Below are 112,550 nucleotides of genomic sequence, written 5' to 3' on the forward strand. Positions count from 1 at the left end.
CGGTCTTGGCCCTGCGGGAGACTTCGGATGGGACTGATCCCAGCAGCCGCCCGGCGACCTTGCTGAGTCCGACGTTGCCAACGACCAGCAGGTCGGCATGGACCTCCTCGGCGAGGCGCACCAGCGCATCGACCGGAGGGCCTACGATCGATCGCTTCTGAACGTTTTTGGCACCGGCTTTATACGCCCGCTCGCTGGCGTCTCGCAGGATTTCCCGGAAGGGGGTGTCGCGCACCGTTCGGTAGTCGGCGCCATGGTCGCTGCCCGGCGGCACGCTCCAGCCGCCGCGTTCCTCGCGGACGGGCGAATGCGCCGTCGCAACGATCAATGTCGCGTCGTGGTCCGCGGCGACCTCGCTTGCGCGGTCCACCGCACGCATCGATGTGTAAGAACCATCGGTGCCGACCACGACGGTCTGGTAGGCGCTCATGTCCCACCCAGTGTACGGCCGACGGAGGCTCATTAAAGTGCCTTGAATACGCGATGCTTGACAGCACTTATGCTGGGTAAACGCTGCGGTGAGGCGCCAACTGTGTGTATCGGAAGGCTGTGACATGTCGGATTCGGCGCGCGACCGCGCGGCTGCGGATGACCTTGCAGCGCAACGGAACGAGCAGGTGGCTCAAGGTCATGAATGGGCCGCGCAGGCAGACCATAGTGGTAGCAGCGATCAGCATCGCGACGCTGCCACTGAACGCCGGCGGACCGCCGGAAAGATCGCGCCGATGCTGAAGCCGCCAGAAATGAAGACGACGAACGAGCTGACTAGGTGGTGTCCCAACGCAGCGGCAAGCTTGGTTTAGTCCTGGGCATCACGCTCGGCCCGCCGGCGCTCCGGTGGCGGGCCAGCGCGGTGATAACAACGTCTCTGGCGCCGTGTCGAGGGCATAAGCTAAACCAAGCCAATGTTGAGCACGGATCCCGCTGGGAGGTCCTGCGATGACAAGGTTCGTTCGCAGTTTGGCTGCCGGTGTCGCGGTCGCGCTGGTTTCGATGCCTGCCGTGACGGTCACAGAGGCGGGAGTCGCTTCGGCGGAATGCGATCCGAACTGGTCGCGTAATCCCGTGGCCAAGGAGTGCAAGCCTCCCCCGCCGCCGCCGGCCTGGTGGACGCCTCCGCCGGAGTACGCGCCGATATACGCGCCGCAGTCGGCGCCACCGCCCCCTGAACCGCCGCCGTGGGCACAGTCGCTCCACCCGGTGTGGGACGGGAGTCATCAGCAGTGGGTCTGGGTGGGGATCTAACCACCCCGCGGCCCACTTACGCGTTCGGCGCTGACGGCCACGTTTGGTCGACCAAATGCGCAACCTCGCCATACCTTCGCGCACACGCCACCCTGACTTTGGTCGCGAATACTGACGTCAGTTGATCGCGATCTGGGAGTCACCCTAGGAGCAGCGTGGGTGAATGCTCGCGAATGCTGGGAAGTCACCCAACGCACGACGACGCCGGCGTCACCCACCGGCTTTGTCAAGCCATCCGGCCAGGGCGAGGTAGGCCACAGCGTGCAATTCCTCGCGGGGGGCCCACTGCGGGACCCGCCGCGTAACGCCCAGATGGGACCCACCGATCATCTCTAGAGCACGCCCGGGTGGTGTGTGTTTCGTTTGGACGGCCACGGATCAGGGTATCGCGAGAAGCACTGAACGCCTGTCGATTGGGAGGTCAGGATCGTGACCATCATCGCGTGCCCCGCGTGTGGCTATCCCACGCTGGGCCCCGACCTCTGCGCATTCTGCCGCCCAGTCGCAGCGACGACATTGACCGCATTTCCCAGCTCGATGGCGGGCCCAGCGGAGACAGGACCGGATGCACCAGTCATCGTCCGCGTGTCAGCTCAGGAACCAAGCGTCGACACCGAACCCCGCTTGCCCGGCAACACCGCCACCTTCGCCGCAGCCGGCTAAGTCGGCACCGCGCTGCCTTCACCGGATTTCAGTATTTGATCTGCGAATTCCACCGTGGAAATACCATTTGCGTCGTCGTGCGCGAAAAAAGATCCGAGCCTTCGGCTCCGGCGGATGGCCGTTCCCCAACGGCGGGTACTCGGCCGGGCGGGCAGGGAGGAAGCTCACTGGACTGTGGAGGAGTACGGGTTCTGCCCAATAGTTCTTGTTCACATTCTCGATAAACACTTGCGCAGCGCCTAAATTCTCCATGATGTCGACGACGCGCTGGTCACGAATATTTGTGTACTCGACCGCCCATACCTCCGTAGGCCAGTCTGTTGCAAACAACATGCTGCCGAACCCCTTCCGTGGCTGGGCAGCCCAGCTAGGTCCGAGCCTCCATTTGAGGCCCCCCAACCCAAAAGCGATTCGGACGCGAACCGGGCGATGACGAACGGTTCACATACAAGGAACCCTGCGACGGTAGTTGCAACTCTAGGGAACCTGCGAGATTAACTTTAAGGTCCTCACTCGCTTGGCTCATCGATCTTCGTCTTTCGTAACTTATTTGGAATGCTTTTTTGACCACCCGGACGGATTAGCTGCCAATAAGGAGAAAGAGATAATGGGTCGTTAGCTTGGCCACCTTATGGCAGCCAGTCTCGCTTGAACATTCCTACGGGTTGTTCTGCATAACGCAGTGCACAATGCCATTCGCCACGCGCGGCTCGAACCCCATCTGCCCTACTTTCTGAGCTTCTGCCGCGGGGGAAACACCAGACTTGAGATCCTGCTCGATGGTTCCCGCGAGGAACACATTGTTTGGGTCAGGAGCTGACAGCGGGATGTTACGGATGTTCGCCACGCAGCGAAAGTAACCGTCGTCATCGGCATGCGCCGCCGACATCTGCACCAACCCGAGGGGGCCGACCAAGGCGACGCCGACCGCCGCAACGGCGTGCTTGAAACTCATGCTTGCATGCATACCCGCCGCCGCCGCCAATCACTCCTTGCTATGCACCTGGGCGCCAGGACGACTACATCCCCGGAATTGGCAGGAATTCGAGGACTTCGATAGTGCCGCCATGGGCGCTGTGTGGATGACCCTCCAGCACCGCCTGCAACGCTTCGGCAGAATCAGCCTGCAAGATGGAGAATCCGCCGATCGGATCGCCGCTGACCGCGGTGACCGGCTGCAGCGGTGAACCCAAGTCCACGATTGCCGATCCGGCCTTGCCGGCCCAAGCCATCCACTCCTGCATACCGGCCTGCTGCTCTTCGGCGGTCGCACCGGCCATCTGATCGGCTGCGGACTGATCGGACCGATACAACACGAGGAACTTCGTCATCTGTTGCTCCCTGGACGTCGTTAAAGCCGCAACCCACTAGAGCGGTTTGATCGCGGCCGCAATGGATCGAAAAAGATTGCGTCACAACGCCCCGTCGAAAGACGGGCCCGGCGCTACGTAACCTGGCCCAGTTCGTCGCGCGCGTGTTTCTCGATGAACAGCGGGATGAAGCCCCGGATAGGACTGGCGTCGAACCGGGCATGCTCTCGGCGTACAAGGGCGTCGACGTCCTCAGGCGAGACACTCGGGAAGTCGTCAATCAGTCGCCGTTCGAGATGCGCCAATACCGGTTCTTCGCTCAGCGGAGTGACCTGTCTCATGCTCGGAGCTCTTCCCTTCACTTGCGGTAGTAAACGGATGGCCATCCGGGACGTAATAGTGCGTGTTATCGACGCCGCGATGCCACCCTGACCGGCCGTGATCCGCAAGATTTCGCAAGAAGTTCACGAACACGTCGCTCAAGCGCTGCGCAGCATTAGCAGCCGTCTGAGCCGTGAGCGACCCGGGATGCGTTTGCTGGAAAACCTGCGACGGCTGCCACCGCGTTGCTCGCGGCCAGCGTCACGACGGCCATCCCCGTCGCCGGTCACCGACGCAAAGCCGAATCCCCTTGCGCCGGAAACGATTCGATGACCTTCACCAGATCGTCGGCAGCTTCCCAATTCAACAGGTGTCCCGCGTCCGGAATGGTGACCAGCCGCGCCCCGGGTATGCCTGCAGCGAGGCGGCGCGAGTGATGCGGCGGTGTCGTTCGGTCGGCTGATCCGACCATGACTACCGTCGGCACCGCGATCTCCCCCAGACGCGGGTATCGGTCTTCCTGTGAGAACGCCCGCACAATCGGCAGCAACGACCCGTGGTTGTCCAGATGTTGGTTGAACAATTCGATGAACACCGAGACCATCGTCGGCGACGGGCGCCTTCCGCACTGAGCGGCGCCGAACAGCATCGCCACGGTCTTGTTGCGCAGCATCCGTTGCAGGATGCCATATTGCAGCAGTGGGATCTGTAGCCGGTTCTGTGGCGCTCCGTCCAGCACGCGACCCGCCCAGGTGGCGAACAGCACCAGCCCACGCAGCCGCCGCGTCAGATCGGGATGGTCGAGCATGGCGCGGATGGTCAGGAATCCGCCCATCGAATGCCCGATGAGCACGCCGTCACGGACGTCGAAGTGCTCCAGGACGGCGGCGATATCGGCTGCCATGGGCTCGGAACCGATGCCGTCGGAGCCCAGCGTGGAACGTCCGTGGCCACGCTGGTCGAAGGCGATAACCCGAAAGCCCTTGGCTTGCAATTGGTCCCAGACAAAATTCCATTCGGCGATGCTGGCGGTGTAGCCGTGCACGAAGACCACCGGCGGCCCCTGCCCCGCAGCCAGCGCCCGCAACACCGTCCCGTCCGGGCGGGTGATCAGACTCTCCTCGCCCTGCGGCTCAGCCGTAAGTTGTTCGCGGGTAAAGGGATTGGGATTTCGTCCGATCCGCGCGGCGGCCGCCCGGGCACCGCCCCAGAGCAGGCCGGTCGCACCAACCAACAAGCTCGCCGCCAATCGTCGTCTCATCGCAGATCGACCCAAACGGTAACGGCGCCACTGAGAATGGCGAACAGGCCGAGCAGGATCGTGTCGACCGCACCGAGGCGCGGCGATTCCGATGCGCCCAAACGCAATTCGCGGGCGATCAGGAAAAGCGGAAACATCACGCTCACCGCAACTAATAGCGATCCCAGGATGTAAGCCCAGACGAACCGCACGCCGTGCTTCCGGGCTTCGATCACCATCAGGATGGTCGCGGCGAGGACGAACATGATGATGTCGGCGGTGATGCTTCGCGATGCCGCCGTTGCCTTGGTGTCTTTGAAGAAATTGATCAGGAAGCCGGATGGGTTGCCCGCGTATGCGACGTTCTGGCTCCATGTCGCAACCAGCGCTGCCACGGCGATCGCCCCATAAACGCCGCACAGTACTTTGCGGGATACGGGCATGGCCGACGGAGTGTGCTCTGCTTTTTCCACGGCCTCAACAGTAAGTCAGCTGCCGGATTTCGGGCTCGGACTGGGGCTCTCTCCGGTGAGGTACTTAGGGCAGTAATGGGCGGTGGCCAGGGTGGTGAACTTGGCGGCGCCGGCTCCCTGGAAGGCTGGGTTACGGCTGCGCAATTCGCTGACGATCTCGGTGGCCGTCTTCCCGTCGTCGGCCAGCTGACATACCGACTTCGCGGCCGTTATCGCGCGATCCGGGTCCTGGTAGGTGATGCCGGCCTGGCGTAGTTCGGAGAGGAACTCTTGATCGTTGTCGTCGGCGTACGCCGGCCCGGCCATACCGATCACGACGGCGACGCTTGTCAGCCCCAGCAGCAGTCTCATGACTCCCCGATTTTTGCAGAGGGGCGGCGCCGACGCATCTCTTGGCGCGAACCTGAAGACCCCTACGCAGCCGGGGACACCGGCGACAACGTGAGCGCCGACGGGCCAATCGGCAGGGCTTCGGCCAGGGCGCTGACCGGGCGACGTTCCGGGATTTCCCAGATGTCGCCGTCGAGCACGCCGGGCAAGTCGGCCTCGCTGGCGACGAAGACCGGTTCCACCCCCGACGCCGACTGACGTTGGTAATCGTTGACCGCTGCAAACGCCCACCGGCTCAGCAGACAAATCGCGATCAGGTTGGCGATGGCCATCACTGCCATCGCGAGGTCGGCGAGCGCCCAGACCAGCGTGAGCGTGGACATGGCCCCAAATGCGATGGCCATCAGTGTCACCAGTTTCAACACGTGAATCGCCCAGCGGCGCCCGCCCAGGAAGAACAGATTCGCCTCGGCGCAGACGTAGTTGCTCAGCACCGAGGCGAATGCGAAGACGAACACGACTGTCGTCATCAACACGGTGGTCCACGAGCCCAGACCGGCGGCGACGGCTGACTCGGTCAGGCTGGCACCGGCGACCGACCCGGTATGAGCGGGGTTGTAGACGCTTGGCCCGGACATCAGCACGATGAACGCCGTCGCGGTGCAGATCACCATGGTGTCGACGAAAACGGCGAGCGACTGGATCAGCCCCTGCTCCACCGGATGTGACACGGTGGCCGCACCGGCGATGTTGGGCGAACTGCCCATCCCCGCCTCGCAGGCGAACAGTCCCCGTTTGACTCCGGTTGGCATCGCCACCGCGATGCCGCCGGCGAAACCGCCTGCCATTTGCTTGATTCCGAATGCCCCGCCGATAATCTGCTCGATCACCGCGGGCAGTTGGGTGATGTTGGCTGCCACAATCGCCAGCGCCAGCAACGCATAAGCCAGCGCCACCCCGGGCAGCACCATGCCGGCGAACTTCGCGACCCGGCGCACGCCGCCGAACAGCACCGGCGCCGCGAGCGCGGCCAAAGCCACTGTTGTCCAACCGATTGGGATGCCGTGGGACGACTTCAGCACGCCGCTGATGGCATTGGTCTCGACCATGTTGAACGCGGTCGAGAAGGTGATCATCAACAGTACGGCGAACAAGACGCCACCTGTCCGCGACCGCAGCCCCCGCTGGATGTAAAACGCTGGGCCACCGCGGAAAGCGCCGTCGCCCGAGCGCACTTTGAACAGCTGGGCCAGCGTCGCCTCGATGACTGCGGTGGCCATGCCGACGCCGGCCACCACCCACATCCAGAAGATCGCGCCCGGTCCACCGACGGTGAGCGCGATCGCCACACCGGCGATGTTCCCGGTGCCCACCCGCGACGCCAGCCCGACGCAGAACGCCTGAAAGGAAGAGATCCCACCGTCTTGGCGGTGGGATCTACGCAGCTGGCCGAACATGCGGCCGAAATACCGGATCTGAATACATTTGGTGCGCACCGTGAAATAGATGCCGCCACCGATGAGCAAATAAACAAGGACGTGGGTGTTCAGGACATTGCTAAGCGGATCGATCAACTGCGCCTGAAGGAAGTCCAAGTTTGCTTCCTCTCCGCCGAACACCGGCTGCTATGCGTCACAGAATGGTAAAGACGAAATGTTGAGGCCACGTTTCGTTCACCGGGATGTCGGTAGCGGGGGTGTTAACAATCCGTCACAGGCGCAGCGTTCAGGAGCCGCCGCTGCCCCTGGTCGAAAGAGCTGTGGGACAGTAGACGTTCGCCGCAATCGCGGTGAACTTCGCGGCCTTCTCCTGACTGAGCCCGGGGTTGAGGTTTGCACGTCCTTCACCACATCCACCATCGGCGCGCCTTGCCCGGCCTTCTCGCACACCCATTTGCCGGCGGTGATCACCCGGGCCGGGTCGGGGAAGCCTATACCGGCCGCCTGGACCGTCGCGAGGAATTGGTCGTCGATGCTATCCGCGTACGCCGGAGAGGCCACGCCGGTGATAACGGCGAGGCCCGCCAGCGTCGGGATCAGCGGCTGCACAGTGTCCTGATGGTCGCAGAGGGACAACCAGCTCGCACCTTTTGCAGTGACTCCCGCATCGTCAACCCCCAGTTGACCCCACCGCTCCGTCAACCTATCGTTGACGCCATGACCGATCCCACCGCAATCGCCTACCCCGTACGTCTCGACGAGCTGATCAACGCGATCAAGCGCGTGCACAGCGATGTGTTGGAACAGCTCAGCGATGCGGTTCTGGCCGCAGAGCATCTGGGTGAGATCGCCGACCATTTGATCGGGCACTTCGTGGATCAGGCACGCCGCTCGGGCGCGTCGTGGACCGACATCGGCAAAAGCATGGGCGTCACCAAGCAGGCCGCGCAGAAGCGGTTCGTGCCGCGCTCCGAGGCCACCGCGCTCGATCCGGATCAGGGTTTCGGACGCTTCACGCCGCGGGCCCGCGGGGCCGTCGTCGCCGCCCAGAACATCGCCCACGAAAACGCCAACACCGAGATCACCCCCGACCATCTGCTGCTCGGGCTGCTCAGCGACCCAGCGGCGTTGGCGAGCGTCCTGCTCAATCTGCAGCACGTCGACTTCGAGGCGCTGCGCGCGGCCGCGACCCTTCCCCCGCCCGCTGCCGAAGTGCCCGACCTCATTCCGTTCAGCGGCCCGGCGCGCAAGGCGCTCGAACTGACCTTCCGGGAAGCACTTCGGCTGGGCCACAACTACATCGGCACCGAACACCTGCTGCTGGCGCTGCTCGAGCTCGAAGACGGCGAGGGACCGCTGCACCGATGCGGCGTGGACAAAGACCGCGTCGAGGTGGACTTGGTCGCCGCGCTGGAATCCCTCACCGGCGGCAGCAAGGCCGCGGGGGGCGGGGGGCGCGCCGAAGACGGTTGACCTGCTGCGGCCAACCCCTCCCCTTTGCTACGGCGCGTGTGCAATCATGCGAGGGTCCGCCGAAGGAGCCGAGGAGGCAACGATGCACCGCTGGCTGGCTGTCATGACCACCTTCCTCGTCGCAGTTGCCGGGGTCGTCGCGGTTGCGGGCCTCACCGCCGTCGCTCCACGTGCGTGGGCGGGCGACGCGCCAATCGGACACATCGGCGACACCCTGCGGGTGGTCACGGACACCTACGTCGCGGACGTCACCGTCAGCAGCGTGACGCCGTGTGACCCGCCGCCGGGATTCGGCTACACCCGCTCCGGCGTCCCGGTGAAAAGCTTTCCCGACAGTACCGTTGAGCGCGCCGATGTGATCATCCACGCGGTGCGCGTGCCGAATTCCTACATCATGGCCACCAACTTCAGCTTCAACGGCGTGACGCCGTTCGCCGACGCCTACAAGCCCCGGACCTCGGATGCGCCCGACGCGCTGGACAACGTGCTGGTGAACGCCCCCCAAGGATCCATCGTGCGCGGCGAAGTGTACTGGGACGCCTACCGTGATCCGGTATCCAATGTGGTGCTGCTGGACAAGAAGACCGGTCAGCACCTCGCCCAGTGGAACCTTTGAGCTAGGGGTCAACCGCCTGGGCCGTCAGCGCCAGCAGCCGAGAAGTGGCCCGCAGGTACTTCTTTCGGTAACCACCGGCCAGCATCTCCGCGCTGAAGATGGTGTCCAGTTTCTCCCCTGACGCCACCACCGGGATGCCTGCGTCGTAGAGCCGGTCGGTCAGTGAAACCAGTCTCAGCGCAACGTTCTGGTCGTCGATGGCGTGCACTCCCGTCAGGAAGACCGCGGTCACGCCCTCGATCAACGTCAGATACCGCGACGGATGCATGGTGGCCAGGTGGTGGCACAGCGCGTCGAAGTCGTCGAGGGTCGCCCCGGCCACACTCCCCGCGCGCATGGCGACCTCGTTGTCGGACAACGGCTTTGGCGCCGGCGGCAGATCGCGGTGCCGATAGTCCGGTCCTTCGATCCGCACTGTGGTGAAAATCCTTGCCAGCGTGTTGATTTCGCGCAGAAAATCCTGTGCTGCGAACCGGCCCTCGCCCAGCTGCTCGGGCAACGTGTTGGACGTGGCCGCCACCGACACACCCCGTTCGACCAACGACGAGAGCATTCGCGAGATCAGCGTGGTGTTGCCCGGGTCGTCCAGTTCGAACTCGTCGATGCACACCGCGGTGTAGTTTGCCAGCAGGTCGATGCATTCGACGAAGCCGAAAACCCCGGCCAATTGCGTCAGTTCGCCGAACGTTGCGAAAGCCTTTGGGGCTTCGGCGTTGTCGGGTGTCGTCTCCGGGCCCGGCCCGGGCAACTGGTAGTACGTCGAGGCCAGCAGGTGGGTCTTGCCCACCCCGAATCCGCCGTCCAGGTAAAGCCCGACGCCGGGCAGCACCTCCCGTCGGCCCAACAGCTTCTTGCGGCCCGCCCGGCGCTGCACAGCCTGCCGGCAGAACTCCTGACAGGCTGCGACGGCGGCCGCCTGACTGGGTTCGGCCGGATCCGGACGGTAGGTCGCAAAGCTGACTTCGGCGAACGTTGGCGGCGGCCGCAGTTGGGAGATCAGCCGCTCGGGTGACACGCTCGGATGCCGGTCCACGAGGTGAGCGACTTGATCGGGCGGGTTCTCCGATATGGACCCGTGCATGCAGGCACTGTAGCGGCGTGCTGCAATCAAACCCATGCCCACACTGAGGCTGCTCGAATCCGGCCGCGAAGTCGACGACGGTGAGCTGCCCCGCTTCTACGACTACCCCGCCGATCACGACGACGTCTGGCTGCGAGCCAATTTCATCACCAGCGCCGACGGAGGTGCCACCGCCGCCGGCACCACCGCCGCGATGGCGTCACCGGGCGACAAGTTCATCTTCAACTTGCTGCGCGAACTGGCCGATGCCGTGCTGGTCGGCGCGGGCACGGTGCGCATCGAGAACTACTCGGGCGCGCGCCTGGACGTCACCCAGCGTCAGCGTCGGCAAGCGCGCGGGCAGAGCGAAATCCCGCAACTGGTGATCGTCACCAAGGCGGGCCGACTCGACCCGAACTTGGGAGTGTTCACCCGCACCGAGGTGCCACCCATGGTCCTCACGTGCACCGAAGCCGCCGATACGACGCGCCGCAGCCTCGCCGGCCTCGCCGAGGTGGTGGACTGCTCGGCAAGCGATCCCGCCGCGGTCGACGAGGCCACCATGCTGGCGACGCTCAAGGCGCGCGGTCTTCGCCGCATCCTCACCGAAGGCGGGCCGATGCTGCTCGGCTCGTTCGTCCAGCGGGGCATGCTCGACGAACTGTGCCTGACCATCGCGCCCTGTCTGGTCGGCGGGCTGGCGCTGCGGATCGCGACCGGATCGGGCCAGCTGCTGACGCCGATGCGGTGCGCGCACGTCCTCACCGACGATTCCGGCTACCTGTACACGCGCTACGTCAAGGCGTGAGCGGGAATATCGCTACTGTGGTCGACATGAGTCGGCGCGTCACGTTTGCCGCGGTTCTGGTCGGGGTCACCACCGTGCTGTCCGGCTGCGTCCCGCTGCTGCCCGCAGACCCGCGCTTCGCCACCAACTCTGGCGCCCGACCACAGGGCGTGGCCACTCCCAAGCCGCCGCCGGCCGGCCCGCCGCCGGTCGCCGCGCCGAAAAACGACTTGTCCTGGCGCGACTGCAGCAAGCAAGTATTCGCCGACGCCGGCGTCTCCGCACCGCCCGGCCTGCTGCTGGAATGCGCCACCTATGACGCCGACCTCGACCCGGCCAACGGCGCGTCGGGAACGATAAGTATCGGCGCCGTCCGCGCTCGCACCAGCCAGACTCCGCGCGACGCCGGCCCGCTGGTCTTCACCACCGGCGCGGACCTGCCGTCGTCGACGCAACTGGCGGTCTGGCTCTCCCGCACGGGCTCCGACGTGCTGCGCGGCCGTCCCATCGTCGCCGTCGACCGTCGCGGCATGGGCATGTCGAGCCCCATCGACTGCCGAGACCGCTTCGACCGACAAACAATGCGCGACCAGGCGCAGTACAAGTCCGGCGACGACCCGGTTGCCAACCTCTCGAACGTCTCCAACACCGCAACCACGAACTGCGCCGATGCCCTCGCGCCGGGAGCTTCGGCCTATGACAACTCCCACGCCGCCTCCGATCTCGAGCGGTTACGCAATATCTGGGACGTGCCCGCCCTGGCCCTGGTCGGAATCGGCAACGGCGCCCAGGTGGCGTTGGCCTACGCCGGGTCCCGCCCCGACAAGGTCGCCAGATTGATCCTCGACTCCCCCGTCGCGCTGGGGATCAACGCCGAAGGCGCGGCCGAGCAGCAGGTCAAGGGTCAGCAAGCCGCCCTCGACGCGTTCGCCGCGCAGTGCGTGGCGATGAACTGCTCACTGGGTCCCGATCCCAAGGGCGCCGTCTCCGCGCTGCTGGCCGATGCCCGCGCCGGTAAGGGGCCGCGCGGTGCGTCGGTGGCCTCGGTGGCCAACGCCATCATCACCGCCCTGGGCTATCCCGCCGACGGCCGCGCCAATACCACAACGAGCCTTTCCGACGCGCTGGCCGCCGCCCGCTCAGGCGACACCAACCAGCTGAACAACCTGGTCAACCGCGCCGACGCCACTCTGGACTCGGATGGTCAGTTCGTCAACGGCTGCAGCGACGCGCTCAACCGCCCGACCCCGGACCGGGTTCGCGAGCTGGTGGTTGCGTGGGGCAAGCTGTATCCCCAATTCGGCACGGTCGCGGCCCTGAACCTGGTCAAGTGCGTGCACTGGCCCACGACTTCGCCGTCGCCGCCGCCGAAGGACCTCAAGGTCGACGTCCTGTTGATGGGTGTGCAGAACGACCCGATCGTCGGCTCCGAGGGCGTCGCCGCCACGGCGGCCACGGTCATCAACGCCAACGCGGCCAGCAAGCGGGTCATGTGGCAGGGCATCGGCCACGGCGCCGGCATCTACTCCTCGTGCGCGGTCCCGCCGCTCATCGGATATCTGGACACCGGCAAGCTGCCCGGCACCGACACCTATTGCCCCGCCTAACACTTGGCGTCGCGAGTGGCCGGTGTACGGTTCGCTCGTGACGGCAGCTGACTCGACCCGAACCGGCTTCAGCGATTGGATACTGGCCGCATTCCGTCCCCCTACCAGTGCACCGAGCGCCGCAACAGTCCTGCGGTCGGTGCTGTGGCCCGCGGCCATCCTGTCGGTGCTGCACCGCAGCATCGTGCTCACCCTGAACGGCAACATCACCGACGACTTCAAGCCGGTGTACCGCGCGGTGAGCAATTTCCGGCACGGCCTGGACATCTACAACGAGCATTTCGACTACGTCGACCCGCACTACCTGTACCCGCCCGGCGGCACGCTGCTGATGGCGCCGTTTGGCTACCTGTCCTTCACACCGTCCCGGTATCTGTTCATCGCGATCAACACCGTGGCGATCCTGATCGCCTGGTACCTGCTGCTGCGGATGTTCAAATTCACGCTGTCCTCGGTGGCCGCGCCCGCCCTGCTGCTGGCCATGTTCTGCACCGAGACGGTTACCAGCACGCTGGTGTTCACCAATATCAACGGCTGCGTCCTGCTGGCGGAGATGCTGTTTTTGCGGTGGCTGCTGGACGGCCGGAGCAGCCGTCAGTGGTGGGCCGGCGTGGCAATCGGACTGACTCTGACGCTCAAACCCCTGCTCGGCCCGCTGCTGTTGCTGCCCCTGCTCAACCGACAGTGGCGGGCGGTGGCGACCGCGATCGTGGTTCCGGTGCTGATCAACCTGGCCGCGCTGCCGTTGGTCAGCCACCCGATGGATTTCTTCACCAAGACGCTGCCGTACATCGGGGGCACCCGGGACTATTTCAACAGTTCGATCGAGGGCAATGGCGTGTACTTCGGCCTGCCCACCTGGCTGATCATGGCCATGAGGGTGGCGTTCACGCTCGTCGCGATCGGCGCCCTGTGGTTGCTGTACCGCTACTACCGCACCCGCGACCCGCTATTCTGGTTCACCAACTCCTCAGGTGTGCTGCTGCTGTGGTCGTGGCTGGTGCTGCCGTTGGCCCAGGGCTACTACTCGATGATGCTGTTCCCGTTCCTCATGACGGTGGTGCTGCGGAACTCGCTGATTCGCAACTGGCCGGCGTGGCTGGGGATCTACGGCTTTCTGACGCTGGACGACTGGCTGATTTACAAGTACATGAGGTACGGCCGCGCCCTGCACTACCTGAAGATCACCTACGGCTGGTCGCTGCTGCTGATCGTGACGTTCACCGTGCTGTACTTCCGTTACCTCGACGCCAAGGCGGAGGGACGGCTGGATGATGGGATCGACCCGGCATGGCTGACCGCAGACGGGGAAGCCGGGAGCGGCGGGTCACCGACGGCGGAGCTAGCGTGGACGCATGAACCCGAACGTGCATCTGACTGATGACGAGTGGCGGCAGAAACTCACCCCGGAAGAGTTCCACGTATTGCGTCGTGCCGGCACCGAGCGCCCGTTCACCGGTGAGTACACCGACACCAAAACCGAGGGCGTCTACCTGTGCCGGGCCTGCGGAGCCGAATTGTTCCGCAGCACCGAGAAATTCGAGTCACACTGCGGCTGGCCGTCATTCTTCGACCCGTCGAGCTCCGATGCGGTGATCCTGCGTTCCGATAACTCCCTGGGGATGACACGCACCGAGGTGCTGTGCGCCAACTGCCACAGCCACCTGGGGCACGTGTTCACCGGTGAGGGTTATCCGACGCCGACCGACCAGCGCTACTGCATCAACTCGATCTCACTACGCCTGGTGCCGACCGGGGGTTAGCGCCGAGCCTGTAGTTTTGCAGGCTCCCTCTCGAACTTTCGCTGCAGATTTACAGTTTCGGCGGAACTAGTCGACCCGGGTGGCGTGCACTTCCCAGAAGGGCGCGTGCAGCCTGCCGTCGACCAGCCACGGCTCCATCGCACGAAACTGCTTCAGCAGCTCCTTCGCCTGCTCGGCGACGTCGGGATTGCGCGCTGCCATCATCTCGATCGACTCGGCGCTGATATTGACCTGGTAGGTGGTCGTGCCCAGGTAGGTGATCTCGAAGCCGCCCTGCGGAAGCACTCCGCGAAAGTCGTTCTCCGACAACGACCGAAACATCCTGAAGCCGTTGACGTTGTGCTCGCCGAACTCGAACATGTAGAGCCGCGCCCCCGGCTTGGTCGCCCGGTGTAGCGCCTGGACGTAGGACTTCTGCAGCTCGGGAGCGGTGCTGAGGGTGTGATAGAAAGCGCAGTCGACGACGGTGTCGAACCGGTTGTCCAGGCCCTCCAGCTTCGTCGCGTCGGCGACCTCGAAGTTCACCGAGACGCCGGCCTTGCGCGCATTCTCCTTGGCCCGTTCGATGGCCGCGGCCGACCCGTCGATACCGGTGGCCGAATAGCCCTTCGAGGCGTAGTAGATCGCGTGATGGCCGGGGCCGGTACCCGGGTCGAGCACCTCACCCTTGATCGCGCCCAACGCCACCAGCTGCTGGACCACCGGCTGCGGACCGCCGATGTCCCAGGGCGTGGCCGTAGGCAAGCCGTGCGACCGCCGGTCGTCGCGATACATCTCCTCGAAACGGGTGGGATCGGTCGGGTCCGGGGCGGTCATGGCAGCGAATTGACCAACTGCTCGACCGGCACCCGCGGTCCGGTGAAAAACGGTGTCTCGGCCCGGGTATGACGCCGGGCATCGGTCGCACGCAGCTCCCGCATCAAGTCCACGATCCGATCCAGTTCGGGCGCCTCGAACGCCAGGATCCACTCATAGTCGCCCAGCGCGAACGCCGGCACGGTGTTGGCCCGCACGTCCTTGTACTCGCGGGCGGCCATGCCATGCTCGGCGAGCATCCGGCGGCGCTCCTCGTCGGGCAACAGGTACCACTCGTAGGACCGCACGAACGGATACACGCAGATGTAGTTGCCGGGCTCTTCGCCGGCCAGGAACGCGGGGATGTGGCTCTTGTTGAACTCGGCCGGCCGATGCAGCGCGACGCTGCTCCACACCGGCGAACTGGCCCGGCCCAGCGTGGTGGTGCGCCGAAAATCGGAGTAGGTGGCCTGCAAGGCCTCGACGCGTTCGGCGTGAGTCCAGACCATGAAGTCGGCATCGGCGCGCAGCCCGGCGACGTCGTAAAGCCCACGCACCACGACCCCCCGTTCCTCTTGCTGCTTGAAAAACATGCCGGCGTCGTCGACAACGGCCTCGCGGTGATCGCCGAGCTCGCCGGGCCGCACGGAAAACACCGAGAACATCAAGTAGCGAAGCGTCGAGTTCAGGGCTTCGTAGTCAAGCCGAGTCATGGCACCTATCGTGCCACTTGGGTGTCGAGCGCTGCGATGACGCTGGTGACCGCCTTACCGGCCGAGGCGACGCAAGCCGGCACCCCGATGCCGTCCAGATAGCTGCCGGCCACCGCCACCGTCGGCGGTAGGCCCGCGCGCACCCGCCCCACCAGGTTCGCGTGGCCCGGGCCGTACTGCGGCATCGCGTCGATCCAGCGCCGCACCCGCACGTCGACCGGCTCCACGTCCACGCCGAACACCGCGGCCAAATCGTCCAGCGCCCAGGACAGCAGTTCGTCGTCGGAGGCCCGGGTGGCCAACTCGTCGCCGAACCGCCCGAAAGAAAGCCGCAATAGCTGCAACTCACCATCGGAGTCCCATTTGCGTGACGACAAGGTGACCGCCTTGGCATGCAACGGCTCACCGCTGGCCACCAGCACACCGGAAGCCTGCGGAAACGGTGTGTCGGCCGGCACCGCCAGCGCCACCACCGCCGACGAAGCGCTCACGATCCGGCCGGCGGCGGCCGCACTGGCCGGGGCCAGATCCCCGACCAGGCGAACCAGGCTGGCAGCCGGGATGGCCAGGATCACCGCATCGGCCTGCCAGCTGGCACCGCTGTCGTCGTGCAGCGTCCAGCGGGGTTCCAGCTTGGTCACCGCGGCTTGCACCCACCGCAACCGACTCCGCGCGACGAGTTCGTCGATCAGCACCTGATAACCGCCGACCAGCGATCCGAACACCGGCCCGCCGTCCGCCGGTGGCAGCCCCTGCCGAACCGCGTCAGTCAGGCTGGCGGCGCCGCGGTCGAGCGCGGCCGCCACGGTGGGCGCCCCGGCACGCAGCCCGATTGTCGCCGCCGAACCTCCGTACACCCCGCCCAGCAGCGGATCCACCGACTTCGCCACGACCTGCTCGCCGAACCGGTCGGCCACCAGCGCGGCCACCGGAGGATCACTGCCCGGTTGCCAGCCGAACGGACGGGCCGGTTCGGCCTCGATGCGTGCCAGGGTTGCCTGATCGACCAGCCCCGCCACCGACGCGGGCGACGACGGGATCCCGGCCACCGTGCCCGACGGCAGCGGGTGCAGATTCCCGTCGCTGTAGATCAGCGGTCGGGCGCCGGTGGTGCCGCGCTGGCGTCCGGACAGGCCGAGCTCGGCCAGCAGTGCCGGCACCTCCGGCCGGCGCAGCACGAACGCCTCCGCGCCGATGTCCATGGGCTGGCCGCCAACCAGCTCGGTGCGCAACACACCGCCGAGCCGGTCGGCGGGATCGAACAGGATGATGCGCGCGTCGTCACCAGCGGCCGCGCGGAGCCGGTAGGCTGCCGTCAACCCCGAAATACCGCCGCCCACAACACAATACGAGCGAACGCTCATAGCGAGTGGACCAACGACACCAACTCGGTCAGCACGCCGGGATCGGTCTCCGGCAGCACTCCGTGGCCGAGGTTGAACACATGGCCGGCCGCACCGGCATCCACTGCGCGACGCCCGTCGTCGACGACGGCACGTGCGGCGCGTTCCACCACCGGCCAACCCGCCAACAGCACCACCGGGTCGAGGTTGCCCTGCAGCGCCGTCCCGGGCTGCACCCGGGCTGCCGCGTCGGTGAGCGACGTGCGCCAATCGACGCCGACGACGCGCGCCGGTGCTGACTCGAGGGCCTCCGACATGGCGCCGAGCAGCTCAGCGGTCCCGACGCCGAAGTGCGTCATCGGTACGCCGTGCTCGGCCAGCGTGGCGAAAACGCGGGCGCTGTGCGGCAGCACGTACTGGCGGTAGTCGGCCAGCGACAGCGTCCCGGCCCATGAATCGAACATCTGGATTGCGTCGACCCCGGCGTCGATCTGCCCGCGCAAAAACGCGATGGTCAGATCGGCCAACTTCGTCATGAGGGCATGCCAGCTCGCCGGCTCGGCCAGCATCATCGCCTTGGTGCGGGCGTGGTTCCGGCTGGGTCCACCCTCGACCAGGTAGGACGCCAGGGTGAACGGCGCACCCGCGAAACCGATCAGCGGTACTTCGCCCAACGCGTCAACCAGCAACGAGACCGTCTGCAATACCGGCTGAATCGATTGCGGGTCAAGGGGTTTCATCGCATCGATATCAGCGGCGGTGCGTACCGGCTGGGCGATCACCGGTCCCACGTCGGCGACGATGTCCAGATCGACGCCGGCCGCCCGCAGCGGGACCACGATGTCGGAGAACAGGATCGCCGCATCGACGCCGTAACGGCGGATCGGCTGCAGGGTGATCTCGCAGGCCACGTCCGGCTCGAAGCAGGCCGCCAGCATGCTGTGCCGTTCCCGCAACGCCCGATACTCCGGCAGCGAACGGCCCGCCTGCCGCATGAACCATACCGGCACCCGGCTGGGTTTGCGGCCGGCGACCGCGGCCAGATAGGGCGACTGGACCAGGTCGCGACGGGTACGCGCAGGAGTATTCACTGGCGTCAATGCTGCCACGCCGTCGAAATCCCGAGCCCCGGACCCGTTAGGGGGCGGCCGTTTTGGGTAAGCGCCGGTAGGCGGCGACGAACTTTCGGAGTCCCGGTCGCCCCCGACGCGGCGGAAGGAGACGGTTGATGTTGCTGATGGACAAGCCGGGAAGTGGCGGCGATCTGGTCGAAGAGGCCGAGTATCTCGTCGATCGGGTGCTGCGGAACGTAGCCCATGGTCGCTTCGAGCGTTCACTGTCGGGGTTGACCGCGTTCGCGGCATTGGTGACGACCGCCGAGATCTACCTCGAGCACTACAAGGCCAGCTTCGGCAACAAGTGGATGTGGAGTCCCATCGTCGTCACCCCGCCCGTGGTGGTGGCCGGTGTGGGGGGTGTCTTCTCGAAGCGCTGGGCCAAGAGCTGGCTGCCGCTCACGGCCGCCGTGTACGCGGCAAACGGGCTGTTGGGACAGTATTTTCATGCTCGCGGCGTGTCGCGTCGACCCGGCGGCTGGGGGATGGCGAGCTATAACGTGCCGATGGGACCGCCCATTGCCGCTCCCGGGCTGATGAGCATTGTCGGCGGAATGGGCTTGCTGGCCGCGATACTGCGGCGGGAGAAGTGAGCCCCTGCGATGCCGGACATTTCCAGCGGCGAGCATCTGCCCCACCTCCGGCATGACGGGCGGGCGTTGCATCCCTCATGGTTGCCACGCCAGCGTCGTGGCACGACACCGCAGATGATCGGGCGATACCCCGACTATGACGTGCTGAGCACCGTCGACACCTGGGACGACGCCACCAAGAAAGTGGTGCTGGCCCGGCTCGAGGAACCCGGCCCGCTGCGGTTTTTCGACGCGGCGCAGGAGCCGACGCTGCGGGCGTTCTGCGACACGGTGCTCGCCCAGGATTCCGATCCCCGCATCCCGGTGGCCGAGTTCGTCGACGCCAAGCTCGCGGACGGCAAGCTCGACGGCTATCAGTACGCCGACATGCCCGACGACCGCGACACCTGGCGGCTGGTGCTGACCGCACTGGACGAGACCGCCGCGGCCTCGGGCGCGGAGTCGTTCGCCGCCGCCGACCTGGACACCCGGGAAACGATCGTCGGGCAATTCGCCGACGGCAAGCTGTCCGGCGGCACCTGGGAGCGGTTGAACGTGTCGCGCGCCTGGTCGGTGGTGATGCGCATGGCGCTCAGCGCGTTTTACAGCCATCCCTGGGCATGGAACGAGATCGGGTTCGGCGGACCGGCCTATCCACGCGGTTTCATGCGGCTGGGCGGCGTGGGCAGCCGGGAACCGTTCGAGACCCCGGGTGCCACCGACGAGGACCCGGTCCAGGCCGTGAAAGAGGACCACATCGATGGGTGACTTTTGGCGCGGTTTGCTCAAAGGCGCAGTGGGACCGCGCGACAACGACTCCCGGTTTCTGCTCGACGTGCACTCACGCGACCTGCCCGGCGAGGCCACCATGCGCCGCTACTCCGACGACGAGGAAGTCGACCTCGTCGTCGTCGGTGCCGGCGCGGGCGGTTCGGTGCTGGCCCAGCGGTTGGCGCGGGCCGGCTGGCGGATCGTGATCTTAGAGGCCGGCCCGTTTTGGCACCCCGACGAGGACTGGGTCTCCGACGAAGCCGGGTCGCACGCCCTGTACTGGACACAGAAGCGGATCATCGGCGGCTCCGATCCAATTGAGTTGGGCAAGAACAACTCCGGCCGCGGTGTGGGCGGATCGATGGTGCACTACGCCGGCTACACCCCGCGGTTTCACCCGAGCGATTTCGAAACCTTCACCCGCGACGGAGTCGGCGCCGACTGGCCGATCAGCTACGCCGACCTGCGTCCGCACTACCAGCGCCTGGAACTGGAACTGCCGGTGGCAGGCCAAGATTGGCCATGGGGCGATCCACACCGCTACCCGTTCGCGCCGCATCCGGTGACGGGCGCTGCCATGAAGCTGTGGGAAGGCGCCATCAAACTCGGCATCGAGATGCGGGTCGGCCCGGTGGGGATCGTCAACGGCACCTTCGGCAACCGGCCGCACTGTATCTACCGCGGGTACTGCCTGCAGGGCTGCAAGGTCAACGCCAAGGCCAGTCCGTTCGTCACGCATCTACCCGATGCGCTGGCCCACGGCGTCGAGATCCGGGCGAACTGCATGGCCAGCCGGGTCGAACTGGACGAGGCCGGAAATGCGTGCGGGGTGGTCTATTTCGACGAAACCGGCGAGACGGAGCGCCGTCAGCGCGCCAAGGTGGTTGCGATAGCCTGCTATTCGATCGAGACTCCTCGGCTACTGCTCAACTCCACGAGCGCGCGGTTCCCAAATGGCTTGTGCAACAACGACGACCAGGTCGGCCGATACGTGATGGTGCAGGGTGCGTCGCAGACCGCGGGCCGCTGGCCGGAGGAACTGCGCATGTACAAGGCGCCGCCGCCGGAGGTGTCGTCGGAGCAGTTCTACGAAACCGACCCACAGCGTGGCTTCGCGCGCGGGTTTTCCATCCAGACCGTCTCGCCGATGCCTATCGGATGGGCCGAACACGTCCTGGCCGACGGGCATTGGGGGGCCGCGTTGCGCGAATACATGCGGGACTACAACCACTGGGCCACCATCGGAGTGCTCAACGAGTTGCTTCCGCACCCCGACAACCGGGTCACCCTGGCCTCCGGGGCTGAAGCGACCGATCCCTACGGAATTCCGGTCGCCCGCTTCGACTACTCGCTGTCGGACAACGACAAGGCCAACATGGAGTACTCGACGAACGTGATCAAAAACATCCTGCAGGCCGCCGATGCGCAAGACACGTTGACCATCCAGCGATTCGCACACCTCATCGGCGGCGCTCGCATGGGTTCTGACCCGCAGACCAGTGTGGTCAACTCCGACCAGCGGACGTGGGCGGTGCCCAACCTATTCCTTGCCGACGGCTCGGTGTGTCCGACGCAAGGCAGCGCCAATCCGGCGCTGACCATCATGGCGTTGGCTTCCCGCCTGGCCGAACGCATTGTGCGCGGCGACATCAAAGCCGAGGCGGGCGCGGTGGTTCGATCGGGGCGTGCGTAGCATCCACGTATGCCAGTGCGCGACGTTCCAGTCAGCTATGACGAATTCCCCAGTCTGCGAATCGAACCCGGCGACAACGGCGTACTGACGCTGGTTCTCGACGCGCCGGGCCTGAATTCCGTCGGGCCGCAGATGCACCGCGACCTCGCCGACATCTGGCCGGTGATCGACCGCGATCCGAGCGTCAAGGTGGTGCTGGTCCGCGGCGAGGGCAAGGCGTTTTCCTCCGGCGGCAGCTTCGACCTGATCGAGGAAACCATGGGCGACTACGAAGACCGGATCCGCATCATGCGCGAGGCCCGTGACCTCGTGCTCAACCTGGTGAACCTGGACAAACCGGTGGTGTCGGCCATCAAGGGGCCCGCCGTCGGCGCCGGGTTGGTAGTCGCGTTGCTCGCGGACATCTCGGTGGCGGGCCGCACCGCGAAGATCATCGACGGCCACACCAAGCTCGGGGTCGCGGCCGGTGACCACGCCGCGATTTGCTGGCCGCTGCTGGTCGGCATGGCCAAGGCCAAGTACTACCTGCTGACCTGCGAGACGCTATCCGGCGAAGAAGCCGAGCGCATCGGACTGGTTTCGACCTGCGTCGACGACGACGACGTGCTGCCCACCGCGACACGCCTGGCCGAGAGCCTGGCAAATGGAGCCCAGCACGCGATCCGCTGGACCAAACACAGCCTCAACCACTGGTACCGCATGTTCGGGCCGGCGTTCGAGACGTCGCTCGGGCTGGAATTCATCGGGTTCAGTGGCCCCGACGTCGCCGAAGGGCTGGCCGCGCACCGCGAGAAGCGGCCCGCCCGGTTTGGGACGAACGCGCGATAGGAGTCGCCCCCTAGCACAAAAACGGCGCGCCTGTCGCGGCGTGTCGGGGGTTGGGTCTACCGTCCTTTTGTGACTTCCGCAGCTGAACCGGCGCCTTTCCGCGAAGCGGTAGCGGCCATGAACGCTGTCACCGTGCGGCCCGAAATCGAGCTCGGTCCGATCCGCCCGCCGCAACGACTGGCGCCGTACAGCTACGCGCTGGGTGCCGAAGTCAAGCATCCCGACGTCGACATCGTCCCCGAGCGGTCCGAGGGCGATGCGTTCGGCCGGCTGATCCTGCTCTACGACCCGGAGGGCTCCGACGCCTGGGACGGCACCATTCGCCTGGTCGCCTACATCCAGGCCGACCTGGACTCGCACGAGGCGGTCGATCCCCTGCTGCCCGAGGTGGCCTGGAGCTGGCTCGTCGATGCGCTTGGGGCGCGCACCGAACAGGTCACCGCGCTGGGCGGCACCGTCACCGCCACCACCTCGGTGCGCTACGGCGACATTTCCGGACCACCGCGCGCCCACCAGCTGGAACTGCGCGCCTCGTGGACGGCGACCACGCCCGACCTCGGCGCCCACGTCGAGGCGTTCTGTGACGTGCTGGAGCACGCCGCAGGCATGCCGCCGGCCGGGGTCACCGACCTCGGCTCGCGGTCACGCGCCTGACATGCGGCCCGAGCCGTCTCCGCCGGCGAGCGATCCTCCGGGCGACACCGAACCTCAACCCACCCCCCTGCTGCATCCTGCTGACGGGATACCGCGGCTCTCGGTGACCGTCGGCGATATCGAGGCGGCCGCGGCACTGCTGGACCGCGGCACCGGGCCGTTTGCGGTGGACGCCGAGCGTGCGTCGGGCTTCCGCTACTCCAACCGGGCGTATCTGATCCAGATCCGACGCGCGGGCGCCGGCACGGTGCTGATCGACCCGGTCAGCCACGGCGGTGACCCATTGACCGTGTTGCGGCCGGTGGCCGAGGTGCTGAGACAAGACGAGTGGATTCTGCACTCCGCCGATCAGGATCTGCCCTGTCTGGCCGAGGTCGGGCTGCGGCCGGCGGCGCTGTACGACACCGAGCTCGCCGGGCGGCTGGCCGGATTCGACCGGGTGAACCTGGCGACCATGGTCCACCGGCTGCTGGGCTTCGGACTGGCCAAGGGGCATGGGGCCGCCGACTGGTCCAAGCGCCCGCTGCCGATGGAATGGCTCAACTATGCGGCCCTCGACGTAGAACTGCTCATCGAGCTGCGTGCAGCGATCGCCCAAGTGCTTGCCGAGCAAGGCAAAACCGATTGGGCCGCACAGGAATTCGAATATTTGCGGACTTTCGAAGCCCGAGAGGCCGACCGGGAGACCGCTTCCCGACGGGAACGCTGGCGCCGCACGTCGGGAATCCACCGAATCCGCGACCCGCGTGGCTTGGCCGCTGTTCGGGAATTGTGGACGACGCGGGACCGCATCGCCCAACGGCGGGACATCGCGCCGCGTCGCATCTTGCCGGACTCGGCCATCATCGACGCGGCCGTCGCCGACCCGAAGACGGTCGAGGACCTCGTCGCGTTGCCGGTGTTCGGTGGACGCAACCAGCGCCGCAATGCCGCGATGTGGTTCGCGGCGCTGCAGGCGGCCCGGGAAGCCCCCAATCCGCCGGACGACACCGAGCCGACCAACGGGCCGCCGCCGCCGGCGCGGTGGAGCAAACGCAAACCCGAGGCCGCGGCCATGCTGGAAGCCGCCCGGGCGGCGCTGGCGGAGGTATCGCTGCGGGTCGGGGTCCCAGTGGAGAACCTGATCCTGCCTGAACTGGTGCGGCGGCTGTGCTGGGACTGGGAGGCCATTTCGGCAACGGCCGAAAACCCCGCCGCCGCTGTCGAGGAGCACTTGCGCCTCGGCCGGGCGCGGGCCTGGCAGCGAGAGCTTGTGGTCCCCGCGCTGGCCGCGGCACTGACCCACCCCGGCGACGCGATCGACGGCTAGCGCGCTGGTGATTTAGTGCCCACCCTGGGTGTGAATCGTTGGCGCTGAGAGTGAAAGCAGGGCGGGAAAAATCGCCGGCTTCGACCCTGGCTTCACTCGGAAAGCCCTGGGCTCACACCGAAAGCCCGGTCTTCACTTCGTAAGCACCCGACGGTCAGTCGAGCCGTTCGCTGATCTCCGACTCCGTCGCACTAGCGCCGAGTGCGGCGACCCAACCGGTGATCCGACGCGCCACGTCCTGGTCGGTAAGGCCCAACTCGGCCAGCACCTCACCCCGGGACGCGTGCTCGAAGAACTCCTGCGGCAGTCCCACGTCGCGGCACGGCACATCGATCTCTGCGCGCCGCAGCGCGGCGGACACCGCCGCCCCCACGCCACCGTTGACTCCGTTGTCTTCGCACGTGACGACCAGTTTGTGCGTCGCCGCCAGTTCGCCGACCGCATCGGACACCGGCAACACCCAGCGCGGGTCGATCACCGTCACCCCAATTCCCTGGTTGTGCAGCCGTTTGGCCACCGCCAGCGCCATCGGCGCGAAGGCGCCCACCGCGATCAGCAGCACGTCGTGGTTCAGGCCGCCGGCCGGCACCGCGAGCACGTCGACACCGGAGCGCCGTTCGATAGCCGGAATATCTTCGCCCACATCACCTTTCGGGAACCGCAAAGCCGTCGGACCGTCGTCGACGTCCAGCGCCTCGCCGAGTTCCTCGCGCAGCCGGGTGGCGTCGCGCGGCGCGGCTACCCGCATGCCGGGCACGATGCCCAGCATCGACAGGTCCCACATGCCGTTGTGGCTGGGGCCGTCGTTGCCGGTGACACCGGCCCGGTCCAGCACCAGGGTGACGGGCAGCTTGTGCAGCGCCACGTCCATCATGATCTGGTCGAAGGCCCGGTTGAGGAACGTCGAGTAGATCGCCACCACCGGGTGCAGACCACCCATCGCCAACCCGGCCGCTGACGTCATCGCGTGCTGCTCGGCGATGCCGACGTCGAACATCCGGTCCGGAAACCGTTTCCCGAACGCCGTCAGCCCGGTGGGGCCGGGCATGGCCGCGGTGATGGCCACGATGTCGCGGCGCTTCTTGCCGTAGGCGATCAGCGCCTCGGAGAAAGTCGCCGTCCAGCCGGGACCCGCGACCTTGGTGGCCACGCCGGTGGCCGGGTCGATGACGCCGCAAGAATGCATCTGTTCGGCCTCGTCGTCCTCGGCCGGCGGGTAGCCCATCCCCTTGCGGGTGACGACGTGCACGATCACCGGGCGGCCGAAGCCGCGAGCCCTGCGCAGCGCGACCTCGACCGCGTGTTCGTCGTGGCCGTCCACCGGGCCGACGTACTTCAGCCCGAGATCGGTGAACAGCAGTTGCGGCGACAGGGAGTCCTTGATGCCGGCCTTGACGCTGTGCAGGAACTGGTAGACGACCTCGCCCACCAGCGGCACCGCCCGCACCGCGTCGCGGCCCTTCTCCAGCGCCTGCTCGTAGGCCGGCTGCAGCCGCAGCGTGGCCAGATGGTCAGCGACGCCGCCGATGGTGGGTGCGTAGCTGCGGCCGTTGTCGTTGACGACGATGACGACCGGGCGGCGGGAGGCGGCGATATTGTTCAGCGCCTCCCAGCACATGCCGCCGGTGAGGGCGCCGTCGCCGACCACGGCGACCACGTGCCGGTTGCGATGTCCGGTCAGCTCGAACGCCTTGGCCAGGCCGTCGGCGTAGGACAATGCCGCGCTGGCGTGGCTGGACTCCACCCAGTCGTGTTCGCTCTCGGCGCGCGACGGATACCCCGACAGCCCGCCCTTTTTGCGCAGGCTCTCGAAGTCCTGGCAGCGGCCGGTCAGCATCTTGTGCACGTAGGCCTGGTGACCCGTGTCGAAGACGATCGGATCGTGTGGTGAGTCGAATACCCGGTGCAGCGCCAACGTCAGCTCGACGACACCGAGGTTCGGGCCCAGGTGCCCCCCGGTTGCGGCGACCTTGTGGATCAGGAACTGGCGAATCTCGGAGGCCAGGCCGCGCAATTGCCGCTGGGACAGGTGCTGCAGATCAGCGGGCCCACGGATCTGTTCCAGCATCCAGCTAGTCTACGCAGCGAGCCGCGGGAGCGACCTTCGTGAACGGTCGACGACATCACATTCTTTGGTAGCGTCACGTTGCGGTGAGCCGGGAAGCCTGGTCGGCGCCGATAACACTGCGACCCATCGGAGCTCGCCATGGCGCCTGGATGTCCCCCGGAAGCGACCCGGGATCCCGACGTATCGTCACCCTATGCGCGCCGAGAACTTCGCCGAAGACTTTCCCGCGGTCACGATCGATTCCGACGCGCTGGACGCCGCCCGCACCCTCGCCGAGCACCGCCTGCCCGGGCTGTTGGTCACCGACTCGGCGGGAAAGCCCTACGCGGTGCTGCCCGCGTCGCAGGTGGTGCGATTCATCGTGCCGCGTTATGTGCAGGACGACCCGTCACTGGCCGGCGTGCTCAACGAATCGGTGGCCGATCGCTGCGCGGAGAAGTTGAGAGGCAAGAAGGTCCGCGATGTGCTGCCGGACCACCTGATCGACGTCCCTCCGGTCAACGCCGACGACACCATCATCGAGGTGGCGGCGACCATGGCACGGCTGCGCAGTCCGCTGCTCGCGGTGGTCGACGGCGGCAGGTTGCTCGGCGTGATCACGGCATCGCGCCTGCTGGATGCGGCCCTGCGGTCTTGATCGCGCCGGGCGCACTGACAGCTCGGCTGCTCAGAGCAGCGCAGGAATCTCGATGAACTACATCGCGATCGCCGTGTTCGTGGTGGCCTATGCGCTGATCGCCGGCGACCGGGTCAACAAGACGTTGGTGGCGCTGACGGGTGCGGCGATCGTGGTCGCCTTGCCGGTGATCAGATCCGACGACGTCTTCTACTCCCGCGAGACCGGGATCGATTGGGACGTAATCTTTTTGCTGCTCGGCATGATGATCATTGTCAGCGTGCTGCGCCAGACCGGGGTGTTCGAATACATCGCCATCTGGGCGGCCAAACGGGCCAAGGGCTCCCCGCTGCGCATCATGATCCTGCTGGTGTTGGTCACCGCTTTCGCGTCGGCCCTGCTGGACAACGTCACCACCGTGTTGCTGGTGGCCCCGGTGACGCTGCTGGTGTGCGACCGGCTGGCGATCGGGCCGGCGCCGTTTTTGATGGCCGAGGTGTTCGCGTCGAACATCGGCGGCACGGCGACGTTGATCGGCGACCCGCCCAGCATCATCATCGCCAGCCGGGCGGGCCTGAGCTTCAACGACTTTCTGATTCACGCGACGCCCGTGGTGCTCGTCATCATCGGCGTCTTCATCGCGCTGTTGCCGCGGCTTTTTCCCGGCGCGTTCGATGTCGAGCCCGAGCGGGTCGCCGACGTGATGTCGCTGGAAGAACGCGAAGCGATCCGCGATCCGCGGCTGCTCATCAAGTCCGGCGCCGTCCTGCTTGCGGTTCTGATCGGGTTCATCGCCCACTCGGCGTTACGCATGGAGCCCTCCGTCGTGGCGCTGCTGGGGGCCGGCATTCTGGTGGTGATCTCCGGGCTGGAGCACTCCGACTACCTGTCCGCCGTCGAATGGGACACACTGCTGTTCTTCACCGGGCTGTTCGTCATGGTCGGCGCCCTGGTCAAGACTGGCGTCGTCAACCAACTGGCGCGCATGGCCACCGAAGCAACCGGTGGCCATGCGCTGTTGACCACGATGTTGATTCTTGTGGTGTCATTCGTGCTCAGCGGCATCATCAACAACGTTCCGTACGCGGCGACCATGGCGCCGATCGTCGGCCAGCTGCTGCCTTCGATGGTGGGCAGCCAGCACCCACATGTGCTGTGGTGGGCGCTGGTGCTGGGGACCGACCTCGGTGGCAACCTCACCGCCGTCGGCGCCAGCGCCAACGTGGTGATCCTGGGCATCGCCCGCCGCGCCGAAAGTCCGATCTCCTTCTGGGAATTCACTCGCAAGGGGGCGACGGTCGCGGCGGTGTCCATTGCGATATCCGCGGTCTACTTGTGGTTGCGATACTTCGTGTTGGCCTGAATGTGCTGAAAACTCTTGTGCTGCCTCGTTATTCGGCGTTGCGGGTCACAGGCGGCCCATCTCGCGGGCCATCCGGGAGTGCTCGAGGTACCTGTTGGGCTGCGGGAGGTGGTTTTTCGGCGGAGGCAGGCGCAATGCGGCACCGGCCGCCCGGATCGCCTCGATAAGCCGGCGCGGTCTCGACGCCGGCCGCGGCGACAATGCCACCGCGGTGCTGAACGCGACTTCCTGCTCGGTGATGAGAACGGGCGCATCGGAGACCGCGTCGTCAACCAAGGCTGGTTCGACATCTTCGATGACCTCGGGTGTTGCTGCAGATGTCGTTGATGGTTGCGACATTTCACGCCTCCTTGTCATGTCGGCTTGCCAACCTCGGTTGGTTTGCCTCGGATAGCCATGGAGTTTTGTCGGATGCGCGGGACCCGGCGAGAGAGCGCACACCACATTTGTCAGTGATGTGCACCCCCGGGTGTACGCATCAGCGTCGCAACCTGGTAGGCCACGTCGTGGTGGGTTGGCCGCTGGTTCGTACTCGTTATCAGTCTGTGCGGCAGTCGGTTTGGTGATCAAGATGATGGTCGGGAAGCGTGCCGCGGGAACCATGGAGTTGGTGTACACACCACCGTGCACGCACCACCAAGAATCGTAGTGCCGGCAGGCTGCCCCCGGCCTGGGTCAACGTCGACCATGGTTGTGCAGCTACCGCAGCCAAAGAATCCGAGGCAGCGACATGCCCGCGATGAGGATGTGTAAGGGACGACGTGCAATGCGTACTATCCGTGACCTGGTGCTGAGGGTATCGCCGGTGGCGATACGACCTGGCCGCAGAAGGGAAACGATCACGAGATCCACCTTGGTGCTGAGAACGGACAGCTCGGGCCGCGCGATGTGGGTGGATATCGGCTGGCAAGCCTGCGACGAGCGACTGGTCAGCCTCGCCGAAGCCAAGACGCTCGGAGCCGGCGGCCGGCGTCGTGCGTGAAAACCCGGCACGCAGGAGGGAAACAGCGACAGTTCCGCCGTCCTGTGCGTCATCCGAGCGCTTCCGCGGAGAATCGGGTAGCGCATTACCCGAGCAAACCGGCGCCAGTCCGCGGATAATTTCACCGACACCCTGACGACGTCGAGCGGCGAAGGATGGCACCGAGGTGAGTGGTCCAATTTCGGTCCTCATTGCCGAGGACTCCCTGCTGGTGCGAGACAGCGTGTCCAGGGCATTGGCAACCGATCCTGATGTGACGGTCGTCGGGGTTGCCGAAGACTATGACTCCACGGTGGAACTGGTCGAAAAGCATCGACCGACGATGCTGTTCACCGACGTTCGGATGCCGCCTACCTCGACCGACGAGGGGATTCGGTTGGCCCGGTGGATGCGCACGGCGCATCCCGATACCGGGGTGATCGTGCTATCGCAATACGCGGATCCGAGCTATGCGGCGGGGCTGCTGGACGGCGGTACGGCGTCCCGCGGGTATCTGTTGAAGGAACGAATCTCGCACTTCGACCAGCTCAGCGAGGCGGTGCACCAAGTCGCGGCCGGCGGCACGGTCCTCGATCCACTGGTGGTGGAGGCGCTACTGGCCCAGCCGCGTTCGGCGGCAACACTGAGCCGACTGACCCCAAGGGAACGCGAGGTGCTCGCCGAGTTGGCCACCGGGCTCAGCAATCGCACGGTGGCGCAACGGCTGGTGTTGTCTCAGCGGGCGGTGGAAAAGCACATAAATTCGATATTCGCCAAGCTCGGCTTGAGCGTCGATGACTCAGTCGATCGGCGGGTCAAGGCCGTACTGATGTTCCTCGACGACGTCTCGGCCTAAACCGGTGAGCGTCGACAGCGTTACGAAGTGTGGTGTGTACACCATGGTGTGGGCCCAACGGCCTGCGCATAATTCGCTGGTGCGGGACGAGAGGGTTCCAGTCTGGGTCGTCGATGACCAAGCCAGTTTCCGGCTCGCGACTGCCGCCACCGTGGCCGCCACCGAAGATTTCGTCATGGCCGGCGAATGCGAGACGGGCGAATCCGCGATCGAACTGCTTCGCGACCGCGACGCCGGGATCGTGCTGATGGATATTCATATGCCGGGAATGGGGGGCATCGAAGCCACCCGCCGTCTGCGGGCCGCCCACCCAGAGTTGATGATCCTGCTGATGTCGACCTACGACCTCGAAGATCTTCCCGCCGGGGCCACCGACTGTGGCGCCGCGGCATACCTGCACAAGGAACACCTGAGCCCAGATCTGCTGACCCGGCTATGGCGAGCACCCCACTGAGGCCGGCGACTCCGGCCGCCTCGGTGCCCTATTGGCGGGTGCCGAAGGTCCTTCTTCACGCGGCCGTCCGGTCTTCGTCCTTGTTGGGCCACGACCTCGTCTACCGCCTGAAGGCGGAACGCTTTCAGCTTTTCCTTGGTTACGGGTATCTGGCCATGTACTTCGGTACCGGCGTGATGCTGCCGCTCTGGGAGTACCAATATGTGCTGCGATCGTCCTGGTTTCTGGCCATCGCCGGGATCAGCACCGCGCAGTCTGCCGTGCTGGTGGTCGCGCTGCGCCTGGCACGGCAGCGCAGATATCAGCGATCGATCACGCTGGTTTGTGTCGGTAACTGGATCGCCGTTTTGCTCATCACGTTCGTCGCGCCGGTCCTGCTGCCGGTGCTGGTGCTCGCGGCGCTGATACCCGTCGTTTTCGCGGAGCCCTACATCAGCCGACGCCGCGGGCTGGCCTTCACCATGATCACCGCAGGCTGCGTCCTGGGCCTGGCCGCACTGGCGCGCTTCCAGAATGTCGCGCACTCCGCAGCTCAACCGCCTCGCTGGATCGAGACCGCATTCATCGTCTCAGCAATGCCGGTCAATGCCCTGCTCATCCTGGTGATTGTGTGGAATAACGCCAATGCGCTACGAACGTCGGAGAAACTGCTCGCCGAGCGCGCCGCGCAATTGGAGGCATCACGTGGCCGGCTGATCACCGCGGCCGATGAGGAACGACGCCGTCTGGAACGGGACCTGCACGACGGCGCCCAACAACACCTCGTCGCCCTGGCGGTGCTCATCCAGCTCGCTCGCACCTCCGGGCCGGACCGATACCAACCGCTGCTCGCCGAGGCGTCCGGACTGGTGGAGACGGCGATCGCGGAGATCCGCCGACTCGCCCACGGGATCTATCCCCCGCTGCTCGTGAGCGGTGGTCTGGCCGCGGCGCTGCCGGCGGTCGTCGCCCACGCCCCCATTCCTGTGCAACTGAACCTGGAGGGCGTCGGCCGCTACGACGCGTCGGTCGAGGCCGCCCTGTATTTCTGCTGCAGCGAAGCGTTGCAGAACGCCACCAAACACGGCGGCGAGAACACCACGGTCACCATCACGGCCCATGCCGACGACGGCACACTGACCCTCACGATCAGCGACACCGGCCGCGGATTCGACCCCGCAACCATCGGCGCCGGACTGACCAACATGAGCGACCGCATCTCAGCCATCGGCGGCGACCTCACCATCGACACCGCGCCCGGGCGCGGCACCCGCATCACGGCCGTCATACCCACCACGGTGCCAACCGGCGAGTCCGAGACGCCCGGGCCTGACCCGGCGCACGAAGGAGGCACCGAGCCTGCAACCGTGGCGCCGAGCCTGCGCACAGGGGGCGCGTCAGGGTCACGGCCGCGCCCTCACCGCAGTCTCGACGCGGACGTCAACAGCGCGACGCATTCGACGTGATGGGTCAGCGGGAATGCGTCGAACACCTTGAGCTTCTCGACGACATACCCATGACCGCGATACAGACCGATATCACGCGCGAAAGCCGCTGCCTCGCAGCCGATATGCACCACACGCGGTACGCCGGCCGCGGCGAGCAGGTCGACGACCTCGCGCCCGGCACCTGAACGCGGCGGATCCAGCACCGCAACGTCAGCGCTCGCGTGTTGGGCGTGCAGGGCACGGCGCACCGAATCGGTGACGACCTGCACCCGCGGCAAGTCAGCCAGCGCGGTCCGAGCGGCCCGCGCCGCCGCGCGGGAAGTGTCGACGGTGACCACCCGCCCCGACTCCCCCACCGCTTCGCCCAGCGCTGCGGCGAAGACACCCGCGCCGCCGTAGAGATCCCACGCCGTCATGCCGGCGCCGGGCTGCGCCCAGTCGACGACGAGACTGCTGTATACGTTCGCGGCGGCCCGATGCGCCTGCCAGAACGCTGTCACCGGCACCCGCCAGCTGCGCCGGCCCACCCGCTGCACAGCTTCGTAGCCGCCTTCCATCACCGTGGTGGCGGTCCGCTTGCCGGTCCGTAAGGTGCGGACCACATGCCTGGTGTCGTCGTCGTCGAGGGCCACGTGCAGCTGGGCGCCGGGCGGCCAGTCGGGGCCGTCCAGCCCGTCCAGCATTCCGTCCGGTAGCTGCGCGCAGCGCAGGTCGGCCACCAGCTCGTCACTGTGGTAGCGGTGAAAGCCGGGGCGACCGTCGGGCCCAACGTCGAGCCGGACGCGGGTTCGCCAACCGATGGGGGCGCCGATCGGTTCCGAGTCGCCGCTCCATTCATGGCCGCCGAGCCGCTGCAGCTGATTGGCCACCACTTGCGCCTTGAGCTGCCTGGCCGCATCCGGTTCGACGAACGCCAGGTCACAGCAGCCGGCGCCGTCGACACCGGCGATCGGACACAGCGACTCCGTCCGGTCGGCCGACGGCTCGATCACTTCGACAGCCACTGCATGCCAATAGGATCCCCGATCGGCGGTGACCCGGGCGCGAACGCGTTCGCCGGGCAACGCGTAGCGGACGAACACGACCCGGCCTTCGTGATGTGCCACGCAGCTGCCGCCGTTCGCCGGCGCGCGGGTGACCAAAGTCAGTTCGGCGCAAGCAGATTGAACCGTCAATCGAAGATTCCCCGCCGGGCATCCCCTGGAGCGGCATGCGGCTGCAGCGTCTTGATCCGCTCCGACGAACTCAGCTGCCACGGAACCGAAGTCACCATCACTCCGGGCATGAACAGCAACCGGCCCTTGAGCCGCAAGGCACTTTGATTGTGCAGCAACTGCTCCCACCAACGACCAACCACGTATTCCGGAATGAACACCGTGACCACGGTTCGGGGAGACTCTTTGCTGACCCGTTTGACGTAATCGAGTATGGGACGGGTGATTTCGCGGTAGGGCGAGGCGATGACCTTGAGCGGCACGCTGATGTCGCTCTCTTGCCACTTGTGCACCAGCTCACGGGTTTCCGCGTCGTCGACGCTGACGGTGACCGCCTCCAGCACATCGGGGCGAGTGGCACGCGCATACGCCAGCGCACGCAGGGTAGGCAGATGCAATTTCGACACCAGGACCACCGCGTGGTTGCGGCTGGGCAACACGACATCGTGCTGGGCGGCCTCCTGCTCGGCCAATTCCCGGTTGACGGCGTCGTAATGCTTGCGGATCAGCTTCATGATGATGAACAGCAGCGCCATCGCGGCGATGGCATATTTCGCGCCGGCTTGGAATTTCGTCACCAACACAACCAGCAGAACCGCGCCGGTGGAAACCAGCCCGACCGTGTTGACCACCCGCGAGCGCATCATCTTGCGCCGCAGCCGGGGATCGGTCTCGGTGCGCAGCAATCGGGTCCAGTGCCGGACCATGCCGATCTGACTCAGCGTGAACGAAATGAACACGCCGACGATGTACAGCTGGATCAGCGCGGTGACTTCGGCCCGAAACGCAATGATCGCCAAGAGCGCCGCGCCCGCCAGAAACAGGATTCCGTTGGAGAAGGCCAACCGGTCGCCGCGGGTGTGCAGTTGACGCGGAAGGTAGCTGTGCTGGGCCAGGACCGAACCCAGCACCGGAAACCCGTTGAACGCGGTGTTTGCCGCCAACACCAAGATCAGCGCCGTCACCGTGGCGATCAGCAGGAACCCGATGCGAAAGTCGCCGAACACCGTCTCGGCCAGCTGTGTCACCAGCGTCTTCTGGTAGTAGCCGGGCGGCGCCCCGGACAGCTGGGTGGCGGGATCGTCGACCAGCTGAACCCCAATCTTCTTGGCCAGCAATATGATGCCCATCAACAGTGTCACCGCGATGGCGCCCAACATCAGCAACGTCGTTGCCGCGTTGCGGGACTTGGGTTTCTCGAAAGCCGGCACCCCGTTGCTGATCGCCTCCACACCGGTCAGCGCCGCACAACCCGAGGAGAACGCCCGGGCCACCAGGAACGCCAGCGCAAACCCGACTATCGGGCCGTGCTCGGAATGCATGTGGAAGCCGGCGGATTCGGCTCGTAATGGGTTGCCCAGCACGAAGATCCGGAACAGCCCCCAGCCGATCATGCCGACGACGCCGATGATGAACGCGTAGGTCGGAATCGCGAAGGCCAGCCCGGACTCGCGGACCCCGCGCAGGTTCATCGCCGTCACCAACAGGATCGCGGCTACGCAAAACCACACCTTGTGCTGCGCCACGACCTGCACCGCCGAGCCGATGTTGGACATGGCCGACGCGGTCGAAACGGCAACGGTCAGAACGTAATCCACCATCAGAGCGCTGGCCACAACCAGGCCCGCGGTATTGCCCAGGTTTGTGGTCACCACCTCGTAGTCGCCGCCCCCGGACGGGTAGGCGTGCACGTTCTGCCGGTAGCTGGCCACCACCACCAACATCACCGCGGCCACCGCCAGGCCGATCCACGGCGTCAGCGCGTACGCCGCCAGCCCGCCCACCGACAGCATCAGGAAAACCTCTTCGGGCGCGTAGGCCACCGACGACAGCGCGTCCGAGGCGAACACCGGCAAAGCTATCCGCTTGGGCAGCAGCGTGTGACTCAGCCGGTCGCTGCGAAACGGCCGACCGATGAGCAACCGGCGCGCGGCGGTGGAAAGTTTGGACACGAGAGCCAAGAGTAAGCGCACCCGGGTGCGGCGGTAGCGTTCCCTAGGCGAGAATTGTCCCTACCGAAATCGGCTCGCCAACGTGGCTCACCGATAAGCACGCAACCGGGGAGGACCTCAAGTGCGGGTGATTGTGATGGGGTGCGGCCGGGTGGGGTCTTCGGTTGCCGACGGGCTGTCCCGAATCGGCCACGACGTCGCCGTCATCGACCGGGACAGCGCGTCTTTCAACCGGCTCAGCCCGGAGTTCGCCGGCGAGCGTGTGCTGGGCCAGGGGTTCGACCGGGATGTGCTGCTCAGGGCCGGCATCGAGGAAACCGATGCCTTCGCCGCCGTCTCGTCCGGGGACAACTCCAACATCATCTCGGCGCGGCTGGCCCGGGAGACCTTCGGGGTGCAGCGCGTCGTCGCACGGATCTACGACGCCAAGCGCGCCGAAGTCTACGAGCGTCTTGGCATTCCCACCATTGCCACGGTGCCCTGGACCACCGATCGGCTGCTGCACGCACTGATCCGGGAGACCGAGACCGCCAAATGGCGCGATCCGACCGGTACCGTCGCCGTCTCCGAGGTCACCCTGCACGAGGACTGGGTGGGACACCGCGCCACCGATTTGGAGCAGGCGACCGGCGCGCGGGTGGCCTTCATGATCCGGTTCGGAACCGGCATCTTGCCGGGGCCCAAGACGGTCATCCAGTCCGGCGATCAGGTCTATGTCGCGGCGATATCCGGACGCGCCGCCGAGGCAGTGGCCATCGCGGCCTTGCCGCCGAGCGAAGACCTGGACACCGGAGCCAGCCGTTGATCTGCACGACCGAGGAGCGCCGCAAATGAAGGTAGCTGTAGCGGGCGCCGGCGCGGTCGGCCGCTCGGTCACCCGCGAACTGGTGGAGAACGGCCACGACATCACTTTGATCGAGCGCAACCCCGACCACGTCGACGTTGACGCCATCCCGGCGGCGCACTGGCGGCTCGGGGACGCCTGCGAGCTGAGTCTGCTCGAGTCGGTGCATCTCGAGGAGTTCGACGTGGTGGTGGCGGCCACCGGCGACGACAAGGTCAACGTGGTGCTCAGCCTGCTGGCCAAGACCGAGTTCGCGGTGCCCCGCGTGGTGGCCCGGGTCAACGATCCCCGCAACGAATGGCTGTTCACCGACGCGTGGGGGGTGGACGTGGCCGTGTCCACGCCGCGGATGCTGGCGTCGTTGATCGAGGAGGCTGTCGCCGTCGGCGACCTGGTGCGGCTGATGGAGTTTCGCAAGGGTCAGGCAAACCTGGTCGAGATCACCCTGCCCGACGACACCCCCTGGGGCGGCAAGCCGGTGCGCAAACTGCAGCTGCCGCGCGACGCTGCGCTGGTGACGATCCTGCGCGGGCCGCGGGTCATCGTGCCGGAGGCCGACGAGCCGTTGGAAGGTGGGGACGAGCTGCTCTTCGTGGCGGTCACCGAGGTCGAGGAGGAGCTGAGCAAGCTGCTGTTGTCGAGCCGCGACGAGGCCAGCCGCTGACTAGCCCTGCTCTTCGTCGCCGGCGGGACCGCCCCCGACCGCAGTGCCGGCGGCGGCGTCGTCGTCGGCCGGCATGGCACGGTGAGCGGCCTTGATCGCCGCGTAGGTTCCCAGCGCGGCGACCGCGGTCAGCGGCCAGCCCATCGCGATCCGCGCCACCCCGAGCCAACCCGTCTTGTCTGCGTCGTACAGCAGCTCCTGGACCACGAACCGGGCGGCGAAGACCAGCGTCCAGCAGAGCGTGGCGACGTCGAACGCATACACCGCCCGCGACACGTTGCGCCAGCGCCGATCACGTCCGCTGGCCCAGCTCCACAGGTAGCCGACCACCGGCTTGCGGATCAGAATCGACACCGCGAACACCACCGCCCAGAACAAAGACATCCAGATGCCTAGCAGGAAATAGCCCTTGGACTGGCCCATGGCGTAGGCGATCAGCGCGCAGATGGCCACCCCGAAAAACCCGGAAAGGGCCGGCTGGGTGGATTCCCGCCGAATCAGCCGCCACACCAAGATCAGCGCGGCCGCGCCGAGTGCCAGCCCGATCGCGGGCAGCAGGCCTGCCAGGCTGGAGGCCGCCACGAAAATCACCACCGGCACCGTCGAGTAGATGAGACCGCTCACCCCGCCAACCTGCGCGAGCAACCGTTGCGGATGGACGCGGTTATCGGTCACGGGAGAGCCCGGTGAATCTCCCAACTCGGGTGGAACGGTCACCGCTCGATCTCGTAATGCGGGTTGTAGATGGCTTTGGTTCCGTTCTCCAGGTTGCCCACCCGGCCGTGCACCCGCAGCGTGCGGCCCGAGTCGATACCGGGGATGCGGCGCTGACCCAACCAGACCAGCGTGACGGTGTCGCTGCCGTCGAACAGTTCGGCGCGCACCCCGCCGGAACCACCCTTGCCGCAGGTTTCCACGCTGCGCAAGGTACCCACCATGGTGACTTCCTGGCCGCGGTGGCAATCGATCACCCGCTGTGCGCCGGTGCTAATGACCTCGTCGGACAGCTCCTCGCTGTCGAGTTCCTCCGGGTCCTCCGTCAACCGACGGGAGAGCCGGCGCAGAAAACCTTGGGCCCCCATGGCCACTCCTGACAGTGCTCAGCAATCGGCACGATTATCTATGCCAACGGCAACCGTAGACCTGTTGGTTCCCCGGCGCCACTGAGCCGAAACCGCCCCCGCCGGCGGCGATCTTGGAGCGCCCGCGGGCGCCGGGCACTATCTAGGGATGGCTGTCGACTTGCACGGGGTCACCATGGTGGTGCTGCCCGGAACCGGATCCGACGACGACTATGTCGGTCGGGCGTTTTCCGGCCCCCTGCATGAGGCCGGCGCCGTGGCGGTGACGCCGCCGCCGCAGCCGGACCGTCTGGTCGACGGCTATCTGGCCGCCTTGGACGAGGCGGCGCGTTCCGGGCCGATCGGCGTCGGGGGGGTTTCGATCGGCGCCGCGGTGGCCGTCGCGTGGGCATTGGCTCATCCCGGGCAAGCGGTTGCCGTGCTGGCCGCGCTGCCGGCCTGGACCGGGGAACCGGACTCGGCGCCGGCGGCTTTGGCGGCGCGGCATTCGGCGTCCCAGCTGCGTCGCGACGGCCTGGAAGCCACCACTAGCCAGATGCGAGCATCCAGCCCGCTCTGGCTGGCCGACGAGCTGGCCCGGTCGTGGCGGACTCAGTGGCCGCAGCTGCCCGACGCGATGGAAGCGGCGGCGGCCTACATCGCCCCGACCCGGGCCGAGCTGCGACGGCTGGCCGTGCCGCTGGGGGTGGCCGCGGCGGTCGACGACCCGATCCATCCGCTGCAGGTCGGTGTCGACTGGGCGAGCTGCGCGCCGCGTGCAGCGTTGCGCACGGTGACACTGGACCAGATCGGCGCAGACGCCGCCGCGCTGGGCGCGGCCTGCCTCGCCGCCCTCGCCGACGTTTGACCTCGCATCAGGGTGCATCGGGTGTGAATTCCCGGCTTTCAGCGTGAATCCTGGGCTTCGAATGTGCAGCCAGGGCGGAAAATCGCGCTGATCCCCGCCCTGTGCTCACTCCGAAAACCCTGACTTCACACCGAACGACCCAAGTTCACACCGAATGCCGCGAGCAGCTAGTGAACAGGCAATACGCGCCGACCGCTGTCGACACCGATCTTGAAACCGCCCCTTGCCGCAGGCTCGGCGTCAATGCGCGGCGGTCAGCCGCCGGTCGTGGTGCGCAACTGCTGCATCGCCGAGCCCTCGGCACCGCGGCGTGCTGCGGGCTGGCCGGACTGCTGTTGGGCCTCCATCGCCTGCGCGGCCTGCTGCGCGGCCGCCTCGCGAAGCTGCTCGACCATCGGCTCGGGCAGCTGCACCGGCAACGGCGTGCGCACCGGCAATGGCGTGTCGCCACGGCGGACGACGGTGTCGGCCAGCGCCGCGCGGGCTTCCTCGACCAGCGCGTCGATGGTCTCGTGTGGACCGTTGACAACGCAGCGGATCATCCAGCGATAGCCGTCGACCCCGATGAATCGGACCACGCCCGAGGCGGTGCCCACGACTTCCCGACCCCATGGCCCGTCCTTGATGCTGACCTTGGCTGAGTCTTGCCGCAGCGAGTCGGCAAGTTCGCCGGCCACCTCGCGCCACAGTCCGCCAGTCTTCGGCGCCGCGTAGGCGGCGATGGTGAACCGCCCGTTGGGCGTGACCACCCACACCGCGCTGGGCACCCCGCTCTCGGTCAGCTCGACCTGCAGCTGGCCGCCGGCCGGCATCGGGATCAGCACCGAGCCGAGGTCGAGTCGTGCCTGCTCCGCGTCGGCCGGATCGTCGAAGTCGTCGATGTCGAACGGGCCCTCCAGCTCCTCGCCGGCTTCGTCGTCTGGGGCGGCTTGCGCCTCGACTTCCGCGTCGGCGGCCTCGGGCGCTTCGTCCGGCGGCTCGACGGGAGCTTCCGGGCCGTCGTCTTTGCGTGAGCGTCTACCGAATGCCGCCATCAGCGCCGCTCCTCCACATCGCTCTCCTGCTCTGCATCGTCGCCGGCGTCACAGACTCGCGTGTCCGCCGGAGGAACCGTGACCGCCGTCGCCACGGGAGGTTTCCGCCAGCCCGGCCTCGTCGAAGGACGAGACCTCGACCAGCTCGAGTAGCTCGACCCGCTGCACCAGCAGCTGGGCAATCCGGTCGCCGCGGTGCACGTCGATGGGCGCGTGCGGGTCGAGGTTGATCAGCGAAACCTTGATCTCACCACGGTAGCCCGCATCGATGGTGCCCGGACTGTTGACGATCGAAAGTCCCACGCGGGACGCCAATCCCGAACGGGGGTGAACCAAGCCCACCATCCCGTACGGGATGGCGACCGCGACGCCGGTGCGCACCAGGGCGCGATGCCCGGGTGCCAGCTGGACATCTTCGGCGCTGTACAGGTCGACACCGGCGTCGCCGTCGTGAGGGCGGCTGGGCAGGGGCAGACCCGGGTCGAGGCGGACTACGGCCAGACTCGTCGACACGGACCCAGAGATTACCCTTGACCGCGTGTCCGGTACGCGTATAGCACCGCACAGCGTGCGATATCGCGAACGACTGTGGGTGCCCTGGTGGTGGTGGCCGCTGGGCTTCGCTCTGGCGGGGCTCATCGCCTTCGAGGTCAACCTCGGCGTCAGGGCGCTGCCCGACTGGCTGCCATACGCAATCCTGTCCACCGTCGCGGCCGGCGCGTTGCTGTGGCTCGGCCGGATCGAGATCCGGGTCACCGGCGAGTCACCGTCCAGCGAGGTCGAGCTCTGGGCCGGCGAGGCGCATCTGCCGGTCACCGCGATCGCCCGGTCCGCCGAAATCGTTCCGTCCGCCAAGTCCGCGGCACTGGGCCGGCGGCTCGACCCGGCGGCTTTCGTCCTGCACCGGGCATGGGTCGGCCCAATGGTTCTGGTCGTACTCGACGACCCCGATGACCCCACGCCGTACTGGCTGGTGAGCTGTCGTCACCCCGAGCGGGTGCTGTCGGCCCTGAGGAGCTGAGCGCAAAGGGCAGCTGATCGAAATCAGGCAGCGCAGTCGGTACAGATCATGACGCCGTTCTTCTCGCTGGCCAGTCGGCTGCGATGTTGCACCAGAAAGCAACTCGAGCAGGTGAACTCGTCGGCCTGCTTCGGAATCACGCGCACAGACAACTCTTCGCCCGACAGGTCGGCGCCGGGCAACTCGAAATTCTCGGCTGATTCGGATTCGTCCACGTCGACTACCGCCGACGCCGCTTCGTTTCGCCGCGCTTTGAGCTCCTCCAGCGAGTCCTCGGAGACGTCGTCAGTCTCGGTGCGCCGCGGAGCGTCGTAGTCGGTAGGCATCGTCCTATCCCCGTCCTATCCCCTCTTGCCCTTAACCCTCTGTGCCCTTGAAATGCTCAATCCCGCAATATCCCAAGCAACGCTTTGTACCAGCGTCGAACGCATCCACCAAACGATTCGTGCCCGGATCGCCGCTCATTAGAGTGTGATTTACGTCACACCCCTGGATTGACTCCGTAGTTCGCCTTTAAACAGTGCGTTCCGCGTCGGATTAGAGTGCACTTGTGGTCGCGCAAATCACCGAAGGAACCGCTTTCGACAAGCACGGTCGGCCCTTTCGGCGACGCAACCCCCGGCCGGCGATCATCGCGGTCCTGCTGCTGACGATATTGACCGGGGTCATCTGGACCATCGCGCTGAGCCGGCCGGCGAAGGTCCGCGAGGCCTCGACATGCAACCCGCCGCCGCAGACTTCGGAGTCGACGACGGTCAAGGTCGGTGAGCCGGTGTCGCGGTCGGAGATGGCGGACGTCGCCCCGGCGAAGCTCAACGAGACCAAGGTCCGCGTTCTCAATGCCAGCGGTCGCGGCGGTCAAGCCGCCGACGTCTCCGGCGCGCTGCGGGACCTGGGCTTCGCCCAGCCGTCCGCCGCCAACGATCCGGTGTACGCCGGCACCCGGCTGACCTGCCAGGGTCAGATCCGCTTCGGCACCGCCGGTCAGGCCACCGCGGCCGCGGTATGGCTGGTGGCGCCGTGCACCGAACTGTTCCACGACAGCCGCGCCGACGACTCCGTCGACCTGGTCCTCGGTACCGAATTCACCTCACTGGCGCACAACGACAACATCGACGCCGTCCTCGCCACCCTGCGACCCGGTGCCACCGAGGCGTCGGATCCCGCGCTGTTGTCGAAAATCCACGCCAGTAGCTGTTGAGCGTCAGCCCGGCATCGGCTGCAGGCCGTGGCACTGCTTGAGTGCCGCCAACAGTTCGTCGGCTATGCCGGGCGCAGCCGCCAATACCAGTTGGGCGCTGCCATCCGGTGAGCCGTAGTCCGGCAGCACCACCCGGGCGCCGGCTTCGGCCGCGATCAGGGCACCCGCCGCGCAATCCCAGGGTTGCAGCCCGTGCTCGTAGTAGGCATCCAGCCGGCCCGCCGCCACCATGCACAAGTCCAGCGCCGCCGAGCCCATCCGGCGCACGTCGCGGACCATCGACAGCATCCTCGCCACCAGCGTGGCCTGCGCGGTGCGGCGCCGCAGCGAGTAGGCAAAGCCGGTGCCCACCAACGCCATCGACAAATCTTCGACGGGGGTGCACCGCAACGGGTGCGTCCCGTGCTCGTCGGTGACGCGTCCGCCCAGGCCGCTCGCCGCCGAATACACCCGGCCGGCCACGACGTCGGCGACCGCGCCGGCTACCGACACGCCGTTGATTTGGGCCGCGACCGACACTGCATATACCGGGATGCCGTAGACGAAGTTCACGGTGCCGTCGATGGGATCCAGCACCCAGGTGACAGTGTCGAGGGGCGGGGATGACCGGCCGTCGGGACCGCCGCCTTCCTCACCCACGATCGGATCGCCGGGCCGCAATTGCGCCAGCCGATCACGCAGCAGGCGTTCGGTCTCGGTGTCGACCACCGTCACCGGATCGGTCGGGCTGCTTTTCGTCCGCACCACATTGCCGCCGTCCGCGGCGGTGCGGACATCACTGCCGAACACCTGCGCACGCCGGGCGCGCACGAACGCAGCGGCTTCGGCGGCCAGCGTTTCGGCCGCCGACCGCAGCCGCTCCGGGTCGTTGTCAGCGGGCGTCACCGCTCTATCGCATCACAGTTGACCGGAACGGCGCCCGACTCGTGTCCAACCCGTCACCACAATGGTTCGGCACGCTTTAAGGTGAGCGAGCAGCCAAATGTCTCGCATGTCTCGCCGAGGAGATTCGATGACCAGCACCGATCTCGTGTCCGAAGCATCCGGCACCGCGCCGAAACGTCGTGGATTCGGCATCGACGTCGGCGGCAGCGGCATCAAGGGCGGGGTCGTCGATCTGGACACCGGCCAGCTGGTCGGCGACCGGGTCAAGTTGCTGACCCCGCAACCGGCCACCCCCTCGGCCGTGGCCAAGACCATCGCCGAGGTCGTCAACGCATTCGGCTGGACCGGTTCCCTCGGCGTGACCTACCCCGGCGTCGTCACCCACGGCATCGTGCAGACCGCGGCCAACGTGCACAAGTCCTGGATCGGGACCAGCGCGCGCGACATCATCAGCGCCGAACTGGACGGCCAGGACGTCGTCGTGCTCAACGACGCGGATGCGGCCGGGCTGGCCGAGGAGCGTTACGGAGCCGGTAAGGGACACACCGGGCTGGTCGTGCTGCTCACCTTCGGCACCGGAATCGGGTCCGCGGTCATCCATAACGGGACGTTGATACCGAATACCGAGTTCGGGCATCTCGAGGTCGGCGGTGAGGAGGCCGAGCATCGAGCGGCGTCGTCGGTCAAGGAGAACAACAATTGGAGCTTCAAAAAGTGGGCCAAAGAGGTGACCAAGGTGCTGATCACCATCGAGAACGCGATGTGGCCGGACTTGTTCATCGCCGGCGGCGGTATCAGCCGCAAGGCTGACAAATGGATACATTTGCTGGAAAACCGCACCCCAGTGGTGCCCGCAGCCTTGCAGAACACGGCCGGGATAGTCGGTGCGGCCATGGCCTCGACCACAGATGTCACGCATTGAGAACGCGTTGAATTTTGCCTGCTGGCGCAGTATGGGCGCGCATTGTCGTTACAATGGTCACCGGCGGCCGCCCGACCGATAACGCGCGAGTATTCACGCTGGTATCAACGCCGACATTCGACATAGCAGACACTTTCGGTTAAGCACGCCCAGATCCACCGGAAGTGAGTCCGACCGAAGGGGTCTATGTGGCAGCGACCAAGACGAGTCCAGCAACTGACGATCCGGTGAAGCGCACCGCGAAGTCGTCCGGGTCTTCTGGCTCTCACGGGTCTCCGGCCAAGACAGTCGCCAAGCGGGCGGCGGCCAAGGCCGGCAATGGCACCGCCCCAGCAAAGCGGGCCACCAAGACTGCATCCAAGGCCACCAAGTCCGGTTCGACCGCTCAGGCAGCTGCCACCCCCAAGAAAACTCGGGCGAAAGGCGCCGACGCCAAGGGGACGTCCGCCCGCGGGACGAAGGGCGGGTCCAAAGGGGCCGCGGAAGCGGTCGCGCAGGATCCCGACGCCCTCGTTGCCACCGAGGACGCCGATGCCACCGAGGACCTCGAGATCGACCCCGATCTCGACGTCGAGCCGGACGAAGATCTCGACATCGATGCCGCCGATATCAACCTCGACGATTTAGAGGAGGTTGCCGCCGAGGCCGACGAGGTCGACCTCGAGGCGGACGCCGAGGCTGAGGACGGCGAGGCTGTAGTCGTTGCGGCACCCGCTGAGCCGGCCGCCGAAGACGAGGAAGAGATCGCCGAGCCCAGCGAAAAGGACAAGGCCTCCGGCGATTTCGTTTGGGACGAGGACGAATCCGAGGCGCTGCGACAGGCCCGCAAGGACGCCGAACTCACCGCATCCGCGGACTCGGTGCGGGCTTACCTCAAGCAGATCGGCAAGGTGGCACTGCTCAACGCCGAGGAAGAGGTCGAGCTGGCCAAGCGGATCGAAGCCGGTCTGTACGCCACGCAGCTGATGGCCGAGTACGCGGAGAAGGGCGAGAAGCTGCCGGCGGCTCAGCGCCGCGACATGATGTGGATCTGTCGCGACGGCGATCGCGCGAAAAACCATCTGCTGGAAGCCAATCTGCGGTTGGTGGTGTCGCTGGCCAAGCGCTACACCGGCCGCGGGATGGCGTTCCTGGACCTGATCCAGGAAGGCAACCTGGGCTTGATCCGGGCGGTCGAAAAGTTCGACTACACCAAGGGATACAAGTTCTCCACCTATGCCACCTGGTGGATCCGGCAGGCGATCACCCGCGCTATGGCCGACCAGGCGCGCACCATCCGCATCCCGGTGCACATGGTCGAGGTGATCAACAAGCTGGGCCGCATCCAACGCGAGCTGCTGCAGGATCTGGGCCGGGAGCCCACCCCTGAAGAGCTGGCCAAGGAAATGGACATCACGCCGGAAAAGGTGCTCGAGATCCAGCAGTACGCCCGCGAGCCGATCTCACTGGATCAGACCATCGGCGACGAGGGTGACAGCCAGCTCGGCGATTTCATCGAAGACAGCGAAGCGGTGGTGGCCGTCGACGCGGTGTCGTTCACGTTGCTGCAAGACCAGCTGCAGTCGGTGCTGGAGACGCTGTCCGAGCGCGAGGCCGGCGTGGTACGGCTGCGCTTCGGTCTCACCGACGGCCAGCCCCGCACGCTCGACGAAATCGGGCAGGTCTACGGCGTGACCCGCGAGCGCATCCGCCAAATCGAGTCCAAGACGATGTCAAAGTTGCGTCACCCCAGCCGTTCTCAGGTCCTGCGCGACTATCTGGACTGACTGGCGCTTGAAAGTGGCCCTCCCTCAACGCTTTTCGCGCTCGGAGTCGGCCCAACCGGTCATCGGTAGTGATTCGTAACCCGACCGTCCGCGTTGCAGCTAACCACCTTTCCGCAGGCCTGACAGCGCACCATGAAATCGGTGAAGCGCTGGTGGGTGCTGAACGGATCACCTGCGCCTTCGCCGTACTGGCCGTAACCATGATTCCCGCTGCCTGGGCAGAGAGTTTTTCCCGGCCCCGGACTGGTCGGTCCTTCGGGGATTTTCATGTGTCCTGATCGCACCGCCAACACGATGATGCCAATCACTACGGCAGTGACCATGATCGCGAACACAGCGAACAGGAAGAGCGCAATAAGAATCATTGTTGGTCCCTAGCGGTTGCCGTCGAGAGCACGAGACCGGCTGTGTTCTCCAAAAGCGTCGATCCGAGGATACGACCTGCGCGATTGTTACGTCGGGATTTGCAAAACTGCCGGTCGATTGCACTCCTGCCCGCAGCCGGGCTCTCGTCCGCTGCAACTACGGCGTTTGGATGACGCGGCCGCCGCAAGGTCGGCCTACCGGCTGATCGAGTTGCTGGGCCGCGCGGCATGGGCGAGGGAAGCCTTGTCCTGGTCCTCGTCAGCGCAGATACGGCCTCGGGTTTGGGAGACCCAGGCAAGGGTGTTGTTCCCCGATGGATGGACTCAGTCCAAAATATTTGCCGCTACAACGCTAGTCAGTGTCCTGCGATGGCCCGCCGCGATAAGCCGCGATAAACGTAGCAATCGGTGACATGATAAGCGGATGAGCGGACAAACCTGCTGGGGTTGCGGCCTTGAAACCCGTCGCTCGTACGGTGGGTGGCCCGATCGGCATCCGTGGGTCGCGTCAACGTTGGCGGCACTGGCGAGGTTCGCCGACCTAAGCGAACAGCATCCGACCGCCGCGATGGCGTTGGTGGTGCCGGGCACGCTCATCGGCTTTGCCGCGATCGCCACGTACCCATTCGTATTCGTGCCGCTGGTGCTTCTCCTAGGTGTGGCTTTCGTGGCGTCAATAGCCAATGAAGGAGCCAGGCGAAACCCAGCCTGTTGGCGCGAAGACTGCCCAGTCATGACCCCAAAGGCATAAACGCGACCGTCACCCAGGTGACCGTCCGCACCAGCCGCCGGCTCGGCGAAAATGCCGGGGTTGAAAGGGGCGGTGCCACAACGGATTCGCACACAAAGTGCATTGACCATTGTTTTGCTGGTCAGTTCAATTGCGTACTAGCGCCGTGCAGGCTGATTTGCCCCGAATTCAACCGATGCTATTCTCCGAATTTGCTCGCACTCGTGGCTCGGAGGTTCAACGAACATGGCCGTCAAACAAGGGTTCGTCGCAGCCGCCATGCTCGCCGGCCTAGCTGTCGGTACAGCTGGCAACGGGTGGGCTGAGACGACGATGAGCGGTCCCTACACTGCGATAGATACCAGCTCGGCAGGCCGAAGTACCACTGCCACTTGGAACTTCACACCCTGCGGCGACGAATGCGCGAACGTCGACCTTGGCAACGGGCTTGCTTCGCAAGCGCACTTCACGAACGGTCAGTGGGTAATGGACGTAGCAGGTGACACGGCCGACTGCGGTGACGGTACCCAAGTTCCCAGCGCCCAGGACATTCACTATTCGTGGGATGCCAACACGCTTGCGGGCACAGCTAAAGTCACCTACACGGTGGCAGCGTGCGGACACGGAACCGGGACTTGGCGGCACACCATTCAGTTGAGGCAAGCGGCCTGACGCAATAGTCGCGTCGCGCGACATTTAGTGGTTGGCGCGCTTGCTTGAGCGGATGCAGTCCGATTCGGCTGAGTGGCAACGACTTCAGGCTACGTAGGCATGGTCCGACGGATTCAGGCCGGGCGCTCCAATCCCGCTCGGGCCTGGTCGATTGGTCGTACGCATACGCCACCATCTCTGCGGTGGCCATCGTTTCACCCTTGCGCGCAAGCGATTCGTAGGCCGCCTCACCGAGCACATCGCGCAGGTGAGCGATCGCGGTGCCGAACTCTGCCATGTGGGGAAGACCGGCGAGCGGGTTCCTGACCGCGAAAGCGGCGATGATGGCCGCCGGCTCGTAGCGTCCGAGCCGGTCTAGAAAAGCGGCAAGAAATCCGAGGGGGGCGCCGATCATGTAGGTGTTACCTGCGTCGTGAAAGTTGCCGATCGCCAGCGTGAAGAGGTCAAAGGCGGCCCGCGGGTCGCCGTGCTCGGCCTCCAGGCGGGCCACCTCGTAGGCGCCCGTGGACACGACGAAGCGGTTACCGCTGTCTTGGGCGATCTCCAGGCCACGACGCATGACAGCGAGCGAGCCGACGGGGTCCGTGTCATGGGCGACCATGCCGTGGGCGAGGATCGCCCAGGCATGCACATACGGATTGCCGGTCGCCTCGGCGGCGTCGATCAGACCGTTCGCTGCTGCCATCGCGTCGTCCTGGGAGCCGGTAATCGACAGTGCGATGACCAGACACGTCCTGGTGGGTGTGTCGTCGTCCGGACTGCCCGCGAGCTGCGCGCGGCAACACCGAATCCACCCTTCCGTCTGGCCGACAGCAACATACGCCGCGCCAATGAATCCTTTTGCGCCGTAAGGGATGTGGTCGCTTCCATCGCCAATCGCCCGCTCGGCGGCCTCGGTATAGCGAAGTGCCGAATCGATGCGGCCGGTCACAAAGCAATTCGACGCCAGCACACACAGAGCCGTGAGCCGGGGGTGGCCGACGGCGCGTGCCGGCTCGATGAGCTCCTCGGCCCAGCGGACACCCACGCAGAATGCCACACCGGACACCGTTACAGTGCCCATAAGTCGTGGTTTAGTGATCACATGCATGGATACCGTTGCAGCAGGGTTGCACGTCACATCTCTCGTTTGCTTGCTCCTGCGGTGGTCGCGGTGTGGGGGGTCAGCGCTTCGGTTCTCGCGTCGGCAATCCCTAATGCCTCCGCCGATCCGTGTCCGGACGTTCAAGTGGTGTTCGCGCGCGGCACCGACGATCCTCCTGGCGTCGGCCCGACCGGACAGGCATTCATCGACTCCCTGCGCCCCCGCGTTGGCGCAAGATCGTTCGACGTCTATGCGGTCAACTACCCCGCAACCTTTGACTGGACAAACGCGGGCCTCCAGGGCATTCGAGACGCGGGCGCGCACGTCGTCTCGATGGCGCACGACTGCCCCAACACCAAGATGGTCCTCGGCGGTTATTCCCAAGGCGCGGCCGTAATGGGCTTCGTCACCTCAGCGTCCGTACCGAACGGGATCGATCCGGCGACGGTACCCAAGCCGCTGGACCCCGAGGTGGCGAACCACATCTCGTCGGTCGTGCTCTATGCACTGCCGAACGAGCGGGCGATGAACTTTTTCGGCGAGCCGCCAGTCGTCATCGGGCCGCTCTATCAGCCCAAGACCATCCAGGTATGCGCTCCGGAAGACCCGATCTGTACCGACGGAATGAATTTCCGCGCACACGACACGTATTCGAGCAACGCGGCTGTGATCGACCAGGGCGCGGCCTTCGCAGCCAGTCGCCTCGGCGCAGGTCCTAACGCACCGGCGACTGCCGTCGCGTCTCCATCTTCTCCGGACGGAGGCTTTGGCACGTAGCCCCTGACGGGTTTGTTGGGCAGCGGGGCGCTTTCAACTGCGCACGCCAAGCGAATTCCCGGCGCGCGAGGGTGACCGAGGACAGCGCTAGTTGTGCGCGGGCTGCGGCTGCGTCAGGTCTACGACGTTGGCGGCGGGAGCACTGGTCTTCACGGACTCAATGCCCTTTTCGGCGCTCGCCTTGGTCTCGTAGCCCTGACTGACGGCGATGATCTCGCCGTTGGCTGCCTTGAGGTGGAACCGGAACTTTCCGGATTTGTCCTTGCTGATCTCGAATTTGGCTGCCATGGCAGTTCTTCCTGTTCGTCGACCCCGAACATGGGTCACGTTACGCCTGGACGGCCCGCAGGAGAAGGCTCGTGTCAGGGCCAGTAGTCGTTCATCGGTTGGGCGAATTTGTCGTTGTTGGTGAGCCGGGGAAGTTGGAGCGAGTCTTCGATGGTGCGTAGCAAGCTGTAGTGGTTGTTGTAATGGCCTGCGACCAAATGCCCCTGGCGCATACCGGAATTCGGTGACGCGATGACGATCATGGGAACATGGTTGCCTTGGTTGCCGATGCCCAGTGACAGGTTGTTGAAGTCCTCGTCCCAAGTGATGAAGACGGCGCTGCGCTGTGTTTGGAACGCGGGCGAATTCAGGATGATGGGCAGCGTATCGGCGAGGAACTTATCGCCAGCCTTGATGTTGTATTGATGATCCGTGAGCAGGCTGATGATGAATTCGAGGTTGATCGGGCCTTCCATGTTGTGGTTTTCGTCCGCAGCCCACCACACATAGCTCGGTGTGGTCGCGGTCGAGGCGAGATCGGTGGCCATCCGCTCCAGCGGCAACACATGTGCCTGGCAGCGAGCGGGATTGGCGACTATGTCATGAAAGGCGAGAAATGGTAGTTCACCGGGGCTGTAGGGACCCGAGGACCGCGTGAAACACGGTGACGGCATGGACTGTTCGTAGCTGGCCCAGCCCTTGCCCGCTCGCTCGATGTTGTCGACCAGGTTGGGCTCGTCGAAGCAGTCCAGCTCGCAGTTGTAGTTGAAGCCGAAGTCCGATCCGCCCAGGATCGGGTAATAGTTCGGAATGCTGGGATGGGTTTGCGCGTAGTAGTTCGCCCCGTATCCGTAGTTGTCGATGAGACCGTTGATGTATGGCGCATTGCGGCTGCCCCGAATGTCTTTGACGCCATGGTTCTCCAGATAGATCATGAACACGTGGTCGAGGGGGCCGACTTTGGACGCCGGTGGCTCCGGCGGCGGTGGAGCCGGCAGTGGAGCGCCCACCGTGAACGAGATGTTGTCGGCGTAGGCATTGTTGTAGCTGCCGAACACCGGGTTGCTGTCTTTGAGGGTGACGACCACACGGGCACTTTGGGTGCCGACGGGAATCGTCCCGGTGGTTTCACGTGCGAGGAGCCCGGTTCGCAAACGTCGATCAAGCACCGTGACCGGCCCAATCTTTCCGCTGCCCACCTGTGTTTGGTTTGCGTCCAGGAAGGTGACCGTCACCGTCGCTGCGGATGGGTCTTCCAGGAAGCCTCCCAGCCATCCACTCAGCCGGTAGGGCACGGCGCCGTTGGCGGGCAAGCCGCGCAAGTCGACGGTTTGGGTGAGGGTGGAGGTGGCCACATTTCCACCGCCGAAGAACTGTACCGCCCCGTCCGGAGGCCCGTTCTGGGCGCGCGGAAATCCCAGGGCCGCAGGCAAAGTCGGCCCGGGAGTCCCGAGTGGCCACGGCAGCCGGCGCAGGGTTCCATACTTGATCACGGTCGGTGTGCCGGTCACGGCCCAGCCCGGGATGGACACCGAACTGTATCCGGACAACGACGGGTCGCCGAGCTCGGCGCCCGGGTTGACCAACAAATTCGGGCTCTGCATCTCAAAGGGGTCGACGGCCGATGCCGGCCCGGTGTCCGTGGAGAAGACCAATAGAGCAGCCGCCGCAAGCGCGCCAACCGCACGACAACAGCGAAAGAGCATCAGGCAATCACCTCTGTGGTCGACACGCTGCGCATTTGCTCCGTCGATGGTGGCCCACCCACCGCTGTCCACCTATGTTGTTGCGCAAACTGATACCGAGCGGATGCCTTTCGGTGACCGCGTCGTTGATGCGATTGCAGCCGAAATCGTGTAGTGGCCTCGCACCGACCGATGACCACCGCAGTACTGCTGATCCGCCAGTGTTGCTGCGGGACATCACTTCCCGTGGTTGACCCGGATGAGTAATCCGCTGCCGAAAATTCTGCTGCGCCGACGATCGCGTCGACGTAGTGTCACCACATGCCAGCCAGTCGCCGAAACATCCCGTCGGGATCCGACTTCGAATCGGTCGTCGGTTATTCGCGTGCGGTACGGGTCGGTCCGTACGTCGCGGTGGCCGGGACCACCGGTAGCGGTGAGGATTTCACCGCCCAAACCCGAGATGCTTTGCGCCGCATCGAGGTTGCCCTCACCCAGGCGGGCGCGACGCTGTCCGACGTGGTCCGTACTCGCATCTTTGTGACCGACATTTCCCGTTGGCGGGAAGTCGCACAGGTACACACGCAGATTTTCGGACAGATACGTCCGGTGGCGACCATGGTCGAAGTGTCCGCGCTCATCGAGCCCGGCCTGCTGGTGGAAATCGAAGCCGACGCCTACGTGTCGGCTAGTGGCGGGAAGCTGCCGTCGGGCGCCGGCGAGTAGGAGGTGACCTTGATCACCGCCCTTGCCGGCAGCGCGCCGTACAGATGCGGGAACAGCATCGACTCGGGGTCCGTCGCAACTCCCGGTTCCCAGCGGACCGGTGCGCCGAGCGCCGTCGGGTCGATATAGAGCAGAAGCAGGTCTGTGCGTCCGCGGTAGAGCCGATTGGCCGGCAGATGCACCTGGCCCGGAGTCGATAGGTGCACAAACGAGCCGTCCGCTGCTGGCCGAAGTTCGCCGTCACTGCCGACGCGCGACCACTCCTCGACCGGGCATAAGTGCACAAGTACGCGGGCGGACGGCATAGTAGCCAGCTTGCCTGACCGGCGGCGGTGAAATCCGTGAGAAACGACACACCTGATAACGCGCGGGGAACAAGGCGAAAACCCCGAACGTCTGACACAGTTGAAGACACGCCAGAAACGGAGACGCCATGAACGCAACTCTGACCAGTCCCGAACTGACTAGAGCTGACCGCTGCGACCGCTGCGGCGCAGCCGCGCGCGTCCGTGCCAAGCTGGCTTCCGGTGCCGAACTGCTCTTCTGCATGCACCACGCGAACAAGCACCAAGCGAAACTCACCGAGCAAGCCGCCGTGCTCGAGGTGAGCGGAAGCTGAATTTTTCAAACTCATCCGCCACCGAGTGGGCTGCACTGCCCGTCATCGGTAATGCTGGATGGGTATGACTGACCAAGTCGCCAAGCCCTCCCGTCATCATGTGTGGCGAATAAGCAAAAGGGCGCTATCGAAAAGCTGGGATGACTCGATCTTCTCGGAGTCCGCGCAAGCGGGCTTCTGGTCGTGTCTGTCCCTGCCGCCGCTGCTGTTGGGAATGCTGGGCTGCCTGGCCTTCGTCGCCCCGCTGTTCGGCGCCGACACGCTGCCTGCCATCGAGAAGACGTTGGTCACGACCGCCCACAGCTTCTTCGCTCCCAGTGTGGTCAACGAGATCATCGAGCCGACGATCCGCGACGTCACCAAACATGCCCGCGGCGAGGTGGTGTCACTGGGCTTCGTCATCTCGCTGTGGGCGGGGTCGTCGGCAATCTCGTCGTTTGTCGACTCGGTCGTCGAAGCGCATGATCAGACGCCGCTGCGTCATCCGGTGCGACAACGATTCTTCTCTTTGTTTCTCTACGTGATCATGCTGGTGTTTCTGGTGGCAACCGCGCCGCTGGCGGTCGTCGGACCCCGCAAGGTGGCTGAGCACATCCCCCCGGCCTTGGGCAACTTCCTGCATTACGGCTATTACCCGATGCTGATTGTCGGCCTGATGTTGGGCGTGATGGTGTTGTATCGCGTATCGCTGCCGGTACCACTGCCGTCGCATCGGCTGATCATCGGCGCCATCTTCGCGACCGGGGTGTTCGTGACCGCCACGCTGGGGTTGCGGTTCTACCTGAAGTGGATCACCAGCACCGGCTACACCTACGGGGCGCTGGCCACGCCGATCGCGTTTCTGTTGTTCGCGTTCTTCGGGGGCTTCGCGGTGATGTTCGGCGCCGAGCTCAACGCCGCAATTCAGGAGGAGTTCCCTGCGCAGGCCACCCATGCCCACCGGTTGCGTCGCTGGCTGGTCGCGCGGGTGCGTCGGGAAGAGGAGTACCACCCTCCCCCGTCACAGGACAACGTTGCCGCGGCAGATCAACCGACGTGATCAGCCCTTCTTGAGCCGGTCGTAGATCTGCTTACACTCCGGGCACACCGGCGAACCCGGTTTGGCCGCCCGGGTGACGGGAAATACCTCCCCGCACAACGCGACAACATGACTGCCCATGACGGCGCTTTCGGCGATCTTGTCCTTGCGGACGTAGTGGAAGTACTTGGGCGTGTCGCTGCCGGTCCCGTCGTCGACGCGTTCGTCGGTATCGGTGCGTTCGATCGTCTGGGTCTGCATACCTGACATTGTGCACTGGTCGAGCTGCAGCTGATCGACGTGGCGAAACCGAATGAGCACCGAATCGATCTGGTGTGGGAGAGTGAAGAGATGAAGCGCGGTTCCGACCAGGGCTTCGACGACGACGGCAGGCCAGTGCTGATCACCGCCGCAGCGCCCTCGTATGAGGAAGAGCACCGGGCGCGGGTACGCAAATACCTGACCCTGATGGCGTTTCGAATTCCGGCCCTCATCCTGGCCGCCATTGCGTACGGCGCGTGGCACAACGGTCTGATCTCGCTGCTAATTGTGGCGGTGTCGGTGCCGTTGCCGTGGATGGCTGTGCTGATCGCCAACGACCGGCCGCCGCGCCGCGCCAACGAGCCTCGTCGGTTTGACCGAGTGCAGCGACGGACACCGCTGTTCCCGACGGCTGAGCGGCCCGCCCTGGAGGCACGGCCACACCCGGCCGGGCACCCCTTCCGTCCGGGTCCCGACGACCTGGGTTAGCCATCGCGGCCGGTCGGCGCGCTCAAAGTTTCTCCAATTGCGCCCGCTCGCCACACTTCTCAGGACATTCTCAGGTCCACGGCACATTTCCGCACGTCAAGGCGTGTGAGATCACAGGGGCCTGGGAACTCTCCGTAGAGGTTTGTCGTTAGACCACATGACAACACAAGCCAATCGGGAGGGCGCAATGGCTGATGCAGCCGCAAGGGGTGCCAACGCCGCCATGAGGGGGGCCAACGCAGGCATCAAGGGGGCCGACCCCACGACACGGGCCACCGCGAGCCGAGTTGATAACGATCTTGATGCGCAGAGCCCCGCGGCGGATTTGGTACGCGTGTACCTGAACGGCATCGGCAAGACGGCGTTGCTCAACGCCGCCGACGAGGTCGAACTCGCCAAGCGCATCGAGGCCGGGCTGTACGCCGAGCACCTGCTCGAGACGCGTAAGCGCCTCGGCGAGAACCGCAAACGCGAGTTGGCGGCTGTGGTGCGCGACGGTGAGGCGGCGCGCCGCCACCTGCTGGAAGCCAACCTGCGGCTGGTCGTGTCGTTGGCCAAGCGCTACACGGGCCGGGGAATGCCGTTGCTGGACCTCATCCAGGAGGGCAACCTGGGCCTCATCCGCGCGATGGAAAAGTTCGACTACACAAAGGGATTCAAGTTCTCGACGTACGCGACCTGGTGGATCCGGCAGGCCATCACCCGCGGCATGGCCGACCAGAGCCGAACCATCCGGCTACCGGTGCACCTGGTCGAACAGGTCAACAAGCTGGCGCGGATCAAGCGCGAGATGCATCAGAATCTCGGACGCGAAGCCAGCGACGAAGAGCTCGCGGCCGAATCGGGCATCCCGATCGAGAAGATCAACGACTTGCTCGAGCACAGTCGCGACCCGGTCAGCCTGGACATGCCGGTCGGCTCCGAGGAAGAGGCCCCACTGGGCGATTTCATCGAGGACGCCGAGGCGATGTCGGCAGAGAACGCCGTGATTGCCGAGCTGCTGCACGTCGACATCCGCAGCGTGCTGGCCACACTCGATGAGCGTGAGCATCAGGTCATCCGGCTGCGCTTCGGCCTGGACGACGGCCAACCGCGCACGCTGGACCAGATCGGCAAGCTGTTCGGTTTGTCCCGCGAGCGGGTGCGTCAGATCGAGCGGGACGTGATGTGCAAGCTTCGCCACGGCGAGCGCGCCGACCGGCTGCGCTCGTATGCGAGTTGACAGCCCCGAGCTAGGTAGCAGACAGTATGCCCGCCGCATCGCGGCGGGCATACTGCTTGCCTAGGACGCGTTGGACCCATTCACGCAGCTGGCCAAGTAGACTCAGCGTCAATGGAGGGTGCTGGATGAACGAGCTGGTCGATACCACCGAGATGTACCTGCGGACCATCTACGACCTCGAGGAAGAGGGCGTGACGCCGCTGCGTGCCCGGATCGCCGAGCGGCTCGACCAAAGCGGGCCGACGGTCAGCCAGACGGTATCCCGGATGGAGCGCGACGGGCTGCTGCATGTGGCCGGCGACCGCCACCTGGAGCTCACCGACAAGGGCCGCGCGCTGGCGGTCGCGGTGATGCGCAAGCACCGCCTTGCCGAACGGCTGCTGGTCGATGTCATCGGTTTGCCGTGGGAAGAAGTGCACGCCGAGGCCTGCCGGTGGGAGCACGTGATGAGCGAGGACGTCGAGCGCCGGCTGGTCAAGGTGCTCAACAACCCCACCACCTCGCCGTTCGGCAACCCGATTCCGGGTCTGCTGGACTTGGGCGTGGGTTCGGAGTCCGATGCCGACGGCGTCAACCTGGTCCGGTTGACCGAGTTGCCCGCCGGATCGCCCGTGGCCGTCGTCGTGCGCCAGCTAACCGAGCATGTGCAGGGTGACATCGATCTGATCACCCGGCTCAAAGACGCCGGCGTGGTGCCCAACGCGCGCGTGACCGTCGAGACCAGCCCTTCGGGTGGCGTGACCATCCTCATACCCGGTCACGAGAACGTCACCCTGCCCCATGAGATGGCGCACGCCGTCAAGGTCGAAAAGGTCTGACCCGAGCCCGCGCCACCAGACGCAAAATCCCCTGAATCAGAGCTGATTTAGGGGATTTTGCGTCTGTTCGGCAGCCCAACGCTAGCCTGCGCGCCGGCCGAACGCCTGACGCGGCGGCAGCCGCACACCGAGTCGCCTGGCGAGCCGATAGCCGGTGAGCGCGAGTTCACGGATGCGCTCGGGCCGCACGCCCGACTGCAATGCCGTGTCCAGCATGCCCGCCATCCGATGGTCGGGGTCGCAGCGCAAGGCGGCCTCCAGCGACATCCCGGCCAGCGGCCCGTCGCCGCGGGCGTACGCGCTGAAGGCCAGCAGCACCAGCGCCTCAACCCGCCACGGCTGCGGCAGCCGTCGCGCCAGCACGGCCCACAGCGCCTCGGCTTCAGCGGCGTTCTCGCCGACCGCAAGGGAATAGAGGATGTCGCGCACCTGGCCGTCGGTCAGCATGCACCCTAGTTCCGCCGACTCCGCGTCGGACAGCGACTGGCCGCCGGCGACCCGGACCGCGGCGGCCATCACCTGCTCGATGTCGGTGCGGCAGCGGCCCTCCGGATCCGCGCGATAAGCGCTCTCGCGCACGGCCGCCTGCTGCTCGACGGCGCCAGCCAATGCCGCGCTGCGCGCCGGATCGTCGACCGCGATGACGGCCTGCAGGTCCGCGCGCCGCGGATAGAGGCGGCGGCCGTCCAGCACGGCCGCCGCCGCCAGCGGAGACGCCGACGGGTCGTCGATCAGCCCACCCCTACCGCAACCGTCTACGCAGCGCCAGCGCCCGCCGCGGGCCACCCGATCTACCACGTGCGCAGCCCACAGGACCACCCCATGTTGCAAGAGCGCGTCCGCAAGCCTCTCGCATAGCTCCCGGTGGTCGTCGTTGCAGCACGGACACTGCGCGCCCTCGGCGTCGACGATCACCGCCACCGCGGCCTCGGGCTCGGCCGCCGCGGCTACCTCGGCCAGGTGCTCGATCCGGCCCGGCAGCTCGTCGGAGAGGTCGACGCGCAGTACCGACCCCAGTTCGCCGCCGTCCATCGACACCAGGACCAGCGATTTCTCCGGCACAAAGCCGAGGACGGCGGGTAGCGCGGCGATCAGCGCCGCGGGACGGTTGAGTTCAAAGTCAGGTCGATGCTTCGTCATAGGCACCAACGTGGCAACCGGCACCGTCAGCCTGCACTCGCACAGTGAGATTGAGCTGTCGTCTGTGGAGAAAGTCTCGACTGTGGGCTCTATCGTCTATGCATGGGTTCGATGCAGGAGTACGACATCGTCGTCATCGGGTCGGGGCCCGGCGGACAGAAAGCCGCCATCGCCGCGGCCAAGCTGGGTAAATCCGTCGCCATCATCGAACGCGGCCGCAGCCTCGGCGGTGTCTGCGTCAACACCGGCACCATCCCCTCCAAGACCTTGCGCGAGGCGGTGCTCTACCTCACCGGGATGAACCAACGCGAGCTCTATGGGGCGAGCTACCGCGTGAAGGACCGCATCACTCCCGCCGACCTGCTGGCACGAACCCAGCACGTGATCGGCAAGGAAGTCGACGTGGTGCGCAACCAGTTGATGCGCAACCGCGTCGACTTGCTGATCGGGCACGGCCGGTTCGTGGACCCGCACACCATCTGCATCGAAGACCCGGGCCGCCGCGAGATGACCACCGTCACCGGCGATTACATCGTCATCGCCACCGGCACCCGGCCGGCGCGACCGTCGGGCGTCGAGTTCGACGAACAACGGGTGCTCGACTCCGACGGCATCCTGGATCTCCGGTCGCTGCCGTCGTCGATGGTCGTGGTCGGTGCCGGCGTGATCGGCATCGAGTACGCCTCGATGTTCGCCGCGCTGGGCACCAAGGTGACGGTGGTGGAAAAGCGCGAAACGATGCTGGACTTCTGCGATCCCGAGGTGATCGAGGCGCTCAAATTCCACCTGCGCGACCTGGCGGTGACGTTCCGGTTCGGCGAGGAAGTGACCGCGGTCGACGTGGGCGCCGCGGGCACCGTCACCACGCTGGCCAGCGGCAAGCAGATTCCCGCCGAGACGGTCATGTACTCCGCGGGACGCCAGGGTCAGACCGACCACCTCGACCTGCAGAACGCCGGCTTAGAGGTCGAGGGGCGCGGGCGGATCTGGGTCGACGGGAGCTTCAAGACCAAGGTCGATCACATCTACGCCGTCGGCGACGTCATCGGGTTCCCGGCACTGGCCGCGACCTCGATGGAACAAGGCCGCCTGGCGGCCTACCACGCTTTCGGCGAACCGGTTGACGGCATCACCGAACTGCAGCCGATCGGCATCTACTCGATTCCCGAGATCTCCTACGTCGGGGCCACCGAGGTGGAACTGACCAAGAACGCGATCCCCTACGAAGTGGGCGTGGCTCGCTACCGCGAATTGGCCCGCGGCCAGATCGCCGGCGATTCCTACGGCATGCTCAAGCTGCTGGTGTCCACCGACGACCGCAAGTTGCTGGGCGTGCACATCTTCGGCACCAGCGCCACCGAGATGGTGCACATCGGGCAGGCCGTGATGGGATGCGGCGGCACCATCGACTACCTCGTCGACGCGGTGTTCAACTATCCGACGTTCTCCGAGGCCTACAAGGTCGCCGCGCTGGATGTGACGAACAAGATGCGCGCGCTCAACCAGTTCCGCCGCTGAGCCGAGTCAGCAGCCGTCGTCGTAGCCGGTCGGCGCCTTGTCACCGGGCCCGCCGGTTTCGGCGCGCGCCAGCAGCTGCTTGATGTGCTCGTCGAACGGCGCCGAGTACGAGATGTCAGCCTGACAGCCGCCGCCTTCCGGGCCGCCGATCACCGCCGTCACCGTGCTGCCGGTGACCCAGGGCGCGCCGCTGGTGCCGCCGACCAGCCCGTCACATGCCAGCGACGGAAAGCCGCCTGGGGTCATCGCGGTAATGCCCTGGCAACTGATCGGCGAGCCACCGGCCCCCGCCGGATAGCCGGTGACCGTCACGCGGGTTCCGGGCGGCGGCGTGGCGCCCAGCGTCAGCGCGGCCCCCGCGTGCGCCTCCAACGACCCACCGTGCTGATTGCTGACCCGTGCGATCGCGTAGTCGGCACGAGGATCCTTCTTGGCGATCCAGCGCGAATCGAGGTAGACCTCGTCAACCCGCCACAGGTCGGCCGGCTCGACATTTCCGGAGAAACCGGGGGCAAAACTGGCCTGGAAGCCGCCCAGCAGGCAGTGTGCGGCGGTCAGCATCAGGTTCCCGCTCGCGGAGTGCAGCACCGAACCCGTGCACACGTGTACCTTGCCGTCGTTGAGGAAGATCGCGCCCACCCGCGGGTCGGGCGGCGCTGGCTCCGCGGCGGGATCCTCGCCCGAGGGGTCGCAGGCCAGCACCATGGTCAGGCTTACCAGCGAACACAGCAGTACCGTCGGGATGCGCATCGTCTCTCATCATGCCCGCCTTCGGTCGCGATCCGGTTGGCTGAGGCAACGCGCGGCCGCCTCATCCTGAGCCCAGTTTCACCACCCGATTGTTGCTGGCGTCGGTGACGTAGGGGCTGCCGGCGCTGTCCACCGCAACACCGGAGGGGCGGTTGAGCCCGGTGAAGGGCAGCACGGTTGGGCTACTCGAGCCGGCCGCCAGCTTCACCACCCGATCGTTGCCGCTATCGGCGACGTACACGTTGCCGGCGCTGTCGACCGCGACGCCATCCGGTTTGTTGAGGCCGCTGATCGGCAGCACGACCTCAGCGGACGAGTCTGGCGCCAGTTTCACCACCCGGTTGTTACCGCTGTCCGTCACGTAGATGTTGCCGGCGCTGTCCACCGCCACACCGGTCGGTTTATTCAGGCCGGTGAAGGGCGGCACGGTTGGACTGGTCGAACCCGTCGTCAGCTTCAGCACCCGGTTGTTTCCGCTGTCGGTGATGTAGACGGTCCCGGCGGTGTCCACCGCCACGCCGTGGGGACGGTTGAGCCCGGTGAAGGGCAACTCGATGGTGCTGCTCGAGCCCGCCGCCGATTTCAGCACCCGATTGTTTCCGGAGTTGGTGACATACACGAAGCCCGCGGCATCCACCGCCACGCCGGTCGGGCTACCCAGACCCGTGAACGGCAACTCGGCCGCGCGGCTCGCCACCAGTTGCAGCACCCGACCGTTACCGGAGTCGATGACGTAGACCGCCCCGTCGCTGCCCACCGCCACCCCGGTGGGGCGATCCAGTCCGGTGAACGGCAGAACCACGACTGACTCGGCAGGCGGAGTCGAGGGTGTGGTTTGCCCTGACGGCCTCGCTGGTTGCGTGGTGTGCTCCGAAGTCGGTGCCGCGGCGCTGGTGGCTGTCATGTCCGTGCCGGGACGATCGGTGCCAACTGACCTGCCGCCGCCGCCGGTCAGCACGAACTTGTACACCAAGCCAGCGGCCAGGGCTAACACCGCGATGAGGGTCACGACGACGATCGGGATCCGGGATCGCCGCGGCGAGTCTTGCTCGGATTTCTCCGAAGGTGATCGGTTTGGCTGTTGATCCGACGGTGGCGACGACGGAGGCGTAGGCGGGGGCCCTGGGGCGGATGGAACTGGGGCGGACGGAACTGGGGCGGATGGAACTGGGGCGGATGGAAGCCGCTGGCCCGGCACCGTCGGCGAATGCGCCAGCCCCGGCCGGTGCGGCGGTGTCGAGGGGGCGGAGCGCGGGACCGGCTTTCGCTGACGATGCGGCGTCCAATCTTGACCGTCCCAGTAACGTTGTGCGTTCGCGTCGAGCGGGTCGTCATACCAGCCTGGCCGGTCGGGCGTCGTCACAAAGATGCTCCCGGTTCGAGGAATGATGACGGCACTTTCGAGGTCATCTGAATCCGCCTAGAATCCGTTAAGAATTTTCCAAGGCTTTCGTATCAAACTTTGCACGATCGGCCGAGACGAACGGTAGCAACTAAGAATCCCCGCCTTCGGAGATCCTGGGCATTTCCGGCAGAGAGAGCGAACATGACCAGTCAACTACCGCCAGCCGGTTGGTACCCGGACCCCAGTGGCCAGCCGGGCCAAATGTATTGGGACGGCCAGGGATGGCATAGCGGCGTGTCCGCCCCCACCGCGAGTGCCCCAACCATGGTGAATCCCTTCAACGTTGCGCCGGGTCCGGCGGCCGAGCCCAGGGGTTCAATTCTTCCGGTCTATTTTGTTGCCGACGAGTCGGGTTCGATGGGACGCAACATCGGTGAGCTGAATGACGGCTTGTCATCGCTGCATGACGCGCTGCAGCGAGAGTCGTTTGCCGCAGCGAAGGTGCGGTTTTCGGTGATCGGTTTTTCCGATACGGCATTCACCTACCTGGAACCCGCTGATTTGCGGTTACTTCAGGGAATGCCGGTGCTAAGTGCCCATGGGATGACGTCGTACGCATCGGCGTTCGATCAGCTCGCGTACCGGATCAGAGTCGACATTCCCGGACTGAAGGCCCAAGGGTATACGGTGCATCGGCCGGCGGTGTTCTTCTTGACGGATGGTCTACCCAACGGACATGAGGATTGGCGGTCGGTTCGGTCCAATTTGTTGGCCCAGCCCGCAGCGCCGAACATCCTCGCCTTTGGGATCGGCGATGCCGATGCGGCGACCGTAGCGGAGTTGGCCACCAAGCCGCACTTCGCTTTCGTCGCTGCCCGTGGTGTGGATACCGGCGCGGCGATCTCGGAATTCCTGACCTCGCTGACGCAGTCGGTGATCAGTTCTGGGCAGGCGTTGGCGACCGGCTCTGCCGAGTTGCAGTTTGAGAGACCAGAGGGATTCACCTTGGCCGTGGACGTCGTCTAGGGCTGGCATCGATGGTCGGGTGGCGCAGTCGAAAACACGGCAGGCCATACGATGACGAACCAACCGCTCCGCTGGAATTGCCCACGGTCCAGGCAACGCCGTCACATGGTGGGTTGATCGCGGTCAACACCGGCCCTTCGTCATCCGGAGCGTCGGGTGTTGCCCCAGTCATCGGTGCCGTCGCTGTCCCGCAGATCGTCGTCGGATCACCGTCCCCGGCGACCGAACCCGCACCGATCGGAGCGAGTTTTCGTTCGGTGCCATTTCATCCCGATGTGGTCATCGACGGGTGGTCCACCGACGTCATGACCCTGCGTGGAGTGTCGCAACGCGGGCATTTGCATCGCTACAACGGCGCGCCCCGCCAGGATGATTTCGCAGCCCATCACCTGCCCGACGGACGGGTGATTGTCCTTGTGGCCGATGGTGTTTCGCAGGCACCGCAATCGCACATCGGCGCCAGCGTCGCCACCAAACAAGCCGCCGAATGGCTGCACACTCACCTCAATGAGGTCACCGCCGAGACCGACTGGATAAGCCTGTTCAGAAGCACTGCGTGGGCGCTGATCGAACGAGCCCAAGGCCTACTGGAACTTGGAGCGCCGGATCCGCTGCGCGCTGAGGAGCAACTCGCGACGACCCTGGTGTGTGCGGTGATCGAGCCCATCGGCCACGCAACCCTGCGCGCCCACCTGACTAGTGTGGGTGATTCGGTTGCATGGCGGCTGTCCGCCGGCCACTTCGTCCAGATCCTGGGCGGCAAGGCGGTGCCAACCTCAGGGGTCGCGTCGTCGGCGGTCGTGGGCCTGCCGCGGGTGCCCGCCGATGTCGTACCCGTGGTGGTCGAGATCGCCGATAACGACGTGTTGTTGATCGGTACCGACGGAATCGGCGACCCCCTGGGCGCCGGTCAAGGTGGCGTGGGCAATCTGCTGCGGGAATTGTTGGACCAACCCAAGCCGCCTTCGCTTATCGAGTTCGCTCACGCTGTTGACTTCAGCCGCGAAACCTTCGACGACGACCGTACTTTGGTCGCCATATGGCCCAAAAGAGAGACACCGCAAGAGATCCCGGTAATAGCCCAACGGCCTGAGACGCCCAGCGGCTTGAGGCCGCTGCGATGACGTCGAGGATCGTTGCTGAGACAAAAATCGTTGCGGCACAAGCGCATCTGAGCTCCCCAGAGCCGGAGATCGGTAGCCCCAAAAGGTCGAACCGTCACCCGGTGTTTACCGGAAATCCGATGGTGAAAGATGTTGGCGCCGTAGCGAATCTTGTTATGCCCCAACCTCGTCGAGTTTCGACGGTGCACCAGCATCCGCTAGCCGATGCATTTCACACGCAGTAGGCCATCTGACACCAATCCGTCTGCCGCGGGCATGGCTGGCTTTCGGTTTGGCGAATCGGCGATGGTTTGGGGTGCGAGTGGGTAGCATTACCGGCCTGAGGTGCGGGCAGGGAGGCCGCCGGTGGACGAGGTGGTATTTGGCCGGTACCGGCTGATCGCGCTGATCGGCGAGGGCGGCATGGGCAAGGTGTACAAGGCCCATGACAGCGTGATCGGCCGTGATGTCGCCGTCAAGGTCTTGCCCAGCGAGCTAAGCGCCGAACCGGGCTATCGGGAACGGTTTCGCCGCGAGGCCCATATCGCAGCCCGGCTGACCGAGCCGCACATTGTCCCGATTTACGACACCGGCGAAATCGAGGGCCAGCTGTATCTGGTGATGCCGGTCATCACCGGCACCGACCTACATGCCCTACTGGCCCGCGACGGTCCGATGGCCCCGCAACGCGCCGTCCACGTGATCGAACAATTGGCTGCGGCGCTGCAGGCGGCGCACGATGTCGGGCTGGTGCACCGGGACGTCAAACCGTCCAATGCTTTGGTGAGCGTCGACGACTTCACGTATCTGATCGATTTCGGCATCGCCCACGACGCGACGGCCACCAAACTCACCCAGACCGGCACCATGGTCGGCACCTTTGCCTATATGGCCCCCGAGCGCTTCACCACCGGCACCACCGATCCCCGCGCCGACGTCTACTCGCTGGCCTGCGTGCTGTTTGAGTGCCTGACCGGTACCCAGCCCTATCCCGCAGACAATATGGAACAGCAGATCGCCGGGCACCTGACCGTGGACCCGCCGAAACCCAGCATCTTGCGCCCTGCCGTCCCCGCCGGCTTCGATGCGGTGATCGCCACCGGTCTGGCGAAAAATCCCGACGGTCGTTATCGAAGCGCAAAGGAATTGGCCACCGCCGCCCGCCAAGCGCTCCCCAATGCCCCGGCTCCGAGCCATCCCCCGCACCATCCTGATAACCAGATGCGGCAACCGGCCGAAGGCTATGGCGGCCGGCGACGGAGCGGCGACGCCGCGCCGCCCCCCGGGCAGCGCGAGACACCGGCCAAGGCCCGCCAAGTGATCGAACGCGAGAGGCTCGGAGTCCTGACCAAGATCGGTCAGGGCGGCCAAGGGGTGGTCTATCGGGCGCCCAACGTCAAGACCAAGTTCGCGACCTCGATGGTCTACAAAGAATACAAACCCCAGAACCGCGCGCAGATCGACTTCACCACGCTGGCCGCAATGCCGGCGCTGGTCGAAGAATCACTGACCTACGCGCAAGCCGAACGACTGATCTCGATCGCGGCCTGGCCGTGCGCGATCGTCGAAAACCACGGCAGCCCAATGGGTTTCGTGATGCCGGCGATTCCCGACGAATTCCTCATCCAGCTGACCACGGTCAAAGGCGTCTCCACCAGCACCGCCGAATTCCAGCACCTGTTGAATCACCCGACAGTGCTGGTGGCCCGCGGCATCACCATCGACGACGCGCAACGCTATACGCTGCTGCGCGAGGTCGCGTCCGGGCTGGCGTTCTTGCACAAGCACCGAGTGTGCGTCGGCGACATCTCACCGAAAAGCCTGCTCTTCTCCCTCAGTCCGCGCGAGGCCGTCTACTTCATCGACTGCGACGCCATGCGCATCAACGGTGTCTCGGCGCTGCCCCAGGTGGAGACACCCGGCTGGAACGCGCCCCCGGGCGAGGAGCTGGCCACCATCTACTCCGACACCTACAAACTGGGTCTGCTGGCGCTTCGGTTGCTCACCGGCGACCACGACACGACCAACCCACACCACCTTCCCCCCACCGCCCCGGCGCTGCTGCGCCAAGTCATCACCGACGCACTAACGAAGCCATCTCACCAACGGCCACTGCCCGAAGCCTGGAAATACGTGCTGACGAGCGCCGTGAAGCAAGCCCAACTTCAGCCGTCGACAACCACACCAGATCCCAAGTCACCCGGTGCCGCACCACCACCGCCACAAATACCGGTCGCGCGTTCCCGACCCCCCTCGTATTCCGTACCGCCGCCGGGCCCATCAGGACCGCCATCAGGGCCACCGCCGTCCGGCCCGTTCCCGATCAGCGCGCCGCCGCCGCATACACCGACAGCGCCAACCCGCTCGGCAACCGGCATCGGACCCCTCATCGCCGTCGTCGCCGTCGTCGTGATCGCGGTCATCGCGGTGATCATCGGGATTGTGGCAGTGCATGCGGCCAACGGCCGCACCAGCGCGTCGACAACCCCATCCACCTACCACGAAACGACTTCCTCTCCCACCGAATCCCCCAGCTTCAGCCCTACCTACCGGCCATCGCCTACATACAGCTACACCACCCCGCAGCCGACGATCACCACGTCTTCTCCTCCGCCGGACCTGTACATCGCCATCGCGAGCGCAGGTATCGACGGGTGGGGCTGGGCGCAATCCAATATCTCCGGCGACGACGCGATAGCCAAGGCGATCGCACGGTGCAAGCAGTCCAATCCCACCCTGGTCTGTACATGGAGGTCATGGAGAAAGAACGGCTGCGTCGCGCTCGTGAAAGGCAACAATGGCGGTCTGTTTGGCGGAAACGGGTCGTCGCAAGCCGAGGCCGAACAAGACGCATTGAACGAAAGCCATGGCGGGCGAGTCCTGACCTGGGCCTGCACCTCGGCATCCTGATCAGCCGATCCCCGGTTCGTCCACGACGCTGCGGCGGTGGGACCGACTGGCCCCCCGCTGATCGAGTTGGTGAATTCGACGTGAGTTGGCTGTGCGGGTGGGTAGCATTACCGGCCTAGCTGCGGGCAGGGAGGCCGCCGGTGGACGAGGTGGTATTTGGCCGGTACCGGCTGATCGCGCTGATCGGCGAGGGCGGCATGGGCAAGGTGTACAAGGCCCATGACAGCGTGATCGGCCGTGATGTCGCCGTCAAGGTCTTGCCCAGCGAGCTAAGCGCCGAACCGGGCTATCGGGAACGGTTTCGCCGCGAGGCCCATATCGCAGCTCGGCTGACCGAGCCGCACATTGTCCCGATTTACGACACCGGCGAAATCGAGGGCCAGCTGTATCTGGTGATGCCGGTCATCACCGGCACCGACCTGCATGGCCTACTGGCCCGCGACGGCGCGATGGCCCCGCAACGCGCCGTCCACGTGATCGAACAATTGGCTGCGGCGCTGCAGGCCGCCCATTCCGCGGGGCTGGTACACCGTGACATCAAACCGTCAAACGCGCTGGTGACCGCGGATGAGTTTGCGTATCTGATCGATTTCGGCATCGCCCATGACGCGACGGCCACCAAACTCACCCAGACCGGCACCATGGTCGGCACGGTTGCCTATATGGCCCCCGAGCGCTTCACCGCCGGCACCATCGATCCCCGCGCTGATGTCTACTCGCTGGCTTGTGTTTTGTACGAGTGTCTGACCGGGGCGCAGCCCTATCCCGGGGACAGCATGGAACAGCAGATCGCCGGGCACGTGGCGCAGGACCCGCCGAAACCCAGCGCCGCCAACCCGGCCATCGGCGCCGCGTTCGATGCGGTGATCGCCACTGGTATGGCCAAAAATCCCGACGAGCGCTATCAGAGCGCAAAAGAACTGGCCCGCGCCGCCCGCCAGGCCCTGACCGAGGTACCCGCCGCCCCGCCCGTCAAGCCGACTCAAACACCGCCCGGGCCCGACACGCTGCGCCAGCAGCCCGCCAAATCGAACGCGACCCCGCCCCCGCGGCGAAAGACGCCCGCCAAGACACGGGAGGTCATTCCGCGAGACAAGCTCGGTGCCCTGAGCAAGATCGGCCAGGGCGGGCAGGGGGTGGTGTATCGGGCGCCCAACGTGAAGACCAAGTTCGCTGCCTCGATGGTCTACAAGGAATACAAGGCCGCGGCTCGCGCCCAGATCGATTTCACCGCGCTGGCCGCGATGCCGGCTTTGGTAGAGGAATCGCTGTCCTATGCCGAGGCCGAACGATTGATCTCGATGGCGGCGTGGCCGTGCGCGATCGTCGAAGACCAAGGCAGCCCAACGGGTTTCGTGATGCCGGCGATTCCCGACGAGTTCCTCATCCAGCTGACCACGGTCAAAGGCGTCTCGTCTAGCACCGCCGAGTTTCAGCACTTACTGAACCATCCCTCGGTCCTGGCGGCCCGCGGCATCACCCTCGACGACGCGCAACGCTATACGCTGCTGCGCGAGGTCGCGTCCGGGCTGGCGTTCTTGCACAAGCACCGAGTGTGCGTCGGCGACATCTCACCGAAAAACCTGCTCTTCTCCCTGAGCCCGCATGAGGCCGTCTACTTCATCGACTGCGACGCGATGCGCATCAACGGTGTCTCGACGCTGCCGCAGGTGGAGACACCCGGCTGGAACGTACCCCCGGGCGAGGAACTGGCCACCATCTACTCCGACACCTACAAACTGGGTCTGCTAGCCCTTCGACTGGTAACCGGCGACCATGACACCACCAACCCCCGACACCTTCCCTCCGCCACCCCAGGCCAGTTGCGCCAGATCGTCACCGACACACTGACCAAGCCCGCACAACAGCGCCCGCTGCCCGAAGCCTGGACCTACGTGCTGGGCCACGCCATCGAGAAGGCTCAACACGAGCAGAAGAAGGCAACACCGGTCGCCCCGCCACCACCACCGCCGCCGATACCGGTCGTGCGCTCACGAGACACGCCCAATTCCGCGCCCCCGGTCCGCCCCTCCGCACCGCCGCCGTCACCGCGACCGTGGGGGGCGCCAGCGCCCGCGCCCACGTCCTCAAAGGGCCCGGCATGGGCCATCGCCGGTGTGGCCGCCCTGGCTGTCGCCGTGCTCGTGATCGCCGCGGTGGCGATCGCCGGTAGCAACGACAGCACACCGACAAGCACGACGGAAGCCTCATCGACCACCGGAGCTTGGCCGTATACCACTTCGTCGGCTACTTCGATCTCTACGTCGGCTGTCCCGGCGGATCCCGAGACGCAGCTACAGCGATGGCGCGCCGAGGACACTGCCTTCATCAGCGCCGGATTCACTGAACAGTGGCTCCCGCAACTCGGTTCCAAACATGGCGTGCCGCCGTGGACCCCCGACGACGGCATTACGTATTACCCCCAACAGATCGTGGCGGAACATCAGCAGCTCCGCCAGCAGTTTGGCGCCAGGCTTCTTTGGTCGGGTGACTGGACAGTGTGGGACCACGCGGACTACTGGGTCACCGTTGTGCCGCAGCGATTTTCCGACCCCGACAGTGTGCATAGCTGGTGCAGCAACCACGGTCGGGACAAGTGGCATTGCAGCGCCCAAATTGTCAGCAAGACCCGAGGCCCACGCGACGGTACTCACGGATGACCAGTAGCAGTCCCCGCCGGGAATTCCACGAGCCGCCTCAACACCAGAGGCAGCGACACCGTCCGCCGGCCCGGCCCCAACGCCGCCAATCGCCCTCGCTCCCAGCAACAATCGCGTTCGCGCTGCTGGCCGTGGTGGTAATCGTCGGCGTCGTATTTGCCGCGATTCACATGATCAGCGCACGCCACTCCGCCGCATCGCCGCGAAATGCCCAACCGACGGCATCGACCACCCATGCGCCGACTTCGGCCGCTGCGGCCGCGCCGCCGGCCTGCGGCGACCCAGGGTCGTCGCTGGCCACGATGCCGGTGCGCGACAAACTCGCGCAGCTGCTGATGGTCGGGGTGAGCGGAGCGGCCGACGCGCGTGCGGTGGTCGGCAATCAGCATGTCGGGGGCATCTTCATCACCAGCTGGACCGACCTGTCGATGCTGACCGACGGGTCGCTGACCGCCATCGCCGCGTCGGCCGGGCCGCTGTCCCTCGCCGTCAGTGTCGACGAGGAGGGCGGCCGGGTAGAGCGATTGTCGTCGCCATCGCTGCTGGGGCAGGCGCCGTCGGCCCGTGCGCTGGTGCGGGCGCACACGCCGCCCGAGCAGGTGTACCAACTGGCGCTGCAGCGTGGCCAAAAGATGCGGCAGCTGGGTATCACGATCGATTTCGCGCCGGTCGTCGACGTGACGAACGCACCCGACGACACGGTGATCGGCGACCGGTCGTTTTCCAACGATCCCGCCGTGGTCACGACGTACGCCGGCGAATATGCCCGCGGGCTGCGGGACGCCAAGGTATTGCCGGTGCTGAAGCACTTCCCCGGGCACGGCCGCGCGTCCGGCGATTCGCATACCGGTGGGGTGACCGACCCGCCGTTGGACGCGCTGAAGACCTTCGACCTCGTGCCCTACCGAACGCTGACCGGCCAGGCGCCGGTGGGCGTGATGATCGGACATATGCAGGTGCCGGGATTGACGGGCAGTGACCCCGCCAGCCTGAGCCGAGCAGCGGTCGCATTATTACGCTCGGGGACCGATTACAGCGGGCAGCCGTTCGATGGCCCGGTATTCACCGACGACCTGTCGAGCATGAAGGCGATCACCGACCGCTACGACGTGCCCAACGCGGTGTTGAAGTCGCTGCAGGCCGGTGCGGACACCGCGCTCTGGATCAGCACCGCCGAGGTGTCAGCGGTGCTCGACCGGTTGGAAGCAGCGCTGACCAGCGGTGAGCTGAACATTGCCAACATCGATGCTTCGGTCCGGCGGATGGCGATGGCTAAAGCAATCGATCGCTGCAGACACTGATCTGCCCGGTCGATACTTCGGCATGCCGACGGGGGTCTTGGCCATCGTTGTCCGATCTCGGTGCCCGTTTGATCTGAGGGACACTGGTTACGGCACCCTGGAGACCAGCTGGGAGAGGAGGCAACACCGATGGCGCGCCATCACCACCCGGACGACGACTACGACCAGCCGGGCCAGCCCGGTATCTACGAGCTGGAGTTCCCGTCGCCGCAGTTGTCGGCATCCGACGGCCGCGGCCCGGTGTTGGTGCACGCCCTGGAAGGCTTCTCCGACGCAGGTCACGCGATCAGGCTGGCCGCAGCGCACCTCAAGGCGGCCTTGGACACCGAGCTGGTCGCCTCGTTCGCAATCGACGAACTGCTGGATTACCGGTCAAGGCGCCCATTGATGACGTTCAAGACCGATCACTTCACCCACTACGAGGAGCCCGAGCTGAGCCTGTACGCCTTGCGCGACACCGCCGGCACGCCGTTCCTGCTGCTGGCCGGCCTGGAGCCGGACCTGAGGTGGGAGCAATTCATCACCGCGGTGCGGCTGCTGGCCGAACGCCTCGGTGTGCGGCAGACCATCGGGCTGGGCACCGTCCCCATGGCGGTCCCCCACACCCGGCCGGTCACCATGACCGCGCACTCGAACAACAAAGACCTCATCGCCGACTTCCAGCCCTGGATCGCCGAAATCCAGGTCCCCGGCAGCGCGTCCAACTTGCTGGAGTACCGGATGGCCCAGCACGGTCACGAGGTCGTCGGGTTCACCGTGCACGTCCCGCATTACCTGACGCAGACCGATTACCCGGCGGCGGCCCAGGCGCTGCTCGAGCAAGTCGCCAAAACCGCGTCACTGGAGCTGCCGTTGACAGCGCTGTCCGAAGCGGCCGCAGACATCCGGGCCAAGATCGACGAGCAGGTGCAGGCGAGCGCGGAGGTCGCCCAAGTGGTGGCGGCGCTGGAGCGCCAGTACGATGCCTTCATCGACGCCCAGGAGAACAGGTCGCTGCTGCGGCGCGATGAGGAGCTGCCTAGCGGCGACGAGCTTGGTGCGGAGTTCGAGCGATTCCTGGCTCAGCAGGCAGAGAAAAAGAAGAAGTTTGACGACGACGAGCCGACCTGAACGCCCTGAGCTATGCCGACAATGACGTTGGTGAAAGAGGTTTGGCGAGATGACCGAGCGGAAGCGCAACCTTCGCCCGGTGCGGGAAGTGACTGCGCCTTCGCTGCAGTTTCGCACCATCCACGGTTATAAGCGGGCGTTCCGGATCGCCGGCGAGGGCCCGGCGATACTGCTGATCCACGGCATCGGCGACAACTCCACCACGTGGGAGGGCGTACACGCCCAGCTGGCCCAGCGCTTCACCGTCATCGCTCCGGATCTTCTGGGGCATGGGAAATCGGACAAGCCGCGCGCCGACTACTCGGTCGCGGCGTACGCCAACGGCATGCGCGACCTGCTCAGCGTGCTCAACATCGAGCGGGTGACCATCATCGGCCATTCGCTCGGCGGCGGCGTGGCGATGCAATTCGCCTACCAATTCCCCCAGCTGGTCGAGCGGCTCATCCTGGTCGGTGCCGGCGGCGTCACCAAGGACGTCAACTTCGTGTTGCGGTTGGCTTCGCTGCCGATGGGCAGCGAGGCCATCGCGTTGCTGCGGTTGCCGCTGGTGTTACCGGCCGTGCAGGTCGCCGGCAAGATCGTCGGCAAGGCATTGGGGACCACCGCGCTGGGCCACGACCTGCCGAACATGTTGCGGGTGCTGAACGACCTCCCCGAGCCGACGGCGTCGGCCGCGTTCAGCCGCACCCTGCGGGCCGTGGTGGATTGGCGCGGGCAGATCGTCACCATGCTGGACCGATGTTATTTGACCGAGGCCATCCCGGTGCAGATCATCTGGGGCACCAGGGACGCGGTGCTCCCGGTTCGGCACGCGAGGATGGCCCATGCCGCGATGCCGGGTTCGCGGCTCGAGATCTTCGAGGGCTCAGGTCATTTCCCATTTCACGACGACCCGGCTCGCTTCATTGATGTAGTCCAGCGCTTCATCGACAGCACCCAACCCGCCGAATACGACCCGTCCGCGCTGCGCGCACTGCTCAGCCGGGGCGGCGGCGCCGGAACGGTCCACGGGCCGGCCGACACCCGCGTCGCGGTGCTGGAGGCCATCGGTTCCGACGAACGCAGCGCTACCTGATCAGCGCTTCCCGACGGTGGCTGCAAGCGGTCAACGGTGTTGTGACACAACCGAATTGAGCTGGAAGCGGTCTCACTGCTTGCGGTGCAACACCGCGGCCAGATGGTCCTGCAGGGGTTGGCCGACCGCGCCCATGCGCACCGTATAGGAAAGCTCGTCGCCGTCGATCCGGAACGAACGGCCCAGGGCGCTAACGGTTTTGGCCGTTGGAGTCAGTCCGATCGAGGAGGTGGCGAGCTCGATTTCGATCAGGTCGCCGCTCACCGAGTAGTTGCCCACCTCGATTTCGGTGATGCCGCTCGGATGAGCCAGCACCAGCTCGACGTGGCCGGGTTGCGGGGCACGCAGAAAACCCGTCTCGGCATGCAACGGCTTCCCGTCGGCCACCGCCTTGGTCTTTTGCGAGTAGGCCAGGAACGGCTTGCCCACATGGGTGAACACGACTTCCTCGAAATATTCGAAGGGCTCGATGGTCGGGTACTTACCGGTGCCGCGACCCGCCCAGGTGCCAAGCAGTGGTGCCAGCGCTTCAAGGTCGGCGTGTAGGTCGACAGACATAACGGCAGCGTAGCCCGACGACCGCTGCTGCAGAGCGCCGCCTCAATTCGGAGTCGACACCTTGCGGTGCGCCCGAAGCAGCTCGATCTCGCGCTCGAAATCGTCTGCGGAGGAAAACGATCGGTACACCGAGGCGAATCGCAGGTAGGCGACCTCGTCGAGTTCGCGCAGCGGCCCCAGGATCGCCAGGCCGACGTCGTGACTCGGGACCTCTGGTGATCCCGCCGCGCGCACAGTGTCTTCCACCTGCTGGGCCAGCAGGTTCAGTGCGTCGTCGTCTACCTGACGGCCCTGACATGCCCGGCGCACGCCGCTGATGACCTTTTCCCTGCTGAACGGCTCGGTGACGCCGCTGCGCTTGACCACGGCCAGCACCGCCGTTTCGACCGTGGTGAACCGTCGCCCGCATTCAGGGCACGACCGGCGACGCCGGATGGCCTGGCCCTCATCGGTTTCTCGGGAGTCGATCACCCGGGAATCCGGATGCCGGCAGAACGGACAGTGCATCGCCGCTCCTTCGCCGTGCCGACATCCCGGTATCGCAGACGACTCCGAGAGTACCTGTGCGCTCGCCGGCGGAGCCAAGTCCATGGCAGGAAGCTGTTTTCGCAGTACACCGCGTCTTCGTCAGCCGACGGGCGCGATCAGGGTTTGGCCTGCGACCAGCTTCGGCGATTTCAGGTCGTTGAGTTCGCGGATGCGTTCGGCGACCTGGTGGGCCGGCGCACCGGGCGCCACTCGCGCAGCCACGTCCTGAAGGGACTCGCCGGGCTCCACCCGAACCACGGCAAGCCGGTCGGGCAGGTGGGCGGCCGGAGCGGTCGACTCGCCATTGGCCAACTGGCCGAAATGCGCGATCACACCGAGCCAGAGGGTGATGATGCCGGCCAACAGTGCCAGCCCGACCGTCGTCGTCAGCTTGACCGGGCGCCTGCCATGTGGCGCGACCGACATCGTCACGCCGGTACCGCGGTAGTGCGTCGGCGCACCCGCGGGCCTCGTCGGACCCGAAGGGCCGGACCAGGCGGGCCGCCGGTAACGAGGGCCCTGAACCGGGCGCCGCAGCTCGGCGGGACTGCCGGCACGCGGCGAGATGGTGTGGATGGTTGTCATGTGCGTTCCTCCGGTCAACTGATCCTCGCTCGTGTGTTCGACTGTAGTCGCTCGCGTGTTCGAATACCGAACGTTTGAGCGAAGCGTGTCGCACGAGCAAAACGCTAGACCGCCCCACCGACAAGTTCGTCGGTCGCTGTCACTGCCATGCCGCCGGAATACCCAATTCGCCGAAGAGTTACACACTTGTTATTCGGCAGCTCTCGGGCCTCGGCGACACACCGGTCGAACACATGTTTGATTCTGTCGGTCCCTGCGGCTACATTCAAGGCATGAGCGACAGCAACGACACTTCAGCCGGCGCCGATGGCCGCTTGCATGCGGTGGGTTCCGGCCTCACCGAACGACAGCGCACGATCCTGGACGTCATCCGGGCTTCGGTCACCACCCGCGGATATCCGCCGAGTATCCGGGAAATCGGCGACGCCGTCGGCTTGACGTCAACGTCTTCGGTGGCGCATCAGTTGCGGACCTTGGAGCGCAAGGGCTATCTGCGCCGCGATCCGAACCGGCCCCGCGCGGTCGACGTCCGCGGGGCCGACGATGCCCCGGCGACTCCTGTCACCGACGTCACCGGCTCCGACGCCCTGCCGGAGCCCACGTTCGTTCCCGTCCTCGGGCGGATCGCTGCCGGCGGGCCCATTCTCGCCGAGGAAGCGGTCGAGGATATTTTTCCGTTGCCACGTGAGCTGGTCGGCGAAGGCACACTCTTCCTGCTCAAGGTGGTGGGCGACTCGATGGTCGAGGCCGCGATCTGCGACGGGGACTGGGTGGTGGTCCGCCAGCAGCACGTTGCCGACAACGGCGACATCGTCGCAGCCATGATCGACGGCGAGGCCACGGTCAAGACGTTCAAGCGCGCCGGCGGTCAGGTATGGCTGATGCCGCACAACCCGGCGTTCGATCCCATTCCGGGCAACGAAGCAACCGTGCTGGGCAAGGTGGTCACCGTCATCCGCAAGATATAGCCGACCGCTTAGTCGGCCCGGGTGAAACCGTTGGCTTCGGCGACTTCCTCACTGGCCAGCCAGAATTCAGGGAGCGTGTCCTCGTAGAGCTCGCTGGCGGGCGTGTAGTACAGGCCGAAGCGCGCGCTGGCCTTGATGGGATATCCCTCCGGAGCCTGATACGGGTCGTCCAGCGGCAAATGGATAGTGGGGCGGGTGGGCCGGGTTTGCTGCGGTGCCGCCTCTTCGGCAGCCTCGTCGGCAGCCGCGTGCCGACCGGCCCGGAATGGGACGGCTGACTCCGCGGCCGCAGCGATCCCCGGGGCTTCGGCGGCCTCGGGTGCCGCGGGGGCTTCGGGGCCTGCTGCGAAAGCCGCCTGTGATCGCGCATCCTCGGCACCAAGGTCCTCCGCGGCGTCCGGCGGCGCCTCGGTGAACAGGTCCTCGGGCGGCGCCTCGACGAAAAGGTCGTCTGAATCGCCGGCGTCGGGCGGCGCCTCGGCAAAGACGTCCTCGCCGCCGGCAGCATCGGCGGCAGGCACGTCAGCCGCGAGCCCCTGGTCGGCGGCGCCGCCGCCCTCAGCAAAGGCGGACTCCGCCAAACCGTCGTCCGTCAGCACAGGTATGGAATCGGTGTCGACGTCGTCCGTGTCCTCGTCCGGCTCGTGGAACCCCAGGTCGGCGATGTCTTTCTGCCGAGATCCCGAATCGTGAGCATATTCGGCGGCCGGCGACTCCTCTTCGGCCGCAACCGCGGTCATCGCAGAACGCGGCCAGCTGATCCTCGCCGCGGATCCGTCGTCGGGCACCGGTTGCTCACGCGAGTGCACATCGGAAAGGGGTCGCTGTTGGGCGGCGAATTCTGCGTCTTCGTGAGCCCACGGCTCGGCGGCGGTGACGTCGTAGCCGGAATCTGGCCCATGGTCAGGCTCGGGACTGGTGGCGTCGTAATCGAACGCGGTTTGGACTCGGCGACGCTTGCGCCAGCCCGCAAGCACCAATCCCAGCGCCAACAGCAGCATCAGCACCGGAATGATCCCCAGCAGATACCACCAGTGCCACGCGAACTTCTTTGCCGGCGCGGGCTGCGTCGAACCGCTCGGCTCGTTCTGGCCCGGCACCTGCAAACCGGACAGCAAGGGCGCCAAATTCGACGGGTTGGTGGTGAACGTGTTCGTTGCGCGGTTCCACGAGATCATCCCGCCGGTGAACTTCTGCGAGGTGACATCGCCGTCTACGGCCTGGTCGCCGACGGGCGCGCCCAGCTTGCCCAGAGGACCCTTGAGTTTGTCCCAGGCGGTCTTGATGGCACCGCGCACCACGAAGGCCCCATGGTCAGGTGTCCAGAAGATCACCGGTTTCTCGGGACCGGAGAACACGGCGATCCGGCTGGACGGGATGCCGCCGTCGGACTCGTTGGCGACCGGAAAACCCAGCTCGCTGCCCACCGGTCCGCCCAGCGACTCGTATTTCGCCAAGATGTCGCTCTCGACGGCGTTTGCGCCGGTGGCGGGGCTGTAATACACCTTGCCGCCGGCGAAGTCCTGCACGATTCCGTCGCCGCCGATGGGAGACTGACCGCCCTTCTTCGCGCCCAGCGGACCGGCAGCGCCGCCCGCCGCCCGCCAGGCCATGCTGATCGCGGCAGCGGGATCGACCTCGACCCGCAAATCCTTGAGCTGGTCGGCCAATACCGCCGGCTCGGCGGTGAACTGCTTGGTTCTCCGGTTCCAGGAGACGGCGCCCCCGCTGAACTTCTGTGACACCACGTCGCCGTCGTAACTTTCGTCAGCGACGGGCACGCCCAGCACGCCGCCCGAGCTGCCCAGCTTGTCCCAGGCAGCATTGAGCGCGCCGCGCACCACATGCGCACCGTGCGCGGCCGTCCAGTAGATGACCGGTTTGTCGCTGGCCGAGAAGGTGGCCACCCGGCTGTCGGGTCCGGCCAGCCCCGGAACTTCATTGATGGTCGGAAAGCCCAGGTCGCTGCCGGCCGGACCGCCCAGCGAATCGTATTTGTCCAGGACCGGGCCGTAGATGAACTTGGCGCCGGTGTCCGGGGTGAAGTACATCTTCCCGCCGGCGAAGTCCAGGGCGAATCCGTCACCAACGGGGTAGACGTCACCCTTCCGGGCACCCAGGGGTGAGGAGTCGCCGCCCGCCTTGTCCCACGCCGCCATCATGGCGTTCTCGGCGTCGCCGATCGGAGAAGCCACCGCAACGGAGGTCAACATGACGGCGGCCACCACCGTGACCGCCGAGCTGATCAGTGCCCGACCGAGCAGCTTGCCGATATATCCTCTCTGCCGGTTCACCGAGCCTCCCAGTTGACGGATATGTCCTTATCAGTGGCCACGCCCGTCATCCCCCATCGACAGTCGGCCTTGTCGCCGGGCTCGCCCAACTTTGCTAGAGCGAATGGCAATTGCGAAGGCAAATCCGCAATAGTTCGAAAACAGATACCCCGCCGAAGTCGAATTGATGCCAATTCCGGGCGGCGTGGCGAGATGGCGCGCCGCGGGCAAACACGACTGACCCGAGTGTTTGCCGGGCCGGCCCGGTCGCTCGCCGCCCTGGCAACCGTCGGCGTGGTACGCGAAGACACAAATGCCGACGTTACGTGACGCGCTCACACCCGGCGATGCGGACCCTTTTCGCGGCCGGCCTTAGACACTGAGGCTGCGGCCGATGATTTCCTTCATGATCTCGGTCGTGCCGCCGTAAATCGTCTGCACCCGGGCATCGAGGTAAGCCCTGGCGACCGGGTATTCCCGCATGTAGCCGTAGCCGCCGTGCAGCTGCAGGCACCGGTCGATCAGGTGGACCTGCTTCTCGGTGGAGTACCACTTGGCCATGGCGGCCTGCTCGACCGTCAGCTTGCCCTCCAGGTGCAGCGCTAGGAATTGATCGACCATGATGCGCACCACGGTGGCCTCGGTGGCCAGTTCGGCCAGCAAGAACCTGGTGTTCTGGAAATTGCCGATCGGCTTGCCGAACGCCTTGCGCTCTCGGGTGTATTGCAGCGTCTGCTCCAACACGGTCTCCATGGCCGTGGCGGCCATGACGGCAATATTGATCCGCTCCTGCGGCAGGTTCTGCATCAGGTAGATGAAGCCCTTGCCCTCTTCGCCGAGCAGGTTTTCCGCCGGCACCCGCACATCGGTGAAGGAGAGTTCCGCGGTGTCCTGGGCGTCCAGGCCGATCTTGTCCAGGTGGCGGCCGCGCTCGAAGCCCTCCATGCCGCGTTCGACGACGAGCAGGCTGAACCCCTGCGCGCCCTTGTCCGGGTCGGTCTGGGCCACCACGATCACCAGATCGGAGTTGATTCCGTTGGTGATGAAGGTTTTTGAGCCGTTCAGCACGTAGTGATCGCCGTCTTTGACCGCCCGGGTCTTGATGCCCTGCAGGTCGCTGCCGGTCCCCGGCTCGGTCATCGCGATCGCGGTGATCAGCTCCCCGGAGCAGAACCCCGGCAGCCAGCGCTGCTTCTGCTCCTCGGTGGTGAGTTTCAGCAGGTAGGGCGCCACCACATCGTTGTGTAGCCCGAATCCGATCCCGCTGTAGCGTCCGGCGACGGTTTCCTCGGTGACGATCGTGTTGTACCGGAAGTCGGGGTTTCCACCGCCGCCATACTCCTCGGGCACCGCCATGCCCAGGAAGCCCTGTTTGCCGGCCTCCAGCCACACCCCGCGGTCGACGATCTTGGCCTTCTCCCACTCGTCGTGATGCGGTGCGACGTGGCGGTCGAGGAACGCCCGGTAGGACTCGCGGAACAAATCGTGTTCCGGTTCGAAAAGGGTGCGCTGGTACTTGACGGCAGTGCCCATGCGTGACGACCTCCGGATGTCAGAAGACGCGATGTCTGCTGCCCAACATATACCAACCGGGTGGTTGGTCGATGGCTGGCGGTGCCGAGCGTGTCAGGGGCCCGGCCCCTATACGGAGAACTCGCGCAGGCTGGCGGCGAGCGCCACCGGAACCCTGGCGCGAATCCGGGTGCCCTCGGGGTTGTGCTCGGCCTGCTGCACCCGGCCGTCGGCGTGGACGCGCGATACCAGGTCACCGCGGTGATACGGGATCACGACGTCGACGGTGGTGTCAGTGGGCTTCAACAGCTCGGCGAGCTCGGCCATCCGCCGCCGAAGGGCGTCGATCCCGTCGCCGGTGCGGGCGGAGACGAACATCGCTCCGGGCAGCTCGTGGCGCAGCCTGGCCAGCATCAGGTCGCCGGCGGTGTCGATCTTGTTCACCACCAACAGCTCGGGCGGACGCTGCCCGTCATGATCGGCGATCACTTCGGAGATCACGGCACGAACGGCGCTGATCTGGGCCAGCGGGTTGACGTCGGAGCCGTCGACGACGTGCACCAGCAGATCGGCATCGACCACCTCCTCCAGCGTGGAGCGGAAGGCCTCCACCAGCTGGGTGGGCAGATGGCGCACGAAGCCGACGGTGTCGGTCAACACGAACGGCCTACCGTCGTCGAATTCCGCGCGGCGGGTGGTGGGCTCCAGAGTGGCGAACAGCGCGTCCTCGACCAGCACGCCGGCGCCGGTCAGCGCGTTGAGCAGGCTGGATTTCCCGGCGTTGGTGTAGCCGACGATGGCGATCGACGGGATGTCGCTGTGCAGTCGGCGGCTGCGTTGGGTGTCGCGGGCCTGCTTCATCGCCTTGATGTCGCGCCGCAGCTTGGCCATCCGCTCGCGGATGCGGCGCCGATCGGTCTCGATCTTGGTCTCACCGGGGCCGCGCAGGCCCACCCCGCCGCCGCTGCCACCGGCACGACCGCCGGCCTGCCGCGACATCGACTCACCCCAGCCGCGCAGCCTCGGCAGCATGTACTCCATCTGGGCCAGCGACACCTGCGCCTTACCCTCGCGGCTGGTGGCGTGCTGGGCGAAGATGTCGAGGATCAACGCCGTGCGGTCGATGACCTTGACCTTGACCGCCTTCTCCAGCGCGGTCAGCTGCGCCGGGGACAGCTCACCGTCGCAGATGACGGTATCCGCTCCGGTCGCCACCACCACGTCACGCAGCTCGGCCGCCTTGCCCGAGCCGATATAGGTCGACGGGTCGGGCCGGTCACGACGCTGAATGAGCCCTTCGAGTACCTGTGAGCCGGCGGTTTCGGCCAGGGCAGCCAGCTCGGCCAGGCTGGCCTGGTTGTCAGCGGCGCTGCCATCGGTCCACACGCCGACCAGGACCACCCGCTCCAGCCGCAGCTGGCGGTATTCGACCTCGGAGACGTCGGCGAGCTCGGTGGACAACCCGGCGACCCGGCGCAGCGCAGACCGGTCTTCGAGAGCGAGTTCACCGAGACTGGGTGAGGATTCTGGGACGCCCCCCAGCGGGGAATCTGCCGCGGGCGAATCGGGATGTGTCATAACCAATATCGATGGTGGCACGGCGGTCGCCGTCGCGCATCCGAATAAATTCAGGCCGGCGCGTCCCACCAGGTGTCGGCGATTTCACCGTGGGCGACCAGGACCGAGGGTCCCCGCAAGTAACTCGTGGCGTTGGTGACGGTGACCATGACGTCACCGCCCGGGACGCGCACGGTGAGCGTTCCGGTGTCCGCGCCGGCGAAAGCCAGTGCGGCGACGGCGGCCGCGACGGTCCCCGTTCCGCAGGACCGGGTCTCACCGACGCCGCGCTCGTGCACCCGCATCCGGATCAGCCCGGCTTCGGGTGCGGTGAGCACTTCGATGTTGACCCCGGCCGGGAACTGGGCGGTGTCGAAGCTGACCGGGGCGGCGACATCCAGGGCCGCCAGCTCGTCGGGAGTCAACTGCGGATCCACACACGCCAGATGCGGGTTGCCCACGTCTATCGCCATGCCTTGGAAGCGCCGGCCGCCGATGACGGCTTCACCCGCGCCCAGCTGGTTGGGCTTGCCCATGTCGACGGTCACATCGGCGCTGGTCGCATCGACGTGGTGCACGGTGACCAGCCGCGGGCCGGCCAGCGACCCCACCACAAACTCTTCGCGTGGTTCCAATCCGGCTGCGCGCAGGTAGTGAGCGAAAACCCGCACGCCGTTGCCGCACATTTGCGCCGTCGACCCGTCGGCGTTGCGGTAGTCCATGTACCAGTCGTAGGAGCTGACGCCGTCGGGCAGCCGCTCGAGCGAACCGGCCCGCACCGCCGCGCCCGCGGTGGTGACCCGCAGCACCCCGTCGGCGCCCAATCCCCGGCGCCGGTCGCACACGGCGGCCACCCGGGCAGGGGTGAGCTCCAACTCGGCCTCGACGTCGGGCAGCAGCACGAAGTCGTTCTGGGTGCCGTGGCCCTTGGCGAAGATCACCCGATCAGGATAGGTTCCGCCACACCCGCACCGCTTCCTCGGCGATGAGGTCGGTGTCCCCTGCCGCATCGAGCCAGTGGATCCGGTGGTCGCGGCGAAACCAGGATCGCTGTCGTCGTACATAGCGGCGGGTGCCCACGAAGGTCTGGTGTTGTGCAGCGCGCAACCGGTCTTCGACGTCGGCCGGCTCGGCGTCCAACGCGGCGATCACCTGTGCGTAGCCCAACGCGCGTGCGGCGGTGACCCCGTCACGCAGACCCTTGCCCAGCAGGGTGCGCACCTCCCGCACCAAGCCCCGGTCGAACATCGCCTCGGTGCGCTGCGCCAGCCGTTCATCGAGAACCGTTGTGTTGCAGTCCAATCCGATGATGGCGGTGTCCCACCGCGGGGTTCCGATGCGCGGGGCAGACGCGGCAAACGGCCGGCCGGTGAGCTCGATCACCTCGAGTGCCCGCACCGTGCGCCGGGCGTCGGTGGGCAGAATCGCGTCGGCGGCGGCCGGGTCGCGGCTGGCCAGCTCGGCGTGCAGCCGGCCTACCCCGACTTCGGCCAGCCGGCGCTCCCAGCGCACCCGGACGGCGGGATCGGTGGCCGGAAACGACCAGTCGTCGAGCAGCGACTGGACATACAACATCGAGCCGCCGACCACGATCGGCACCGCGCCCCTGGCCGTAATCGCCTCGATGTCGGCGCCCGCGGCCTGCTGGTAGCGCGCGACGCTCGCGGTTTCGGTGACGTCGAGCACGTCGAGCTGATGGTGTGGGACGCCGCGGCGCTCGTCGACCGACAGCTTGGCGGTGCCGATGTCCATGCCGCGATAGAGCTGCATGGCATCGGCGTTGACGACTTCGGCGCCGACACCGATGCTGCCCAGTCGCTCGGCGACGTCGAGCGCCAGCCTTGACTTGCCGGTGCCGGTCGGGCCGACGATGGCGAGCGGTCTCACGGCTGCCAGACACCCACGAAGTAGCCGACCCCGTAAGGGGCTCCACGGTAGAACTCCTTGGCGGTCCGTAGTCCGGGCTCGGCCACGCCGGCCAGCACCTGAAACGCCACCCGGCCCAGGATCTGGTTCGGCAGTCGGGTCAAGGCGTCGACGTCGCCGCCGGCCAGCGCGTCGTCGAGGGCCAGCTGGGCGTCCGCATTGCGCGGGTCGTAGCCGCCCGGGGCCGCCGGCGTCAGGGTGTTGGCTCCGTCAGCGACGACCAGCACACCGATCGGGTCGCTGGACTGGTCGAGCTCGGCCCGCAGGCTTCTGCCGATGGCCAGGGCGCGTTGGGCTTCGTGGTCGCTGCGGTACACCCGGACCTGCGCGCGGGCCTCCGGCCTGGCCCGCTCCCGCACCCAGGCCCCGATCAACGCGCACAGCGGCAACTCGGCCGGCGTGATTGGCGGGCCGGACCGGTGCGGCTCGAGGTGCACCGGCACGTCGACGCCGAAACCCGCGAAGGTGCCGGCGCAGTCGGGGTTCACCACCTGGTCGGTGCGGCCCGTTCCGACCACGACCCAGCGCGACGGCAACAAGCCGGCGGCAGCCAGTACCGCCGCCGTCAGATCGGCCACCTCGGCAGCGGCCGCTCCGGCGAGTTCGGGAACGAGCACCGGCGCCGAAGGGACAATCGCGATGCCGCTCAGCACGTCACCAAACTAACGTCTCGGCGCGCACCCTATGTCGCGTCCAAGCTCGGGGGCGGCTTCGTTCTGGACCGGCGGTCCAGCGGGCGCGGTTGCGTCACCGGACAAGTCTTGCCCGGCTTCGGCGACCATCGTCGCGGCCTCGCCGCGAGCCAGCGCCACCGTCGCGACGATCACCAGTGCCACCCCGGCGGCCAGCACAACCGCCTCGGCGCCGCTGGCCGTGAGCGCCTCGCCCAGTAGCGTCACTCCGAGCACGGCTGCTACCAGAGGCTTGGCGACGGTCATCGTCGGCAGCGAGGCCGTCAGCGCACCGGCACGGAAAGCAGACTGCTGAAAGATCATCCCGGCCAGCGCTGCAGGCAACCAGGGATAGAACTCCGGAGTGCGCAGCACCGCCCCGAAGCCGTCGTCGTGCAGTACTTCGACGACTCCCTTCGTCAACACGGCGAACAGCGCCAACGACGAACCCGCCACCAGCGCCAACAGTGCCGCCGCCACCGGGCGGCCGGCCCACACACGGGCGGCCACGACGCACGCCACCAAGGCCGGACCCATGACGGCGCCGACGATCATCCAGGTGTGCAGTGACGTGCGTGGCTGGCCGACATCAGGGTGGCCGACGACGATGACCACCGCCAGGGCAGCGGCCAGGATGACCGCCCAGACCCACTCCCGGCGGGTGATCCGATGCCCGGTGATCCGCGCGTAGATCGGCATGGCGAACAGCAGAGCCGTCACCTGCAGCGAGGTCACCAGCAGCACCGAGCCCCAGACCAGTGCCACCGCCTGCAGGCTGTAATTCAGTACCGCCATCACGCCGCCCAGCCACCACCGGGTGTCGCGCAACGACAGGCCGAACAGCTGCAGGTGACCGACACGCTCGTCGGTGATCTCGTGTGCGGAGCGCTGCCGGATCACATCGCCGATCGCCGACGCCAGCGCGGCGCACAACGCGATTACCGCGGCGAGCTCGACTTTCGACATGGATGATCCTCAATCGTGTGGACGGGGTGTCCCCAGGCTATGACGTACCCATCGCAGCGCATGATGCCGCTTGCCACGTCCCGAAATCAGCGGCTGCGCTACGCCACCGCGGACGCGGATCAGCGGGGCGGACCTGGCGTGCGCACCAGGCCGCCGGACTGGTGTGCGCCCGCCCGGGCCCATGGTGCATTCGGTACTACCCGTGGATCGGTGATGACGGGAATTCGTCCGCTCTCGATCGCCTCTTCGGTCACGTTCTCGGCCTCACCACGGGCCAGGGCGAAGGTCGCGACGATCACCAGCACCACCCCCGCGGCCACCACGAAAACTCCGGTCCTGGTGGTATGCAACGTCTCGCCGAGCACCACGACCCCGAGCAGCGAGCCGACCAGCGGCTTGGCGACGACCGACGTGGGCAGGGAGGCCGTCAGCGACCCCGCGCGATACGACGACTGCTGGAAAATCATGCCTCCCGCCGCCGCGGCCAGCCAGAAATAGAACTCGGGAGCCGCCAGCAGCGCGATCAGGCCGCCGTGCACCACCTCGACCACCGCCTTGGTGAGCACCGCGAACAGGGCCAGCGAGCAACCGGCGACCACCGCCAGCAGCACCGCCGCCACCGAGCCCGTCCAGAACCGGGCGCCCAGCACGCAGAACGCCAACAGCGGACCCATAACCAGGGCAACCGCCGTCCACGTTCCCAGCGAGCCACGCGAGACGCCGCTGCCCGGGTCGCCGATGGTGACGACCACGGCGAGCGCGGCGGCCAGCAGGACCGCCCAGGCCCATTCCCGTCGGGTCACCCGGACCTTGGTCAGATACGCGTAGATCGGCAACGCGAACAGCAGCGCGGTCACCTGCAACGCCGTCACCAGCATCACCGAGCCCAGCGCCAAGGCCACGGCCTGCAGCACGTAGTTAGCGATCGCCCCGCCCGCACCCAGCCACCACTTGGTGTCGCGCAACGACAACCCGAACAGCTCGAGGTGGCCGACGTCCCTGTCGGTGATCTGCTCCGCAGACCGCTGCCGGAAGACGTTGCCCACTGCCGAGGCGAAGGCCGCCAGCAGCGCGAGCACCACGGCGATGTCGACTTTCGCCATCAGCAGCTACCTCCCCAGGCGTATCGGACGCTCTTCTCGCTGCATCTGGCCGCCGTGAATCCCGCGCAATCCAAGTTCAACACCTACTCAATCGACGTATCTCTGACCCGTCCGGTTCCAATACCTCACCGAACGCCTCCGGCGCGACCACCAGATCGCCGGAATCTCCGCCGGCGGCTGCTCCGGAAACCATCGTGGCCGCTTCGCCACGCGCCAGGGCCGTCGTCGCGACGATCACCACCACGACCGCGCAGACCAGGCCGATCAGCTCCGGACCGTCGGCACCGAGTGTTTCGCCCAGCACGGTGACGCCCAGCACCGAGGCCACCAGCGGCTCAGCGACCGTCATCGCCGGCAACGACGCGGTCAGCGCCCCGGCGCGGAACGACGACTGGCCGAACACGGTCCCGACCCCCGCGGCCAGCAACCAGAAGTAGAACTCCGGCATGAACAGCACCGCGGCGAAACCGTCGTGCGTGGTGTCGTCGAGGACGTCGACGACGGCCTTGGTGAGCACCGCGAACAGCGCCCACGACGTCGCCGACACCAGGGCCAGCAACACCGCGGCCGGCCGGCCCGCCCAGATTCGCGCACCCAGGACGCAGAACACCATCGCCGGGCCAATCACCATCGCCACCACGGCCCAGGTCTGCAGCGACGCCCGCTGATACCCTTCGGCCGGTTCACCGATCGCAACGAAGGCCGCCACCGCCGCGGCCAGCACTACCGCCCAGCACCACTCCCGGCGGCTCAGCCGATGTTTGGTCACCCAGCCGTACACCGGCAACGCGAACAGCAGCGACGTCACCTGAAGGGCCTGCACCAGCACCACCGAACCCAATCCCAAAGCCACCGCTTGCAGGCCCGCGCTGGCCACCGGCGCCACTCCGCCCAGCCACCAACGCGTATCGCGCAGCGACATGCGCAGCAATTCGACATGCCCGACCTGTTTGTCGGTGATTTCCTGCGCCGACCGCTGGCGGACCACGTCGCCCACACCCGAGATCAAGGCGGCCAACAGCGCAAAAAACGCCGCGATATCAACCTTCGCTATCGTGACGCCTCCCACCGACCCGGCCGCCATGCCCCGGGTTCCGTCGATGCCGTGTGCCGCCACGCTACCGGCGTTGTGCGACATCGCCCTACCGTCGGGCGGATGGTGGAACCGATTTGTTATCCGCCGCTTGCATTTCCGCAGCAATGCGCCAGGTCTGGGCCAGCCACCGGCAGAAGGGCTGCCAAGCTGCTTGAATACTCTTGGAACGGTGACGCAGAGCCGGTAGACAAGGTGCCGCTGAGCGCGGCAGGTGCGCGGGAGATCGCCGCGCAATGGGTTGCAGAGGGTAGGTGATGAAGGCATGACGGCTGACCAGCCGCGCGGTAAGGATGCACCGGATTCACCCAAGCCTGCGCCACGTCCGGGACCGCGGCCCGGTCCCCGGCCGGCGCCCCGACCTGCCGCACACCCGTTCGTCGTGCCCCCGCACAGCGACCCGCACCAATTCGGGCGGGTCGACGACGACGGCACGGTTTGGTTGGTCACCCCGGCCGGCGAGCGGATCATCGGATCGTGGCAGGCCGGTGACCCCGAAGCCGCGTTCGCCCATTTCGGCCGCCGATTCGACGACTTGAGCACCGAGATCACCCTGATGGAGGAGCGGCTGACGTCGGGAACCGGCGATGCGCGCAAGATCAGGGCCAATGCTGTCGCGCTGGCCGAGACATTGCCGACGGCGTCCGTGCTGGGCGACGTCGACGCGCTCACGCAGCGATTGACCAACCTGATTGCCCGCATCGACGTCATCGTGGCCGCGGTTCGCTCCCGTCGGGAGGTTCATCGGGCCGAGCAGACCGCCCGCAAGGAGGCGCTGGCCGCCGAGGCCGAGGACCTGGCCGCCAATTCGACCCAATGGAAAATCGCCGGCGACCGATTGCGCGCCATCCTCGACGAGTGGAAGACGATCACCGGCCTGGACCGCAAGGTCGACGACGCGCTATGGAAGCGCTATTCGGCGGCCCGGGAAACGTTCAACCGTCGCCGCGGGTCTCACTTCGCCGAGCTCGACCGGGAGCGGTCGGGGGTCCGTCAGTCGAAGGAGCGCCTCTGCGAACGCGCTGAAGAGCTGTCCACGTCGACGGACTGGACCGCCACCAGCGCCGAATTCCGCAAGTTGCTGACCGAGTGGAAGGCGGCGGGCCGGGCGACCCGGGATGTCGACGAGGCGCTGTGGCGTCGCTTCAAAGCCGCCCAGGATGCGTTCTTCACCGCACGCAACGCCGCGAGCGCCGAAAAGGACGCCGAGTTGCGGGCCAACGCCGCAGCCAAAGAGGCGCTGCTCGCCGAAGCGGAGAAGCTCGAGACCAGCAACCTGGATGCCGCCAGGGCCGCTTTGCGCTCGATCGCCGAGAAGTGGGACGCCATCGGCCGGGTGCCCCGGGAACGGACCGCCGAGTTGGAGCGGCGGCTACGGGCCGTGGAGAAGAAGCTGCGCGATGCCGGTGACTCGGGCTGGTCCGACCCCCAGGCCCAGGCCCGTGCCGAGCAGTTCCGCAACCGCGCCGAGCAGTTCGCACAGCAGGCCGAGAAGGCCGCCGCCGCCGGGCGGACCAAAGAAGCCGAAGAGGCCCGGGCCAACGCCGAACAGTGGCGGCAGTGGGCCGACGCCGCAGCCGAAGCGCTGACCCGCAGGTCCTAGCCTTTGTCGTTTTCCGGGGGCTTGGGAGCCTCCGGGTTGTCTTCGTCGTTCGGGGTATCACCCACCGTGTCCAACAGCGTCCGGGATTGCTGCTGCGCAACGACTCGTCGCCGTTGTTCCTCCGCGGCGAGTTGCACGATGGTGCGCGCCCACACCACGCGAGTCCAGTGAAAGGTCAGCAAGATCACCGTGATCCAGGCGACGAAAAGCCCCACCCCGGGGCCGGGATGCCCGGCCGACACGGTCTGGCGCGACCAGATGGCCAGCATCCCCGCGGCGCAGGCCAATGCCGAACCCGCCAGCGCAATCCAGGCCAGCGCCCAGCGCCGGGTCAGCAGCGCCAGCATTGAGAAGCCGACGCCGAATACCAGGGCGAGCCAAGTGAACACCCGGGACGGCAGGGCTATCGCGGCCGCACCGGCGCCGTGACTGCTGAACAGCACGTCCCAACCGCGCACATTGCCGGTATGCGGCAGGATGAACGATCCCAGCAGCACGAACACCAGGATCGCCACCACGAAACCCCTTGGGCCCGGCTCGATTTCACGGGCGATGCGGCGTTCCGCGGCCTCGATCTCGGATCGGAAGGCGTCGAAGCCGGGTCCGTCGGGGTCGGCGTTCATCGGATGCACCCGAGCGGTTCTGCGATGACCGGCTCGGCCGGCCGGCCGATACCGGGCATGCCGAGGCCGGTACGGCTTATGGCGCGCGGCCGCTGCCCCGCCGCGTGCGCGTCGCCGGCCCGGGTACGGCGATGGGTCAGGACGCCCGCGTCGGCGATGAGATGGTGCGGCGCTGCATCGGTGATCCGGGTGGTGATGATGTCGCCCGGCCGAACCTCGTCATGCGCGGCGAAGTGCACCAGCCGGCCGTCGCGCGACCGCCCGCTCATCCGCGCGGTGCGGCTGTCTTTGCGTCCCTCACCGGTGGCTACCAACAGTTCGACCTGCCGGCCCACGATGGCTTTGTTGCCCTGCAGCGAGATCTGCTCCTGCAGTTCGACCAGCCGCTCATAACGTTCCTGCACAACGGCTTTCGGCAGCTGTCCCTCGTAGGTGGCGGCGGGGGTGCCGGGCCGCTTGGAGTACTGGAAGGTGAAGGCGGCGGCGAACCGGGCCTGCTTCACCACGTCGAGGGTGGCCGCGAAGTCTGCCTCGGTCTCACCGGGGAAACCCACGATCAGATCGGTGGTGATGGCCGCGTGTGGCATGGCCGCCCGAACCCGCTCGATGATGCCCAGATAGCGCTCAGCACGGTAGGACCGCCGCATCGCACGCAGCACCCGGTCGGAACCGGACTGCAGCGGGATATGAAGGGCGGGGCAGACATTCGGCGTCTGCGCCATCGCTTCGATGACGTCGTCGGTGAACTCCGCGGGATGCGGGGAGGTGAACCGCACCCGTTCCAGCCCGTCGATGCGCCCGCAAGCACGCAGCAGCTCCGCGAACGCGCCGCGATTGCGCGGCAGCGCCGGATCGGCGAAGGACACGCCGTAGGCGTTGACGTTCTGGCCCAGCAGCGTGACTTCGAGCACGCCGTCGTCCACCAGTGACTGCACTTCGGCCAGGATGTCGGCCGGGCTGCGGTCCACCTCTTTGCCGCGCAGCGACGGAACGATGCAGAAGGTGCAGCTGTTGTTACAGCCGACGGAGATGGAAACCCAAGCGGCGTAGGCGGATTCGCGAGCGCTGGGCAGCGACGACGGGAACTGTTGCAGCGCCTCGGCGATTTCGACCTGGGCTGCCTTGTTGTGCCGTGCCCGATCGAGCAGCGTCGGCAGCGACCCGATGTTGTGCGTGCCGAAGACCACGTCCACCCACGGCGCTCGGCGCAGCACCGCGTCTTTGTCCTTCTGGGCCAGGCAGCCGCCGACCGCGATCTGCATGTCGGGGTTGCGCCGTTTGCGTGGTGCCAGGTGGCTGAGGTTGCCGTACAGCTTGTTGTCGGCGTTTTCCCGCACGGCGCAGGTGTTGAAGACGACCACGTCGGCGTCTCCAAAATCCGAGCCGTCAGCCGCCCGCTGATAGCCGGCAGCTTCGAGCAGTCCCGCCAGCCGTTCGGAGTCGTGGACGTTCATCTGGCAGCCGTAGGTGCGCACCTGGTAGGTACGCGTCGACGCCGCGTCTGGCGCCACGGCCTCTCCCGCCACCATCGAAGTCACGGGGGACATGGTACGGCGACTGGGGCCTGGCCGATTAACCCGCAGCTAGACGCGTCGACGCTCCCGTTCGGCGGCTAGCTCGGCGAGAACCACCTCGCAGGCCAGGTTCTGGCTGTAGCCGCGGCGAGCGAGCATCGCGACCAGCCTCCGAGTCACCCGCGCCTCGTCGGTCAGCGTTTCCCGCCGCAGCTTGGCCCGCACCAGCAGCTCGGCGCGGTCTCGCTCAGCACCGGCGTCGATTCCGCTCAGCACCTCGGTGATCACGTCGTCGTCGACGCCCTTGGTGTGCAGTTCAGCGGCCAAGGCACGTTTGCTCTTTCCCGCTCTCGCCCGTCGGGACTGCACCCACTGCTCGGCGAACTCGGCGTCGTCGATCAGGCCGACGGCAGCCAGCCGGTCCAGTACCCGTTCGCTGACGTCTGCTGGGTATCCACGCTTGGCCAGCTGGCCGGACAACTCGGCCCGGGTACGCGACCTCGCGGTGAGCAGGCGCAGGCACAGTGACCGCGCCTGCTCTTCGCGAGACGGCTCAGAAATCGACGGGGGCGGGCAAGACTTCGTCATCGGTCACAACCGCACCAATGCCGAGCTTTTCCTTGATCTTCTTCTCGATCTCGTTGGCCACGTCGGCGTTCTCCATCAAGAAGTTGCGGGCGTTCTCCTTGCCTTGGCCGAGCTGCTCTCCCTCGTAGGTGAACCAGGAACCCGACTTGCGGATGAAGCCCTGATCCACACCCATATCGATGAGCGAGCCCTCCCGGCTGATGCCCTTGCCGTAGAGGATGTCAAACTCGGCCTGTTTGAAGGGTGGCGAAACTTTGTTCTTGACGACCTTGACCCGGGTGCGGTTGCCGACCGCGTTGGTGCCGTCCTTGAGTGTCTCAATCCGACGCACATCCATGCGCACCGACGCGTAGAACTTCAAAGCCTTTCCGCCAGTTGTGGTTTCGGGCGAGTTATGCACCATCACTCCATCGACGAAGTAGTTGTGATTGCCTTCGACCTCGATATCGAAGCGATTCATCGACCGAGTGTGCGGCTTGACGTGCACATCCAGCACCCGAGCCGGCACCAACCGCTGTGTGGGTTCGACAAATTGGGGCGACACCGTGCTTTGATCACGGAATCGAGGCAGCAACTTGTACTCCATGGACGGCGCCATGTAGGGCGCTACCAGTGCCTGGAATTTGGCCGACGCCGCTGTCGAGAACAACAGCACCGCCTTGCCGGCCGAGCCAACCGAGCGCAGGCTCACATCCAGTCCGTGATTGTCGCGCAGATAGTCACGCAACCGTACCCGCGTACCCTCGGTCATGGCCTCGACACAGATCGAAATGCGCCCGCTGCCACCGCTGGTACGCTCCTGCAAACCTTTGGAGCGCAAGGTAAATGAACCATCGTCCATGTACCAGATGGCCAGGGCCAGCGGGGTGAGTGCCTTGAGGTATTCCTCGGAGAAAAACTTCTTGCCGTCCCCCAAGTACACCGCGCGCTGAAGCTCGGCGAGTTCAGCCAGTGGGGTGAAGTCGACAAAGCTTGCGCCCTTGGAATTCTGCCGCACCGAGTGCCGAATATTGCCCATCAATGCGGTCTTCCAATTCAGGTACTCCACCTGCTTGGCACCATGTCCCAGGCGGAATCGGACGCCGTTGCGGTCATGCAGATTAGGCGAGAGATTCCCATCACCCATCAGTGAGCCCATCACCACTTGGAACTGCTGATCGCTGAGCAGATGAGGTTCGGTAGCCAGTACCCGATCACCAGTGTTGAGGTCACCGGCTTCGGTCCAGCCACCGGGTGTGCGGATCAGATGGTTGGGCGTGGCGGCAAACTGTGATTTTCCGTTGCCGCTGGACTTTTCGACCGTGAACTGCAGGAACTGTTCGGCGGGGCCGTTATTGAACCAGTTCACCACCTTGCGAGGCACAATCTGGTCCGTCACCGGGTCGTAGGACAACACCTCGACGTCCATCTTGTTGTTGACGATCTTGCCGATCTTCTCGCTGCTGCCATCGGCCAAAGTCACCCGGGTGGAGTAATTCATGCACCCGAACATCACTCCGATTTTTTCGCGCAGCTGGTTGATGAAGATCGCAGTGGTTCCCGAATTGTTCAGCGCGCCAGTCATTTTCCGCAGCGCCTGGCTCATCAGCCGGGCCTGCAGGCCGACGTGGCTGTCCCCCATCTCGCCTTCGAGCTCGGCGCGCGGCACCAGCGCGGCCACCGAGTCGATGACCAAGATGTCGAGTGCGCCGGAGCGAATCAGCATGTCGGCGATCTCCAGAGCCTGTTCACCGGTGTCCGGCTGGCTGACCAGCAGGGAATCGGTATCCACGCCGAGCTTCTTCGCATACTCCGGGTCCAGCGCGTGCTCGGCGTCGATGAACGCCGCGACACCACCGGCGGCCTGGGCGTTGGCCACCGCGTGCAGTGCGACGGTGGTCTTCCCGGAGGACTCCGGGCCGTAGATCTCGATGACACGGCCGCGCGGCAAGCCGCCGATGCCCAACGCCACGTCCAGTGCGATGGACCCGGTCGGAATGACCGAGATGGGTTGACGCATCTCGTCGCCGAGACGCATCACCGATCCTTTGCCGTAGCTCTTCTCGATCTGGGCTATCGCCAGTTCGATAGCCTTCTCGCGGTCGGGGGCTTGCGTCATGGTGCCTCTCCTGTAGTCGGTGTTCGGTGACCGGTTTCGGTCGGTTAGCCGTGACATTAGGCGTGGGGTCCGACAAATCGGTTCCACCGAATGATCACCACAGTAGACGAACACCTGTTCGATACAAGTCAGACACGCCGTAGCGATGGCGTGTGACAAGATCAGCTACCGAAAAGGGCCCGCCAGGCGCAGAAAACGGAAGGACGGCTCAGCATCGACATCTCTACCGAGCTGGCCGAAATATCGTCCTACGGCGGGTTTTTCGCGCTGACCGTGGGCGGCGACCCGACGGGATGGCACCCGGTCGGCCAGTCCTATGCCGACGGCTGCGCCGACTTGATCGACGCCACCGTCCACCGCTACCGCGTTACCGACTTGCGCATCGGCGCGTCGCTGGTTCACCTCGGCCACGCCGCCCGGCTATGGGCCCCGGTTCTGGCGTGCGCGCTGGCCCACGGCGTCGTCCCGGACCTGACGAACCTGCAGCGGGCCGACGACGGGACGCAGCTGCGCCTGCCCGAGCCCGTCGGCGAGGCCGCACCAGCGGCGGACCTGTTGTATCACCTTGTCGTAGAACGACATATGGAGCCGCTCGCCGCCGGTATGCCGGTCAAGCTGGCACCCGGCTTGTTGTCCGGCAACATCGCATCCGCACTCGTCGGAGCATCGCGGGCCCTACTTTCGGCACGGCCCGACCTGCGCAGCCGAATCGTCGCAAGCACCGAAGCCCTGCTGAACACCGGCAACCTGGCTGGGTCCGGCACCATCACCGCTGCAGATCTGAGCTTCCGGCGCCGCAGCTGCTGCCTCTTCTACCGCATCCCCGGCAGTTCCCTTTGCGGCGACTGCGTGTTCGACCGCACGCCGCGCTCCGGCTAACCGAGCCTGCGACTATGGCGCCGAGCCTGCGCTGGGGGCGCCGCAAACAGCCGATCGGCAGCCCTGGGCGCAGGCTCGATGCCGCGAACACTCACCACTGTTCGCGTGGCACGTCGAAGTCGACGCACAGTGCTCGCCACACCTCACGGGGCTCCACGCCCTCCTCGATCGCCTGTGCGGCCGTCCGGCCGCCGAAGCCGCTCAACACGTGGTCGACCAGCACCGATGCGCCGTATGCCGTGCCGAATCGCAGGACGACACGCTCGTGGAATTCCGTCAGCCGCACGTCAGCCAACATACCCAGCGGCAAGCGCTTCACGGCACACCGCAACCGGATCGGCGACCAAGTCCACACTGGCGGCGGCCTCACGCGCCGCGTCGCGATACCGCGGCGACGAAAGCACGTCCCCAACCGCGGCCACCAGCGCCTCCGCGGTCAACGGCCGGATCAACCGGGCACTGCCCTGACGTACCACGCGATTGGCCATCTCCCATTGATCTCCGCCGCCGGGAACCACCACCAGCGGCACGCCGGCCAACAGCGTCTTGGCCACCATGCCGTGACCCCCACCGCAGATCACGACGTCGGCATGCGTCAACAGCTCTGACTGGCGACCCAGTCCGACCACCGCCCATGGCGGCACCGTCAGATCCGCGCCGCCCAGCCGTGACACCACCAGCCGCGATCCCGGCGGCAAGGTGTCACCCGGCGTCAGGCAGTTCAAAGCGGCCTCGGCCAGTCCGGTGGTTCCGGTCATCGCGGTCGACGGCGCGACGACCACCACCGGCCCGGAGCCGGCGGGAATCTCGAGCACCCGGTCGGTCGGCTCGAAGTGCAGCGGGCCCACCAGTACCGCCTCGGGCGGCCAGTCCGGACGCGGGACTTCCAGCGCGGGCAACGTGGCGATCAGCCGTCGCAGCGGCCCCGGATCGCGCGCCGGCAGCCCGATCTCGACCCGCACCGCCGCCCGCTGCCGCAAGCCGGCGCGCCAGGAGCGTGCGGTGAGCGCCCGCATGGCGGCGTCTCGCAGCCGGCCACGGATACCGGTACCCGGCGCCAGGCCGCTGCCGATCGGCGGCAGGCCCTTCGACGGCAGATACAGCGGATGCGGGTTGAGCTCGATCCACGGGATGCCCAGCAGCTCGGCGGCCATGCCTCCGCCCGCGGTGATGACGTCGGACACCACCAGATCAGGCGCCAGGTCGCGCAGCGCCGGTACGTTGAGCACCGCCATCCGGGCGGCGCGACGGTGAATCCGTGCTCCGGCATCCAGATCTTCGTCGTCGGCCACCAGCCCGTCCAGCTCAGCAGCGTCGATTCCGGCGCCACGCGCGGCCTCAAGCCATTCCACGCCGGTGAACAAGGTGGGCTTGTCGCCCGCCGCCAAGAACCGCTGGCACAGTGCGATCGCCGGGAATGAGTGCCCGGGATCCGGCCCGGCGACCACCGCGACGCGCACTCGCCCTACCCTGCCACAGAGCCACTCGCATACTCTGGCCACTATGACCGAGCTGCCACAGACAACCACAGAGAACACCCGCATGGTCGAGGCTTTCCTGCACGCCCTGCAGGACGAGGACTTCGAGACCATCGAAGAGTTGTTCGCCGACGACCTCGTCTACGAGAACGTCGGGCTGTCGCGGATCCGCGGGGGGCACCGAACGGCGAAGTTGCTGAGCAGGATACAGGGCCGCGTCGGGTTCGAGGTGAAAATCCACCGCATCGCCGCCGACGGCAATGCGGTGCTCACCGAACGCACCGATGCGCTGATCTTCGGTCCACTGCGGATCCAGTTCTGGGTCTGCGGCGTCTTCGAGGTCCGCGACGGGCGAATCACGCTGTGGCGGGACTATTTCGACCTCTACGACATGCTCAAGGCGACACTTCGCGGTCTGGTCGGCGTCGCTGTGCCGTCGCTGCGAGCGAGGCTCTAGCCCATGAGCGGCGACCCCGGCCGGACCAAGCCGAACGTCATCGAGTACATCCGCTACTGCTATGGGGCACGGCTGCCCGACTCGATGCTGGACTGGGTGCGAAACGACTTGGCGGGCAAGGGCGCAACCGCCCGAATGATGATCCGAGTGGCGGTCCCGGCCGTGCTGGTGCTCGCTCCGTTCTGGTTGATCCCGACGACGCTCGAAGTCCACCTGAGCATGACGCTGCCGATTCTCATTCCGTTTGTGTACTTCTCGCATGCGCTCAACAAGATCTGGCGCCAGCACATGCTGCGGGTACACGGCCTCGACCCCGAACTCGTCAATGAACGCGCGCGTCAGCGCGATGCCCATATCCACCAGGCCTACATCGACCGCTACGGCCCGCGGCCCGAGGATCCGCCGAAGGGCGGTTAACCGATGGCGGCGACCCGCTTCGCCCGGCTACGCCGCGCTCGCGATCGCCGCTAATGCCGCTGTAATCCGCTGAGTTCGTCGAAGGCCTGCGCCCAACCGACCAGCCGATCGGTGGCATCGACCAACTCAGCACGGTAGCGCTGCTGTGAATAGCCGACGGCACCCGCCTGACCGTTCGCCGCAGACACCAATTGCGCTGCGGCGGTGACCATTACGTTGTACTGACGAACGCCTTCGCTCAGCTGCGCGGTATAGGCGTTGATGGTGGGTGCCAAATGCTCGCGCGATGATTCGGCGTAATAGGCCGCGCGCTCCATGGAAACCACCTGGGCCGCGGTCGCCGCCATTGCCGCCGACGTCTGGTTCGCCGCGACCGTCAGATCACGGATTTCGGCGGTCGGCAATATCGCGCCCCGCTCCATGACGCCCAGCAGCGAGAAAAACCCGCGTTCGGAGGCGCCCAGCGCCGACATCGCGGGCCGTGCCGCCGAACCGGGCGGCGGCAGCCGGCGGATGTTGGCCGGCCGCGGTGCCGGCAGCGGCTCCTTGCGCAACCAGCGGTAGCGCAGCAGCAACAGTGTCGCCGGAATGGCCTCGCCCGCCGCGATCAGCATTGGGATCAACAACGCCCAGAACGGTGTGCGCCACGTTGCCAGCAACGTCGTCACCAGGCCCCAGAACACGACGCCGGCAGCGAAGATCAACCCCCAGCGCAATGCCCGACGACGACGGCGCAGTCCCCGGGCGCGCGGATCCATGACGGCGTTGACCTTCGCGGCCACCAGCTCGGACCAGTCACCCACGGTGTCAAAACCGCGGCGGAGCAATTCGCGCCATTGCCCGTCCTGGATCGTTTTCACCGCCATCGGGACCTCCGTGACTACTGGCCAAACGGCTTCTCGGCAATCGGCCCACGGCTGGGGTCGGCCGCCGCCGGCGTTGCTGGGGTGCCGGGAACAGACCCTCCCGTCGGCAACGCCTCCCCGCGCATCGAGGCGCGGATCTGCTCCAACCGGGAATGGCCGGCCATCTCCACGCCGGCCTGCTGAACCTCGAGCATGCGGCCTTGGACGGAGCTCTGCGCAAGCTCCGCCGACCCGAGCGCGTTGGCGTATCGGCGTTCGATCTTGTCGCGCACCTCGTCGAGGCTCGGGGTGTTGCCGGGCGCGGCGATCTCACTCATGGACCGCAGCGACTTGCTGACCTGTTCCTGCATCTTCGCCTGCTCGAGCTGGCTGAGCAGCTTGGTGCGCTCGGCGATCTTCTGCTGCAGCACCATCGCGTTCTGCTCGACGGCGCGCTTGGCCTGAGCCGCCGCGCCCAGCGCCTGGTCATGCAACGTCTTGAGGTCTTCGACGCTCTGTTCGGCGGTCACCAGTTGGGCGGCGAACGCCTCGGCGGCGTTGTTGTACTCGACCGCCTTGGCGGCGTCTCCGGCGGCGGTGGCCTGGTCCGCCAACGTCAGCGCCTGGCGCACGTTGACCTGCAGCTTCTCGATATCGGCCAACTGCCGGTTGAGCCGCATCTCGAGTTGACGCTGGTTGCCGATCACCTGCGCGGCCTGCTGGGTCAGCGCCTGATGGGTGCGTTGCGCTTCCTCGATGGCCTGCTGAATCTGCACTTTGGGGTCGGCGTGCTCGTCAATCTTGGCGTTGAACAGCGCCATGAGGTACTTCCACGCTTTGACGAACGGATTGGCCATGAGTGAGCTCCGCCTTCGCTTCCGATGTGCCGTGTGGGCTTGCCTTGTCGCTCAATTTAGTGCGTCAGCGGCGATCTCCCCACCCTTGGTGCGCATTCGTTCGTCCGCGCCGCCTCGACACGCGCTCAGGCCACCGCCAACGACACCACCGGCGGGATGACGACCTTGGTGCTGGCGTCGATGGTAGGACCGCCCGCCGGCCTGGCCGGCTCTGCGTGAGCGGCGTGTTCCGCGCGAGCCAGCTGCTCGCCGGCACCGATGAGCATCTTCGACAGCGGGAGCTCCAACGCATCGCAGATGGCGTTGAGCAATTCGCTGGACGGCTCTTTGCGGCCGCGCTCGACCTCCGATAGATACCCCAAACTCACCCGTGCCGAGTCGGACACCTCACGCAGTGTCCGGCCCTGCGACATTCGGGCCCGGCGCAGCACGTCGCCGATGACCTCCCGCACCAATAGGGCCATGAAGCTCTCCTCTGTTCGTCAGCTCACGCCTGCACCCGAAAGCACCAGTCATCAGGTCAACGCAGGCAGCCGTCGCAGTGGTTCCCCGATTAGCGGGGCGTTTGGCGAACTTCCCTGATCGCCGAGGCCACATAGTCGATGCCGGTGACGATCGTGAGCACGATAGCGATCGCCATCACGATCACCGCCGCGACGTGCAACGCGCCCGTCAGCGGCAAGACGAACAACCCGATCGCCACCGCCTGGATCAGGGTCTTGAGCTTGCCGCCCCAACTCGCGGGAATGACACCGCGCCGAATCACCGACAATCGCAAGACGGTCACGCCAACCTCGCGGGTGAGGATCAATATCGTGACCCACCACGGCAGGTCGTGCAGCATGGACAAGCCGATGAGCGCCGACCCGATCAGCGCCTTGTCGGCAATCGGATCGACGAACGCGCCGAATTCCGTTGCCATGCCGTAGTTGCGCGCGAGCTGACCGTCCAATCGATCGGTAAAGCAGGCAGCGGCGAATATCGCCCACGCAACAATCCGGGCCGAGCTGACGTGGCCGCCCCCGTAAAACAGGGCGAACAGGAAAATCGGCACCATCACCAGCCGCAAGCCGGTCAACCCGTTGGCCAGATTGGCGATGCGGGCGCGGCCCCCTACTGAACTCGTTTGAGGCTGCCCCGACACCGCAACAGAATAACGGTCGACCAGCTGAACCGTCCTGGATGCCGATACTGTTACCCGTGACGGAAACCCCACGCGATCGCCGGCCGCTGGTTCGGCGTGCGCGTACATCCGACGTTCCGGCGATCAAGCGACTGGTCGACACCTATGCGGGGAAAATCCTGCTGGAGAAGAACCTGGTGACGCTGTATGAAGCCGTCCAGGAATTCTGGGTGGCCGAACACCCCGAACAACCAGGCCAGGTCGTTGGCTGCGGAGCGCTGCACGTGCTGTGGTCAGATCTCGGCGAAATCCGCACCGTGGCGGTCGATCCGGCGATGACCGGCCGCGGTATCGGCCACGCGATCGTCAACCGCTTGCTCGATGTCGCCCGAGAGCTGGAGCTCAAACGTCTGTTCGTGTTGACCTTCGAGACCGAGTTCTTCGCCCGCCACGGCTTCACCGAGATCGAGGGGACGCCGGTGACCGCTGAAGTATTCGAGGAGATGTGCCGGTCCTACGACATCGGGGTGGCCGAATTCCTCGATCTCAGCTACGTCAAGCCCAACATCCTGGGCAACTCCCGGATGCTGCTGGTGCTTTAACTGCCGAGCAGACGCAAAAGCCCCCGACACACCGACGAAAAAGGGGCTTTTACGTCTGTTCGCCGGAACTGTCCGTACCCCGGATCGAGGCCAGCGTCGCGGCCAACTCGTCGGGCTTGACCAGCACCTCGCGGGCCTTGGACCCTTCGCTGGGCCCGACGATGCCGCGCGTCTCCATCAGGTCCATCAGCCGGCCGGCCTTGGCGAAGCCCACCCGCAGTTTGCGCTGCAGCATCGACGTGGAGCCGAACTGGCTGGACACCACCAACTCGACGGCCTGCAGGAATACGTCCATGTCGTCGCCGATGTCCGGGTCGACGTCGGCGCGCTCGGCCGTCGGCTTGGCGGTGGTGACGCCCTCGGTGTACTCGGGTTCGGCCTGGTCCTTGCAGGCGTTGACGACGGCGTGGATCTCCTCGTCGGTGATGTATGCGCCCTGCAGCCGGACAGTCTTGCTGGCCCCCATCGGCAGGAACAAGGCGTCACCCATGCCGATGAGCTTCTCCGCGCCGGCCTGGTCCAGGATCACCCGGCTGTCGGTGAGCGACGACGTCGCAAACGCCAGCCGGGAGGGCACATTGGTCTTGATGAGCCCGGTGACCACGTCCACCGACGGGCGCTGAGTGGCCAACACCAGATGGATGCCGGCGGCCCGGGCCTTCTGGGTGATCCGCACGATGGCGTCTTCCACGTCGCGCGGCGCGGTCATCATCAGGTCGGCCAACTCGTCGACGATCGCGACGACGTAAGGGTACGGCCGGTACTCGCGCTGGCTGCCCAGCGGCGCCGTGATGGCGCCGGATCGCACCTTCTCGTTGAAGTCGTCGATGTGGCGCACTCGGGAAGCCTGCATGTCCTGGTAGCGCTGCTCCATCTCGTCGACCAGCCACGCCAGCGCTGCCGCGGCCTTCTTCGGCTGGGTGATAATCGGCGTGATCAGGTGCGGAATGCCTTCGTACGGCGTCAGTTCCACCATCTTCGGGTCGATCAGGATCATCCTGACCTCTTCGGGCGTGGCGCGCGTCAGCAGCGACACCAGCATCGAGTTGACGAAGCTGGACTTGCCCGATCCGGTGGAGCCGGCCACCAACAGGTGCGGCATCTTGGCCAGGTTGGCCGAGATGAAATCTCCTTCGATGTCCTTGCCCAGCCCAATCACCAGCGGGTGGTCGTCGCGGCGGGTGGACGGGGCGGTGAGCACGTCGGCCAGCCGCACCATCTCCCGGTCGGTGTTGGGCACCTCGATGCCGACGGCGGATTTGCCCGGGATGGGGGCCAGCATGCGCACGCTCTCGGTGGCCACGGCGTAGGCGATGTTCTTCTGCAGCGCGGTGATCTTCTCGACCTTGACGCCGGGTCCCAGCGAGACCTCGTAGCGGGTGACGGTGGGCCCGCGGGTACAGCCGGTGACCGCGGCGTCGACCTTGAACTGGGTGAGCACTTCGCCGATGGCGTTGGCCATGTGGTTGTTGGCAGCGCTGCGTTTCTTGGGCGGGTCGCCGGCCACCAGCAGTTCCAGCGAGGGGAGGGTGTAGAGACCATCGGCCGGCCCGGTGTTCGCCTTACGCCCCCGGCTGCGTTTCTTGCGCGCCACCAGAGGGTCCGGGACGGTGGGTGTGTCGTCCTCGAGGTCGGGTGCATTGGCCGACGGCCACGCCTGCGGCTCCTCGTCCAGGGACTGGTCGTAGTAGCCGTCCGAGAAGTCCTCGGCGGGAGTCTCCTGGACGTGCGCCTCGTCTTGCTCGTCGTAGTACTCGTCGTCGGCATCGTCACGCTGGAACAGCCCGGTGCCGAACAGGGCGCGCACCGCATCGGGCAGTTCGCGGATCGTGGTCCCGGTCAGCAACAGCAGGCCGAACATCGCGCCGATGAACAACAGCGGCGCGGCGATCCAGGCCGTCAAGCCGTCCGACAGCGGGCCGCCTATCGCAAATCCGATGAATCCTGCCGCATGCCGGCGTGCGGCCGGGGCCTCCGGCGATCCCGCCCACAGATGGCACAGGCCCAGCAGGGAGAGCGCGATCAGGCTGGAACCCAGGATCAGCCGCGGCCGCGCATCGGGGTCGGGCTGCGTGCGCATCAGGCCCACCGCGACCGCGGCGGCGACCACCGGCAGGACCAACACGCCCGAGCCGATGAACGTCCGCAGCACCATGTCCACCCACGCGCCTACCGGCCGGGCGGCGTCGAACCAGGAACTAGCGGCGACGACAACGCCGAGGCCGAGCAGGACCAGCGCGATTCCGTCGCGGCGATGTCCCGGTTCGATGTCGCGGGCCCTACCTATCGAGCGTGCCGCGCTGCCGGTGCCCCGTGCCGCCATCAGCCACGCTGCGCGCAGGGCCCGCCCGCCCGCCAGTCCCGTTGTGACCAGCACCGATCGATTCCGCCGGGCGGAGCGGCTTGGCCTCTTGCGCGCGTGCCCTCCACTTCGGGCCGCAACCCGAGTCCTGGAAGTGGCCCTTGACCTGCTCGTTCGGGTTCCGGAGCGGGCAGCGGTCTTACTAGCCATGCGCGCAAGCCTAGTCGCAATTACCCCATATGCACCAACCGCCACACTGGTAACGGAAGGGTACTGACCCGGGTGTGCCAGAGATACACTTCGCGCTGTTCGTCTGGGCATCCCCGAGGAGGGTGTCGTGCCATTATTCGGGCAGAGAAACGACCCGGCCGAGGATGAAGCCGCCCGAGTCAGGCAACAAGAGGCCGATCAAGCCCGGGAAGCCATGGTCCAGTGGGCGATTCAGGCATCGCCAGCTGACTTGGCCGCGCACATCATGCCGGCATTCCCCCCAGCCGGGCAGATACGGGTCGCGCTAAGCGACCTTCGCCGTCGGCTGGGAAGTCAGGAGAGTATCCGGGTCGGCGGCGACAGCCGTCTGGCGGGACCGATATTGGAGGCCGTGCAGCTTCTCGAGCATGCCGAACTGGTGTACATCAGCGAGATTTCCCAGCATGGTCTCCGCTCTTGGAACGCCACCCGTTTGGGCTCGGAAACTTTGGCCGCCGGGAAGGACGCTGTCAGGCAACGCATTAAGGATCGGACCGGCCAGTAATCGGCCCGACGGCCTACACCCCCACCCCCGTGTCCGACGTGTTGTCAGCAAGCGTGGGTATGGTGGCAAACGCCGCGTCATGCCGCAAATCCCGTCGCCACAGGAGGCCTCAGTATGCCCGTCGTCGTTGTCGCCACCCTGACCGTCAAGCCGGAGTCGGTCGATACCGTCCGCGACATCTTGACCACCGCGGTCGAAGAGGTGCACGACGAACCAGGCTGTCAGCTCTACTCACTGCACCAGACCGGCGAGACCTTCGTATTCGTCGAGCAGTGGGCCGACCCCGAGGCGCTCAAGGCACACAGCACCGCGCCCGCCATCGGCAAGATGTTCGCCGCGGCCGGCGACCACCTGGCCGGGCAACCGGACATCAAGATGCTGGAGCCCATCCCCGCCGGTGATCCGGGCAAGGGCCAGCTCCGCGCCTGATGGGTCGCCCGCTGGAACGCCCGCTCAAAGGTCGGGTCGCCTTCATCACCGGGGCCGCGCGCGGCCAGGGCCGTGCGTACGCGGTTCGGCTGGCCTCCGACGGCGCGAACGTGATCGCCGTCGACCTGTGCCAACCAATCGCCAGCGTGCCATACCCCCTGGCCACCCCGGCTGACCTCGCGGCCACCGTCAAGCTCGTCGAGGACACCGGCGCGCGCATCGTGGCCAAGCAGGCCGACGTCCGCGACCGCGAATCGCTGGCCGTTGCGCTACAGGCCGGTCTCGACGAGTTCGGCCGCCTCGACATCGTTATCGCCAACGCCGGAATCGCGCCCATGCAGTCCCCCGACGCCTGGCATGACGTGATCGACGTCAACCTCACCGGCGCCTATCACACCGTGGACGTCGCGGTGCCCGCCATGGTCGAGCAAGGCACGGGCGGGTCGATCGTGTTGATCAGTTCGGCCGCGGGGCTGGTCGGCGTCGGCAGCGCCGATGCCGGCTCGATCGGCTACACCGCCGCCAAACACGGATTAGTGGGATTGATGCGCTTATACGCCAATCTGCTTGCCCCGCACAATATCCGGGTCAACTCGATACACCCGTCAGGTGTGGACACCCCGATGATCAACAACGAGTTCACCCGCCAGTGGCTCGCCGACCTGGTCGCGGAGAGCGGCGCGGCGACCGGCATGGGCAACGCGTTGCCGGTGCAGATTCTGCAGCCCGACGACATCGCCGATGCCGTCGCGTGGCTGGTATCCGACCAGGCCCGCTACATCACCGGCGTCACCCTCCCGGTCGATGCCGGCTGCGTGAACAAGCGATAGACCATGAGCCGAAATCCCGCCGCCCAGACCGCCTTTGGCCCGATGGTGTTGGCAGCCGTCGAGCAACATGAGCCGCCCGGCCAACGACTGGTCGACGACGACCTCGCCGAACTGTTCCTGCCCGTCCCGTTGCGGCTGATGGTGCTCGCGACTCGCCCGGCTCGTGTGCGACGGGCATTCATCCGCGCGTCGGAATGGACCGGCCGCGGGCTGTGGGCCAATCTGGCCTGTCGCAAGCGTTTCATCGGCGACAAGCTCGTCGAGGCCGTCGAAGACATCGACGCCGTCGTCATCCTGGGCGCCGGATTGGACACCCGCGCTTACCAATTGACCCGGCGGATCCGCAAGCCGGTCTTCGAGGTGGACCTGCCGGTCAACATCGCCCGCAAGGCCAAAACGGTGCGACGGGTGCTGGGCGATCTCCCGCTGTCGGTCCGGTTGGTGGCCCTGGACTTCGAGCGTGACGACCTGCTCACCGCACTGGCCGAGCATGGCTACCGCACCGACTACCGGGTGTTCTTCATCTGGGAAGGCGTCACCCAGTACCTCAGCGAGGAGGCCGTCCGGGCGACGCTGGAAGGACTGCGTCCCACAGCGCCGGGCAGCCGGATGGTATTCACCTATGTTCGCCGCGACTTCATCGACGGCACCAACCGGTATGGCACCCGCACCCTGTATCGCTCTGTTCGCCAGCGAAAACAATTGTGGCACTTCGGGTTACTACCCGAGGAGGTGTCGGATTTTCTCGCCGAATACGGTTGGCGGCTATTGGAGCAGGCCGGGCCCGACGAGCTGGTGCAGCGCTATGTCCAGCCCGCCGGCCGCAACCTCGAGGCATCGCAGATCGAGTGGTCGGCGTACGCGGAAAAGACCTGAAACCGTCCGGCGGCGAGCAGACGCAAAATCCCCCGAAAACAATTGGAATTAGGGGACTTTGCGTCTGCTCGGCCCACTAGACCTGATGGTGGCGACCCGCTTCGCCCGGCTCCGCCGCGCTCGCGATCGCCACTAGACCTTATGGTGGCGACCCGCTTCGCCCGGCTCCGCCGCGCTCGCGATCGCCACTAGACCTTATGGTGGCGACCCGCTTCGCCCGGCTCCGCCGCGCTCGCGATCGCCACTAGACCTCGATCACCGTGGGCACGATCATCGGCTGCCGGCGATACGTCTCGCCCACCCACTTGCCGACCGTCCGGCGCACCCCTTGGGCGATCCGGACCGGATCGGTGACATTGGCGGCCACCAGCGACTCCAGCTCGGCTTCCACCTTGCGGACGGCCGGCTCCAGCGCCTTGGGATCTTCGGAGAATCCACGCGAGTGCAGGTGCGGCGCCCCCACCGGACGGCCGGTGCCGCGTTCGACCACCACGGTCACCGCGACGAAGCCGGACGACAGGATCAGCCGTTCGCCCAGGGTGATGTCGCCGACATCACCAGTAATCAGCCCGTCGACGAACATCTTGCCGACCGGCACCGCGCCGGCAATCGAAGCCCTGCCCGCCACCAGGTCTACGCTGACGCCGTTCTCCGCCAACAGAATCGACTCCGGCGACACCCCGGTACTCTCCGCCAGTTTGGCGTTGGCGCGCAACATCCGCCAGGTCCCGTGCACCGGCATGACCTGACGCGGGCGCACCCCGTTGTATAAAAACAACAACTCCCCGGCATAGGCGTGACCCGAAACATGAACGCGCGCTTGGGCATTGGTGACCACCCGCGCGCCGATCTTGGACAGCGCGTCGATGACCCCGTACACCGCCTCCTCATTGCCGGGGATCAGCGACGACGACAGCACAACAAGGTCTCCGGCCGTCAGCGTGATACTGCGATGTTCGCCACGCGACATCCTCGACAGCGCCGACATCGGCTCGCCCTGCGTACCGGTGGTGATCAGCACCACCTGCTCGGGCGCCATCATCTCGGCGGCGGCGATGTCGATCAGGTCGGAATCGTTCACCCGCAGGAAGCCCAGCTCCCGCGCGATGCCCATGTTGCGCACCATCGATCGGCCGACGAACGACACCCGCCGGCCCAATGCCACTGCGGCATCGATGATTTGCTGCACCCGGTCCACGTTGGAGGCGAAGCACGCGACGATGACGCGACCGTCGGCACCCCGGATCAGCCGGTGCAGCGTGGGACCCACCTCGCTTTCCGACGGCCCGACGCCGGGGTGCTCGGCGTTGGTCGAATCGCATAGGAACAGGTCGACTCCGGCGTCGCCGAGCCGCGACATGCCGGGCAAGTCGGTGGGCCGGCCATCGAGCGGCAGCTGGTCGAGCTTGATGTCGCCGGTGTGCAGCACGGTTCCGGCGCCGGTGTAGACGGCGATGGCCAGCGCGTCCGGAATGGAATGGTTGACGGCGAAGTACTCGCACTCGAATACCCCGTGGCGGCTGCTCTGCCCCTCGGCGACCTCGACGAATACCGGCTTCAGCCGGTGTTCACGGCATTTCGCGGCCACCAGGGCCAGGGTGAACTTGGAGCCGACGACCGGGATATCGGGCCGTAGCTTGAGCAGAAACGGGATGGCGCCGATGTGGTCTTCATGCGCATGGGTCAGCACCAGCGCCTCGATGTCGTCCAGACGGTCTTCGATGTGACGCAGGTCAGGCAGGATCAGGTCGACGCCGGGCTCGTCGTGCGTCGGGAACATCACCCCGCAGTCGATGATCAGCAGCCGGCCCAGGTGTTCGAAAACGGTCATGTTGCGGCCGATTTCGCTGATGCCGCCCAGCGCGGTGACCCGCAATCCGCCCGCGGCCAGAGGGCCCGGTGGGACCAGGTCTTCGTTCACTTCTGGGCCACCGTGTGGCTCACTGGCGGCTCACCTGAGCACCGAGGCCGCGCGCATATCGGCGGACAGCGCGTCGATCTGTTCCGTCGTTGCGGGCACCTGCGGCAGCCGTGGGTCACCGACGTCGATGCCTTGCAGTCGCAGGCCGGCCTTGGACAGCGTCACGCCACCCAGCCGGCTCATCGCGTCACACAGCGGCGCCAAGGTGTTGTTGATCTTGCGCGCGGTGGCGACGTCGCCAGATTGGAAGGCGGACAACAACTCTCGCAGTTGACCCGCGGCCAGATGAGAGATCACGCTGATGAAGCCGATAGCGCCCATGGCCAGCCAGGGCAGGTTCAGCGCGTCGTCGCCGGAGTAGTAGGCCAGCCCGGTTTCGGCGATGATCTGGCCGCCGCTGTGCAAGTCGGCCTTGGCGTCCTTGATGCCGACGATGTTGGGATGTGCGGCCAGCGCCCGAATGGTGGCGGGCTCGATCGGCACCACCGACCGCGGGGGGATGTCGTAGAGCAGCACCGGCAGATCGGTGGCATCGGCGACGGCGGTGAAATGCGCCTGCAGCCCGGTCTGCGGCGGCTTGGAGTAATAGGGCGTCACCACCAGCAGCCCGTGCGCTCCTTCCGCCGCGCAGGCCTTTGCCAGCCGGATGCTGTGCGCCGTGTCGTAGGTGCCTGCCCCGGCGATGACGCGGGCCCGGTCGCCGACCGCCTCGAGCACCGTCCGCAGCAGCCGCAGCTTCTCCTCGTCGGTGGTGGTCGGCGACTCGCCGGTGGTTCCGGACACCACCAGGCCGTCGCAACCGGCGTCTACCAAGTGCTTGGCCAAGCCGGCCGCGGCCGCGGTGTCCAGCGACCCGTCGGCGCCGAATGGTGTGACCATCGCGGTCAGCAGGGTTCCCAGCCGCGCTGGGGCGTCGAATCCGACGGTCGTCACGGTTCCCAAGATTACCTGTCGGGGCCAAATTCTTTCTCGTCAGCACGAGGGCGCGCCAATTCGTGCACCGTCACGCCTCGGTGGCCAACGGGCTGGTGGCGACCTCGGTGCCGTCGGCGAGCGTGGACACCTCGAAGTCGGCGAACACCGCCGGCGCAACATCGACGAGCCGACGCAGACACTCGATGGCCAGGCGGCGGATTTCCACGTCGGCGTGCTCGCTGGCCCGCATGGCGATGAAGTGCCGCCACGCCCGATAGTTGCCGGTCACGACGATGCGAGTTTCGGTGGCGTTGGGCAGAACCGCTCGCGCGGCCTGGCGGGCCTGCTTGCGACGCAACAAGGCCCTGTTTTCGGCGGGCTCACCCGCCATGAACTTGGCTTCCAGCTTGGCCAGTAGTTCGGTATAGGTCGCGCGACTGGCGTCCGCGGCGGCCGTCAGGATCTCGATGAGCTCCGGGTCGTCTGCCATTCCCGGCGGCACCACCACCTGCGACTCTTTCTCGGGGACATAGCGCTGCGACAGCTGCGAGTAGGAGAAATGGCGATGCCGGATGAGCTCGTGCGTGCACGATCGCGAGATTCCGGTGATGTAGAACGAGACGCTCGCATGCTCGAGCACCGAAAAGTGCCCGACGTCGATGATGTGCTTGATGTAGCCGGAGTTGGTCGCGGTCCTGGGATTGGGCTTCGACCAGCTCTGGTAACACGCCCGGCCTGCGAACTCGGTGAGTGCCTGACCGCCGTCGGCATCGGTGGTCCAGGGCACGTCGGGCGGTGCCAGGAACTCCGTCTTGGCGATCAGTTGCACCCGTAGCGGCGCGGTCTCGGCCACGGCGCTCACCTTAACCCGGCGACGGGCGGTCGAGCCTGCGCCGGTGGCATCGAGCCTGCGCCCAGGGCGTGCGCCACGCCCCGACAGACGCCCTCAGCGCAGGCTGGTTTGGCAGATGACATCAACACCGGCAGCATCGCGTCACGGAAGGCGGACAGCCGGATGGATTCGGCGCGTCGGGCATGACACATTGCGCCCAACACGGCGAGCGACTGCGATGCCGCACCGGACAGCCGCCGTACGTCCGGCACCCGAATCTGCAATAGCTCCGCCGGCCGGATACGTTGACGACTTCCCGACGTCCCGGCGACATTCTGGTGCAGCCGTCGACGGACTAAGGGCTGCCGCAGGGCAGCCCAGAGCGACGACGTATCGACCTCGAGGGGCCGCAACACGACGAATTCCGTGCTCGCCAAAGCCATTTCCGACGGGAGACGCACGACGTTCCACACGCGTGGGGTGTTGGGGTTGAGCTTCGCGAACAGCACGCAGGGCGTCGTCAACAGAAACTTGCCGCTCTGCACCGACTTGCCTTCGACAAGCTCAGGGGTAGCTCCGTCATCGAATGCCGCAAAGCTGAAGTGGGCGACGTTCCGGTCGAAATCATCAGGTTCCCGGAACACGGTCGACCGCACCGCCAAATTGGACAGCGGCACGTCATCGGATACCGACTCGGCGGTGGCGACCATCAAAGCCTCGGCGGCGCTGATCGCCCGCCGGTTGGCGGCAATCTTGTGGTCCAAGGCGCCCAGTAGCTCCGCGATCCGCCGCCGTTCCCGCACCGGGATGGCCTCGACCGTGATGTCACGAAGAATCCGCAGGTTGAGCAGCGGCTGACCGGAGCCGGTGCGGTGCTCGTTGAGAGCGCAGGTCTGCAGAGCGTAGTACCAATAGCGAGTCTCGTCAGGGTCTTTCGCCCGGCATACCAGCGCATTGTCGGTGACCCAGACGTCGGACTCGCAGTAATGCACGCTGCCGCAATACGACCCGACGCGACCGAGCACGATGAGCGGGCCACGGGCATTGCGTTGCGCCGCATAGCCGATGGGGCCGTTGGAGCCGTAGACGGGAAAACGTCCGGTTGGTCCTCTTTCCGGCGGGGCGGCTCCGGTGCCGAAGTCGAGGTGATCGCCGAGCCTGACCTGCCTCATGCGCGCTCCACCTGCTCGCGGACCACCTTGTCCCAGGACGCGGATTCGTCGAGCGCCGCCAGCAGTTCCTTTTTCAGCCGGGTGATCTTGTTGGCCGTGGGTTCGCCGTCGTCCTCTGCTGCCGGTATGTCCACGTAGCGTCCTGGCGTCAGCAGGTAGCCGGCGGCTTTGATCTCGTCCAGCGTAGCCGACCTACAGAACCCCGGAATATCTTGGTAGCCAGATGGTTTCGCGGATCCGAGCCAGGCGTGATAAGTGTCGCCGATCCGGACAATCTCGTCCTGGCTAAGTACCCGCTCCGTCCGGTCCACCAAATACCCGAGTCGGCGGGCGTCGATGAACAGCACCTGGCCCGACCGCTCGGTCTTGTTCATGTCGAAGAACCACAGGCAGACCGGAATTCCCGTGCTACGGAACAGCTGGCCAGGCAGCGCCACCATGCAGGACACCAGATCCGCCTCGATGATCCGGGCCCGAATGTCGCCTTCTCCGCCGGCGTTCGACGACATGGAGCCGTTGGCCATCACCACACCAGCCCTACCCGTGGGCGCCAGCTTGCACAGGATGTGTTGGATCCAGGCGAAGTTCGCGTTGCCGGCGGGCGGAACACCGAAGCGCCAGCGCGGGTCTTGCTCGTCGCGGGCCCAGTCCTTGATATTGAACGGCGGATTGGCCATCACGAAATCCATCTGGACGTCAGAGTGGCGGTCGTCGACAAAGGTGTCGCCGCGAACCAGGCCGGTGTCGTCGATACCGTGGACGGCGAGGTTCATCTTCGCCATCCGCCACGTTTCCTCCACACTCTCCTGCCCGAAGATCGAGACGTCCCGTGGATCGCGGTCGCGCCGGGCGATGAACTGCTCGGTCTGCACGAACATCCCGCCCGAACCGCAGCACGGGTCATACACGCGCCCGGTGGTCGGTTCGAGGACCTCGACGATTACCCGCACGACGCTGGGTGGGGTGAAAAATTCACCGCCCCGGCGTCCTTCCGCCCGAGCGAAGTTGCCGAGGAAGTACTCGTAGACCTCGCCCAGCAAATCACGAGCCGGGTTCGGGCCATGACGGCTCAACCGCGCGCTGTCGAGCAGTGCGATCAGCTCACCGAGGCGGCGCTGGTCGACGTTTGCATACACCCGCGGCAACATCCCCGCCAGCGCAGGGCGGGCAGCCATCAGCGCCTGCATCGAATCGTCGGCGAGTTGACCGATGTTAGGAGCTTTCGCGTTGTCCGCCAAAGGTTTCCAGTGTGCATCTGATGTGTACTTCAAGAACACCAACCCGAGGATGACGTCCCTGTACTGACTGGCCGGGACGCAGCCACGCAGCTTGTTGGCGGCCTTCCAGAGAGTGTCTGTGAGCTCGTTCATCAACTCGCCCTTTTGGCGGCTCGTCGCAGGTCGGACGCCAGGTCCCCGCGGTCAGCCACATCGACCCCACCCAACCCCAGCCAGCAGGCCATGGTGTTCAGCTCGGCGGCGAGCGCCGCCGCGACCCGGGCCCGCGGTATGTCCGGCTCCGAAAACGCACTTATCACGCGGAGCGCGTCCGCGGCGGGGTCTGCCTTGAGGTCCACTCGCGCTACTAGCCGTCCATCCAGCAGGAACGGCCACACGTAATAGCCGTATTTGCGCTGGCTCGCGGGCACATAGATCTCGATGCGATAGCTGAAGTTGAAGAGTCGCTCTACCCGCGGCCGGAAGAAGATCAGCGGGTCGAACGGACACAGCAACGCGGTGCCCCGGTCCTGACGCGGAACGCTGCGGCCCGCTCGCAGATACCCGGGCGCCGGCCAGCCGTCCACATCGACTCGCTCGATCTCACCGGTGGCCAACAGCTCGGCAATGGCCGGCTTGATCTGCTGCGCCGACAGCCGGAAATAGTCGCGAATGTCGGCCTCGGTGCCCACGCCGAGCGAGTTGGCGGCGCGCAAGGTCAGCTCGCGGACGGCCTCATCGTCGTCGACGTGACGCGCCAGGACGTTGGCTGGCAGCACTCGTTCGGCCAGGTCGTAGTGGCGCGCGAAACCGACTCGGGTGGCCGTGGTCAGCACTCCGGACGCGAAGAGCGCCTCGGCCACCCACTTGGTGTCACTGCGTCCCCACCAGGGACCCTTGCCGCCCCGCGGCTCGGCCGCGAGGTACTGCTCTATCTGCCCGGCGGTGCTAGGGCCGAGTTCGGTGACGGCAGCGACGATCTCGTCGGCGAGTTTCAGATTGGCCTTCACGATGTGCGTGCCCCAGCGGCCGTACCGGTACTGGCGCATCCGCCAGCGCAGCAGCGGCCAGTCGTCGACGGCCATCAGCGCCGCCTCGTGCGCCCAGTACTCCACCAGCAGACGTGCCTTCGCGGCCCAAGCGGCCTGGTCCAGCACGCCGCGGTCATACGGCCCGAGCCGGCTGAACACCGGCGCGTAGTGGGCGCGCACCACCACCGATACCGAATCCAATTGCAGTACCTGAATGCGGGCGATCAGCCGCTTCAGATGCGCACGGGTGACGGGGCCGACGGGCCGCGGCTCGCTAAACCCTTGGGCCGCAACCGCTATGCGGCGGGCCTGCTCGGCGGTCAGCCTACGCTTCCGGGTCGACACGGCGCTGAGATTACCGGCCTGGCCCGACACCGACGGGCTACGCGCTAGCTCGACCCGCGGTGACTTTCTCGTCCAACGGCACCACGGAGTTCGTCTCGGCCGCGTTTTTTGCCTCTTGGTACGCCGATTCGAGAGCGGCCGGAACCGGCTCCAGGTCGCGGTACACGTCCATCAGCTGCTCGAGGATCTTGATTCGTCGCTGGCTGGCCTCGGCGACCGCACGCTCGGCCTGCTCACGGTAAAGATCGGTCTCGCGCCGGGAGTCCGCCCAAGCCTGATCGATCTCTCGTTGGGTGTCTGCCCGCATGCCGGCCATTTCGGCGTCAAGCCTTTTCTTGGTTTCCCCGTACTCGGCTTCCAGGGATTTCAGTTGCGCGGCCATGTCGGCCAACTGCTCTTCCTGCTTTCGCTGCACAGCTTCGGCTTCAGCCTCCGCCGCGGCGATCAGCGCCTCAGCCTCGGCCCGGGCCTCGGCCTGCATCTCAGCGGCCTCATCGACCGCACGCCGCAGCATCTTCGCCATCCGTTGTTGCACCGCGTGCGGCGACGGCGAGGTCTCCGTCAGCACGGCCACTTCCCTGTGCAATGCCTCGACTTCGTCGCGGGATTCCTTCAACCTGGCCCTTAGGCTCTCGACGTCGTCGCGCAGCAACTGCTGTTTGGTGGTCAACATCTCGATGTAGGCATCGACCGCAGCGGGGTCGTAGCCCCTGAACGTGCGGGTGAACGTCTTTGCGGGTTCGGTTATCACCGCCGATTCCCCCTTCCGGTTAAGACTCGTAGAAACCTGAGACCCCTGCCGAGTATGTCAGCTAATGCCCGGTGACGCTCATGCCCGGACGTAGCTGTGAAACCGGTAACGCAGACCCGAGCGACTGACCTGCCATTCGCCCGTCTCGCCCAGCCAGGTTTCGTCGAGCACCGGGGCCAGCGCGTCGTCGTCGTCGCGCGGCAGGTCGATGTCGACCTCGGTGACCTCGCAACGGCTGGCCAGTGGCAGTGCCAGCGCATAGATCTGTCCGCCACCGATCACCCAGTTCTGCGGCCCGGTCGCGCCGTTCGCCAAAGCCTCCTCTAGCGAACCGACCACCTCAGCTCCCGCAGTGGTGAAATCAGTCTGCCGACTCAGTACGA

At 66.2% G+C, this 112,550-nt stretch carries 116 protein-coding genes and 2 pseudogenes (1 of these 118 running past the window's edge); 53 read left to right on the forward strand and 65 right to left on the reverse strand.

Going from position 1 to position 112,550, the window contains the following annotated elements:
* The coding region (locus tag AC5Y2L_RS11635) for a universal stress protein (RefSeq protein WP_499939694.1) at positions 1–430 on the reverse strand (430 nt) is incomplete at its 3' end.
* 124 nt (positions 431–554) lie between these two features.
* Here AC5Y2L_RS11635 and AC5Y2L_RS11640 point away from each other — a divergent pair.
* The 3 genes from AC5Y2L_RS11640 (at position 555) to AC5Y2L_RS11650 (ending at position 1,581) form a co-directional block, all read left to right on the forward strand.
* Positions 555–803 (forward strand): hypothetical protein, encoded by a 249-nt coding sequence (locus AC5Y2L_RS11640; RefSeq protein WP_499939695.1) that lies wholly within the window; start codon positions 555–557, stop codon positions 801–803.
* A gap of 136 nt (positions 804–939) precedes the next feature.
* On the forward strand, positions 940–1,245 hold the full coding sequence (locus AC5Y2L_RS11645; RefSeq protein WP_499939697.1) for a hypothetical protein: 306 nt from the start codon (positions 940–942) through the stop codon (positions 1,243–1,245).
* Positions 1,246–1,404: 159 nt separating this feature from the next.
* A complete protein-coding gene (locus tag AC5Y2L_RS11650; protein WP_499939698.1) occupies positions 1,405–1,581 on the forward strand; it encodes a hypothetical protein in 177 nt (58 codons plus the stop codon).
* Between the two features lie 985 nt (positions 1,582–2,566).
* Here AC5Y2L_RS11650 and AC5Y2L_RS11655 read toward each other — a convergent pair.
* The 8 genes from AC5Y2L_RS11655 to AC5Y2L_RS11690 form a co-directional block, all read right to left on the reverse strand.
* Positions 2,567–2,863 (reverse strand): hypothetical protein, encoded by a 297-nt coding sequence (locus AC5Y2L_RS11655; RefSeq protein WP_499939699.1) that lies wholly within the window; start codon positions 2,861–2,863, stop codon positions 2,567–2,569.
* A gap of 64 nt (positions 2,864–2,927) precedes the next feature.
* Entirely contained in the window at positions 2,928–3,239 is a 312-nt protein-coding gene (locus AC5Y2L_RS11660; RefSeq protein ID WP_499939701.1) for a YciI family protein, read from the reverse strand.
* 113 nt (positions 3,240–3,352) lie between these two features.
* Positions 3,353–3,559 (reverse strand): three-helix bundle dimerization domain-containing protein, encoded by a 207-nt coding sequence (locus AC5Y2L_RS11665; protein WP_499939703.1) that lies wholly within the window; start codon positions 3,557–3,559, stop codon positions 3,353–3,355.
* 266 nt (positions 3,560–3,825) lie between these two features.
* Positions 3,826–4,800 (reverse strand): alpha/beta fold hydrolase, encoded by a 975-nt coding sequence (locus AC5Y2L_RS11670; RefSeq protein WP_499939705.1) that lies wholly within the window; start codon positions 4,798–4,800, stop codon positions 3,826–3,828.
* Positions 4,797–5,222 (reverse strand): DUF2834 domain-containing protein, encoded by a 426-nt coding sequence (locus AC5Y2L_RS11675; RefSeq protein ID WP_499939798.1) that lies wholly within the window; start codon positions 5,220–5,222, stop codon positions 4,797–4,799. The genes AC5Y2L_RS11670 and AC5Y2L_RS11675 overlap by 4 nt, the downstream gene beginning before the upstream one ends.
* Before the next feature lie 45 nt (positions 5,223–5,267).
* The gene (locus tag AC5Y2L_RS11680; protein WP_499939707.1) at positions 5,268–5,603 is read right to left on the reverse strand and encodes a DUF732 domain-containing protein; all 336 of its coding nucleotides are present in this window, start codon (positions 5,601–5,603) and stop codon (positions 5,268–5,270) included.
* A gap of 62 nt (positions 5,604–5,665) precedes the next feature.
* Positions 5,666–7,177 carry an alanine/glycine:cation symporter family protein gene (locus AC5Y2L_RS11685; protein WP_499939708.1) on the reverse strand — a complete coding sequence of 504 codons (1,512 nt, stop codon included), beginning with the start codon at positions 7,175–7,177 and terminating at the stop codon, positions 5,666–5,668.
* 78 nt (positions 7,178–7,255) lie between these two features.
* Positions 7,256–7,858 (reverse strand): DUF732 domain-containing protein, encoded by a 603-nt coding sequence (locus AC5Y2L_RS11690; protein WP_499939710.1) that lies wholly within the window; start codon positions 7,856–7,858, stop codon positions 7,256–7,258.
* On the opposite strand from AC5Y2L_RS11690, the gene AC5Y2L_RS11695 reads away from it, so the two are divergent.
* The gene (locus tag AC5Y2L_RS11695; RefSeq protein ID WP_499939712.1) at positions 7,739–8,494 is read left to right on the forward strand and encodes a Clp protease N-terminal domain-containing protein; all 756 of its coding nucleotides are present in this window, start codon (positions 7,739–7,741) and stop codon (positions 8,492–8,494) included. The two genes, AC5Y2L_RS11690 and AC5Y2L_RS11695, sit on opposite strands and share 120 nt — an antisense overlap.
* Before the next feature lie 82 nt (positions 8,495–8,576).
* Positions 8,577–9,110 carry a hypothetical protein gene (locus tag AC5Y2L_RS11700; RefSeq protein ID WP_499939714.1) on the forward strand — a complete coding sequence of 178 codons (534 nt, stop codon included), beginning with the start codon at positions 8,577–8,579 and terminating at the stop codon, positions 9,108–9,110.
* A 1-nt stretch (position 9,111) separates the two neighbouring features.
* On the opposite strand, the gene zapE is transcribed toward AC5Y2L_RS11700, so the two are convergent.
* A complete protein-coding gene (gene zapE / locus AC5Y2L_RS11705) occupies positions 9,112–10,227 on the reverse strand; it encodes a cell division protein ZapE (RefSeq protein ID WP_499939716.1) in 1,116 nt (371 codons plus the stop codon).
* Here zapE and AC5Y2L_RS11710 point away from each other — a divergent pair.
* The 4 genes from AC5Y2L_RS11710 to msrB are packed head-to-tail and all read left to right on the forward strand — an operon-like array spanning position 10,226 to position 14,327.
* Positions 10,226–10,978 (forward strand): pyrimidine reductase family protein, encoded by a 753-nt coding sequence (locus AC5Y2L_RS11710; RefSeq protein WP_499939717.1) that lies wholly within the window; start codon positions 10,226–10,228, stop codon positions 10,976–10,978. The genes zapE and AC5Y2L_RS11710 overlap by 2 nt on opposite strands.
* An 8-nt stretch (positions 10,979–10,986) precedes the next feature.
* Positions 10,987–12,564 carry an alpha/beta hydrolase gene (locus AC5Y2L_RS11715; protein ID WP_499939800.1) on the forward strand — a complete coding sequence of 526 codons (1,578 nt, stop codon included), beginning with the start codon at positions 10,987–10,989 and terminating at the stop codon, positions 12,562–12,564.
* A 22-nt stretch (positions 12,565–12,586) separates the two neighbouring features.
* Positions 12,587–13,945 (forward strand): arabinofuranan 3-O-arabinosyltransferase, encoded by a 1,359-nt coding sequence (aftC, locus tag AC5Y2L_RS11720; protein ID WP_499939719.1) that lies wholly within the window; start codon positions 12,587–12,589, stop codon positions 13,943–13,945.
* Complete coding sequence (gene msrB, locus AC5Y2L_RS11725) at positions 13,920–14,327, forward strand: peptide-methionine (R)-S-oxide reductase MsrB (protein WP_499939721.1); 408 nt, start codon at positions 13,920–13,922, stop codon at positions 14,325–14,327. Before aftC ends, msrB begins: the two co-directional genes overlap by 26 nt.
* Positions 14,328–14,393: 66 nt before the next feature.
* Here msrB and AC5Y2L_RS11730 read toward each other — a convergent pair whose 3' ends face one another.
* The 4 genes from AC5Y2L_RS11730 to hemE are packed head-to-tail and all read right to left on the reverse strand — an operon-like array spanning position 14,394 to position 18,269.
* Complete coding sequence (locus tag AC5Y2L_RS11730; RefSeq protein WP_499939723.1) at positions 14,394–15,143, reverse strand: class I SAM-dependent methyltransferase; 750 nt, start codon at positions 15,141–15,143, stop codon at positions 14,394–14,396.
* The gene (hemQ, locus tag AC5Y2L_RS11735; RefSeq protein ID WP_499939725.1) at positions 15,140–15,835 is read right to left on the reverse strand and encodes a hydrogen peroxide-dependent heme synthase; all 696 of its coding nucleotides are present in this window, start codon (positions 15,833–15,835) and stop codon (positions 15,140–15,142) included. Before hemQ ends, AC5Y2L_RS11730 begins: the two co-directional genes overlap by 4 nt.
* Before the next feature lie 5 nt (positions 15,836–15,840).
* A complete protein-coding gene (locus AC5Y2L_RS11740; protein WP_499939727.1) occupies positions 15,841–17,199 on the reverse strand; it encodes a protoporphyrinogen oxidase in 1,359 nt (452 codons plus the stop codon).
* The gene (gene hemE / locus AC5Y2L_RS11745; RefSeq protein WP_499939729.1) at positions 17,196–18,269 is read right to left on the reverse strand and encodes a uroporphyrinogen decarboxylase; all 1,074 of its coding nucleotides are present in this window, start codon (positions 18,267–18,269) and stop codon (positions 17,196–17,198) included. Before hemE ends, AC5Y2L_RS11740 begins: the two co-directional genes overlap by 4 nt.
* A 137-nt stretch (positions 18,270–18,406) precedes the next feature.
* Here hemE and AC5Y2L_RS11750 point away from each other — a divergent pair, with 137 nt between their 5' ends.
* The 6 genes from AC5Y2L_RS11750 to AC5Y2L_RS11775 all read left to right on the forward strand — a co-directional run bounded on the left by AC5Y2L_RS11750 (position 18,407) and on the right by AC5Y2L_RS11775 (position 24,120).
* Positions 18,407–18,886 carry a hypothetical protein gene (locus AC5Y2L_RS11750; protein ID WP_499939731.1) on the forward strand — a complete coding sequence of 160 codons (480 nt, stop codon included), beginning with the start codon at positions 18,407–18,409 and terminating at the stop codon, positions 18,884–18,886.
* Positions 18,887–18,895: 9 nt separating this feature from the next.
* Positions 18,896–19,633: a gluconate 2-dehydrogenase subunit 3 family protein gene (locus AC5Y2L_RS11755; protein WP_499939732.1), complete on the forward strand. Its 738-nt coding sequence runs from the start codon at positions 18,896–18,898 to the stop codon at positions 19,631–19,633.
* On the forward strand, positions 19,626–21,329 hold the full coding sequence (locus tag AC5Y2L_RS11760; protein ID WP_499939734.1) for a GMC family oxidoreductase: 1,704 nt from the start codon (positions 19,626–19,628) through the stop codon (positions 21,327–21,329). Before AC5Y2L_RS11755 ends, AC5Y2L_RS11760 begins: the two co-directional genes overlap by 8 nt.
* 9 nt (positions 21,330–21,338) lie before the next feature.
* The gene (locus tag AC5Y2L_RS11765) at positions 21,339–22,157 is read left to right on the forward strand and encodes an enoyl-CoA hydratase/isomerase family protein (RefSeq protein WP_499939736.1); all 819 of its coding nucleotides are present in this window, start codon (positions 21,339–21,341) and stop codon (positions 22,155–22,157) included.
* Between the two features lie 117 nt (positions 22,158–22,274).
* Positions 22,275–22,811, forward strand: a complete 537-nt coding sequence (locus AC5Y2L_RS11770; protein WP_499939801.1) for a DUF3000 domain-containing protein — start codon at positions 22,275–22,277, stop codon at positions 22,809–22,811.
* A 1-nt stretch (position 22,812) separates the two neighbouring features.
* Positions 22,813–24,120, forward strand: coding sequence for an HRDC domain-containing protein (locus tag AC5Y2L_RS11775; protein WP_499939738.1), 1,308 nt, complete (start codon positions 22,813–22,815; stop codon positions 24,118–24,120).
* 154 nt (positions 24,121–24,274) lie between these two features.
* On the opposite strand, the gene dxs is transcribed toward AC5Y2L_RS11775, so the two are convergent.
* Positions 24,275–26,188, reverse strand: coding sequence for a 1-deoxy-D-xylulose-5-phosphate synthase (dxs, locus tag AC5Y2L_RS11780; protein ID WP_499939740.1), 1,914 nt, complete (start codon positions 26,186–26,188; stop codon positions 24,275–24,277).
* A gap of 193 nt (positions 26,189–26,381) precedes the next feature.
* Between dxs and AC5Y2L_RS11785 the strand changes: the two genes are divergently transcribed.
* Complete coding sequence (locus tag AC5Y2L_RS11785; RefSeq protein WP_499939742.1) at positions 26,382–26,825, forward strand: CBS domain-containing protein; 444 nt, start codon at positions 26,382–26,384, stop codon at positions 26,823–26,825.
* A 52-nt stretch (positions 26,826–26,877) separates the two neighbouring features.
* Positions 26,878–28,167 carry an ArsB/NhaD family transporter gene (locus tag AC5Y2L_RS11790; protein ID WP_499939744.1) on the forward strand — a complete coding sequence of 430 codons (1,290 nt, stop codon included), beginning with the start codon at positions 26,878–26,880 and terminating at the stop codon, positions 28,165–28,167.
* 45 nt (positions 28,168–28,212) lie between these two features.
* On the opposite strand, the gene AC5Y2L_RS11795 is transcribed toward AC5Y2L_RS11790, so the two are convergent.
* The gene (locus tag AC5Y2L_RS11795) at positions 28,213–28,506 is read right to left on the reverse strand and encodes a hypothetical protein (RefSeq protein ID WP_499939746.1); all 294 of its coding nucleotides are present in this window, start codon (positions 28,504–28,506) and stop codon (positions 28,213–28,215) included.
* Between the two features lie 427 nt (positions 28,507–28,933).
* On the opposite strand from AC5Y2L_RS11795, the gene AC5Y2L_RS11800 reads away from it, so the two are divergent.
* From AC5Y2L_RS11800 to AC5Y2L_RS11815, 4 genes are all read left to right on the forward strand, one after another.
* A complete protein-coding gene (locus AC5Y2L_RS11800) occupies positions 28,934–29,149 on the forward strand; it encodes a hypothetical protein (RefSeq protein ID WP_499939748.1) in 216 nt (71 codons plus the stop codon).
* A gap of 166 nt (positions 29,150–29,315) precedes the next feature.
* Positions 29,316–29,984 carry a response regulator gene (locus AC5Y2L_RS11805; protein WP_499939750.1) on the forward strand — a complete coding sequence of 223 codons (669 nt, stop codon included), beginning with the start codon at positions 29,316–29,318 and terminating at the stop codon, positions 29,982–29,984.
* 79 nt (positions 29,985–30,063) lie between these two features.
* Positions 30,064–30,438 (forward strand): response regulator, encoded by a 375-nt coding sequence (locus tag AC5Y2L_RS11810; RefSeq protein ID WP_499939752.1) that lies wholly within the window; start codon positions 30,064–30,066, stop codon positions 30,436–30,438.
* On the forward strand, positions 30,420–31,883 hold the full coding sequence (locus AC5Y2L_RS11815) for a sensor histidine kinase (protein ID WP_499939754.1): 1,464 nt from the start codon (positions 30,420–30,422) through the stop codon (positions 31,881–31,883). The genes AC5Y2L_RS11810 and AC5Y2L_RS11815 overlap by 19 nt, the downstream gene beginning before the upstream one ends.
* On the opposite strand, the gene AC5Y2L_RS11820 is transcribed toward AC5Y2L_RS11815, so the two are convergent.
* Both AC5Y2L_RS11820 and AC5Y2L_RS11825 read right to left on the reverse strand, forming a co-directional pair.
* Positions 31,835–33,040 (reverse strand): class I SAM-dependent RNA methyltransferase, encoded by a 1,206-nt coding sequence (locus AC5Y2L_RS11820; protein WP_499939756.1) that lies wholly within the window; start codon positions 33,038–33,040, stop codon positions 31,835–31,837. The genes AC5Y2L_RS11815 and AC5Y2L_RS11820 overlap by 49 nt on opposite strands.
* Positions 33,037–35,031, reverse strand: a complete 1,995-nt coding sequence (locus AC5Y2L_RS11825; RefSeq protein ID WP_499939758.1) for an APC family permease — start codon at positions 35,029–35,031, stop codon at positions 33,037–33,039. Before AC5Y2L_RS11825 ends, AC5Y2L_RS11820 begins: the two co-directional genes overlap by 4 nt.
* 121 nt (positions 35,032–35,152) lie before the next feature.
* Here AC5Y2L_RS11825 and AC5Y2L_RS11830 point away from each other — a divergent pair, with 121 nt between their 5' ends.
* Positions 35,153–35,836, forward strand: coding sequence for a potassium channel family protein (locus tag AC5Y2L_RS11830; protein ID WP_499939760.1), 684 nt, complete (start codon positions 35,153–35,155; stop codon positions 35,834–35,836).
* A gap of 25 nt (positions 35,837–35,861) precedes the next feature.
* A complete protein-coding gene (locus tag AC5Y2L_RS11835) occupies positions 35,862–36,539 on the forward strand; it encodes a potassium channel family protein (protein ID WP_499939762.1) in 678 nt (225 codons plus the stop codon).
* On the opposite strand, the gene AC5Y2L_RS11840 is transcribed toward AC5Y2L_RS11835, so the two are convergent.
* Both AC5Y2L_RS11840 and AC5Y2L_RS11845 read right to left on the reverse strand, forming a co-directional pair.
* Positions 36,540–37,214: a DUF3159 domain-containing protein gene (locus tag AC5Y2L_RS11840; RefSeq protein ID WP_499939764.1), complete on the reverse strand. Its 675-nt coding sequence runs from the start codon at positions 37,212–37,214 to the stop codon at positions 36,540–36,542. It lies immediately after the preceding gene.
* A 38-nt stretch (positions 37,215–37,252) separates the two neighbouring features.
* The gene (locus tag AC5Y2L_RS11845) at positions 37,253–37,621 is read right to left on the reverse strand and encodes an OB-fold nucleic acid binding domain-containing protein (protein ID WP_499939765.1); all 369 of its coding nucleotides are present in this window, start codon (positions 37,619–37,621) and stop codon (positions 37,253–37,255) included.
* 148 nt (positions 37,622–37,769) lie between these two features.
* On the opposite strand from AC5Y2L_RS11845, the gene AC5Y2L_RS11850 reads away from it, so the two are divergent.
* Complete coding sequence (locus AC5Y2L_RS11850; protein WP_499939767.1) at positions 37,770–38,468, forward strand: alpha/beta hydrolase; 699 nt, start codon at positions 37,770–37,772, stop codon at positions 38,466–38,468.
* A gap of 254 nt (positions 38,469–38,722) precedes the next feature.
* Here the strand turns inward: AC5Y2L_RS11850 and AC5Y2L_RS11855 are convergent, their stop codons facing one another.
* Positions 38,723–39,502, reverse strand: coding sequence for a DUF3710 domain-containing protein (locus AC5Y2L_RS11855; protein WP_499939769.1), 780 nt, complete (start codon positions 39,500–39,502; stop codon positions 38,723–38,725).
* Positions 39,503–39,550: 48 nt separating this feature from the next.
* Entirely contained in the window at positions 39,551–40,015 is a 465-nt protein-coding gene (gene dut, locus AC5Y2L_RS11860; protein WP_499939771.1) for a dUTP diphosphatase, read from the reverse strand.
* A 25-nt stretch (positions 40,016–40,040) separates the two neighbouring features.
* Here dut and AC5Y2L_RS11865 point away from each other — a divergent pair, with 25 nt between their 5' ends.
* Positions 40,041–40,523 (forward strand): DUF3093 domain-containing protein, encoded by a 483-nt coding sequence (locus AC5Y2L_RS11865; protein WP_499939772.1) that lies wholly within the window; start codon positions 40,041–40,043, stop codon positions 40,521–40,523.
* A gap of 23 nt (positions 40,524–40,546) precedes the next feature.
* Here AC5Y2L_RS11865 and AC5Y2L_RS11870 read toward each other — a convergent pair whose 3' ends face one another.
* The gene (locus AC5Y2L_RS11870; RefSeq protein WP_036468275.1) at positions 40,547–40,849 is read right to left on the reverse strand and encodes a DUF4193 domain-containing protein; all 303 of its coding nucleotides are present in this window, start codon (positions 40,847–40,849) and stop codon (positions 40,547–40,549) included.
* 224 nt (positions 40,850–41,073) lie between these two features.
* Between AC5Y2L_RS11870 and cei the strand changes: the two genes are divergently transcribed.
* Positions 41,074–41,724, forward strand: coding sequence for an envelope integrity protein Cei (gene cei / locus AC5Y2L_RS11875; protein WP_499939775.1), 651 nt, complete (start codon positions 41,074–41,076; stop codon positions 41,722–41,724).
* Positions 41,725–41,727: 3 nt separating this feature from the next.
* On the opposite strand, the gene AC5Y2L_RS11880 is transcribed toward cei, so the two are convergent.
* A complete protein-coding gene (locus AC5Y2L_RS11880) occupies positions 41,728–42,609 on the reverse strand; it encodes an inositol monophosphatase family protein (RefSeq protein WP_499939777.1) in 882 nt (293 codons plus the stop codon).
* A gap of 127 nt (positions 42,610–42,736) precedes the next feature.
* Here AC5Y2L_RS11880 and ppgK point away from each other — a divergent pair, with 127 nt between their 5' ends.
* Together ppgK and AC5Y2L_RS11890 are read left to right on the forward strand one after the other, a co-directional pair.
* The gene (gene ppgK, locus AC5Y2L_RS11885) at positions 42,737–43,531 is read left to right on the forward strand and encodes a polyphosphate--glucose phosphotransferase (protein WP_499939779.1); all 795 of its coding nucleotides are present in this window, start codon (positions 42,737–42,739) and stop codon (positions 43,529–43,531) included.
* A gap of 188 nt (positions 43,532–43,719) precedes the next feature.
* Positions 43,720–45,297, forward strand: a complete 1,578-nt coding sequence (locus tag AC5Y2L_RS11890) for an RNA polymerase sigma factor (protein WP_499939802.1) — start codon at positions 43,720–43,722, stop codon at positions 45,295–45,297.
* Positions 45,298–45,356: 59 nt separating this feature from the next.
* Here AC5Y2L_RS11890 and AC5Y2L_RS11895 read toward each other — a convergent pair whose 3' ends face one another.
* Positions 45,357–45,662, reverse strand: a complete 306-nt coding sequence (locus tag AC5Y2L_RS11895; RefSeq protein ID WP_499939781.1) for a hypothetical protein — start codon at positions 45,660–45,662, stop codon at positions 45,357–45,359.
* A 1,325-nt stretch (positions 45,663–46,987) separates the two neighbouring features.
* Positions 46,988–47,995, reverse strand: a complete 1,008-nt coding sequence (locus tag AC5Y2L_RS11900; protein ID WP_499939783.1) for a hypothetical protein — start codon at positions 47,993–47,995, stop codon at positions 46,988–46,990.
* 153 nt (positions 47,996–48,148) lie between these two features.
* On the opposite strand from AC5Y2L_RS11900, the gene AC5Y2L_RS11905 reads away from it, so the two are divergent.
* The gene (locus AC5Y2L_RS11905; protein WP_499939804.1) at positions 48,149–48,925 is read left to right on the forward strand and encodes a cutinase family protein; all 777 of its coding nucleotides are present in this window, start codon (positions 48,149–48,151) and stop codon (positions 48,923–48,925) included.
* Between the two features lie 87 nt (positions 48,926–49,012).
* On the opposite strand, the gene AC5Y2L_RS11910 is transcribed toward AC5Y2L_RS11905, so the two are convergent.
* Together AC5Y2L_RS11910 and AC5Y2L_RS11915 are read right to left on the reverse strand one after the other, a co-directional pair.
* Entirely contained in the window at positions 49,013–49,213 is a 201-nt protein-coding gene (locus AC5Y2L_RS11910; RefSeq protein ID WP_499939785.1) for a YegP family protein, read from the reverse strand.
* A gap of 74 nt (positions 49,214–49,287) precedes the next feature.
* Positions 49,288–50,898 carry an alkaline phosphatase family protein gene (locus AC5Y2L_RS11915; RefSeq protein WP_499939787.1) on the reverse strand — a complete coding sequence of 537 codons (1,611 nt, stop codon included), beginning with the start codon at positions 50,896–50,898 and terminating at the stop codon, positions 49,288–49,290.
* Between the two features lie 300 nt (positions 50,899–51,198).
* On the opposite strand from AC5Y2L_RS11915, the gene AC5Y2L_RS11920 reads away from it, so the two are divergent.
* Positions 51,199–51,603, forward strand: coding sequence for a RidA family protein (locus AC5Y2L_RS11920; RefSeq protein WP_499939789.1), 405 nt, complete (start codon positions 51,199–51,201; stop codon positions 51,601–51,603).
* Here AC5Y2L_RS11920 and AC5Y2L_RS11925 read toward each other — a convergent pair.
* Complete coding sequence (locus AC5Y2L_RS11925) at positions 51,555–51,908, reverse strand: DUF952 domain-containing protein (protein ID WP_499939791.1); 354 nt, start codon at positions 51,906–51,908, stop codon at positions 51,555–51,557. The genes AC5Y2L_RS11920 and AC5Y2L_RS11925 overlap by 49 nt on opposite strands.
* Before the next feature lie 128 nt (positions 51,909–52,036).
* Between AC5Y2L_RS11925 and AC5Y2L_RS11930 the strand changes: the two genes are divergently transcribed.
* Positions 52,037–52,222: a DUF7455 domain-containing protein gene (locus AC5Y2L_RS11930; RefSeq protein WP_499939793.1), complete on the forward strand. Its 186-nt coding sequence runs from the start codon at positions 52,037–52,039 to the stop codon at positions 52,220–52,222.
* Between the two features lie 64 nt (positions 52,223–52,286).
* Entirely contained in the window at positions 52,287–53,261 is a 975-nt protein-coding gene (locus AC5Y2L_RS11935; protein ID WP_499939794.1) for a YihY/virulence factor BrkB family protein, read from the forward strand.
* Here AC5Y2L_RS11935 and AC5Y2L_RS11940 read toward each other — a convergent pair whose 3' ends face one another.
* Positions 53,262–53,501: a DUF3039 domain-containing protein gene (locus AC5Y2L_RS11940; protein WP_499939796.1), complete on the reverse strand. Its 240-nt coding sequence runs from the start codon at positions 53,499–53,501 to the stop codon at positions 53,262–53,264.
* Between the two features lie 72 nt (positions 53,502–53,573).
* On the opposite strand from AC5Y2L_RS11940, the gene AC5Y2L_RS11945 reads away from it, so the two are divergent.
* The 3 genes from AC5Y2L_RS11945 (at position 53,574) to ideR (ending at position 56,030) form a co-directional block, all read left to right on the forward strand.
* A complete protein-coding gene (locus tag AC5Y2L_RS11945) occupies positions 53,574–53,990 on the forward strand; it encodes a DUF3099 domain-containing protein (RefSeq protein WP_499939806.1) in 417 nt (138 codons plus the stop codon).
* A 223-nt stretch (positions 53,991–54,213) separates the two neighbouring features.
* Positions 54,214–55,212: a sigma-70 family RNA polymerase sigma factor SigB gene (sigB, locus tag AC5Y2L_RS11950; RefSeq protein ID WP_499939807.1), complete on the forward strand. Its 999-nt coding sequence runs from the start codon at positions 54,214–54,216 to the stop codon at positions 55,210–55,212.
* Positions 55,213–55,337: 125 nt separating this feature from the next.
* The gene (ideR, locus tag AC5Y2L_RS11955) at positions 55,338–56,030 is read left to right on the forward strand and encodes an iron-dependent transcriptional regulator IdeR (RefSeq protein WP_067238074.1); all 693 of its coding nucleotides are present in this window, start codon (positions 55,338–55,340) and stop codon (positions 56,028–56,030) included.
* A gap of 81 nt (positions 56,031–56,111) precedes the next feature.
* On the opposite strand, the gene AC5Y2L_RS11960 is transcribed toward ideR, so the two are convergent.
* The gene (locus AC5Y2L_RS11960) at positions 56,112–57,170 is read right to left on the reverse strand and encodes a DUF4192 domain-containing protein (protein ID WP_499934661.1); all 1,059 of its coding nucleotides are present in this window, start codon (positions 57,168–57,170) and stop codon (positions 56,112–56,114) included.
* A 111-nt stretch (positions 57,171–57,281) separates the two neighbouring features.
* Between AC5Y2L_RS11960 and sthA the strand changes: the two genes are divergently transcribed.
* Positions 57,282–58,688, forward strand: a complete 1,407-nt coding sequence (sthA, locus tag AC5Y2L_RS11965; RefSeq protein WP_499935019.1) for a Si-specific NAD(P)(+) transhydrogenase — start codon at positions 57,282–57,284, stop codon at positions 58,686–58,688.
* Between the two features lie 6 nt (positions 58,689–58,694).
* On the opposite strand, the gene AC5Y2L_RS11970 is transcribed toward sthA, so the two are convergent.
* The 3 genes and pseudogenes from AC5Y2L_RS11970 to AC5Y2L_RS11980 all read right to left on the reverse strand — a co-directional run.
* Positions 58,695–59,438, reverse strand: a complete 744-nt coding sequence (locus AC5Y2L_RS11970) for a trypsin-like serine peptidase (protein ID WP_499934662.1) — start codon at positions 59,436–59,438, stop codon at positions 58,695–58,697.
* A 61-nt stretch (positions 59,439–59,499) separates the two neighbouring features.
* Positions 59,500–60,234, reverse strand: a pseudogene (locus AC5Y2L_RS11975) (NHL repeat-containing protein); the annotation flags it as partial.
* Positions 60,235–60,699: 465 nt separating this feature from the next.
* Positions 60,700–60,801 (reverse strand): annotated as a pseudogene (locus AC5Y2L_RS11980) (DUF2510 domain-containing protein); the annotation flags it as partial.
* 183 nt (positions 60,802–60,984) lie between these two features.
* On the opposite strand from AC5Y2L_RS11980, the gene AC5Y2L_RS11985 reads away from it, so the two are divergent.
* The 7 genes from AC5Y2L_RS11985 to AC5Y2L_RS12015 all read left to right on the forward strand — a co-directional run bounded on the left by AC5Y2L_RS11985 (position 60,985) and on the right by AC5Y2L_RS12015 (position 71,968).
* Positions 60,985–61,809 (forward strand): DUF2510 domain-containing protein, encoded by an 825-nt coding sequence (locus tag AC5Y2L_RS11985; protein ID WP_499934663.1) that lies wholly within the window; start codon positions 60,985–60,987, stop codon positions 61,807–61,809.
* Between the two features lie 11 nt (positions 61,810–61,820).
* Positions 61,821–62,933 (forward strand): protein phosphatase 2C domain-containing protein, encoded by a 1,113-nt coding sequence (locus AC5Y2L_RS11990; protein ID WP_499943953.1) that lies wholly within the window; start codon positions 61,821–61,823, stop codon positions 62,931–62,933.
* A gap of 345 nt (positions 62,934–63,278) precedes the next feature.
* A complete protein-coding gene (locus AC5Y2L_RS11995; RefSeq protein ID WP_499934667.1) occupies positions 63,279–65,822 on the forward strand; it encodes a protein kinase domain-containing protein in 2,544 nt (847 codons plus the stop codon).
* A 140-nt stretch (positions 65,823–65,962) separates the two neighbouring features.
* A complete protein-coding gene (locus tag AC5Y2L_RS12000; protein ID WP_499934668.1) occupies positions 65,963–68,482 on the forward strand; it encodes a protein kinase domain-containing protein in 2,520 nt (839 codons plus the stop codon).
* 110 nt (positions 68,483–68,592) lie between these two features.
* Entirely contained in the window at positions 68,593–69,783 is a 1,191-nt protein-coding gene (locus AC5Y2L_RS12005) for a glycoside hydrolase family 3 N-terminal domain-containing protein (RefSeq protein WP_499935020.1), read from the forward strand.
* A gap of 129 nt (positions 69,784–69,912) precedes the next feature.
* Positions 69,913–70,893, forward strand: a complete 981-nt coding sequence (locus AC5Y2L_RS12010; protein ID WP_499934670.1) for a proteasome assembly chaperone family protein — start codon at positions 69,913–69,915, stop codon at positions 70,891–70,893.
* Positions 70,894–70,942: 49 nt separating this feature from the next.
* Entirely contained in the window at positions 70,943–71,968 is a 1,026-nt protein-coding gene (locus AC5Y2L_RS12015; RefSeq protein WP_499934671.1) for an alpha/beta fold hydrolase, read from the forward strand.
* Between the two features lie 72 nt (positions 71,969–72,040).
* On the opposite strand, the gene AC5Y2L_RS12020 is transcribed toward AC5Y2L_RS12015, so the two are convergent.
* From AC5Y2L_RS12020 to AC5Y2L_RS12030, 3 genes are all read right to left on the reverse strand, one after another.
* The gene (locus AC5Y2L_RS12020; protein WP_499934672.1) at positions 72,041–72,526 is read right to left on the reverse strand and encodes a peroxynitrite isomerase; all 486 of its coding nucleotides are present in this window, start codon (positions 72,524–72,526) and stop codon (positions 72,041–72,043) included.
* Between the two features lie 42 nt (positions 72,527–72,568).
* Positions 72,569–73,033, reverse strand: a complete 465-nt coding sequence (gene nrdR, locus AC5Y2L_RS12025) for a transcriptional regulator NrdR (RefSeq protein ID WP_499934674.1) — start codon at positions 73,031–73,033, stop codon at positions 72,569–72,571.
* Positions 73,034–73,153: 120 nt separating this feature from the next.
* On the reverse strand, positions 73,154–73,639 hold the full coding sequence (locus AC5Y2L_RS12030; protein ID WP_499934675.1) for a LysM peptidoglycan-binding domain-containing protein: 486 nt from the start codon (positions 73,637–73,639) through the stop codon (positions 73,154–73,156).
* 272 nt (positions 73,640–73,911) lie between these two features.
* On the opposite strand from AC5Y2L_RS12030, the gene lexA reads away from it, so the two are divergent.
* The gene (gene lexA / locus AC5Y2L_RS12035; RefSeq protein WP_499934676.1) at positions 73,912–74,607 is read left to right on the forward strand and encodes a transcriptional repressor LexA; all 696 of its coding nucleotides are present in this window, start codon (positions 73,912–73,914) and stop codon (positions 74,605–74,607) included.
* An 8-nt stretch (positions 74,608–74,615) separates the two neighbouring features.
* Here the strand turns inward: lexA and AC5Y2L_RS12040 are convergent, their stop codons facing one another.
* From AC5Y2L_RS12040 to AC5Y2L_RS12080, 9 genes are all read right to left on the reverse strand, one after another.
* Positions 74,616–76,880: an LGFP repeat-containing protein gene (locus AC5Y2L_RS12040; protein ID WP_499935022.1), complete on the reverse strand. Its 2,265-nt coding sequence runs from the start codon at positions 76,878–76,880 to the stop codon at positions 74,616–74,618.
* Between the two features lie 372 nt (positions 76,881–77,252).
* Entirely contained in the window at positions 77,253–78,413 is a 1,161-nt protein-coding gene (locus AC5Y2L_RS12045) for an acyl-CoA dehydrogenase family protein (protein WP_499934678.1), read from the reverse strand.
* Between the two features lie 108 nt (positions 78,414–78,521).
* Complete coding sequence (gene hflX / locus AC5Y2L_RS12050; RefSeq protein ID WP_499934679.1) at positions 78,522–79,970, reverse strand: GTPase HflX; 1,449 nt, start codon at positions 79,968–79,970, stop codon at positions 78,522–78,524.
* 50 nt (positions 79,971–80,020) lie between these two features.
* Entirely contained in the window at positions 80,021–80,890 is an 870-nt protein-coding gene (gene dapF / locus AC5Y2L_RS12055) for a diaminopimelate epimerase (RefSeq protein WP_499934680.1), read from the reverse strand.
* Positions 80,891–80,894: 4 nt separating this feature from the next.
* Complete coding sequence (gene miaA, locus AC5Y2L_RS12060; protein ID WP_499934682.1) at positions 80,895–81,836, reverse strand: tRNA (adenosine(37)-N6)-dimethylallyltransferase MiaA; 942 nt, start codon at positions 81,834–81,836, stop codon at positions 80,895–80,897.
* Positions 81,833–82,528, reverse strand: a complete 696-nt coding sequence (locus AC5Y2L_RS12065; RefSeq protein WP_499934683.1) for a class III extradiol ring-cleavage dioxygenase family protein — start codon at positions 82,526–82,528, stop codon at positions 81,833–81,835. Before AC5Y2L_RS12065 ends, miaA begins: the two co-directional genes overlap by 4 nt.
* Before the next feature lie 9 nt (positions 82,529–82,537).
* Positions 82,538–83,512, reverse strand: a complete 975-nt coding sequence (locus tag AC5Y2L_RS12070) for a DMT family transporter (protein WP_499934684.1) — start codon at positions 83,510–83,512, stop codon at positions 82,538–82,540.
* 119 nt (positions 83,513–83,631) lie between these two features.
* Complete coding sequence (locus tag AC5Y2L_RS12075; RefSeq protein WP_499934686.1) at positions 83,632–84,615, reverse strand: DMT family transporter; 984 nt, start codon at positions 84,613–84,615, stop codon at positions 83,632–83,634.
* Between the two features lie 76 nt (positions 84,616–84,691).
* Entirely contained in the window at positions 84,692–85,669 is a 978-nt protein-coding gene (locus AC5Y2L_RS12080; protein ID WP_499935023.1) for a DMT family transporter, read from the reverse strand.
* Positions 85,670–85,973: 304 nt separating this feature from the next.
* Between AC5Y2L_RS12080 and AC5Y2L_RS12085 the strand changes: the two genes are divergently transcribed.
* Entirely contained in the window at positions 85,974–87,311 is a 1,338-nt protein-coding gene (locus AC5Y2L_RS12085) for a DUF349 domain-containing protein (protein WP_499934687.1), read from the forward strand.
* On the opposite strand, the gene AC5Y2L_RS12090 is transcribed toward AC5Y2L_RS12085, so the two are convergent.
* From AC5Y2L_RS12090 to recA, 4 genes are read right to left on the reverse strand one after another with little or no spacing between them, the layout of a single operon-like run.
* A complete protein-coding gene (locus tag AC5Y2L_RS12090; RefSeq protein WP_499934688.1) occupies positions 87,308–87,934 on the reverse strand; it encodes an Rv2732c family membrane protein in 627 nt (208 codons plus the stop codon). The two genes, AC5Y2L_RS12085 and AC5Y2L_RS12090, sit on opposite strands and share 4 nt — an antisense overlap.
* Entirely contained in the window at positions 87,931–89,481 is a 1,551-nt protein-coding gene (gene miaB / locus AC5Y2L_RS12095; RefSeq protein ID WP_499934690.1) for a tRNA (N6-isopentenyl adenosine(37)-C2)-methylthiotransferase MiaB, read from the reverse strand. The genes AC5Y2L_RS12090 and miaB overlap by 4 nt, the downstream gene beginning before the upstream one ends.
* A gap of 36 nt (positions 89,482–89,517) precedes the next feature.
* A complete protein-coding gene (gene recX, locus AC5Y2L_RS12100; RefSeq protein ID WP_499934691.1) occupies positions 89,518–90,036 on the reverse strand; it encodes a recombination regulator RecX in 519 nt (172 codons plus the stop codon).
* On the reverse strand, positions 90,002–92,134 hold the full coding sequence (gene recA / locus AC5Y2L_RS12105; protein ID WP_499934692.1) for an intein-containing recombinase RecA: 2,133 nt from the start codon (positions 92,132–92,134) through the stop codon (positions 90,002–90,004). The genes recX and recA overlap by 35 nt, the downstream gene beginning before the upstream one ends.
* 213 nt (positions 92,135–92,347) lie before the next feature.
* Here recA and AC5Y2L_RS12110 point away from each other — a divergent pair, with 213 nt between their 5' ends.
* Complete coding sequence (locus tag AC5Y2L_RS12110; RefSeq protein ID WP_499935025.1) at positions 92,348–93,013, forward strand: (2Fe-2S)-binding protein; 666 nt, start codon at positions 92,348–92,350, stop codon at positions 93,011–93,013.
* 91 nt (positions 93,014–93,104) lie between these two features.
* Here the strand turns inward: AC5Y2L_RS12110 and AC5Y2L_RS12115 are convergent, their stop codons facing one another.
* Both AC5Y2L_RS12115 and AC5Y2L_RS12120 read right to left on the reverse strand, forming a co-directional pair.
* Entirely contained in the window at positions 93,105–93,299 is a 195-nt protein-coding gene (locus AC5Y2L_RS12115; protein WP_499934694.1) for a DUF3046 domain-containing protein, read from the reverse strand.
* A 1-nt stretch (position 93,300) separates the two neighbouring features.
* Complete coding sequence (locus AC5Y2L_RS12120) at positions 93,301–94,473, reverse strand: glycosyltransferase (RefSeq protein WP_499934695.1); 1,173 nt, start codon at positions 94,471–94,473, stop codon at positions 93,301–93,303.
* A 34-nt stretch (positions 94,474–94,507) separates the two neighbouring features.
* Between AC5Y2L_RS12120 and AC5Y2L_RS12125 the strand changes: the two genes are divergently transcribed.
* Both AC5Y2L_RS12125 and AC5Y2L_RS12130 read left to right on the forward strand, forming a co-directional pair.
* Positions 94,508–94,948, forward strand: coding sequence for a limonene-1,2-epoxide hydrolase (locus AC5Y2L_RS12125; protein WP_499935026.1), 441 nt, complete (start codon positions 94,508–94,510; stop codon positions 94,946–94,948).
* Between the two features lie 3 nt (positions 94,949–94,951).
* A complete protein-coding gene (locus tag AC5Y2L_RS12130) occupies positions 94,952–95,365 on the forward strand; it encodes a DUF5313 domain-containing protein (protein ID WP_499934696.1) in 414 nt (137 codons plus the stop codon).
* A 50-nt stretch (positions 95,366–95,415) separates the two neighbouring features.
* On the opposite strand, the gene pspM is transcribed toward AC5Y2L_RS12130, so the two are convergent.
* The 4 genes from pspM to pgsA form a co-directional block, all read right to left on the reverse strand.
* Positions 95,416–96,231: a phage shock envelope stress response protein PspM gene (pspM, locus tag AC5Y2L_RS12135; protein ID WP_499934698.1), complete on the reverse strand. Its 816-nt coding sequence runs from the start codon at positions 96,229–96,231 to the stop codon at positions 95,416–95,418.
* Between the two features lie 14 nt (positions 96,232–96,245).
* The gene (gene pspA / locus AC5Y2L_RS12140; protein WP_499934699.1) at positions 96,246–97,067 is read right to left on the reverse strand and encodes a phage shock protein PspA; all 822 of its coding nucleotides are present in this window, start codon (positions 97,065–97,067) and stop codon (positions 96,246–96,248) included.
* A gap of 125 nt (positions 97,068–97,192) precedes the next feature.
* Positions 97,193–97,531: a transcriptional regulator ClgR gene (gene clgR / locus AC5Y2L_RS12145; protein WP_499934701.1), complete on the reverse strand. Its 339-nt coding sequence runs from the start codon at positions 97,529–97,531 to the stop codon at positions 97,193–97,195.
* 89 nt (positions 97,532–97,620) lie between these two features.
* Positions 97,621–98,211 carry a CDP-diacylglycerol--glycerol-3-phosphate 3-phosphatidyltransferase gene (pgsA, locus tag AC5Y2L_RS12150; protein WP_499934702.1) on the reverse strand — a complete coding sequence of 197 codons (591 nt, stop codon included), beginning with the start codon at positions 98,209–98,211 and terminating at the stop codon, positions 97,621–97,623.
* Positions 98,212–98,267: 56 nt separating this feature from the next.
* Between pgsA and AC5Y2L_RS12155 the strand changes: the two genes are divergently transcribed.
* Complete coding sequence (locus AC5Y2L_RS12155; RefSeq protein WP_499934703.1) at positions 98,268–98,792, forward strand: amino-acid N-acetyltransferase; 525 nt, start codon at positions 98,268–98,270, stop codon at positions 98,790–98,792.
* Positions 98,793–98,841: 49 nt separating this feature from the next.
* Here AC5Y2L_RS12155 and AC5Y2L_RS12160 read toward each other — a convergent pair whose 3' ends face one another.
* Positions 98,842–101,415, reverse strand: a complete 2,574-nt coding sequence (locus tag AC5Y2L_RS12160; protein ID WP_499934705.1) for a DNA translocase FtsK — start codon at positions 101,413–101,415, stop codon at positions 98,842–98,844.
* 16 nt (positions 101,416–101,431) lie between these two features.
* Between AC5Y2L_RS12160 and AC5Y2L_RS12165 the strand changes: the two genes are divergently transcribed.
* The 4 genes from AC5Y2L_RS12165 to AC5Y2L_RS12180 all read left to right on the forward strand — a co-directional run bounded on the left by AC5Y2L_RS12165 (position 101,432) and on the right by AC5Y2L_RS12180 (position 103,983).
* Positions 101,432–101,848 carry a hypothetical protein gene (locus AC5Y2L_RS12165; RefSeq protein ID WP_499934707.1) on the forward strand — a complete coding sequence of 139 codons (417 nt, stop codon included), beginning with the start codon at positions 101,432–101,434 and terminating at the stop codon, positions 101,846–101,848.
* 114 nt (positions 101,849–101,962) lie between these two features.
* Positions 101,963–102,277: a putative quinol monooxygenase gene (locus AC5Y2L_RS12170; protein ID WP_499934708.1), complete on the forward strand. Its 315-nt coding sequence runs from the start codon at positions 101,963–101,965 to the stop codon at positions 102,275–102,277.
* Positions 102,277–103,107, forward strand: coding sequence for a mycofactocin-coupled SDR family oxidoreductase (locus AC5Y2L_RS12175; protein WP_499934709.1), 831 nt, complete (start codon positions 102,277–102,279; stop codon positions 103,105–103,107). The genes AC5Y2L_RS12170 and AC5Y2L_RS12175 overlap by 1 nt, the downstream gene beginning before the upstream one ends.
* Positions 103,108–103,110: 3 nt before the next feature.
* Positions 103,111–103,983 (forward strand): SAM-dependent methyltransferase, encoded by an 873-nt coding sequence (locus AC5Y2L_RS12180; protein WP_499934711.1) that lies wholly within the window; start codon positions 103,111–103,113, stop codon positions 103,981–103,983.
* Between the two features lie 244 nt (positions 103,984–104,227).
* On the opposite strand, the gene AC5Y2L_RS12185 is transcribed toward AC5Y2L_RS12180, so the two are convergent.
* The 8 genes from AC5Y2L_RS12185 to AC5Y2L_RS12220 all read right to left on the reverse strand — a co-directional run.
* Positions 104,228–105,904 (reverse strand): ribonuclease J, encoded by a 1,677-nt coding sequence (locus AC5Y2L_RS12185; protein WP_499934712.1) that lies wholly within the window; start codon positions 105,902–105,904, stop codon positions 104,228–104,230.
* Between the two features lie 30 nt (positions 105,905–105,934).
* Positions 105,935–106,837 carry a 4-hydroxy-tetrahydrodipicolinate synthase gene (dapA, locus tag AC5Y2L_RS12190; protein ID WP_499934713.1) on the reverse strand — a complete coding sequence of 301 codons (903 nt, stop codon included), beginning with the start codon at positions 106,835–106,837 and terminating at the stop codon, positions 105,935–105,937.
* Between the two features lie 70 nt (positions 106,838–106,907).
* Positions 106,908–107,672, reverse strand: coding sequence for an FAD-dependent thymidylate synthase (gene thyX / locus AC5Y2L_RS12195; protein WP_499934715.1), 765 nt, complete (start codon positions 107,670–107,672; stop codon positions 106,908–106,910).
* A gap of 5 nt (positions 107,673–107,677) precedes the next feature.
* A complete protein-coding gene (locus AC5Y2L_RS12200) occupies positions 107,678–108,823 on the reverse strand; it encodes a restriction endonuclease subunit S (protein WP_499934716.1) in 1,146 nt (381 codons plus the stop codon).
* A complete protein-coding gene (locus AC5Y2L_RS12205) occupies positions 108,820–110,193 on the reverse strand; it encodes a class I SAM-dependent DNA methyltransferase (RefSeq protein WP_499934717.1) in 1,374 nt (457 codons plus the stop codon). Before AC5Y2L_RS12205 ends, AC5Y2L_RS12200 begins: the two co-directional genes overlap by 4 nt.
* Complete coding sequence (locus AC5Y2L_RS12210; protein WP_499934718.1) at positions 110,193–111,416, reverse strand: winged helix-turn-helix domain-containing protein; 1,224 nt, start codon at positions 111,414–111,416, stop codon at positions 110,193–110,195. Before AC5Y2L_RS12210 ends, AC5Y2L_RS12205 begins: the two co-directional genes overlap by 1 nt.
* Before the next feature lie 37 nt (positions 111,417–111,453).
* Entirely contained in the window at positions 111,454–112,167 is a 714-nt protein-coding gene (locus AC5Y2L_RS12215) for a DivIVA domain-containing protein (protein WP_499934720.1), read from the reverse strand.
* Positions 112,168–112,245: 78 nt separating this feature from the next.
* Positions 112,246–112,550: the 3' portion of a dihydrofolate reductase gene (locus AC5Y2L_RS12220; protein ID WP_499934721.1), read on the reverse strand. The gene runs 190 nt beyond the window's last position; only the last 305 of its 495 coding nucleotides appear in the window; its start codon lies beyond the right edge, outside the window — the gene reads right to left on this strand; its stop codon occupies positions 112,246–112,248.

Source organism: Mycobacterium sp. NGS66 (assembly GCF_059812225.1).

Bases quoted from the DNA above. Each gene is read 5' to 3' on its own strand.
- AC5Y2L_RS12205 (WP_499934717.1), bottom strand. From the start codon at position 110,193: ATGAACGAGCTCACAGACACTCTCTGGAAGGCCGCCAACAAGCTGCGT.
- msrB (WP_499939721.1), top strand. From the start codon at position 13,920: ATGAACCCGAACGTGCATCTGACTGATGACGAGTGGCGGCAGAAACTC.
- sthA (WP_499935019.1), top strand. From the start codon at position 57,282: ATGCAGGAGTACGACATCGTCGTCATCGGGTCGGGGCCCGGCGGACAG.
- AC5Y2L_RS11690 (WP_499939710.1), bottom strand. From the start codon at position 7,858: ATGCTCTGCGGCCAGAACCGCATCGCTGAGCTGTTCCAACACATCGCT.
- AC5Y2L_RS11700 (WP_499939714.1), top strand. From the start codon at position 8,577: ATGCACCGCTGGCTGGCTGTCATGACCACCTTCCTCGTCGCAGTTGCC.
- AC5Y2L_RS11915 (WP_499939787.1), bottom strand. From the start codon at position 50,898: ATGCTCTTTCGCTGTTGTCGTGCGGTTGGCGCGCTTGCGGCGGCTGCT.
- ideR (WP_067238074.1), top strand. From the start codon at position 55,338: ATGAACGAGCTGGTCGATACCACCGAGATGTACCTGCGGACCATCTAC.
- AC5Y2L_RS11985 (WP_499934663.1), top strand. From the start codon at position 60,985: ATGACCAGTCAACTACCGCCAGCCGGTTGGTACCCGGACCCCAGTGGC.
- clgR (WP_499934701.1), bottom strand. From the start codon at position 97,531: ATGGCCCTATTGGTGCGGGAGGTCATCGGCGACGTGCTGCGCCGGGCC.
- AC5Y2L_RS12015 (WP_499934671.1), top strand. From the start codon at position 70,943: ATGACCGAGCGGAAGCGCAACCTTCGCCCGGTGCGGGAAGTGACTGCG.
- AC5Y2L_RS11790 (WP_499939744.1), top strand. From the start codon at position 26,878: ATGAACTACATCGCGATCGCCGTGTTCGTGGTGGCCTATGCGCTGATC.
- AC5Y2L_RS11800 (WP_499939748.1), top strand. From the start codon at position 28,934: ATGCGTACTATCCGTGACCTGGTGCTGAGGGTATCGCCGGTGGCGATA.
- sigB (WP_499939807.1), top strand. From the start codon at position 54,214: ATGAGGGGGGCCAACGCAGGCATCAAGGGGGCCGACCCCACGACACGG.
- AC5Y2L_RS12085 (WP_499934687.1), top strand. From the start codon at position 85,974: ATGACGGCTGACCAGCCGCGCGGTAAGGATGCACCGGATTCACCCAAG.
- AC5Y2L_RS11775 (WP_499939738.1), top strand. From the start codon at position 22,813: ATGCGGCCCGAGCCGTCTCCGCCGGCGAGCGATCCTCCGGGCGACACC.
- AC5Y2L_RS12030 (WP_499934675.1), bottom strand. From the start codon at position 73,639: ATGACAACCATCCACACCATCTCGCCGCGTGCCGGCAGTCCCGCCGAG.
- AC5Y2L_RS12070 (WP_499934684.1), bottom strand. From the start codon at position 83,512: ATGTCGAAAGTCGAGCTCGCCGCGGTAATCGCGTTGTGCGCCGCGCTG.
- AC5Y2L_RS12090 (WP_499934688.1), bottom strand. From the start codon at position 87,934: ATGAACGCCGACCCCGACGGACCCGGCTTCGACGCCTTCCGATCCGAG.
- AC5Y2L_RS11755 (WP_499939732.1), top strand. From the start codon at position 18,896: ATGCCGGACATTTCCAGCGGCGAGCATCTGCCCCACCTCCGGCATGAC.
- AC5Y2L_RS11675 (WP_499939798.1), bottom strand. From the start codon at position 5,222: ATGCCCGTATCCCGCAAAGTACTGTGCGGCGTTTATGGGGCGATCGCC.
- hflX (WP_499934679.1), bottom strand. From the start codon at position 79,970: ATGACACATCCCGATTCGCCCGCGGCAGATTCCCCGCTGGGGGGCGTC.
- pspM (WP_499934698.1), bottom strand. From the start codon at position 96,231: ATGGCGGTGAAAACGATCCAGGACGGGCAATGGCGCGAATTGCTCCGC.
- zapE (WP_499939716.1), bottom strand. From the start codon at position 10,227: ATGGGTTTGATTGCAGCACGCCGCTACAGTGCCTGCATGCACGGGTCC.
- AC5Y2L_RS11855 (WP_499939769.1), bottom strand. From the start codon at position 39,502: ATGGCGGCATTCGGTAGACGCTCACGCAAAGACGACGGCCCGGAAGCT.
- AC5Y2L_RS11960 (WP_499934661.1), bottom strand. From the start codon at position 57,170: ATGACGAAGCATCGACCTGACTTTGAACTCAACCGTCCCGCGGCGCTG.
- AC5Y2L_RS11910 (WP_499939785.1), bottom strand. From the start codon at position 49,213: ATGGCAGCCAAATTCGAGATCAGCAAGGACAAATCCGGAAAGTTCCGG.
- AC5Y2L_RS11765 (WP_499939736.1), top strand. From the start codon at position 21,339: ATGCCAGTGCGCGACGTTCCAGTCAGCTATGACGAATTCCCCAGTCTG.
- AC5Y2L_RS11645 (WP_499939697.1), top strand. From the start codon at position 940: ATGACAAGGTTCGTTCGCAGTTTGGCTGCCGGTGTCGCGGTCGCGCTG.
- AC5Y2L_RS11795 (WP_499939746.1), bottom strand. From the start codon at position 28,506: ATGTCGCAACCATCAACGACATCTGCAGCAACACCCGAGGTCATCGAA.
- AC5Y2L_RS11895 (WP_499939781.1), bottom strand. From the start codon at position 45,662: ATGATTCTTATTGCGCTCTTCCTGTTCGCTGTGTTCGCGATCATGGTC.
- AC5Y2L_RS11710 (WP_499939717.1), top strand. From the start codon at position 10,226: ATGCCCACACTGAGGCTGCTCGAATCCGGCCGCGAAGTCGACGACGGT.
- miaB (WP_499934690.1), bottom strand. From the start codon at position 89,481: ATGTCCCCCGTGACTTCGATGGTGGCGGGAGAGGCCGTGGCGCCAGAC.
- AC5Y2L_RS12200 (WP_499934716.1), bottom strand. From the start codon at position 108,823: ATGAGGCAGGTCAGGCTCGGCGATCACCTCGACTTCGGCACCGGAGCC.
- AC5Y2L_RS12170 (WP_499934708.1), top strand. From the start codon at position 101,963: ATGCCCGTCGTCGTTGTCGCCACCCTGACCGTCAAGCCGGAGTCGGTC.
- AC5Y2L_RS11850 (WP_499939767.1), top strand. From the start codon at position 37,770: ATGGCTGTCGACTTGCACGGGGTCACCATGGTGGTGCTGCCCGGAACC.
- AC5Y2L_RS11815 (WP_499939754.1), top strand. From the start codon at position 30,420: ATGGCGAGCACCCCACTGAGGCCGGCGACTCCGGCCGCCTCGGTGCCC.
- AC5Y2L_RS11870 (WP_036468275.1), bottom strand. From the start codon at position 40,849: ATGCCTACCGACTACGACGCTCCGCGGCGCACCGAGACTGACGACGTC.
- AC5Y2L_RS11730 (WP_499939723.1), bottom strand. From the start codon at position 15,143: ATGACCGCCCCGGACCCGACCGATCCCACCCGTTTCGAGGAGATGTAT.
- AC5Y2L_RS11940 (WP_499939796.1), bottom strand. From the start codon at position 53,501: ATGCAGACCCAGACGATCGAACGCACCGATACCGACGAACGCGTCGAC.
- AC5Y2L_RS11905 (WP_499939804.1), top strand. From the start codon at position 48,149: ATGCATGGATACCGTTGCAGCAGGGTTGCACGTCACATCTCTCGTTTG.
- AC5Y2L_RS11670 (WP_499939705.1), bottom strand. From the start codon at position 4,800: ATGAGACGACGATTGGCGGCGAGCTTGTTGGTTGGTGCGACCGGCCTG.
- AC5Y2L_RS11920 (WP_499939789.1), top strand. From the start codon at position 51,199: ATGCCAGCCAGTCGCCGAAACATCCCGTCGGGATCCGACTTCGAATCG.
- AC5Y2L_RS11785 (WP_499939742.1), top strand. From the start codon at position 26,382: ATGCGCGCCGAGAACTTCGCCGAAGACTTTCCCGCGGTCACGATCGAT.
- AC5Y2L_RS11760 (WP_499939734.1), top strand. From the start codon at position 19,626: ATGGGTGACTTTTGGCGCGGTTTGCTCAAAGGCGCAGTGGGACCGCGC.
- AC5Y2L_RS11640 (WP_499939695.1), top strand. From the start codon at position 555: ATGTCGGATTCGGCGCGCGACCGCGCGGCTGCGGATGACCTTGCAGCG.
- AC5Y2L_RS12180 (WP_499934711.1), top strand. From the start codon at position 103,111: ATGAGCCGAAATCCCGCCGCCCAGACCGCCTTTGGCCCGATGGTGTTG.
- AC5Y2L_RS12130 (WP_499934696.1), top strand. From the start codon at position 94,952: ATGAGCGGCGACCCCGGCCGGACCAAGCCGAACGTCATCGAGTACATC.
- AC5Y2L_RS11665 (WP_499939703.1), bottom strand. From the start codon at position 3,559: ATGAGACAGGTCACTCCGCTGAGCGAAGAACCGGTATTGGCGCATCTC.
- AC5Y2L_RS12045 (WP_499934678.1), bottom strand. From the start codon at position 78,413: ATGGGCACTGCCGTCAAGTACCAGCGCACCCTTTTCGAACCGGAACAC.
- AC5Y2L_RS12075 (WP_499934686.1), bottom strand. From the start codon at position 84,615: ATGGCGAAAGTCGACATCGCCGTGGTGCTCGCGCTGCTGGCGGCCTTC.
- AC5Y2L_RS12020 (WP_499934672.1), bottom strand. From the start codon at position 72,526: ATGTCTGTCGACCTACACGCCGACCTTGAAGCGCTGGCACCACTGCTT.
- lexA (WP_499934676.1), top strand. From the start codon at position 73,912: ATGAGCGACAGCAACGACACTTCAGCCGGCGCCGATGGCCGCTTGCAT.
- AC5Y2L_RS11935 (WP_499939794.1), top strand. From the start codon at position 52,287: ATGACTGACCAAGTCGCCAAGCCCTCCCGTCATCATGTGTGGCGAATA.
- hemQ (WP_499939725.1), bottom strand. From the start codon at position 15,835: ATGACTCGGCTTGACTACGAAGCCCTGAACTCGACGCTTCGCTACTTG.
- AC5Y2L_RS11655 (WP_499939699.1), bottom strand. From the start codon at position 2,863: ATGAGTTTCAAGCACGCCGTTGCGGCGGTCGGCGTCGCCTTGGTCGGC.
- AC5Y2L_RS11750 (WP_499939731.1), top strand. From the start codon at position 18,407: ATGTTGCTGATGGACAAGCCGGGAAGTGGCGGCGATCTGGTCGAAGAG.
- recA (WP_499934692.1), bottom strand. From the start codon at position 92,134: ATGACGCAAGCCCCCGACCGCGAGAAGGCTATCGAACTGGCGATAGCC.
- AC5Y2L_RS11680 (WP_499939707.1), bottom strand. From the start codon at position 5,603: ATGAGACTGCTGCTGGGGCTGACAAGCGTCGCCGTCGTGATCGGTATG.
- AC5Y2L_RS12175 (WP_499934709.1), top strand. From the start codon at position 102,277: ATGGGTCGCCCGCTGGAACGCCCGCTCAAAGGTCGGGTCGCCTTCATC.
- pspA (WP_499934699.1), bottom strand. From the start codon at position 97,067: ATGGCCAATCCGTTCGTCAAAGCGTGGAAGTACCTCATGGCGCTGTTC.
- AC5Y2L_RS11835 (WP_499939762.1), top strand. From the start codon at position 35,862: ATGAAGGTAGCTGTAGCGGGCGCCGGCGCGGTCGGCCGCTCGGTCACC.
- AC5Y2L_RS11695 (WP_499939712.1), top strand. From the start codon at position 7,739: ATGACCGATCCCACCGCAATCGCCTACCCCGTACGTCTCGACGAGCTG.
- AC5Y2L_RS11845 (WP_499939765.1), bottom strand. From the start codon at position 37,621: ATGGGGGCCCAAGGTTTTCTGCGCCGGCTCTCCCGTCGGTTGACGGAG.
- AC5Y2L_RS11930 (WP_499939793.1), top strand. From the start codon at position 52,037: ATGAACGCAACTCTGACCAGTCCCGAACTGACTAGAGCTGACCGCTGC.
- nrdR (WP_499934674.1), bottom strand. From the start codon at position 73,033: ATGCACTGTCCGTTCTGCCGGCATCCGGATTCCCGGGTGATCGACTCC.
- recX (WP_499934691.1), bottom strand. From the start codon at position 90,036: ATGACGAAGTCTTGCCCGCCCCCGTCGATTTCTGAGCCGTCTCGCGAA.
- AC5Y2L_RS12160 (WP_499934705.1), bottom strand. From the start codon at position 101,415: ATGCCCAGACGAACAGCGCGAAGTGTATCTCTGGCACACCCGGGTCAG.
- ppgK (WP_499939779.1), top strand. From the start codon at position 42,737: ATGACCAGCACCGATCTCGTGTCCGAAGCATCCGGCACCGCGCCGAAA.
- AC5Y2L_RS11770 (WP_499939801.1), top strand. From the start codon at position 22,275: ATGAACGCTGTCACCGTGCGGCCCGAAATCGAGCTCGGTCCGATCCGC.
- dxs (WP_499939740.1), bottom strand. From the start codon at position 26,188: ATGCTGGAACAGATCCGTGGGCCCGCTGATCTGCAGCACCTGTCCCAG.
- AC5Y2L_RS12010 (WP_499934670.1), top strand. From the start codon at position 69,913: ATGGCGCGCCATCACCACCCGGACGACGACTACGACCAGCCGGGCCAG.
- AC5Y2L_RS11740 (WP_499939727.1), bottom strand. From the start codon at position 17,199: ATGAGCGTTCGCTCGTATTGTGTTGTGGGCGGCGGTATTTCGGGGTTG.
- AC5Y2L_RS11660 (WP_499939701.1), bottom strand. From the start codon at position 3,239: ATGACGAAGTTCCTCGTGTTGTATCGGTCCGATCAGTCCGCAGCCGAT.
- AC5Y2L_RS11990 (WP_499943953.1), top strand. From the start codon at position 61,821: ATGGTCGGGTGGCGCAGTCGAAAACACGGCAGGCCATACGATGACGAA.
- AC5Y2L_RS11970 (WP_499934662.1), bottom strand. From the start codon at position 59,438: ATGCGCATCCCGACGGTACTGCTGTGTTCGCTGGTAAGCCTGACCATG.
- AC5Y2L_RS11925 (WP_499939791.1), bottom strand. From the start codon at position 51,908: ATGCCGTCCGCCCGCGTACTTGTGCACTTATGCCCGGTCGAGGAGTGG.